This is a genomic window from Marinobacter nauticus ATCC 49840, from assembly GCF_000284615.1.
GTDB lineage: Bacteria > Pseudomonadota > Gammaproteobacteria > Pseudomonadales > Oleiphilaceae > Marinobacter > Marinobacter nauticus.
The window spans coordinates 1842387-1957368 of record NC_017067.1; the positions used below are offsets into that span (position 1 = coordinate 1842387).

Below are 114982 nucleotides of genomic sequence, written 5' to 3' on the forward strand. Positions count from 1 at the left end.
CCGGAGCTTTCTCATCCTGCTGACGCAGGTGGTGCAGGGTAGTGAGCTCTTCGGTTCGGGACTCATCGGTGTACACCACAATGTCATCACCCCGACGATTGGCGGGCCAGAACCCGACAACGCCTCTTGCCGAGATCCGCTGATCCGCGATCATCTGTTTCAGTAGTTTCTGGGCATCGTCAAACAGGGTACGTGCGGCTTCGCCTCTTTTCGGGTCGTCGAAAATGGCCGGGTATTTGCCGGCAATGTCCCAGGAAATAAAGAACGGTGTCCAGTCGATGTAGTCCACCAGTTCCTTCAGATCATAGTCCTCGAAGACCCGGACACCGGTAAATGCGGGCTTGGGCGGCTGGTAGTTCTCGAAATCGATTTCCGGTGCACGGGCACGGGCTTCTTTCAGCGACACCAGCTTGGTGCGGTCACCACGGTTTTTGCGGCGTTCACGAATTTCGTCATATTCGGTGCGGGCTGCTTCAACGAAAGCGGGCTTCGCGGTCTTGCTCAACAGCTGGGACGCTACGTTTACGCAGCGGGATGCATCAGAAACATAAAGGGCAATGTCGTTTTTGTACTGGGGCTCGATTTTGACCGCTGTGTGGGCTTTCGAGGTGGTGGCACCACCAATCATCAGCGGTATATTGAAGTCCAGTCGCTGCATTTCACGCGCTACGTGCACCATTTCATCCAGTGACGGTGTGATCAGGCCGCTCAGGCCAATCATGTCGACATTTTCTTTTCGGGCTGTTTCCAGAATCTTTTCACAGGGCACCATCACGCCAAGGTCGATTACCTCGTAGTTGTTGCACTGCAGGACAACGCCAACAATGTTCTTGCCAATGTCGTGTACGTCGCCCTTGACCGTGGCCATCAGTATCTTGCCCTTGGCCTGCTGGTCTTCAGTTTTCTCTGCTTCGATGTAGGGAATCAGGTGGGCCACGGCCTGCTTCATTACCCGGGCGCTCTTGACCACCTGGGGCAGGAACATCTTGCCGTCACCGAACAGATCGCCGACCACGTTCATGCCGGCCATCAGAGGGCCTTCGATCACTTCAATGGGATGGCTGGCGTTCTGACGGCAGGCTTCCGTGTCGTCGATAATGTAACTGGTAATGCCTTTAACCAGGGCATGCTCCAGGCGCTTCTCAACAGGCCACTCACGCCAGGCAAGATCTTCTTCTTTGGCCTGGCCGCCTTTGCCTTTGAACTTTTCGGCCGCCTCGAGCAGGCGATCGGTGGAGTCATCCCGGCGGTTCAGAACCACGTCTTCCACCAGCTCTTTCAGGTCCGGCTCGATCTCGTCGTAGATCACCAGTTGGCCCGGATTCACGATGCCCATATTCATGCCGGCCTTGACCGCGTGATACAGGAAGACGGAGTGAATGGCCTCACGTACCGCATCGTTGCCGCGGAAAGAGAACGACACGTTACTGACGCCGCCGGAGATAGAGGCGTGGGGGCAGTGCTCCCGGATCCAGCGCGTGGCGTTAATAAAGTCCACTGCGTAGTTGTTGTGCTCTTCAATGCCGGTGGCAATGGCAAAGATGTTGGGGTCGAAAATAATGTCGGCCGGGTTGAAACCGATGCCGGTCAGCACGTCATAGGAGCGTTTGCAGATTTCGGTTTTGCGTTCGAAGGTATCTGCCTGGCCGTCTTCGTCAAAGGCCATCACCACCACCGCGGCGCCGTAGCGCATACAGTCCCTGGCACGTTTGATGAACTCTTCTTCGCCTTCTTTCAGGCTGATGGAGTTCACCACGGCTTTGCCTTGGATACAGCGAAGACCCGCTTCGATCACATCCCACTTGGACGAGTCGATCATGATCGGCACGCGGGAAATGTCCGGCTCAGAGGCCACAAGGTTCAGGAAAGTAACCATCACCTCCCTGGAATCCAGCATGCCCTCATCCATGTTGATATCGATGATCTGGGCGCCGTTCTCAACCTGGTCTCGGGCAACGCTCAGGGCTTCTTCATACTGTTCTTCCTTGATCAGTCGCAGGAAGCGCTTGGAGCCGGTTACGTTGGTGCGTTCACCCACGTTGATGAACAGGGTGTTTTCGTCACCGGTAAACGGTTCCAGGCCGGAGAGCCTGAGTGCTTTCGGGCGATCAGGGATCTGTCTGGGCGGATACTTGGCCACGGCCCTGGCGATGGCTTCAATATGGTCCGGGCGCGAGCCGCAACAGCCGCCGATGATGTTGAGAAAGCCATCTTTGGCAAAGCCTTCAATGATCTCGGCCATTTCCTCCGGGGTCTGGTCGTATTCACCAAACTCGTTGGGCAGCCCGGCGTTGGGGTGGGCTGATACATAGGTTTCGGCCTTGTTCGACAGTTCTTCCACATAAGGCCGCAGCGCGTCCGCGCCCAGTGCACAGTTCAGACCCACGGAAATCGGTTTAGCGTGGGCAACCGAGTTGTAGAAGGCTTCAGTGGTTTGGCCGGACAGGGTTCGGCCAGAGGCGTCGGTGATAGTGCCGGAAATCATGATCGGCAGCTCAATACCACTGTCTATAAAGAACTGCTGAGTTGCGTAGATTGCTGCTTTGGCGTTCAGGGTGTCGAAAACAGTTTCAATGAGAATAAGGTCTGAACCACCTTCAACCAGGCCGGAAACTGCCTCGTAGTAATTGTCGACCAGAGTCTGGAAATCCACGTTCCGGTAACCGGGATTGTTCACATCCGGTGAAATAGAAGCGGTGCGTGAGGTGGGACCCACGGCACCGGCTACAAAGCGTGGCTTTTGGGGATTCCTCGCGGTGAACTCGTCGGCGATTTCCCGTGCCAGCTTTGCCGCAGCTACGTTCAACTCCCGTGCCAGCGATTCCAGGCCATAGTCGGCCTGCGACAGCTTGGTGGAGTTGAAGGTGTTGGTCTCGATAATGTCTGCGCCCGCGTCCAGGTACTCTGCATGGATGTTGCGGAGCAGGGCAGGCTGGGTAAGGTTCAGCAGGTCATTGTTGCCCTGAACTTCCCGTTCGTAATCCTTGAATCGATCGCCCCGGAATGCGGCCTCATCCAGTTTCTGGTTCTGGATCATGGTGCCCATGCCACCATCAAGAATGACAATCCGCTCCTTGAGGGCTTGATGCAGCTGTTCCAGGCGTGTATTGCGATCGGTCATAGAAAACTCTTCCGGGTGTCGTTATTAACGTCGTGTTTTACGTTTTGGCGCGGGATCATAGCAAAAATGCTGAAAGGCGTCTTAGTACGGATGATCATTATCAAGTTCCGTTTTGCCTGTCCGCCGTTGGGATAAGGGAAACTGATTACCCCATTAATGCCCGACTATTTTACTTGGTCTTTTATGTTCCGGCGATCTCTCATAAAATGTCAGTCACACTTGATAACAGGTAGGAAGCATGGCTCTGGTAACTGTGACTGATTCCGCAAGGGATTATCTTGCGCAACTGATTGAAAAGCAGGACGTTGAAGGTATGGGCGTACGCATTTTCGTGACCCAGCCCGGCACCCGCAACGCAGAGACCTGTCTGGCATACTGTCCGCCCAATGAAGTTGTGCCAACCGATGAGCAGGTCAACCTGGAGAAGTTTACTCTGTATCTGGACCATAATTCGGTGCCGTTCCTGGAAGACGCCTATGTCGATTACTCCAAGGATCAGATGGGCGGGCAACTGACCATCAAGGCGCCTAATGCCAAGGTGCCGCAGGTGGCTGATGATGCGCCCCTGCCGGAGCGTGTGAACTACGTGCTGGCTTCCGAAATCAATCCCAACCTGGCGGCTCATGGCGGTGATGTTTCGCTGGTTGAGATTGTTGACGAATCGGTTGCGGTGTTGCGCTTTGGTGGCGGGTGCCAGGGCTGCTCTGCGGTCAGCCTGACGCTGAAGCAGGGTGTCGAGAAGACCCTGAAGGAACGCGTACCTGAAATCTCCGCGGTGCGTGATGTGACAGACCACTCGAATACCGAAAACGCTTACTATCAATAAGTTGCACCCTTCCTCCGGCAGTCGCCCCTTCTCTGGCGGCTGCCAGAAACACCCGCCTTGCCTGGCTACACGGCCAATGGCCTGTTAAGCGCAATACTTCATTATCGGTCACATAAACAGAATCAAAGGCCGGGTATTATCCGTGCCGTGTGAGCGAATGCTTTTTCTATTTCGGGGTAACGCTTGACTGACCTTGCTCTTGTGTCCGTGCCTGTAATGGCTGCCGTGGTGGGATGGTTCACTAACTGGCTCGCCATTCAGATGTCCTTTCATCCTGTCCGGTTCATCGGCGTTGGGGTTATTGGCTGGCAAGGGGTGATTCCGCGCAAGGCCGAGAAAATGGCCCACATCTGCATTGATCGCACACTGCAGAAGTTTGGCGACCTGAATTCTGTGTACCAGAAGCTGGAGCCCAACCGCATTGTGGAACAGGTGGTGGCTCAGGTAACGCCCCGTATGGATGAGTACATTGACGAGGTCATGTATGAAATCCAGCCGGTACTCTGGGATAACCTGCCGCTGTTTGTTCGTGCCCGGATCTATCAGTGGGCGCGGCAACAGTTACCCAATCGGGTAGAAGAACTGGTGGAGGATTTTGGTGACGACCTGGATGAGCTGGTCGATCTCAAGGCGCTGTTGAGTCGGGAGCTTCAGAACCATCCGGACCTGATGAATCGTATCTTCCAGCAGGCCGGTGCGGTTGAGCTCAGGTCGGTCATTAATCGGGGCGCGATTATCGGTGCCTTGATGGGCGCGGTGCTGGCGCCGGTTTCGGTGCTCTACCCCCAGCCCTGGTTACTGCCGGTAGGCGGCTTTTTCATTGGCTTTATCACTAACTGGATTGCCATCAACCTGATCTTTGCACCGGTGCGCCCGCGCCGGGTATTGTTCTGGCAGTTGCAGGGGCTATTCCTGCGTCGGCAGGATGAAATCAGCGATATCTGGGCGCGCCTGGTGGCGGAGGAATTGATCACGGTGGAGAAAGTCGCCGATGCCATGATCAATGGCCAGCACGGTGACCGTACCCGCGCCATTATCCAGAAACACCTGCGCCCCATGCTCGACAATTCCATGGTCATGAAGCTGGCGGCTCAGGTGTCTGTGGGCATGACCGGTTACACCGAGCTCAAGCGTGTGATGAATCAGAAAGCGGTGCTGGCCACGCGGGATGTATTCAGTGATCCCGCTTTCAATCGTGAGCGTGCACCAGTCGTCGCGGGGGTGCTGGCCAGCCAGATGAAGGCCCTGCGTCCGGAAGAATTCCAGGACATACTCAGGCCGGCGTTCCGGGAGGAAGAAATTCAGCTGATGTTCGTGGGTGGCTTGTTTGGTGCCTTGGCCGGGCTCGTTCAGTTTCTTGCCATGACTGGCTTGCCCCAGGCCGTAATGGGCTGACCACACCAGGGAGAATAGCGTATGCCAGTTTGGGCACAGATCCTCACGCAGGTTTTACTGACAGCGGCCACCGTAACGGCCGTTCTCTTTGGTTTCTGGTTCTGGGTGGTAAAGCCATGGCTGGCTGAGCGCATTCAGGAGCTGGTCGACACCGCTAATGAGATTGAGCCGAAGGTCACCAGTGGCGTTCAGAAGGGTGTGGCTGAATCTATCCGGCAGATACCCCAAAGCGCCTGGGACGGTGCAACCCGTGAATCCACACGCCAGTTTCTCAAATTTGGTTCGAACCTGTTTGAAAACGGGCTGAGCACCTTTCTGGGGGCCGCTGCCGAAGAACAGCACGCCAATCAGGCGCGGTCAGCCGAAAAGCGGGACAGATAACAGCGCGACATCTTCCACGGGCTCAGAGGCAATTCGTAGGGCGAGGCAGTCCGGCAATCCGGCAGGCTGTTTTGGCGGGGGTTCCGGGGAACAGTGTCATCAGGTAGATACTGTCGCCTTTCTCGTCCCCCAGCGCTTCTCTTACGGCCTTTACGAACAACCGGTTCGACGGTGGCGACATCTCATGCTGTTTATAAAAATCCCTTAAAAAGTATATGATTTCCCAGTGTTTTTCCGTTAAATCAATGTCGTCTTCATGAGCGATTTCCTGGGCTACCTCATTGGTCCAGGTGGCCGCGTTCTCCAGAAAACCCTCGTTGTTTCTCTCAGGCGAGTTCGAAGCACTCATGGTTTACCAGTTGATGATTCGTGAATGATTGACGGTCAGCTGCACAAAACCGGCGTAGTCCACCAGTTGATCTGCGGGCACGCGATTGGCCACGGCGCGCGCATGTGCGTCTGCCTCCAGACCATAAGAAGCCCCCGGCAACTGCTTTTCGCGATCGAGCAGTGCGAGCACCGCATCCTCAATCAGCAGTAGCGTGTCACCCTGTTGAGCAGACGCCAGACAATGCCGGAACCTGGCGTGTTCCGGAGCTTTGTTGATGATGTGCAGGGTTGCGGTCGTGTTTTCAGGCATGACAGGGTCCTATCCGGCAAAAACAACGCGGGAAAACTGGCTCAGGGTTTCGGAAATCGACTCCGATGGCGTGCTTCCTGACAGCAAATCGTCGAACTCCAGTCCATATTGCGCGCATGCCTGGGCATCCACCAGTATCTTTTCAACGCCGAACAGGGCGGCCGCAGCGAGATTCTTCTCCACAGATTTCTGGCCGACGGCGTCGGCGGCCTGGCCTTTGCACAGCCAGTTGACGCCAGCCCCCAGAAACAGAATGGCGGCGGGCTGGTCGAAGGCTGCCAGGGAGAAGGTCATGTCCAGCGCTTCTCGTCCAGTCCACGAGCCATAGGGTGGCTGATCGATCACAATCAGGGTGGTCATGGTCAGTGTGCCCCGTGAAAATAAAGAACCCGGTTGGACTTCAGGTTACCCTCTACCCATTCGCCAAGGCCGGCAATCTCGAAGGGTGCCCTGAGATTGCTGGCGGTCAGTTCGTAACGGGCCTGTTCGGTCTTATCGACAATGCCACGGCGCAGGGCTGAAGCAATGCAGGCGACCGCTGCGATGTTGTTCCCGGAAAGAAATTCAGACCACAGTCGCGGCCAGTGTTGCTCATCGGAGGGAGGAGCGCTCAGGGCCGACGCCAGGTGTACGCCATCACCATACAGGAACACCCGGTCGATACGGTGGCCCGCTTTCAGCAGGGCCTGAGCGAATGACAGGGCAGTCTGGGGCGCCTGTGTTGCCCAGGGGGCACCGGTAATCACGAGTGTGTAACTGAGTGGCTGAGGCATGGAACTGGATGCTGACTGATGGAAACCCTGCAAGTGTACCTAAAGCAAAAACCCCGGCATAGGCCGGGGTTTTCTCAAGGCATTGGACTGAGTGTACTGATCAATCTTCGCCGCTGAACGCTGACAGCAGGTGCAGCAGGCTGACGAACAGGTTGTAGATGGACACATACAGGCCCACAGTGGCGATGATGTAGTTACGCTCGCCACCCTTGATGATCTGGCTGGTTTCGAAAAGGATCATGATCGAAGCGAAGATCGTGAAGCCTGCGGAAACGGCCAGGTGCAGAGCAGAACTCTCCATGAAGAACGCCAGCAGCATGGCGCCAATCAGCACGAATGCGCCAGCGGTCAGGAAGCTGGACAGGAAGCTGAAGTCCTTCTTGGTGATGATAGCGGTTGCGGACAGGCCCACGAACGCGACGGCAGTCAACGTCAGTGCCTGAGCAACAATCTGTGAGGCGCCTGCAGCAACAAACGCACCGATGATCGGGCCAAGGGTGTAACCCATAAAGCCGGTCAGTGCGAAGGTGGTGACGATGCCCCAGGGGCTGTTCTTCAGCTTATAGGTGGCAAACAGCAGGCCGATGTAGCCCACGATGGTAATCAGGAAGCCCGGGTGCGTGCCATTCATGTTCAGGAACGCGGTCACGGCTGAAAACGCCAGGGTCATACCGAGCAACATGTAGGTGTTGCGCAACACCTTCATGGCGTCGTCGCTGATACCTGCCGCTGCGCGACTGGTTTCGCTGGCCGGCGAGTAGGCCGCCTGGTTGTTCTGAACGCCGAAACGTCTGTCTTCCATTGTCATCTCCGTTTAGTGCTCTAGTGCAACTGGATACTGTAGACCATCATAATGTCGAAACCGCAACTTTCAATCATTTACGACAGAGAAACACCAAATGGATTCCATTAAAACGCGGTAATCTTGTCTAAGCTCTGACCAGAAGCCACGGAATTTGCTTTGTTTTTCTTGCAGGGCGTTGACAGAGGGGGTAAATCCGGTATCATTCCTCCCGCTGTCGACAAGGCAGCTAGCCGAAGCGTTTCCCGATGCTTCGACAAGACGGTGGGCTGGCAGAGTGGCTGAATGCAGCGGTCTTGAAAACCGCCGACGGTTAATAGCCGTCCCGGGGTTCGAATCCCTGGCCCACCGCCATTTTTCTTCTTGTTTTTCCTCTTGATACCCCAATATCCTGGTTACACCAATCCCTCCGTTGGATTCCAAACACCACGCTTCATATCCGGGAGATTTCATCCATGGCTGAAGAACCGGAAAGTCAGGAACAGTCAGATCGCAAAAACCGCCGCTTCGCAGTGTCAGCCAATCGAGGCAGGGCGAGCCATCGCGTGCGTTATGTCGAGACCGGTGGCGCGGCCGTGGATACGGAAGAGTGCACCTTTTGTCAGGCCGTTCCCGACCTTGAACATGCCGGGGGAATCAAAGCCACTCAAGTGCCTGGCCATTCTGACACCAGCGAGTGTTCTGGTAGTGAAGCTCAAAAAGCCGGCGCTGATTCTGCGCCGTAGCCAGATCGCATAATTCAAACCGGACACGGTCACCGGGTAGTTGCTGGGCCAGGCGGCTGCAATCCAGGATCGGTACCACGCCAGGCTTCGGGTAGCCACCAATCGTCTGGCCATCGTTCAGCAGCACGATAGGCTGACCATCGCCGGGAATCTGAACGGATCCGTGTGTAATACCTTCGGAGATGATGCCGGGAGGAGGGGAGTCCATGGCCGCGCCCTGAAGCCTGAAACCCATACGGTCGGATTGATCACTAACGGTGTAGCTGCTGGTTGTCAGTCGCAGGATATCTGAACGCTGAAACTGAGCGTACTGATAGCCCGGTATCAGGCCGATAACCACCTCTGAACTGAAATCAGGGCGCTGGTGTACAGGCACTTCCCGGCTCTGCACTTTTCGTTGCGCTTCCCGTGGTAACAGGTTATCTCCGCGCTTTATCGGGCCCCGGCCCGCGAGCTTTTCCCGAACAACCACGGTGCGACTGCCGAACTGCTGCGGTGAATCCAATCCTCCCGCCACGGCCAGGTAGATAAGCCGGTTATGAGCCGAGTGGCTGATGGTCAGCTCGTCGCCGTCATTCAGGTTCAAGGTTCGCCACAGTTCAACCGGTTCACCGTTCACGGTGACGCTGGTTCTGGCGCCGGTGATGGCAATCTGGAGCGCACCGTGGGCAATGGCGCGGAATCCCCCTAACATGATTTCCAGGCAGGCCGCATGGCGAGGATTGTCCAGCAGTTTGTTGGCCCAGGTAAAGCTGATCAGATCAAGGGCGCCGCCTGCGGCCAGCCCGTGGTGGCGATAACCCCGGCGACCACTGTCCTGCACAGAACTTTGCACGCCGGGATGAATGACCTCCAGCCAGCTCATGAAATGAGCTCCCCACCGGCGGCCAGAAACGCCTCCCGGCTGATGGGGGTAAAGCGCACCCGATCGCCCACCTTGAGGAGCGACAGGTTCGTTGGATCAAAAAGGCGTGTCGGGCAGCGCCCAATCAGCTGCCAGCCGCCCGGAGAAACCTGCGGGTAAACTGCTGTCTGCCGATTGGCAATGCCAACGCTTCCGGCGGGTACCTGTTTGCGAGGAGTGGTTTTCCGGGGTGCGGCGATGCTGGGGTCAACCTGCCCCATAAAGGCGAAGCCGGGGGCAAATCCAAGCGCATGCACCCGGTATTCAACCGAGCTGTGTCGACGAATCACTTCCTCGCAATCCAGGCCGCTTTCCGAGGCCAGCCATTGCAGGTCAGGCCCGGTCTCGACACTGTAATACACCGGCAGTTCCACCAGGCGGCTTTTCAATTCCGCCGTGTGCGCCTGTGTGCTCAGCCTGTGAACGAGGGGCCAGATCTCGGCGCTTACCTGTCGGAAATCGACGACTACCGGGTCGTAGACCACCATCAATGTCGTGTATGAGGGCACCATATCCACCAGCCAGTGAAAACCCGCACGCCAAATGTTGTCGACGAGGTTGGCAATGCGGGCAGGCAGGGCGTCATCGATGGCCCGGGCCAGGGTAATCAGGATGGCATCTTCCGAAACCGCCTCGATCATCGGCCGGATTTACCGAGCGCCTGGCGGATGGCTTTGATTGCGTCGAGCGCGGCGTCATTGTCGCCATGTACACACAGGCTGTCGGCCGGAAGCTCAAGCCAGTTGCCGGTGGTACTGAATACGCCGCCCTTTTCCGCAAAGGACTGCGCCTGGCCAACGATGATGTCCGGATTCTCGTGTACGGCGCCGGCCTGGCGCCGGGAAACCAACTGGCCTTCGTCATCGTAGGCGCGGTCTGCAAAGGCTTCCAGCAGCAGGGGCAGGCCAACGTCGGCCGCCATCTGCTGATGTTCGCGGTAATTACTGGTGACCGGAATCATCAGTGCCAGATCGGTCCGGAAGGTGCGTACGGCCTCCATCACGGCGCGAAGCAATCTATTGTCCCGCATCATGTCGTTATTCAGGGCGCCATGGGGTTTGACGTAGCTTAGCGTCAGGCTTTCACTGCGGCACATGCCTTCGAGCGCCCCGAGCTGATAAAGCATCAGGGCTTCGATTTCTTCCGGCGTGTGGTGAATCGAGCGCCGGCCGAAGCCGGGCAGGTCGTGATAGGACGGGTGAGCGCCAACCGCAACGTCATGGGCAGCTGCCAGTGCCAGTGTTTTGCGAATCACCATAGGGTCTGCGGCGTGAAAGCCACAGGCCACGTTGGCCATGTCGATCAGAGGCATAACCAGGTCATCCTGGCCCATTTGCCAGGCGCCGTAGCTTTCCCCCAGATCGCAATTCAGTTTCATGGCGCTGTCCTGTCTCTCCTCAGATGTCACTGCGGCCAGGGAAGGTGGCCTGTTTGCGCTCTTCCGCCAGTCTGGCCCGCTGTTCCAGGGACTCCGGCGAATTCTCGGAAATACCCCATCCCTGCAGATTTTCCTCAACCAGTTTCACGAGGGCATCGATGTGCCCCGGAGTCGCGTTCAGGCAGGGAATATAGCTAAAGCCTTCGCCGCCGGACTCCATAAAGTATTCGCGGTTTTCCTCGTTAATCTCCTCGATGGTTTCCAGACAATCGGCGGAGAAACCAGGACAGAACACATCGATCGACTTTACCCCTTTTCCGGGCAGTGCTTTAAGGGTTTCGTCGGTATAGGGTTGCAGCCATTCCTCCCGCCCGAACCGGGACTGAAAGGTAGTCATGTACTGGTCTTTACCAAGGCCAAGGCGCTCCGCCAGTAACCGCGATGTCTTGTGGCACTCGCAGTGGTACGGGTCGCCCTTCAGCAGGTATTTCAGCGGCACGCCGTGGTAGGAGAGAATCAGTTTTTCCTTGCGGCCATGCTCAGCCCAGTGCGCTTCAATATGCCGCGCCATAGCTTCGATGTACGGCGGGAAATCGTGGTAATGGGAAACAAACCGGAAATCGGGCAGCCAGCGCCGCCGGGTAAAGTCTTTTGCAATGGCATCAAACGTTGAGGCCGTGGTTGAGGCCGAATACTGAGGATAAAGCGGAAGCACCAGCAGCTTGCGCACGCCCTGTTGTTGCATCTCCTCCAGTACCCGGGGGATGGAAGGGTTGCCATAACGCATGGCGAAACCTACCACCACATTGGTGCCGAAGCGCTGTTTCATGGCCTCACGGATACCCTCAGCCTGTTTCGCCGTGTGAATCAGCAGGGGAGAACCCTCCTTTTCCCACACACTGGCATAGGCTTCCGCACTTTTCCGGGGGCGGATGCGGAGAATGACGCCGTGCAGAATCAGCCACCACAGGGGGCGCGGTACCTCGACAACCCGCGGATCCCAGAGGAATTCCGCGAGGTATTTCCTCAGGGCGGGAGTAGTAGGTGCGTCGGGGGTTCCAAGGTTGGTGATCAGCACACCGAGCCGGTCCGGCTCATTGTGGCGGTAGTTATCGATCCCGTTGTAAGGCATTGAGACGTTCCGTGAGGTGAAAATTAACGCTTGCCGGCCTGCTGCATCAGGCGGGGAATAAGCCCGGTAATGTCGTAACCTGCATTCCGTGCCCGGGACAGGATTTCCTCAGGCTGGTGGTCGCGGGCACTGCTCAGGGCCCATAGTACCGTACAGCGGGTGCCGGAACGACAGAAGGCTAGTACGGGTTTCTCGGCATCACGGATCATGGGCGCGAAACGTTCGACGTCCTGGTCGGTAATATTGCCAGACTCAACCGGCATGTAGACCCATTCAAGGCCCTCTGCTTTCGCTGCGGCCTCAATGTCGGCCATGGCCGGTTGGCCGTATTCTTCATGGTCGGGCCGATTGGCGACCAGGGTCCGAAACCCCAGCCGCGCAATTTCGGCGACGTCCTCAATAGCGATTTGTGGCGCTACGGAAATACTGTCATCAATTTTTCTGATATCCACGCGTGTCTCCCAACGACGGTCGTTTAATCCGCTCGATCACTTCGAATGCCATCATACCGGCCACCATGGACGCAACAAAGACCACGGCCTTGATTTCTCCGGCACCAAGAGCCACCAGGGCGGGCCCTGGACAAAAACCGGCAATGCCCCAGCCAATACCGAACATCATGCTGCCAATAACAAGTCTGGACTCAATACGGTTGTTCGCCGGCATTTTTATGGTGAATCCGAGGAACGACAGGGTACGCCTGCGCGCCACGGCGAAAGCGACCAGTCCGACGATGATTGCGCCTCCCATCACGAAAGCCAGTGAAGGGTCCCAAAGCCCGGCGATATCGAGAAAACCAAGCACTTTTTCCGGATTGGCCATACCCGATACCATGAGCCCCAACCCGAAAATCAGTCCTGCCAGAAGTGAGGTGACAGAGTACTTCATCATTCAGACTCCCATCAGATGGCGAATTACGAACACCGTTAAAAATCCTGTTGCCATAAAACTCAGGGTTGCGACCAGTGAGCGAGGCGACAGACGAGACAATCCACAGACACCATGCCCGCTGGTGCAGCCTGAGCCGTAGCGAGTGCCGATACCCACCAGCAATCCGGCAACGATCAGGGCTGGATAACCTGCGTCAATCTGAATCGGTGGAAGTTCAGCAAACAGCAACCACAGGCTTGGGGTGCCTACAAGCCCGGCGAGGAAAGCCAGGCGCCAGAGTATATCGCGGCGTGCCGGAACCAACAGGCCACCCAGTATTCCACTGATACCTGCAATACGGCCGTTCAGGAGCAGGAAACTCGCAGCAGCCAGGCCGATCAGCAGGCCACCGGTCAGTGCGGCGCCAGGGGTAAACTGGCTCCAGGCAATATCAATCATTCATAGACTCCCATGATTATCCGTTTTGGAATAACTATATAATGGGTGGAAATAATAACAAAAAAAGCCCGGCAGGGAATGCCGGGCAGAGGCGTGCGAGTAGTATCCATGAAAGACTTCCAGACAAACCGACATCAACAGGGATGCCGGTATTGGGAAGTATTGACCATAATTTGAACAGTTCAAGTGAGAGGCGCTTTCGTTTGAAAACATTTTTTCATATTGCATCAGTGGTTATACTGCGGCCTTTCGTTATGCGGTTCTCAGGGCCACCACTGCAATCCGGCCCCGGCTGTAATACAATGACAGCTACCGCTAATGCCCGACTCCCATGAGGTATGCATGTCTGAGCACGACGACAAAAATCCTGAAAATGATCCGCAACTGGCGGGCAAGATCAAGGATTCCGCCCGGCAAATCTGGCTGGCTGGGCTTGGCGCCTACACCAAAGCGGAAGAGGACGCCGGCAAGTTCTTTGATCGTCTGGTTCAGGAAGGCGAACAGCTGGAGAGCAAAACCCGGGGTGTGGTCGAGAAACAGATCCGCACCGTGGAAGATCGGGTAGGCGAGGTTCGTGAGAGGGCCACCGGTACCTGGGACAAGCTCGAGCATATGTTCGACCAGCGGGTTTCTGGCGCACTCCGTCGCCTGGGCATCCATCGCCGGGAAGAAATCGAAGCTATGGAGCGCCGTATCGAGGCATTGGAAAGTGAGCTGTCCAGGCTGCGCGGCCAGAATACTGCGCGCGACGAGGAAGAATAAACTCTAGAGATAGGTCCGGCTGGTGAGTCGGACCTGTTCCTGCTCGTCCTCGTTCAGGTAGGGCAGCAACAGGTGCAACATCTGATAGACCCCGCGGCCCGGGTCCACTGACTCCCTGTCATCCAGATGCGAAAGCGTATCGAAGCTGCTCCAGTAACACACCGTCAGGGTAAGCTGCTCACACACCGAAGCCAGTTCATCCGAACCGATGTTCATGATGCCTTGCCGGCGAAAACTCTCACACAGCGTGTTGAACGCCAATTCTTTCTTTTTGAGAACCCTGCGAAATCGAACCTGAAGCTGATCGTAACGGGACAGGACATTGACCAGATCCTGGTACAGGAAACGGTAGCGGGCCACGGCTTCAAACAGCAGATGCAGGAAGAAGCTGAACTGGTCCATGGGCACGTCTGCTTCCTCGGGTACCGCCAGAAGATCCAGCATCTCTGCCTCATAGGCCCGGAACAATTCCTCAACGATATCGCCTTTGCTTTTGAAGTGGTAATACAGGTTGCCCGGGCTGATCTCCAGCTCATCAGAGATCAGCAGAGTGGTGACGTTGGGCTCCCCAAGGCTGTTGAACAGCAGCAGGCTGGTGTCGAGGATCCGATCCCTGGTTTTGACTTTCTTCATCCGTAATGGCCTGGTCAATCAGAGGTCGAATGAGGCCCACACCGGGCAGTGATCGGATGGTCGCTCCATGGCCCGGATATCGTAGGACACTCCTGCTGCTTTTGCCTTGGGCAGGAGGCTGTCACTGGCCATGATCAGGTCAATGCGCAGGCCTCGCCTCGGGTCACGCTCAAAGCCTTTGCTGCGATAGTCAAACCAACTGAAGGTATTGGCTTCGTCCGGGTGCAGATGGCGGAATACATCGGTAAAGCCCCGTTGTTCAACCTGCCCAAGCCATTCCCGCTCTTCCGGCAGGAAACTGCATTTTCCCGAACGCAACCAGCGTTTTGCATTGTCGGCGCCAATGCCGATGTCGCGGTCTGTGGGCGATATGTTCATGTCGCCCATTACCATAATATGGCCGGGTTTCTTGGCCAATTCGTCCAGGTAGGCCATCAGGTCGGCGTAGAACTTTTCCTTGGCAGGAAACTTTACAGGGTGGTCCCGGCTTTCCCCCTGGGGGAAATAACCGTTGATGACGGTCAGGGGCTCGCCGTTAACGGTGAAATGGCCGGTAATCAGGCGCCGCTGGGAGTCTTCACCATCGGAGGGGTAGCCTTTGAGAACCTCTTCCGGCTCCGCGCGGGATAACAGGGCAACACCGTAGTGGGTTTTCTGGCCATGAAAGTGAACGTGATAACCGAGCTCGCGAATGGCCTCGACCGGGAATTCCTCATCAGTGACTTTGGTTTCCTGAAGACCGATGACATCCGGATTAAGCTGCTGAATCACGGCTTCGAGCTGATGCAGGCGGGTGCGGATACTGTTCACATTGAACGACACAAACATCATGGGCGCAGAATCTCCGGAAAAATTTTTTCGGAGTTTAACACACCCCAGGCCGGGTGCCGTCTGGCAGCTGCGACCAGATTACCGTGTCAGTTCACAATCCGGTAAGCGGGCAACCTGATAGCGAATGTGGGCGATGTGGTTGGATTCGGCATCTTGCCGGATGTTGGTTAACCCCAGATAGTCGGTCAATGCACCGTCTGAGTTGTACCCCAGCACGATAGGGTCAACGAGAACCCGTAATAACAGGCTGGTGGGGCGGATCTGCACGGTCAGGTCTGCGTCCACCTTGACGGAGGTGGCTGGCTCGAGAACAAAACCGTAGTGCTCCCCCCGGGTGGGCGCCAGAAACCGGAACTCCACTGATTCGCCTTGCCGGATACGTTCCCAGTTGGCCCGGACAAAGTAGTCAAACCCTGAATCCACCACCAGCTGCTGGTCGAATGGCACCGTGAATTCTCGAGTCTCGCCCGTTGGCTCCTGCCAGGCAATACTGAGAGCCCGCTCCTGCGGGTAGGTGATGGTTAACGCTTCACCGAAGCTTGGCTGGCGGAACTCAACCTGAGGCCGGAACGCAGAGTTATTGTAAGACAGCGATTTGCTGGCGAACTCGTCTCCGCTTTCCGGATTCCGGTAGGAAACCTGGTGGTCAACCGGATCAAAGACGCCTTCGGAACACGTGCCTTCGACTCGATGATCCTCCTGGTAAAGCACCTTCCCATCCTGTTTGGCCGTACCTGAAAATTCAAATACCTGGCCAGACACGGGGGATGCGGCTGCTGTCAGGAGTAGGGTAAGGAACGTCGAACCAGCGAGTTTCATGTTTCCAGCTCCGCGTACAGGGCCTTGCGAATAAACAGCAGCAAAGGAAACAGGACGAACCAGCCGACGGCCATGGCGACCAGGGAAAGTGTCAGGTCCGGCAGCGCCACTATACCGAGCTGGCTGGCGGACCAATAGGCAAAGGGGCCGGCAATGGGGGCCAGAGCCCACGGCAGCCACTGGCGCTGGCTGATCCAGCCCAGGGAATGGCACAGGGTGGTCATGAAGATGGTCCAGATCGCGATTAGCCAGGGCGGGGCAGCCAGCACCTCTTCTCCGGAATCCAGGGCCAGCACCCCGGTTCGGAACCAGAGTGTATCCATCAATCCGCCGAGCACCACGCCAAAGCCAATAAACTGCAGTTCGGAAAACCGCCGTTGACTGACCAGAGCAAGATGCAGGCCCAGGAACACCAGGATCAGCCCCACCGTAGCTAGCCCGGGGTACAGCACGCAGGCCAGCCAGCCTGCCTGGAACAGTATAAAGTTCAGCAGGTTACGGGCTGTTTTTGAAGTGATCATACACTCAGAATGTTCGCGCGTTTGTTGGCCGGCTTGGCCATGACCAGATGGGCAACGCCAATCGCCCGCTCGCTGAAGCCAGCCTCGCAGTACGCGAAATAGAAATGCCACAGGCGTTGGAAGGCCTGGTCGTATCCCAGCTGTTCCAGTTCCTGACGGCGCGCCATGAACCGATCACACCAGTCCCTCAGCGTTCGGGCGTAGTGAAAGCCGAAGTCTTCGGCATGGGTGAGTACTAGGTCTGAGCCCCGGTTTATAGATCCAAGAATAGCGCCAAACGATGGGATAAAGCTGCCGGGGAAAATGTAACGCTGGATGAAATCCACATTCTTCAATGCCCGGTGGTAACGCTGTTCCGGCATGTTAATGGCCTGAATCAACGCCAGGCCATCCGGCTTCAGCAGGTGGCTGATCTGGGACAGGTAGCTGTCCAGGAACTGGGGGCCAACGGCTTCGATCATCTCGATGGACACCAGTTTGTCGAACTGTCCCTGCAGATCGCGGTAGTCGTCGAACAGCAGCGTAATCCTGTCTTCGAGGCCTTCCGCTTTCACTCGCGCCTTGGCCAGCTCCAGCTGCTCCCTGGAAATGGTAGTGGTGGTGACATGGCAGCCATAGTGTTTGGCGGCGTGAATGGCGAAGCCACCCCAGCCAGTACCGATTTCCACCACCCGGTCCTCCGGCCTTAAATCCAGCTTGCGGCAGATGGTATCCAGCTTGTGAACGGCCGCTTCGTCCAGGGTTGCATCCTCGCGGGGGTAAATAGCGGAGGAATACATCATGGTTGGGTCCAGGAACAGGCGGAACAGGTCATTGCCCAGATCGTAGTGGGCGCTGATGTTCTTGCGGGAGCCTTCCGGGGTGTTGCGGTTCAGCCAGTGCAGCGCCTTGAGTGCGGGCTTGCTGATCCAGGCAAACCGGTCTTCAAACCGGTTCATGGTGTCGATATTGCGGGTAAAGAACCGAAGCAGAGCGGTCAGATCTGGCGAACTCCAATCACCTGCCACAAACGATTCGGCAGCACCGATGCTGCCACCGGTCACCAGATCCCGCCAGGTGCTGTGGTTGTGGATCACCAACTCGGCCTGCGGATAGCGGTCATCGCCATCACCGAATACGAGGTCCTCAGCTCCTGCCTCTCTGATCACCAGCCTGCCATGACCAAGCTGCGCCAGTTGCTGGCAAGCCAGCTGCCTTGCGACACGGCTGATCAACGAAAGCCCCGTGTTTCCAGTGCGCTGGTGTTCAACCGAGGTGTTCAGGTTCTCCATGAGCTTACCCTTCCTGCCGAATCAAATGCGTTGTCTTGTTGTGCCGATGGTTTTTCCGTTACATCCAGCCCCAGATCCTCGGTACCGCGCTGGTAGGCGCTGTCGGTTGCATCGAGCTTGTTCGGGTGGGTGTAAAAGGGGGCCCCTTTGAATTTCAGCTTCAGGGCATTCCAGTAAATACCGGCAATGCCTTTGATGGTTTCCAGGGGAAACCGTCTCAGGCTCCTGTGCAGGGTTTTACGATCAAGAGGGGTGCGTTGGACTACCAGCGTGGCATCAAAATGCTTGCGGCCTTCCTCTTCCACATTCATGTGAACGCGCATGTCCTTGCCGCGAAAACTGAACAGCCACTGGTAGTGCTGATTCATGCCATTAAACGGTGAAACGTGGAAGCGTTTGCTGAAAGCAAAACGCTCGGTGTGCCAGGCGTTATCGGAGCTTGGCCCCGGCTGGGTGCATTCCATGCAGTACACATGGCGCTGTTTCCAGGGGGTGTTGGTAACCTGGGCGACAATCACACGGGGGGTGGCGCCGGCTTCTGGCCTGCAGCCCCTTTCATAGCACAGGTAAAAACTGACCGGATTGAAAATGTAGCCCAGGTAGCGCGGGTGGGTAACCAGCTCTATTGGCCCATCCGGAGCCCAGCCGGTGGCGCTTTTAACCCGGTTGAATACCGCCTGGCGCAGACTGGGCACTTCCGGGTCCAGGTAATCCCGCCGGTAGAGCCCCAGCCAGTTAAAACGTTCGAGGGAAAAAAACGGGCTGGTTCTGGTTACCGTGGACCAGTCGTCAAGGTCGAGGGCGAGCATTCCGATGCTGTAGCTGAATTCATGCTGGACCGGTAGCTTGCGCCGATGCCTTATGGTGCCTTCCAGCCATTCACTGGCCATAATCAGAGCTCCACCCCGAATGCCCGGGTAACCCTCAGTGCGCTGCGCACACCGTCTTCGTGGAAGCCATTGAACCAGTAGGCACCGCAAAAGTGGGTGCGGTTCCGGTTACCGATGTCATCGTAGCGCTCCTGTGCGGCAACGGCGTCCAGAGTGAAGACGGGGTGATCGTATTCAAACCGTTTGATCACCTTTTCCGGATTAATATCCCGGCTTCGGTTCAGGGTGACGCAAAAGGTTTCCGGAGCGTCGTCGAAGTTCTGAAGAACGTTCATGTTGTAGGTTACGGAAACCGGTTGCGTGCTGTGTTCCGGGATCATGTAATTCCAGGCGGCCCAGGCCAGACGGTTCGAGGGCAGTACGCTGGCGTCCGTGTGCAGAACCACGTCGTTCTTCTGGTATGCGATGGCTCCGAGGATGCTTCTCTCATCGTCAGTGGCGTCGTCCAGCATGGCCAGGGCCTGGTCACTGTGGCAGCCGAAAATGACCTGGTCAAAACGATGTTCCTGTCCGTTGGCCACCAGGGTAACGCCCTCCTCATCCCGTTTTACGGAAGTTACCGGGCTGTTCAGATGGGTGCGTTCGCCCAGCTTGTCCATCATCCGGTTTACGTAGGTAGCCGAACCTCCGGAAATCACTCGCCAGGTGGGCCGGTCATCCACAGATAACATGCCGTGGTTGTTAAAAAATTGTAGAAAAAACCGGATTGGGAACTGTTCCAGCACAATCTCCGGAGCAGACCAGATGGCCGCGCCCATAGGGACAATGTAGTAGTTTCGGAAGTACCGGCTGTAGCCGTTGCGGTTCAGATATTCCCCGAGTGTTTCGCCGTCCGGAATCGTGCCGGCGGCCAGGTCGGCACGGGTTTCCTTGTTGAACCGGAGAATCTCCCGGATCATTTTCAGGAAATTCAGATTAAACAGATTCCGGCGCTGGGCGAACAGGGTGTTCAGACTGGTGCCGTTGTACTGCAGTCCACTGGCATGGCAGTCCACGCTGAAACTCATGTTGCTCACTTCAGAGGCCACCCCGAGCCGATCCATCAACTTGATGAAGTTGGGGTAGGTCCAGTCGTTGAACACAATAAAACCGGTATTCACCGGCCAGGTGCGACCACCAGCTTCAACCTGTTCCGTGTTGGTGTGGCCTCCGGCATAGTCGCCGGCTTCAAACAGATGCACATCGTGCTTGTCGGCCAGCAGCCAGGCGGCTGTTAAACCTGATACTCCAGCGCCAATCACGGCAATTCGCTGACGTTCCTGATTCATGCAAGGTATTTCCTGTGGTCAAACTTCAATGATCGGTTTTACGGGCCATGGAGGCGGCCATGCGGTCGATGACTCCCTGGGGCAGGGCGGCTAGCAGCTTCAGGGACCAGGTAAAGCGTTTCGGGAACGCGATTTCGTTCCGGCCTTTCTCAAGCCCTGTGCGGATTCGTCTAGCCGCATCCCCGGCTGAGATGATGAACGGCATGGGAAAATCGTTTCGGTCCGTCAATGGCGTTTTGACAAACCCCGGGGATACCACCACCACCCGAATCCCCTCGGCCGCCAGATCAGCTCTCAGTGACTGGGCAAAGTAGGTAAGTGCCGCCTTGGAGGCGCCATAGCCCTCAGCACGCCCGAACGGAAACCACCACGCCGAGGAACTCACAATCACCAGCGTCGCCGGTTTACCTTTGGCACGGGTCGCCCGCAGCGCCGGCAGGGCAACATCCAGGCAGCGTGCTGTGCCGATCACGTTGGTGGTCACGTTGTTGGCAATGACATCGCTGTTGTAGTCCGCGACTTCCAGATACTCACAGGTACCGGCGTTCAGAATGACCATGTCCAGGTCGCCAAAGTGGTCAAGCTGCGACTTGACCCCCTGCAAGTCATTCTTGCTGGTGGTGTCCGCTGCGGCGGCGGCTATCTGGTTCGGGAAGGTTTGCAACAGCTCATCCAATGGCTCCTGCCGGCGGCCGGTCACAATCAGTTTGTGACCGGCACCGGCGAGTTCGTGAACCAGCGCTTCGCCAATACCGGATGAGGCGCCGGTTAACCAGATGTTGCTGGGTGATGACAGCAATTGGCTCATCCCGCCTGCTCCTTTACCCAACGAATCATCCGGCCCAATACGGGCAGGTTTTCATACAATAGCTGGCCGGCGTCGAAATAGTCCCGGTGATACCGCACCTTCCCGTCCCGGATTTCCAGGTGGCTAATGCCTTCTACAAACACCGGCTTGCCGCCGCGGACACGCTTGTGTTGAAGTTCCATCACCCATGGCAGGCTGCACCAGCATTCCTGAATGACGGGTTCATGGAAACGGAACTGGCAGCGGATAACGTTGCCGTAGGCGCTCGCCATGTATTCGGTTAGCTGATCAAGGCCATGTACCCGACCAAAAGGATCCTGAAACTCGATATCCTCGCCGTATACCTGCTGGAGCTTGTTAAGATTGCCTTTGTCCAGTGTGTTATATAGCGAACAGAAACGGTCCAGTACCACGGGCAATCCGGAATCCGGTGCCCCGACTTCAATGGCAGATGCAGAGGCAGAGGTCGTCATGAGCGGTTCCTCCTCTTGTGGTCCAGTTCCCGGGTCTCTTTCTGAATATGAGCCGGAATCGGATTGAGATCCCAGATGATGCCCAGCTTGGAAAGCAACCACAGGCCGTACCAGGTCACATCAATTTCGTACCAGCGGAAACCCTGGCGTACCGATTGCGGCCAGCGGTGGTGGTTATTGTGCCAGCCCTCGCCCAGGGTGATCAGGGCCAGCCAGAAATTATTGCGGCTGTCGTCATCGGTCTCGAAACGTCTTTTACCCCAGACGTGTGACAGGGAGTTTATCGATACCGTTGCGTGGAAAAGCACCACGGTTGAAATGAAGAAGCCCCATACCAGGAGCTGAAGCCCGTTGGTGCCGAGCCCGGGCGCCCAAAGGGCCAGTGCCTCGCCGAACAGGTAAATAGCGACCGCGAACGCGGCGGGTACCAGAGAGTCAAAACGATTGATGAATCTGAGTTCCGGGAATTTCAGCCAGTCGCGCACCCTGCGTTCATCCATCGCAAAGCCGGCGTCGCAGGTAAACCATCCCATATGGGACCACCAGAACCCGCCCTGGTGTGGTGAGTGCAGATCCTGCTCATTGTCCGAGTGCTGGTGATGGTGCCGGTGGTGCGCGGCCCACCACAAGGGACCCCGCTGAGCCGCGCTGGCCCCCAGAATGGCAAACGCGAACTGTGCAGGCCGGCTGGTTTTGAAGGTTTTGTGGGAGAAATAGCGATGGTAGAAGCCCGTGATCGCGAACATCCTTACCAGGAAAAACGCAACGGCAAAAACCACTGCGAAAGTACTGACGCCGGTGTAAAGTGCCAGCAAACAGGCAAGGTGGAGGGCGATGAAGGGCAGGACTCGTACCCAGTTAAAGGCTCGGGAGTCCGTATCCAGGTGATCTGATCCTGCTTCGGAATCGAACCATCTCAGAATGTTTGTTAACCAACTATTTACTCGGGTCATATACAACCATGCGTGAAGTAACATCAGACACCACATCAATACGCAGCATCGCGGTTATTGGTTCAGGGCTGGCGGGGCTGACGGCCGCAATTCTTCTTGGCGATTCGGGCCATATTGTCCGGGTCTTCGAGAAAAGCCGCGGCCCTGGTGGTCGTCTGGCGTCCAAACGCGTGGCGAACGGCTCGGCCGATATCGGCGCCCAGTACTTCACGTCCCGTAATCCCGGTTTCACCCGGTTTCTGGATCGCTGGGCCGGGCACCAGAGCTACCAGAGCTGGAATGCCCGCTTCGGTTATCAGACGGAAAGGGACAGCTGGCACACGTTTCCGGAGGAACACAGGTTTGTTGGTACTCCGCGAATGACGGCCATTTCACGGGCTCTGTCTGAACACATTTCGCTGGAATCAGGCGTTCGAATCGCCCGGCTGTCAAAACACCGTTCCAAATGGCAGCTCACCGATACCGAGAGTCAGCACTACGACGGCTTCGATCAGGTCGTGATCACGGCGCCACCGGCGCAGGCTCAGGAACTGTTGCGGGACAGCGGGCTTGATGCGATGGCGGAAGGGCTGGCTGGACACGTGGGTAATATCCTGCCGTGCTGGGCGGTAGCTGCCCATTTTAATCGCTCCGTTGATTTCCCGTTCGATGCTGCGCGCCCCAACTCGGACGTGTTGTTCTGGGTGGCCAACAACTCCTCCAAACCCGGCCGGGAAGACGAGGGCCAGTGGTGGGTGCTGCACGCCAACCCTGGGTGGACACATGAGCACGTGGATGACGCTCCGGAAAGCATTGCTGAAGCTCTGCTGGAGGAATTCAAGGCACTGACCGGGCATGAGGAGGCTCCGGATGACTGGGTAACTCATCGCTGGCTGTACGCACGCTCGGAAGCCGGCGATAACCCCGGCTATCTGTTCGACCAGAATACTGGCATTGGCCTGGCAGGCGACTGGCTGGCGGGCGGTCGGGTTGAAGGCGCCTGGGAAAGCGCCTCGCAACTGGTGCAGGCAATGGGCCAGAGCTCTGATCAGTAATTGCGGCTACTCAGTCAGGTCGGAGGGAGCTTTTTCTGCGACCTCCGGCCGCCGGTAGAAATGGGTGATGGTGCCGTCGCCGAATTTTGAGAAGAAGGCACTCACCTCGGTGATTTTTCGCAGGCTTCGCTCCCGGGTGATCGGGTTTTTCACCAAGACCTTGATGCCGTTGAAGTTGTCCTGAATGTTCGAGAAGCGAGCCTTCATGGAGCAGGTAACCACGTTGTCCGGGTTAATGCCCAGCTCCGATGCCAGCCAGCGGCTGTGGTCCAGGATTTCGGTCTTGTCCAGATTCTCCCGGGTGTCGACATGGTCCAGCTTTACCCGGTTCACAATGCAGAACGAGTAGCTCCTGGGCTCCCGGCGGGCCACCTTGCGGAAGGCTTCCCAGAAGAAGTTATCGGTCAGCTCGGCAAACCATTTCATGTTGCTCAGGCAGGTATCCACCCAGTCGAAGCTTTCCGGGTCCTCCAGCACTTCGTTAATGGCCTCCCGCAGCAACCAGTCGAAGCCCAGAGCGGTCTTGTGCGCATATACCTTGCGGTACATCTGGTGGCGGCTGTACACGAAGTCTTCCAGGGCGCCCAGGCCTTTCTGGGTAATCGCAAGCCCCATCCAGGGTTCAGAAACGTCCCAGCCGAACCGCAGGTTGCTCAGCAGATGATCGAGATTGAAACCGCCGATGGTGACCGAGCTGTGGAAGCCGTCCCGCAACATATAATCGGCCCGGTCGGCATCAATTTCCCCCGAAACAATGGATGACAGCAGACCCATCACCAGCTGCGGTACATCCCGGGGCGGGATAGTGCCGGCAATGGCATCATCACCAGCAATAAATTCCCAGAAGGTCTGGGCGTGGCGGCAGAAGGTTTCGCTGGGCGTAACATCGGTGGTTTCCATAATGCCGATGACATCGATAGCAGCCAGCCCGGCGCTCTCCAGATCCACAGACGAGAGTACGTCATGGGCGACTCGAACAGAGTAGTGTTCATGCTCCAGCTCTTCCGGTTCACTGGCGTGGTAGGCCGAATAGTCAACGCCTTCCCACAAATCCCGGAACCGTTCAGGGCGAGACATCAGGTCGCGAATCTTCCGGGCCTGGGTGAACTGATGGGAGAAACTGGAGTGACCGCTGTCGTGCAGCAAGCAGCCAAGCCGGATGGTCTTGGCCAGATAATCAATGGCATCGAGCTGGCTCAGGCTGAGATCGGTCTGCTCACTCAGCTGCCGTTCCCGAAGGTATGCATCGATCATGGCCCGGAACATCCGTGTGCCCACATGCATCACCCCGATGCTGTGCAGGAAACGGGAATGGGTGGCGCCGGGGAAAACCAGACTCAGAATGTCGTTCTGGCAGATGTTTCGCAAGCGCTGAAATAGTGGATGGTCAATCACCTGGATTTCGTGCCGGTAGAGCGGGATACCGCCATGCACCGGGTCCATGATCAGTTTGTCATAGGCTCCGAGCAGATCGTTAACGGCACGTCTCATGGTTACAATTCTCCCAAAATGATGATTGCGGCCTTGTTATATCACAGGGGCATGCCAGAATAGGCCATATAAAGCCTTTTTTCTTTACCGCTGGTAGTTTAGGGCAGCCAACATGACCTCGCGCACCGAGCGCATTCTGATAATTGACGCCGATGAACAGGCCCGAGCCGATCTGTCCCGTTACCTGGAGGCGCGGGGGTTTTACGTAACTGGTGCAGCGGGGGTAAATGCTGCCCGAGGATTGTTCGACGACAATATCCCGGATGTGATCTTTGCAGATCTCCCTCCAGAGGCGATCAGAGACCTGTCCCGGCGCCTTGATGAAACAGAAAGTTTCACGCCGATAGTGGCCTGCACCAGCAGCCAGTCCAGCGCCGATGTGGTCCAGGCCATGCGGGCCGGAGCCGCCGATGTGGTGCTCAAACCCTGCAATGACGACCGCAATGCACTGGACGACGTTATCGGCAAGTTGTTTGACAGGGTCAGGGTAAACCGCCTGAACCAGTTGTACCGGCAGGAACTGGAAGAAGCCAACCGGGACCTGCGCAACGGTATTGCCGAGCTAAGGGCCGACCAGAATGCCGGTCGCAAGGTGCAGCTAAAAATGCTGCCAGACCATCAGCTCACGCTTTCCGGGCTCAGTGTTGATTACCTCATCAAGCCGTCCCTGTATCTCAGTGGCGATTTTCTCGACTATTTTCGCATCAGTGAAGACAAGGTCCTCGTTTATATCGCCGACGTTTCAGGTCATGGCGCCAGTTCCGCATTCGTTACCGTGTTACTGCGAAACCTTACAAATCGTTTGCAGCGGAATCTCCGGCGCCAGTCCAGTGACGACATCCTGCACCCGGAACGTTTCCTGGAGCGCATTAATTCGGAGCTGTTGGATACCGGGCTTGGCAAGCATGTCACCGTGTTTGTAGGCATTATTTCAACAACGGAACGTACATTGAGTTATGCGGTCGGGGCGCATTTCCCCATGCCCATCCTGTCGTTTGAGGATGGTGAAACCCGTTTTCTGGAAGGCAGCGGGCTGCCGGTAGGGCTGTTCGAAACGCCGGAATGGGAACTTTACCAGGTGAAGCTGGACCGACCATTCCGGCTTTTGTTGTTCTCTGATGGCCTGTTAGAAGTGATCCCGGCCAAATCTCTGGATGAAAAGGAGAACAGACTACTTGAACTCGTTTCAGGAGGTAGTCACACTATCGCATCGCTGAGCGACGCTCTGGGGCTGGATAAGATCTCGGAGCTGCCTGACGATATCGCGATAGTATCGGTAACTGATACCATAAACGGGTCAGATAACACGTCGTCGACTTAGTGGCAGTGTGAAAAATGGCTGGTTATAAAATCCTGCAAGCAGAACAGCAGGGAATATACGTCCTGAAGTTTATTGGGGAAATCCGGCTGAACCTGTGTTCGACGCTGGACAATCTGGTTGAGTCCATAACACGTGATCCGGCATTTAAAACCGTGGTTATCGACCTCACCGAGACCGAAATCATCGACAGCACGACGCTTGGCCTGCTGGCCAAGATTGCGCTGGCGGCGCAGAAACAAAGTCATTTTCTGCCAACGCTGATTTCCACCAACCCCGATATCACCCGCATTATTACGTCCATGGGCTTCGACAAGATTTTCATTATTGTCCGTGAGCCAGCTTCCCGAATTGAAGAACTCGAAGAAATCCCCGTGCTCAAGGCGAGCGAGCAGCAGGTTCGCGATAAAGTTCTTGATGCCCATAAAGTACTGATGGGCATGAATAGCCGGAACAGGGAAGAATTCAAGAATCTGGTGCGGGCCCTGGAATGCGAGGAAACTGGCTGAAAAGCCAGTCCTGCACCGGGCCCGGCCCTGACAGAAACAGAACGGAACGTTTATGCCTGATAACCCGACGCCCGGTAATCACGGGGCGAATTCCTACGATGTGGCAGTACTTGGTGGCGGCAGTTTCGGTACTGCCATGGCAAAAGTGCTGGGCGAGAACGGCCACGTTGTGCATTTCTGGATGCGCGATGAAGCACAGGCAGAGGAAATACGCAGCACCCGCATTAATCGCCGGTATATGCCCGCCGTTACCCTTCAGGGTGACATTCAGCCAACAACCGACCTGGCCGAGGCGGTGCGCAAGGCGGAGATTGTGCTGGTTGCGATCCCATCGAAAGCGTTTCGGTCGGTCATTCGCGAACACAGCAGCGAATTCCGCGATGGCCAGATCGTCGTCAGCCTGACCAAAGGCATCGAAGAGCACGGCTTTAAATTGATGAGCGAAATCCTGCTGGAGGAGCTTCCCAGGTGTCGTTCCGGTGTTCTGAGCGGGCCGAACCTGGCTGGCGAGATCGTCAACCGTGAACTGACCGCCACCGTTATCGCCGCAAAAGACCCGGATGTGCGCCGCACTGTGCAGGAACTGCTGGGCTGCGAATACTTTCGGGTTTACGCCAATGTTGATATCTACGGTGTGGAGCTGGCGGGCGCACTCAAGAATATCTACGCCATTGTTGCTGGCCTGGCATCGGCCCTGAACATGGGCGAGAACGCGAAAGCCATGCTGATTACCCGTGGCCTGGCCGAGATGAGCCGTTTCGCGGTTAGCCTTGGCGCCAACCCGATGACCTTTATGGGCCTTGCAGGTGTTGGCGACCTGATTGCCACCTGTACCTCCAGTAAAAGCAGGAATTTCCGGGTTGGTTATGCCATTGGCAAGGGCCAGAAGCTGGAAGAAGCCGTGCAGGAGCTGGGGCAGGTGGCCGAAGGTATCTATACCCTGAAACTGGTACGGGAAAAATCTGAGGCTATTGGCATCTACATGCCTCTGGTACGGGGGCTTTACGAGATTCTCTATGAAAGCGCTTCCATCAATGCGGTGATCAACAGCCTGATGATGGCCGTGCAGAACTCTGATGTGGAGTTCATTCTGCCGCGCACCATTACCCAGTGACCCGGGATTGTCATCCGGAAGGAGAGGCACGTGCATCTGATTGTTATGCGCCATGGTGAGGCCGGCTGGCATTCGCTGGATCAGGAGCGTGAGCTGACCGAGGCGGGTCGCCGCGGTGTGGCAGCCGTGGCGGCGCAAATTGCCTCTTCCCCGTGGCGTCCCACCCAGATCTGGTCCAGCCCCTATGTTCGGGCCCGGCAAACCGCCGCGATTGTGGCGGAAGTGCTGAATTGCCCGGTCCAGGAAAAAGCCTTTATCACACCCGATGACGACCCTGGCCGTTGTCTGGATGAGCTTCTGGACAACCAGGTTTCACCATTGATGCTGGTTTCCCACATGCCATTTGTGGGTAGCTTCTCCACTCTGTTGGTGGATGGCCATCGGCAGGGCATTCCCTTTATGACGTCTCAGGCTGTACTGCTGGATATGCCTGTAGTGGGGCCAGGCTGCGCCGACTTGAAAGCCCAGTTTCTGCCCTGATCTAATCAGTACATCACTCATTTCTGATACTGAACGAACCTATGTACAGTTTTCCCATTGATTACATTGAGCCGGTCTTCCGGCCGCCCAGCGAGGCCAAATCGCTGATTCTGCCGGTGACTAATGGCTGTTCCTGGAACCAGTGCACCTTCTGTGAGATGTATACTCAGCCCCAGAAGAAATTCCGGGCTCGAAAGCCCGAAGACATCAGGGCAGACATCGAGAAAGCAGCAGCGGCATTTGGCGACGTGCGCCGGGTTTTCCTGGCCGATGGAGATGCCATGGTGCTGCCCACCCGGCGCTTGCTGGAAATAATCGCTGACTTGAAGCGAGCTTTTCCCGGCCTGGAACGCGTTTCCAGCTACTGCCTGCCACGAAACCTGGCGAAAAAATCGGTTGAAGAGTTGGCGCAGCTCCGGGAAGCCGGCCTGAAAATCCTCTATGTGGGCATGGAATCCGGCGACGACGAGATTCTTCGGCGCGTTAACAAAGGTGAAACCTGGGAATCCACCCGGTCGGCCCTGGTGAAGATCCGGGAAGCGGGCCTGGTGAGCTCGGTGATGGTGCTCAATGGTCTGGGCGGTGAAGCTCTTTCACGGCAGCATGCCATTAACACTGCCACACTGTGCAATGAAACCCAGCCCGATTACCTGTCTACCCTGGTGGTCAGCTTCCCACAGGGTGAAGAGCGATTCCGCGATGGTTTCGGGGCGGATTTCGTGCCCCTGGGCCAACAGGCCCTGTTTGAGGAAATCCGTGTGTTCCTGGAGCACCTGGAACTGGACAACACCATTTTCCGCAGCGATCACGCCTCCAATTACCTTGTGCTCAAAGGTACGCTGGGCCGCGATAAAGACCGCCTGCTGCAGCAGGTAAACATGGCCATTACCCAGCCTGGCGCTGTGCCTCTGCGGGCAGAATGGATGCGTGGGCTCTGATCAGGGAGAAAAACATGAACCGGACACCCGATGACATTGCCAAATCCCTCGAAGATGCCGGCAAGAGCAGGGATCTGCCACCGCTGGATAAATGGCACCCCGAACTTTCCGGCAATATGGATCTGGTGATCACCCGCGACGGCCAGTGGGTCTTCAAAGGTGAGCCCATCGTCCGGGAGGCCACGGTAAAGCTGTTCTCTACCATTCTCAGGCGGGAAAGCGACGGCGAGTACTACCTGGTTACGCCGGTCGAGAAATGGCGTATCCGGGTTGAGGACGCACCACTGCTGGCCCATGGCCTGGAAGTGAAAGGCGAGGGCGCGGAGCAGGTTATTACCCTGGCCACCAACATGGGCGAAACCCTGGAGATTGGCGAGCAACACCGATTACATGTTGGCTCTTACCCTGAGACTGGCGAACCTCGGCCAGTTATTCAGGTACGCCACGGTGTTGAAGCCCGGCTGGTTACCTCGGCGTTCTATAACCTCGCCGAGCTGGCCGAGGAAACCGAAGCGGCGGGAAAAACCGTGTACGGGGTGTTTAGTCACGGAAAATTCTGGGAAATCGGGCAGGGCGGTTGAAAAGCGCCTGACCACCCCAATGAATAAGGTAGAAAACGCAGTCTGTCACTTGTTAAACTGTGGTTTCTTACTTGTTATCGAGCCTGGCTCTCTAACGAGGCCCGGTGGTCGTTAGTCCCTCTGTGCAGTCTGGCTGTTCACGATCACTTTCGATTGCCTACAATCTAAATACACAGTCATTGCGACACGCAAGGAGATCACATGGCCCAACCTCGTGTTGTCACCATCCATTACACGCTCACTAACGACCAGGGAGAGCAACTCGATTCCTCCCGCGTAGAAGGCCGTGAGCCCCTGGCATACCTGGAAGGTGCACAGAACATCATCGGCGGACTGGAAAGTGCGCTGACCGAGAAGAACGCTGGCGACCAGGTTAAAGTTTCCGTAGAGCCAGCTGAAGGCTACGGTGAAGTAAACGAAGAGCTCATCCAGCCGGTTCCGCGCTCTGCTTTCGAGGGCGTAGACACCATCGAGCCAGGCATGCAGTTCCAGGCACAGACTCCGGGCGGCCCCCAGGTCGTTCGCGTAGTAGAAGTTGGCGACGAAACCGTTACCATCGATGCCAACCACCCGCTGGCGGGCCAGACCCTGCACTTCGACGTTGAAGTGGTAGAAACCCGCGAAGCAACCGACGAAGAGCAAGAGCACGGCCACGTGCACTGATATGCCTTCTGATGGTTGATCAGAAAACGGCACCTTCGGGGGCCGTTTTTTATGGCCGGAATAATCTGCGAGCATAAAAAAACCGGGGCAAGCCCCGGTTTTCTGAAACAGTGATCGTGGATCACATGTTCGGGTAGTTCGGACCACCGCCGCCTTCCGGCGTTACCCAGGTGATGTTCTGGGCAGGATCCTTGATGTCACAGGTCTTGCAGTGAACACAGTTCTGGGCATTGATCTGGAACTTCTTGCCGCTGCCGTCGTCTTTCTCGACCACTTCGTATACGCCAGCCGGGCAGTAACGCTGCGCTGGCTCGTCGTACTTCGGCAGGTTCTCTTTCAGCGGAATTTCCGGGTCGGTCAGCTTCAGGTGAACCGGCTGATCTTCCTCATGGTTGGTGTTGGAAATGAACACCGAGGACAGGCGGTCAAACGTCAGCTTGTTATCCGGCTTCGGATAGTCGATCTTCTTGCACTCAGACGCCGGCTTCAGGGTGGCGTAGTCCGGAGTCGTGTCGTGGAAGGTGATCGGCAGGCTGCTGCGCAGAATGTTTTGCTCGAAGAAGGCAATCGCGCCGCCGACGATATTGCCGAACTTGTGCATGGCCGGGCCGAAGTTACGCTCGGCGTAAAGCTCCTTGTACAGCCAGCTGTCTTCGAAACGCTTCTGGAAGCTGGTGATTTCCTCACCGGATTTACCTTCCTTCAGGGCCTCGAATACGGCTTCAGCACCCAGCAGGCCGGATTTCATGGCGGTGTGGGAGCCTTTGATCTTGGAGCTGTTCAGGGTGCCGGCATCACAACCCAGCAGTAGGCCGCCCGGGAAGCTCATCTTAGGCAGGGCATTGTAGCCACCCTTGGCGATAGCACGGGCGCCGTAGGCAACACGCTTGCCGCCTTCCAGATATTTCTTGATCTCCGGATGGTACTTGAGACGCTGGAACTCCTCGAACGGGCTGAGGTGCGGGTTGCTGTAGGAAAGATCGGTGATCAGACCAACATAAACCTGACCGTTTTCCAAGTGATACAGGAAAGAGCCGCCGGTGGAGCCAGATTCGTTCAACGGCCAGCCGGTGGTGTGAACAACCAGACCTGGCTCGTGTTTGGCCGGGTCGATGTCCCACAGCTCTTTGATGCCGATGCCGTAGTGCTGCGGATCCTTGCCTTCGTCCAGCTTGAAGTCGTTGATCAGGCGCTTGCCCAGATGGCCGCGACAGCCTTCAGTAAACAGGGTGTACTTGGCGCGCAGTTCCATGCCCGGCATATAGCCGTCTTTCTCGGAACCGTCACGGGCAACACCCATATCGCCGGTGATAATGCCTTTTACCTGACCATCTTCAACGATGGTTTCAGAGGCGGCAAAGCCCGGATACACTTCAACGCCCAGCTGTTCGGCCTGCTCAGCCAGCCAGCGGCACAGGTTGCCCAGGCTGATGATGTAGTTGCCGTGGTTGTGCATGTTCTTGGGCACAAAGGCATTGGGTACTTTGGTGGCTTTTTCCTGATTCTTCAGCAGGAAAATGTCGTCCCGGGTAACCGGGGTATTCAGGGGGGCGCCTTTCTCTTTCCAGTCCGGGAAGAGTTCGTTCAGGGCCGTGGGCTCGAATACGGTGCCGGCGAGGATGTGCGCGCCGATCTCAGAACCTTTTTCAACCACACAAACGGTCAGTTCTTCGCCGGCTTCCTGCGCCAGTTGCATGACGCGGCAGGCTGCCGACAGGCCCGCAGGGCCGCCGCCGACGATCAGAACATCAAATTCCATCGATTCGCGTTCCACGTTGGTCTCCTCAAACAGCTTTTAATGGATATTGTTTGCCCGCAGGCCTCATCAGGGGCGCCATCATACCGGTAAAAATGCGTATAGACGACAGCCCAAAACCGCTCAAAACGGCTATTTGTCCCGAAAGGATAACGCATTTGAAGAATCAAACAAACGTTTGTTTGAAATCTGCACTAACCTTTGGCATTGTACGTATACACCGAAATATCGTGTGTTTTGAGTCGATTTTTAGTATCGTCTCATTGTCAGGTCGGGTCAACCCGGTCCTTTGACTGTGAAGACTCATTAAACCCATCGTAGAAGAACGAGGAATCTATGAAGGTTCTGGTCGCTGTAAAACGAGTTATCGACTACAACGTGAAGGTGCGCGTCAAGCCGGACAACACCGGCGTTGATCTCGCCAACGTCAAGATGGCAATGAACCCGTTCTGCGAAATCGCAGTTGAAGAAGCGGTTCGCCTGAAAGAGAAGGGCGTTGCCAGTGAAATCGTTGTTGTATCCATTGGCCCGAAAGCTTCTCAGGAGCAGATCCGTACTGCCCTGGCTCTGGGTGCTGACCGCGGTATCCACATCGAGACTGACGAAGAAGTTCAGTCCCTCGAAGCGGCCAAGCTGCTGAAGGCTGTTGTTGAGAAGGAAGAGCCCAAGCTGGTTATTCTTGGCAAGCAGTCCATCGATTCCGACAACAACCAGACTGGCCAGATGCTGGCTGCTCTGACTGGCATGGGCCAGGGCACCTTCGCCTCTGAAGTGGTTGTTGACGGTGACAAGGTTAACGTAACCCGCGAAGTAGACGGCGGTCTGATGACAGTTGCTCTGAACCTGCCGGCGGTTGTTACCACAGACCTGCGTCTGAACGAGCCGCGCTACGCTTCTCTGCCGAACATCATGAAAGCCAAGAAAAAGCCGCTGGACTCCATGTCTCCGGCTGACCTGGGCGTTGACGTTGCCGCTCGCCTGTCCACCCTGAAAGTCGAAGCCCCGGCTGCACGCCAGGCTGGTATCAAGGTGGCTGACGTAGCTGAGCTGGTGGATAAACTGAAGAACGAAGCGAAGGTGATCTAAATGAGCATCCTGGTAATTGCTGAACACGACAACAGCAGCCTGAAACAGGCTACTCTGAACGTTGTAGCGGCTGCCAAGGCCATCGGTGGCGACATCGACGTGCTGGTTGCCGGTGAGAACGTAGGCGCCGTCGCTGAAGCCGCTGCCAAGGCAGAAGGCGTGAACAAGGTGCTGGTTGCCGACAACGCCGCTTACGGTCACTTCCTGGCAGAAAACCTGTCTGAGCTGGTTGCTGAGGTAGGCAAGGGTTACAGCCACATCCTGACCTCTGCCGGCACCACTGGTAAAGACTTCATGCCGCGTGTTGCTGCGCTGCTGGACGTTGCCCAGGTTTCTGACATTATCCGCGTTGAATCCGAAGACACCTTCGTGCGTCCGATCTACGCTGGTAACGCCATTGCGACCGTCAAGGCAAGCGACAGCATCAAGGTTGTGACGGTTCGTCCGACCGCGTTCGACCCGGTAGCCGCTGAAGGTGGTTCTGCCTCTGTTGAGCAGCTGGACGTAGTAAAAGACGCTGGCCTGTCTTCCTTCGTTGGTGAAGAGAAAGCCCAGTCTGATCGTCCGGACCTGGCTTCTGCCGGTATCGTTATCTCCGGTGGCCGCGGCATGCAGAACGGCGACAACTTCAAGATGCTGGAGCAGGTTGCTGATCTGCTGGGTGCTGCGGTTGGTGCTTCCCGTGCCGCTGTTGATGCCGGCTTCGTGCCGAACGACATGCAGGTTGGTCAGACCGGCAAGATCGTTGCTCCGCAGCTGTACGTTGCGGTTGGTATCTCCGGTGCCATCCAGCATCTGGCGGGCATGTCTGATTCCAAGGTGATCGTTGCGATCAACAAGGACGAAGAAGCCCCGATCTTCCAGGTGGCCGACTACGGCCTGGTTGCAGACCTGTTCGAAGCAGTTCCGCAGCTGGAAGAGGAACTGAAGAAAGTTCTGTAACTTTCTGAAGTTGCACTAAAAGAAGGCGCCTCAGGGCGCCTTCTTTGTTTTTGAAACAATGCGTTTTTCCGCTTTGCCAATGATCAGTGTATCCGCGAGGATATGCAGTGCCCGGTTAGAGGTTCTCACCACTTTGTACACCTGCTCGCTCTTCTGGTGGTGGGATTGCTTTATCCGGCGGGCGCTGTCCCGGAACTCATCGTCCCGGGAAAACAGGTCAATCAGGCCAAAAGTGGTGTTGGCGATGGCTTTGTGGACTTTCTCGACTGCGGTCGCGCCGCCGGACACCGTTTCTTCCAGCAACCGGGCGCGGTTGCGAACCTCCATCAGGTCCATCCGGCTTTTCTGAATAGCGCTCAGGGCACCTATTCGATGGGCATTCAGGATTCTCAGGTCGCGCCGGTTACCATTGGACAGCCGGAATGCAGCGAACAACAGTATTGCGCTGCCGGCCAGACACATCAGGCTAACGATCAGTAACAGCATGGCAGGGCTCCTGTTGCTCTTGTACTAGCGATACTCAATGTGCATATCTACCTCAATGTCCCGCTCGTCCAGCTCCCGCTCCAGCTCTTTCATCACTTCCTGATAGACCATTTTCCGGGTCATTACTGGTAGGCGGTCGGCCAGCACCCGTCCGGTGCGGGATTCGCGTTTGGCCAAGGCAATCGGATCCCGTACCCGTAACGTAAGCACCAGCTCAGGATCCTGATGTGTGTCGCTGATATCCTCGCTTTCCAGCATTTGCTTGATCATCTCTCGCTGCTCAAGCACTTGCCAGACCAGCAGGGCGCTGAAAGCCAGAAGAAACAGGCTGATAATAATCAGAAAGACGCTCAAAGGGGCTCTCCTCCTTCAATGACTGGGCAGAGTGTGCCGCAGTCCACAGGACAAACGATTGGCCGGCCCGACGCCGGTTCACGAGTTCACGGGAAAGTAGCACCACAGAATAAACCTGTTACCATCCATTCATACATTCGTTTGAACAAGGACAGACCATGACAGACACCACCGCTGCGAACTATGACCTTGTCGTGTTCGGTGCCACCAGTTTCGTCGGCCAGATTCTGGCTCGCTACCTTCTGGAAAACTATGGCGTAGCCAAGGAGGTCAAATGGGCCATTGCCGGCCGCTCCGAAGGAAAGCTGAACCAGCTCAAGTCGGATCTGGGGGCAGGCGCCGCATCATTACCGGTCATTCTGGCGGATGCAGCAGACGAGCCTGCGCTACGCGATCTGTGCGGCCAGACCCGAGTGGTCATCTCAACCGTGGGCCCTTACGCTCTTTTCGGCGAGACTCTGGTAAAAGTCTGCGCCGAGACAGGCACGGACTACTGCGACCTCACTGGTGAAGTACAATGGATCCGTCGGATGATCGAGCGATACGAGGCCAAGGCTAAAAAGAGCGGTGCACGGATTGTGCATTGCTGTGGCTTTGACTCGATTCCTTCCGATATGGGCGTTTGGTTCCTGCAGCAGCAATCGGAAGCAACCTTTGGCAAACCCTGCCAGGACGTGCGCATGAGGGTGAAAGTCGCCAAGGGCGGCCTTTCTGGCGGCACGGTGGCTTCCATGATCAACGTGGCCAAGGAAGCCGGAGCCGACCCCAAGTTGCGCAAGGAACTGGCCAATCCGTTCTCCATCTGCCCGCCGGAGCATCGCTCCGAGAAACGCCAGCCCAGCCTGAAATCTGCTGAGTTTGACAAGAACTTCAACGCCTGGCTGGCCCCGTTTGTGATGGGGGCCATCAACACCCGTGTGGTGCACCGCTCCAATGCGTTGCAGGGTGCCCGCTACGGCAAAGAGTTCACCTACGACGAAGCCATCATGACGGGCAAGGGCACCAAAGGCCGCCTGACCGCTTACGGTATGGTGGGTGCGCTGGGTGCGTTCTTCACCGCGTCCGCCATCAAGCCAACACGTTGGGTGGTGGAAAAGCTGGTACCCAAGCCCGGGGAGGGCCCAAGCCCGGACGATCAGGAGAAAGGTTTCTACGACCTGCGTTTCGTGGGCAAAACCACCGATGGCAAGACCATGATCACCAAGGTGACGGGCGATCGCGACCCGGGTTACGGCTCGACATCAAAAATGCTTGGTGAAGCCGGTCTGTGTCTGGCCTTTGATGTGAAAGAGGACGTCAAAGGTGGCTTCTGGACACCGGCCTCGGCGCTCGATGGCAAATTGCTCGAGCGCCTGCAGGCTAATGCCGGTCTGACGTTTGAAGTGGTCGAAACCCGCTGATCAACCCAGGTGCAGAATACGGTCGGAGGCCAGCAGGGCTTCCGGCCCGTGCCCGAGACAAACCACGGTGCGCCCCTGTAGCCAACGGCTGATCTGGGGCGAAATCCGTGTACGGGTTGCCTCGTCCACACCAGTGAAAGGCTCATCCAGAATCACCACGGGTGCCTGACTCAGTAACACCCTGGCCAGCACCAGGCGCCGGGCCTCCCCGCCAGATAAACGGTTGCCGGCGCTGCCCAGCCAGGTACCCAATCCTTCAGCGTCCTGGGCGAACCGTTCCGCCAGTTCGACTATCTCCAGTACCCGCCACATATCACCGTCCCCGGCGTTGGGGTTTGCCAACTGAAGGTTCGCTTTCACGGTGTCTTCAAACACCGCGGTCGCTTGCGTGAGGTAGGCGCAGGGCCGGGAATGACGTTCTCCCCGGGATGGCTCTGCCAGCCCGGCCAGGGTATCTGCCAGGGTGGATTTGCCACTGCCGGAGACGCCAACGATACCGACGGTGTCGCCCGGGCGAAGCGTCAGCGTGAAGTGACTGAGTAAGGGCGAATAACCCGCGTAACCCACGGTGATATCGCAGGCCTGAAGAGAGAAGCCCTCCGGCAGTTCGCCAGCAGAACCAGCGGGTGATGCCGCGGCCCTTTCCAGACCGTGGTCGGAGTTCAGGCGGCGCGCAGCAGCACGAGTCGCTCCCAGTTTGCCAAAGGCATCCGGGAGCATGGCGTAGACTTCGGCCAGGCCCAGCAGGGCAATGGGCAGGAGAACCAGTACCGGGCCGCTCAGAGTGCCTTGCTCGAACAGGCGGAAGCCCAGCCACAAGGCTGCCACCGCCGCGACATTGATCAGCAGATGAGAGCCAGCCTGATGCCAGCCGGTTCGGCTGTCGATCCGGGCCTGATCCCTGGAAAGTTCTACGCTTCGACGCATCAGCCGGGCCGTGTGCTTACCCGTGCGGCCAGCGGCGGTAAGTTCCGCAAAGCCTTCAAGATGCTCAACCAGTTCGCCTCGCAGGCTCTCCTGCTGATCGCTCAACTGTCCGGAGGCAGCGTAAGTTCGTAGATACACCAGCCAGGTGGACAGGAGGAACGAAAGCGACAGAATCACCACCAGAATCAGCGCCACAACACCATCAAACAGTAACCACGCCATTGCGGCAAGCAGTAGGGTAACCACGGCTGCCAGGGCGGCGGGGGCAATCAGCCTGAGATAAAGCGTGTCCAGCGCATCGACATCGGCTGTGAGCCGGGAAAGCCACTGCGCGCCGGAACGGGAACTGCGCTCTGTTCGTGGCCGGGCCGCCAATCGGTCAAACAGGGCCACCCGAATATCGGTTAGTAGCTGCAGTACCGTGTTGTGGTTGTACACGCGTTCCAGATACCGGAACACCGTTCGGGACACCGCAAAAAAACGGATACCACCGCCCGGCACATAAAGATTGATGTAGGCCTGCATCCCTGCCGCCAGCAACAGACCAACCAGCGCGGTTTCGGTCAGAAACCAGCCAGACAACGCTAGCAGACCGATACCGGAAAGCAGGGTGCCCAGTAGCAAGCCGGCACCAACCGTAAGGCGACTTTTGCGACGGAAAATCAGCGCCAGCCAGGGCTTCAGTTCAGGCATCGCGGACCTCGCCGTCATTCACTATCAATACGCGGTCTGCCAATGTCAGCAGCGCCTGATGATGGGTGGAGAACACCAGTGTTTTGCCGGATTCGCTGAGTTTGTGCAGGGCCTCCAGAATGAACACCTCGCTGGTGGCATCCAGCCCGGCCGTCGGTTCATCCAGCAGAATCAGGGGATAGTCCGCCAGGAAGATACGGGCCAGGCTTAAACGGCGGGCCTGACCACCGGACAGCCCCAGACCATCCTCGGCAATGCGGCTGTGAATGCCGTCAGCCCGGCTATCCACCAGCTCACCCAGGCCCACCTGTCGTAATGCATAGTCGATGGCAATATCCGTCGCATCCGGGGTGGTTAGCCGAAGGTTTTCGGCCCAGGTACCCTGAATCCAGAAGCCCCGCTGGCCAAGCCATCCAAACGGCTGATTGCCCGGAGCCTCGCCGAATACTGAAACAGCACCCGCCTCGGGCCTAATAAAGCCAGCCAGCAGATGCAAAAGGGTCGACTTGCCGCCACCGGAGGGTCCGGTAAGGGCGATCACCCGGCCGGCCTTGATGCGGATATCCAGGTTATTGAAGATGACCGGGCCTTCGCCGTAACGGAGCGTGACCCCGGACATCTGAATGCCGTGATCGCTAATGCCGTTGTCTGGCCGGATCGGTTCTGCGTTGTCGACAGACTGTTCCAGCCGGGCCAGGATCTCGGCACCGGCCCCCAGGGCGGCCGCCCGGTCGTGATAGTGCTGGGATAGCGTGCGCAAGGGCTGAAAGAACTCCGGGGCCAGCAGCAGGATAAGTAATCCGCTGAACAGCGTGAGTTCGTCGCTTGGGCCAAATTCGATATAACCCAGCAATCCGAAGCCGATATAGATGGCCAATACCGCAATCGCCACAGAGGCAAAGAATTCCAGTACCGCTGACGACAAAAATGCCACTTTCAGCGTTTTCATGGTGATCTTGCGGTACTGGTCGGAACGGTTTTCCAGCGTGCGGCTGGCCGCCTCGGTTTGCCCGAACAGCTGAAGCGTCGTTAGCCCTCGTACCTTATCCAGAAACTGGCCGGATAACCGGCTGACCGTTTCGAAATGTTGCTGGTTCAGCTTTTCTGCGCCCATGCCCACCAGGGCCATGAACAGCGGAATGAGCGGAGCAGAGAGCACCAGGAAAATACCAGCCAGCCAGTCCAGCCAGAACACCAGAACAAGGATGGCCAGGGGAATCACCACGGAGAGGGTCATCTGCGGCAGAAAACGCGCGAAATAGCCGTGAAGCGCCTCCACGTGGTCCAACCACTCGCGAGCCAGGGACGCAGCGGACGTATCCGCCAGATTAACCGGACCGGTGGCTTTCCAGTGATGATGCAGTTGCCGGCGGGCATCGCGCCGCACCTGCTCGCTGCAGCGGGCTGCAAAGCGGGTTTGCAGCCCCTGGCCTGCGGCCCGAATCACCAGAACCGCAAGCAGGGCCAGAAATACGGGCGTGAGTTCGGAAACCGGCGTTTTTTCAATCACACCCCGGTGAATCAGCCAGGCCAGCAACACCATTTGTACGATGGTTGCCAGCCCGGCAAGAACACCGGCCAGAACGGTTGCGGTGATCCAGCGCTGGCTGTTGCGGGCCAGACCCGATAGCCAGGCGCGGACCTTTAACCGGGCCGGATCCGCCACTCAGTGGTACCCTTCGCCCGCACGCACCTTGCCGCGGAATACCCAGTAGGTCCAGGCGGTGTAGGCCAGAACAATGGGAATGACGAACAGCAGGCCGAGCAGCAGGAACAGCTGGGACTCATAAGCGGAAGCCGCATCCCACAGGGTGTAGTTGGGCGGAACCACATACGGCCACTTGCTCACCACAAGTCCGAGGTAGGTAGTGATGAACAGGCCCATGGTGGCGACGAATGGCATACCTTCAAACCGGTTGCGTACCGAACGCCAGATCTGGAAAGCACACAGCAGGGTCAGGGCCGGCAGAATCCAGATCACGCTCAGATTGGAGAACCAGCGCTCCCGCACCATGTCGTCAACAAAGGGCGTCCATACGCTGATAATGCCAAACACCACCAACACGGCAATCAGCAGTGGTGCACTTACCCGGTAGGCCCACTCTTGCAGGCGCCCTTCGGTTTTCATGATCAGCCAGGTAGAACCCAGCAGGGCATAACCGGCCAGCATCCCCAGGCCTGTCAGCACGGTGAACGGGGTCAGCCAGTCCAGCGCGCCGCCAACGTAGGCGCCATTCACGGTATTGAAACCCTGGATGTAAGCCCCGACCACAGCACCCTGAGCGAATGCGGCAATGGTAGAGCCACCGGCAAACGACCAGTTCCACAGGTACCTTGAGGTACGAGCCTTGAATCGGAATTCAAACGCCACACCCCGGAAGATGAGCCCTGCCAGCAGCAGGAACACACCAATGTAGAGTGCTGGCAGGAAGATGGAATACACCATCGGGAAGGCGGCCAACAGGCCGGCTCCGCCCAGCACCAGCCAGGTTTCGTTGCCGTCCCAGACCGGGGCCACCGAGTTCATCATGGTATCCCGGTCCTCTTCCGACGGAGCGAACGGAAACAGGATACCCACGCCCAGGTCGAAGCCGTCCATCAACACATACATGATGATGCCGAAGCCAATAATGAATGCCCAGATGAGGGCGAGATCAAACAGTTCCATGGTCAGTGCCCCCCTTCGTTAGCCGGTTTTGCCTGATGAACGCCGTGTGAGCCGGATTCAATCTCGAACGGCACATGGGCCGCAGAGAGCGGACGGGCAGGGCGATCAGAGGCATGTTCTTCATCGTCAGAATCTTCAAGACCAACGTAAAGCACCCGCATGAGGTAATACACGCCGGCACTGAACACCAGGGCATAGACAACGATATAGCCGATCAACGTGAACAGCGCCATGCCGCCGGTAAGCGAGGGCGTTACCGATTCGGCCTGGGTCATCATGCCGTACACCAGCCAGGGTGCCCGGCCTACCTCGGTCACAAACCAGCCGGTAAGCACGGCAAAGAAGGGCGCGATACTCATAAAGCGCATCCCCTGAAGATACCAGCGGGTCTTGTAAAGCTGGCCACCCGCGCGCAGAAACAGGCCTGCGAGCGCAAACAGAATCATCAGGACACCAATGCCGACCATGATCCGGAAGGACCAGAACACAATCGCCACCGGTGGTTGCTCTTCGACCGCCACTTCATTCAGACCCGGCACTTCGCCATCCCACTCGTGGGTAAGAATCAGGCTGGCCAGGCTGGGAATGCCAATCTCGAAATGGTTGGTCTGGTTTTCCTGGTCGGGAATGGCAAACAGCAACAGCGGCACATTGCGGGAGGTTTCCCAGTTGCCTTCCATAGCCGCGACTTTGGTGGGCTGATGTTCCAGAGTATTCAGGCCATGGAAGTCACCTACAACCGCCTGGGCCGGGGCAATGAACAGCAGCAACCAGAGGCACATGGAGAGTGCCTTGCGATTGGCTTCCACCTCACGCCCCCGCAACAGATACCAGGCACTGACACCCGCCACGACAAATCCACCGGTAAGGAAGGACGCCAGGGCCATGTGCATAAAGCGATACGGGAAGGACGGGTTGAAGATAGCCTCGCTCCAGGAGACCACATGGAACACTCCCTCACGGAATTCGACACCGGCCGGTGTCTGCATCCAACTGTTGGCTGCGAGAATCCAGAAGGACGAGATAAAGGTGCCGGTGGCGACCATGATGGCGGCGAACAGATGAACGCCGGCGGGTACCTTGTCGCGGCCAAACAGCAGCACCCCCAGGAACGCCGCCTCCAGGAAGAATGCGGTGATCACCTCATAACTCAGGATGGGGCCGAGGAAGTTGGCCGAGGCCTGAGAGAACGCGCTCCAGTTGGTACCGAACTGGAATGACATCACAATGCCCGAGACCACGCCCATGCCAAAGACCACAGCGAAGACCTTGGTCCAGAAGCTCGACAGTTTGGTCCACACCGGATTACGGGTTTTGAAGGCGAGGCCCTCAAGTACCGCGATGTAGGAGGCTAGCCCGATGGTAAACACCGGAAAAATGGCGTGAAATGACACCACAAACGCGAACTGGATTCGCGATAGGATGAGAGGATCTAGTTCCATAGGAACCTCCGGTAACTCGCACAAGTCATAACAAACGGGTCAGCGAACCCGTTCAGCCGCTGCCATAGTTTATTTTGTTATGTTGTTATTACCGGCAGATGATTACGATGCTACGCAAATCGTAGCAGATTTCGATAGGGCAGTTTGTCGCACCCCTTGATATAAAACAATTATGGTGAGCCAGATGAGCTTTTACGAGGAACGAATTCTCCCCCACATCATAGACAAGGCCTGTTCCATGGGCCAGGTGATGAAGCTGCGCAGCCAGGTGGTTCCGCAGGCCCGGGGCCGGGTACTGGAAGTGGGCATGGGCTCTGGCATCAATCTGGAGTTCTACAACCAGGACCAGGTTGAGCTGGTTTACGGCCTGGAACCCTCAGAAGGCATGCGCCGAAAAGCGCTACCCAACCTGCAACGTTCCCCCATAAAAGTAGAGTGGCTGGATCTGCCGGGGGAGAAAATACCCCTGGAGGACAACAGCGTGGACACCGTGCTGCTGACCTTCACCCTATGCACCATCCCTGACTGGCACGCCGCGCTGCAGCAAATGAAACGCGTACTCAGGCCGGGTGGCAATCTGTTGTTCCTGGAGCATGGCGAATCCCCCCACGATGGCACCCGCAAATGGCAACATCGAATCACACCTGGCTGGCGCAAGCTGGCCGGTGGCTGCCACCTGAACCGCCATATAGCGGACCTGATCAGGGAAGCGGGTTTCGAAATCCTGGAGCTGGAAAACCTCTACATCCCCAAAGCGCCCAAAATCGCGGGTTACATCTACAAGGGCAGGGCGATCAAGCCGGTGGCGGCATAGAAAGCGTATTGAAGAGCGGTTGGGAAACAGAATTGCGTTACGTCATCGGCCCTTATACAATTCCGCCCTTCAAGAATCTCCCCTCCGATGCCCGGATGGTGAAATTGGTAGACACAAGAGACTTAAAATCTCTCGGCCGCAAGGCCGTGCCGGTTCGATTCCGGCTCCGGGCACCATTCAGTCTGAACTCTGAATCACCGTGGCAGCGTAGCGTTTTATTCGATCCCGGCCTTCTGCTTTGGCTTGGTAGAGAGCCTCATCGGCTCTGCGCATCAGCATTTCCGGGCCGAGTCCCCTGACATTGGCGGTTGATGCCACGCCAACACTCACTGTGACCACCGGCGCCACTGGCGAATTGGGGTGTGGAATCCGTAGCTGTTTGATGAGTTTTCTGAGGCGCTCTGCATCCTGTTCCGCGTTTTCGACGGATTGCCCGGGTAAAAGAATACTGAATTCCTCTCCGCCGGTTCGCGCCACCACAAAGCCCGGTTGCTCGAAGCATTCCTTCATCTGGTTGGCCAGGGATACCAGGCAATCGTCACCCATCTGGTGCCCGAAATGGTCGTTATAGAGCTTGAAATGGTCGATATCGAGCATTAACACTGACACTAACTGGCTCTGCGAAAGGGCTTGTGCCAGTTTTTCATCGTACAGACGACGATTGGCAAGCCCGGTCAGTGGATCCTGATGAGAAAGCTTGACCAGGTTGCTGGTGCGGGTTTTCTGTGCCGCCAACAATCGCTGGAAGTTGCGAGCGAGACTTCCAATTTCATCACGACGGGTTTTAAGGGCGCGTGGAACCGCCTGAAACTGAGCGGGCTGTTCCCAGAATGTGTCTCTTCGGGTTTTACGGGTGAAACCTGTCAACTGCTTTAGCGGGCGGATGACCTGGACCCACAATAAGCTGAGAACCACCAGAAGGACGCCTAATAACAGGAGGACGGTCCAGGCCATGGTGTATCTGAATGCGCTTCGATAGTGATTGGTTTGCTCCCGGGGCAGGTCAGTGGTAATCAGCAGAGCTTCAGTCCCTCGCTGGGGTTCGATACGTTTCTGTGCTGTGAGGATAGTTTCCTGACGACTGGTGACAGGTTCATTCAGCCGTTGAGCCTCTGTCGCCACCGTATTGATGTCGATTACCAATCCAGTTTGTCGTTCAAGTGTTTCAACGAGCCGCTCGTCGATCAGACGGACCATGGCAATCAGTCCCATGGAAGGCCCGGTTCGGTCGGTTCTGAGAATAGGCTCGGCACTGATCAGTGAGGGGGTGTCGCCTGTCCCCGTGTCTATCAGGCGATATCCTTGTTGGAAATCAAAGGCGTCGAAGCCCCGGATAAAGCGTCCGGCCCACTCGCAATTGTCGGAAAGGGAGGAGCAGGTCCTGTATTCACCTGTTGCAGGATCCAGCCCTGCGACCCATCTGATGCTCGCCTGAATATCAATGAAGACCATCAACTGCACGTTAATGTCTTCGAACATCTCAGCGCTGAAATGAGAGGACGTATAGTTGGCCTGTTGTCCCTGAATGAACGCGTAGCTGTCATCCCAGTTAGCCCAGTCTCTGGTTATTGCAGCCAGCCCGTCATGATTGTCTTCCATAGCCAGGACGATCCTGTCGAGCTCCTTCTCCGCCAGTCGCGATTCTGCGGTGAGCAATGATGGGATAACAAAGGTTCGTTCCCAGATAACCAGGGCAAACAAAGACACCAGCAACAGGGCGGATAGTGAGAGTAGAAAGCGCCCAATCAGCGAGCGTGCGAACCTGATCATGGGCGATTGGGGTCTCCAGGTAGTTCAGTATTGCAATAAATGTACTTTAGACCATGTTGTGGCAATCAGCGTTGTCTGAACAGTATGTAATGTCCGCATAACACAGGATTTTACATCCGGGGAGACACCAGCCCCGCCGCACGTTTCGTGCGGGAGGGGCTGGTGGAATGGCACTTTAGGCTCAGACGGACTGCTTTGCGCGACGGCGCGCAACGAGGCCAACCAGGCCCAGGCCAAGCAGGGCAAGTGTAGAGGGTTCTGGCACGGAAACCGGCCGGGAGGTAATCACACCTTTTAGTGTGGCATCGTTATCGTTCTGTTCCTTGGTCCAGAATTCACTAGCCAATGCACCGTTGTAGAAAAAGCCCGAGATATCTACAAAGTAGTTAACGCCATCGATCAGGAAGGAGTCAGAGGCGCCGACGTTAAGCGCGAATGTGACCCGGTCTCCACAGCCGTTGGCATTCAACCCGGGAATCGAGTTGTTTGGGCAAGGTCCCGCATTCGGGGTTTCCCAATGCTCGAACTCAAACACGGAGTAAATGGTTTCTGCCATTCCGTCGATGGTCAGGTTGGTTTCGACGGTCAGTTGGGCAGTATTCAGTGACGGTTCGAAGATGGGCCAGTTGTAGTGGGTGAAGGTACCCAGGTTGAAGTCAACGTTCTCATTGACGTTGACGGCTGGGGGCGCTGAGCCGTCGAAACGGTAACCACTCTGCTGTCCTCCGAAAATGGCCGGTGTTCCCCAACGGATTTCATTGGTTCCACCACCCGATACGGCCGGGCTTACGGGATTGGTGGCGGTCCAGATTCCGCTAACACCGGTTAGCTGAATCACCGCGGCCTGGGCGGAGCCTGCGGCAAACAGGGCCACGGCGGCGCTGGCGATCAATAGTTTCTTATTCATTGGTGACACTCCCTGTGGGCTTCGTCATTTGTTTACCGTCGCTCGAAGGTGTAATCCCTGAGCTCCGGGAGACAATCAGCAACGGGAGTGCCTGATCTTAAAAACTGCCCTTTTAACAATATGAAAGGAGTGTCACCTTTGCGACTGGGTGGTATTTGATCAGCTGCATTGTAAAAAAAACGGACATACCCAGAGGCTAACGATCCGGGCTGTCCTGTTCTGGCAGGGGCTCAATGCTGTTGATGTCGCCGGTGGGGGCGGCCGGTTCATCCTTGATAATCACGACGATACCGCCAACGATAATGGCAAGACCAACAACGGCTTTGAGCAATGTTGAGCGAGACATGCATCACCTCCTGTGTCGGGTACATGTTATTACCCTGAGGGCATTTCCTGGCATTGCAACCATACGCCGAAGGTCGGTTCGACATAGGCGGCGGCCTTGGGAATACTGACACCAAGAAATATCCGATAAAAACCAAGGGGAGTGTTGTATGACGGCGGCATCTGATGAACTGGTGCGACTGCACGCTGAAAACGGCGTGGCCACAGTAACCCTGAACCAACCGGAGCGGCGTAACAGTCTTTCAATGGCCTTGCTGGAAGCGCTTTCAGAGGTACTTGAGCAGATTGCCGGGGACGGTAATGTGCGCGTGGTAGTACTTGCTGCTGCCGGCAAGGTGTTCTGTGCCGGACACGATCTTCGTGAAATGCGCGAGCAGTTCGACAGCCACGATTTCCAGTTGCGGCTTTTCCGGCAATGCAGCAAGGTGATGCAGCAGATTGTGAACCTGCCCAAACCGGTGATTGCCCGCGTCGCTGGCGTAGCGACGGCCGCTGGTTGTCAGCTGGTGGCAAGTTGCGATCTGGCCGTGGCCGAGAAGGGGGCCCGTTTTGCTACGCCAGGTGTGAACATTGGCCTGTTCTGCTCAACGCCCATGGTGGCTCTGTCCCGCAATGTCAGCCGCAAGCATGCCATGGAGATGCTCTTGACCGGTGAGCTGATTGATGCGGCCCGGGCAGAACAGATCGGGCTGATTAATCGAGCGGTCGAGCCGGAAGCTCTGGATGAGACCGTGTACGGCATGGCAGCCACCATCGCCGCAAAGTCCGGGCATACCCTGAAAATTGGTAAAGAGGCGTTCTACAAGCAGCTGGAAATGCCGCTGGCCCATGCCTATGACTACACCGCCAATGTGATGGCGGAGAACATGCAAGCGAATGATGCCCGGGAGGGAATTTCTGCGTTTCTGGATAAGCGGGACCCAGACTGGCAACACAAGTAATCAGCGGTTGCAGAAGGCTGGCTGGTCCCGGACCAATCGGTCTCCTGCTTCGATTTGCCGGCTACTGAAGTAACCGGCGTTCATTTCCACGGCGTGCCAGTAGGAGGCGCCTGCGGGGTAGCTGGGGCAATCGTTGCTGCGCGACGATGCACAGGGGTGCATCTGGCGGATGCTGACGATCACGCCCTCGTTGTCCAGAAAGGCAATATCCAGCGGTAGAAGGGTCTGGTACATCCAGAAGCCTTGCTCCGGGCTGCGCTCATAATCGTAGATGAACAGCATGCCGGCGTTTTCTGCCAGAGCTTCCCGACCCATCAGGCCTTTCTGTCGGTCTTTGCTGTCACTCGCCACTTCCAGCACCACTGGATGTCGCGCTGTCTCTGTGACGAAACAGGCTTGGGTCACCGGCAGGTGCCCGGAATCTTTGGCCCCAGCCGAGCCACAGCTTGCAAGCAGGGTACTTACAACCAGCAGGGAGAGAAAGCGAGTCATCATGAACGCAGACGGTAGCCGGTTTTGAAGATCCACCAGACGGCGGTCATGCACATGGTCAGGAATACCATGGTCATGCCCACACTGATGCCCACGTGCACATCCGAAACCCCATAGAAGGCCCACCGGAAGCCGCTGATCAGGTACACCACTGGATTAAAAAGGCTGATGGTTTGCCAGATCTCGGGCAGCATCTCGATGGAATAGAAGGTGCCGCCCAGGAACACCAGTGGCGTCACAATCATCATTGGCACGATCTGCAGCTTCTCGAAGCCATCCGCCCAGATACCGATGATGAAACCGAACAGGCTGAAGGTCATGGCTGTGAGCACCAGGAACGAAAACATCCAGAACGGATGGAGTATTGAGTAGTCCACGAACAGCTTCGCGGTGGCCAGAATGATCAGGCCCAGTATCACGGCCTTGGTGGTTGCGGCACCCACGTAACCCAGCACGATTTCCACGTAGGAAACTGGCGCAGACAGCACCTCATAGATGGTACCGGAGAATTTCGGCATGTAGATGCCGAAGGAGGCGTTGGAGATGCTCTGCATCAGCAGTGACAGCATCACCAGGCCGGGAATGATGTAGGCCCCGTAGCTGATGTTGTCGATATCGCCCATGCGGGATCCGATGGCTGAGCCGAATACCACAAAGTACAGGCAGGTGGAGATAACGGGCGATAGCACGCTTTGCATGACCGTACGTTTCATGCGTGCCATCTCGAACTTGTAGATTGCTTTAACACCGTAAAGATTCATTGTTCTCTCCGTGAGGACCGTTCGGGCGGGTGGTTACTCGTGCACCAGGCCCACGAATATCTCTTCCAGGGAACTCTCCCGGGTTTGCAGATCACGGTACTCAATGTCCAGATCACCCAGGGTACGAAGCAGTCGGGCCACGCCGGCCTGTTGTTGCTGAGAGTCGAAGGTGTAGATTAGCTCGTAGCCGTCTTCTGAAAGCTCGATTGGCTCTAGGGTGAGTTCCCCGGGCAGCTTATCCAGTTTTTGCTGAAGCTGCAGGCGAAGTTCTTTCTTGCCCAGCTTGGACATCAGGCGGTTCTTGTCTTCCACCAAGATGATCTCGCCCTGGCGGATAACGCCAATGCGGTCAGCCATTTCTTCCGCTTCTTCAATATAGTGGGTGGTCAGAATGATGGTGGTGCCGTTCTCGCGGAGTTTGCGCACCATCTCCCACATGTCACGCCGTAGCTCGACATCCACTCCGGCGGTAGGTTCATCCAGGAACAGAATGCGCGGTTCGTGGGACAGCGCCTTGGCGATCATCACCCGGCGTTTCATACCGCCAGACAGTGACATGATGCGGTTGTTGCGCTTGTCCCAGAGGGAGAGGTCTTTCAGAACCTTTTCGATATGGGCAGGCTTGGGTGCTTTGCCGAACAGGCCGCGACTGAAGGATACCGCATCCCAAACGGTTTCAAAAGAGTCGGTATTGAGCTCCTGGGGCACCAGACCGATAGCCTCCCGGGCTTTGCGGTATTGCTTTACGATGTCGTGACCGGCGGCTTTTACCTCGCCATCGCTCTTGTTGACGATGCCGCAGATGATAGAGATCAGGGTAGTTTTACCAGCACCGTTGGGGCCGAGCAGCGCGAAGATCTCGCCGGGGTAGATTTCCAGGTTGACGTCTTTGAGGGCCTGGAAGCCATCTTCGTAGATCTTGTTCAGGTGCTTAACGGATATGTCCGGTTGCACGGGCGTGTCCTGTTCTGTTGGTGGTAGACCAGAAAGCCGCACATTTTCTCATGCTGGCAGCAGTTTAGAAACCTTTGCTATGTCGGGAATTATCCCCATAATGCCGGTTTAAGATCTGGTTGTGAGGCAGGGTATGGTACGAACCATCATGGTTCTGGGTTTAGTGTTGGCTGCAATTGGGGCTCTCGCGTTTGGCCCACAGTGGCTGGAAACCGCCGGCACCGCTGAGGAACGGCCAGAATGCGACCTGCTTTCACGCGCCTGCACCTGGGAGACCGACGAAGGCGCCTGGCGAGTGGAACTCAGCACGCTCGAAGAAGGCGATCAGGGCATGGAATATCGGCTGGCGATTACCGTACCGGAAGCGCCGGACCGCTTTCTGGCGGTATTAAGAGGGCAATCCATGTATATGGGCGAATATCCGGTGCCCATGGAGCGCCAGGAGCCCCTGAGCTATCAGGCAACCTTTACGGCTCCGTTTTGCACTACGGGTGCGGAGATGATCTGGCGCATTGACCTGCAGGATGGCCAGAAAGTATTGGAAAATGTGCCTTGGGCACTGGTGTTCCGGGCTGAGAAATAGTTAAATCCCGTCAAATTTCGATGACTTCCAGGGAACAGTGATGGATTACGGGGAAAGCGTTCAGAAGGTGCTATTGCGCAAAATCCGCAAGGCCGAGCAGGATCTCGTTCAGCTCAAGCTGGATTACTGTCGCTTCGTGTTCGGGCTGACCCACCGGGCTACGGTTTCAGCCAATGGCCAGTCCTGGGTAGTGCGGGCGGTGGATGTGGAGTCCATGGCTTACACCGATGATGGCGAATTCACCAAACCTGTCATTACCGGCTCACCTGCCAACGATGATTCCTGCCGGGAGACCGTTAACCTGGGCAGCGACTGGACTCTGGAAACCACTAAATAAACGCGTTACTGGTCACCGCCTCGTAGAGGCTCGAGTTGGCAGGCACATAATGGTTGGCTTGCCAGAATTCCGCACCTTCCAGCCCGGCACGGTAACACGCCATCAGCACGCTGCTACCGGTAAGCGTCGAAATGGCCTGCAGCGCCTCCGGCTGCCGAATACCTGTCTTCCGGCTGACAATGCCCGCAACCATACCTGCCAGCGCCTCTGAGTGGCGAACGGGTTTCGGGCTCAGGGCGCAGCTGGCACCGTAGAGCCAGGCTGCAGCATAAGTACGAACCGCCTCTGGCGCTTCTGACAGTACCAGGCCTTTCACCCGGCAATCCCGCTCCTGCAATCCCGCCAAAATGTGCAATTGGGTAAAGAGTTCAGTTCGATCCGGTGCCGTCATGCCTTTGTAGCGACGCGCTTCATTGCCCGAACTGGCGACCCTGCGCGCGGAACTCCCGGAATTATCGGCTTGCGGATCGGCGCCTGCGGCACCGGCTGGAACAAAGGATTCTGTCCGGGACAGGGTAAGCACCCGCGCGGCTAACAGCGCCAGCAGGGCAATCAGCGCCAGTTCTGTCATTGTGACCAATCCATTGACCATCGTGGTATTCCTCTGAAAGCGGAGCGACAAGCTGATTCATCGAGGTTATTGTAACGTTGTGTAACCGGCGGGGCAGGGGGCAAAATCAGAAAATGGCACTGAAGCCCGGTTTAGCGTCGAAAAGTGTGATGGCAGTCCCAAGGGATCAGCAGGTGGGCATGGTCTGAAGGGCCAGTTTGCGACGAATGAAACGGCCCAGGGCGTCGACACCGATGTTCAGCAGGGCGGTAATCAAAATCAGCACCATGGCACGATCAAAACGAATATTCTGAATGGCACTGTCGACGTAAAAGCCGAGAGTGTAGATACCAAGGATGCCCAGTATCGCCGTTTCGCGCATGATGATTTCCCAGCGGTAGAACAGGAATGCCAGGAATGAGCGGTAGATGCGGGGCACCAGTTCCCAGCTGTAGCGGGAAAAACCCACCGGAGCGTCCGGGCGCAGGTGAATGGTGTTGGTCTGCCGGCCAATCAGGTGGCCGATAATGCCACCGTTGTGCAGGGCCAGCGCCACCACGGCCGGCAGCATGGAAGGCCCCCACAGCTGTAGCAGAATATAAGCAAGAATGTATTCCGGTGTCGAACGGGCGATCACCAGAAACACATGCCCGGAGGTACGCCGCACCGGGCCACCGAAATGATTCGAGATCAGGGGGAAGGCCAGCAGGGACAGAATGCCGGTGGCAACCAGCGCTATCTGCGTCAATACCACGGTGTTCCAGATGCCTGGCAAAGCTTCCGTTATCATCACATCGGATAACCACGCCCAGATAGCCGCAAGCCCTTCGCCATCCCGGATGGGTGAAGGAATGATGTCCTCAGTAAAGAAGCGTTCCACGTTGCCCCAGACAATGGGCAGACCGTCCCCAAGAAAAAAAGGCGCTGCAAGAATATAGATCGGCAGTAGTTTGGGGCGAACCCATAAGGGCATAGTGGCTATCAGCACATAGAACAGAATCAGCATGGCGCCGGCATCTGAGTACAGACCCTGGGAGAACGAGGATTCCAGGTAGAAACCCAGAGTCGGTAGCCCCACAAAGCCCAGGATGGCAGAGGAACGCAGGCCACACTCGAGTCGGTAGGCCGTATAGGTGCGCATCTGAACCCAGCAATCAGGGATACGGGCATACAGAAAGGCGGCAATGGATGAGGTTCCCGGTGGCAGCAGACGACCCGGTTCCTGGTCTGCCTCTTCCAGGATTTCCGAATAGACCTTGGCGAAGATGCCGGAATAGGGAATGGCAATGGCCAGCACACCCGTGAGCGGGTGGAAACCGAAAAACTGGAGAAAGATCAGCGCCCAGAACAGCTCATGGATGGCGCGGATAAAAGCGCAGAAGATTCGTACTGGGAGAAAGCGGTACACCAGCGCCAGCAGGAAGCCGCAGATACTCCCGAGGGTTACACCCACAAAGGCAAAAGCTACGGTCCGCAGCAGGGCAGTGAGCAAGCCTTCGGTACTGAAAAAATTGGGTGTGGCTACGCCCAGGAAGAACCGGCCAAGGTCCTGCCAGGGGTTGGCAGTGGTGATGGCAATGTCCGCAACCAACAGCCCGAGCAACGCAACGGCAAGAAAGATAAGGCTGGCTCGTACGGTCGGATAGGCGAACATGCTGAGAGTCGGTGCCTGTCAGTAGAGAACGGAAATGTCAGCGGCGGTCAGCTCACTGGCCGGCTGGTCCAGGGCAATCTGGCCGTCCTGAATACCGATGATGCGGGTACAGTGTGCCAGAGCCATCTCCACATCGTGCAGGGCAACAATACTGGTGGTGAATTGATTGGTAAGCATGGTCATCACCTGCTGGGCCATTGGCCCGTCCAGGGCGGAAATGGGCTCATCGGCCAACAGAGTTGGCGCCTGCCGATAGAGTGCCCGCGCAATGGCCACCCGTTGCCGTTGGCCGCCAGACAGTGCTGCCGCGGGAATCCAGAGTTTTTCTGGTATACCCAGTTTGGTCAGTAACGCCCGGATGGCGTCTTTGTCCCGCCGGAACGGACGGATCAGCGTAAGCGTGTTGTACCAGGTGGCATGCTGGTCCAGTTGCCCCATAAACACATTGTGGAAGACAGGAAGGGCATTGACCAATCCCAGGCCCTGGGGAACGAGTGAAGCCTTGCCTTCGAGCCGGTCATAAAGCAAGCGGATAAGCGTGGATTTGCCGGCACCACTTTTGCCAACCAGACCAACGTGTTCCCCTTCATTGATTCGGAAGGAGAGCGGGCCGATAACCCGCTCTCCATCGAAACTGGCGGTCAGGCCATGGAAATCAAAGCCTGACATCAATCGAGAATTCCGATGTTTTCCGCTGTTGCACGAATGGGCTCGTAGTCGTCATTGGACGCCGGAATGAAGCCGGAGCGGGGGAAGCTCTCCAGCAAGGCAGGATCGTCCAGCTTCAGCAGGGCTTCGGTGACCTTCTGCTTGAAGCCATCACCAAAACGCTCGTCGACATCGCCACGGATGGTCCACTGATAATCCGGGTAGGAAGGTGTTTTCCAGATTACCTGAACGGAATCAGTATCGATGTTGCCGTTTTCCAGTTCTTTTTCCCAAACCTGGAAGTTCAGGGCGCCCACTTCATAGGTTCCGGCCTCGACCAGGCGAAGGGTACGGGTATGGTTGCCACTGAAACCAACCCGGGAGAACAGGGAATCCGGCGCTTCATTGAAGACATCCCGAATGTAGAACTCCGGCATCAGGCGGCCCGAGGTCGAACCTTTTGAACCGAAGGTAAAGGTTTTGCCGCGCAGTTCGTCTTCCAGCTCATCCAGGCTGTCGGCCGGCTGAATTCCAGTGCTGGTATTGGCGATAAAGTAGGTCTCGAAGGCTTCGTCTTCAACGCCTTGAGCAATGGCTTCGGAACCCGGAACCAGTCGACGGGCCTGAACACCAGACAAGCCCCCAAACCACGCCAGTTGTACCTGGTTGTTGCGGAAGGCCGATACCGCAGCGGCGTAGGATTTCACCGGGATGTAACGCACTTCAACATCCAGTTGCTCCTGAAGATAGTCAGCCACGCCACGAAAGCGCTCGACCAGTTTGGTTTCATCTTCATCCGGAATGGCGGTGAATACGAAAGTGTCTGCCTGAACGGTGGTTGCCGCTGCCAGCGAAAGCAGGCCCGTCGCCAGCCATTTTCTGAGGTTGCTGATTGCCATCATGAATCATTCCTTTGCGAGGTGGGGTTTGGTGAAAAACGTTGCCATCTACTTGAAAACCCAGTCAGGATAACGTGATTTCCATCAAGTCTGAACCGGTATACGAGGGAAGGCTTTACCTGGCGCAGTGCCAAATGCAGAATTTTTCAAAAACAGAACAAGTGACCGCCATGCGATTGACCATAGTAACTCCAGCCGGCCCGGATTCGAAAGCAGGTAATCGGGCCACCGCACTGCGTTGGCAGAGTCTGCTGGAAGCAGCCAGTCATCAGGTGGAAGTGGTGACAGAATACCAGCGCCAGGAAACGGACTGCCTGATTGCCCTGCACGCCTGGCGAAGTGCTGACGCGGTTAAGCGGTACCGGGAAACATGGCCCGAGAAACCTTTGATCGTGGTACTTACCGGCACAGACATATACCGCTTTCAGCACGAGTTTCCGGACATCACATGGGCCTCCATGGACGCCGCTGATCTGTTGATCGGGCTGCATGATCTGGTGGCCGAGGATATTCCCGAACGCTACCACGACAAATTGCTGTGCCTGCGGCAATCCGCGCCCAAGCCGTCAGTGGCGGGTAGCGCCCGGGCAGAAAAGGACCAGTTCCACGTTTGCGTTATTGGCCATCTGCGTGACGAAAAGGATTCTCTACGTGCTGCCTGGGCCAGCTACCACCTTCCTGAGCAATCCCGCATCGTGGTTTCCTGCGCCGGCAAGGCCCACAACGAGGCGTGGCGGGAAAAGGCGCTGGAAGAAAGCGGGTCCAATCCTCGGTTTCATTATCTGGGTGAGTTGGACAAGCCAAAGCTGGAGCACCTGATGGCCGTGAGTAATCTTATGGTGATCAGTTCCATCATGGAGGGTGGGGCGAATGTGGTGTCGGAAGCCTGTCGGGCGGGCTTGCCGATTCTTGCCTCTGATATTCCCGGCAACCGTGGTTTGCTGGGCGATGACTATCCCGGCTATTTTCCGGTTAAAGACGATAAAGCTCTGGCGAGCCTGATGTTACGTGCGGAAACCGACGCGGAATTCCTGGCGGAATTGCGGGCGAAGGTAAATGCCCTCGCGTCCGGGTTTACCCCGGAGAGCGAGCTGGAAAGCCTGGAACTCGCCCTGGTCCGATGCAAAAAAGGGTAGGCCGACGGGCCTACCCCTTATTTCAAGGCATTGGGTTGCGAGATAGGTTTCAGAGTACCTTTTTCGCTTCGGCAGACAACTCGCTGAACCCTTTCAGGCTCTTGAATGCTTCCAGTTTCTGCTTATCCGCATCGCTGGGGTTGGCAATCTGCTCGATGGAGGTAATGCCAGCCTCTTTCATTTTCTTTGCGGTTGCCGGGCCAATGCCCTTCACGCGGGTAAGGTCAGACTTATCTGCCGGCTTGGCCGCTTTCTTCGGAGCTGCGGCCTTGGGCTTGGCAGTGCTCGTTTTCTTGGCGGCCGGCTTGGCAGCGGTGGTTTTCTTGGCCGGAGCCGCTTTCTTGGTACCGCTGGCCTTCGAGGTTGATTCGCTGGACTTGGACACTGACTTGCCAGTTTCCCTGGAAGCGATACCCAGGCGCTCCAGCAATGCCGACTGCAGTTCGTGGAATTCATTCATGCGGCGCTCAAATTCGTCGTTAAAGCGCTTCATTTCACGATCACGCAGCTCATCCATGTCTTTCAGGAGCTTGCGTACTGGCTCCTGAACCTGGTTCTGCAGGTTGTCGAACTGCTTCAGTGCGTCGTTAATCAGCCCTTCGATCTGGGCGGATGTTTTCTCGAACTCTTTGTTTACTTTCTTGACGATCTTATCAACGCTTGGCTTGGCTTTCTTTGCCATGGAGTGTCTCCTTACGGAAGGGAAGTGCGGGTGAAGTGAACGGGCATCAGGCCATTTGTCTCATACCGGAAGCGGGACTGGACCCACGCCGGGATTTCAGGCTCTGTTTCTTGAGAACAACTTCTCTTATACGCCGCAGCTTGTCAGAGAGCGGTGATTCGTCTCGAGCATTTAGCTCAACAAAATCAAGCGAGTAGAAGAAGTTGCTACAGTGTTTTCTCTTTTCGGTAACCAGGCCGGTCAGGCCTTCGGCACGGATTTCTTCAAACGGCATATCCATAACAAGGTCGAGAACCACGGTATCTCCGGGTTCAAACAGCTTATCCGTTTTCATCACGCAGCCGTAACTGTCGAGTTCATAAAGTCGCGCTTCAACGGTTTCCTTGCGAAAAATGCCGTGTCGGATTCGGAAACGCGCGACCAGGTCCGGTAGTTCTTCGTTCATGGAACGCTTGCTCTGCTATTGAGGTCGGCCAGATATATACTGAACATTAATTAAACAATAGACGGGCCAGAAACTTTTGGCAATGCCGTCAGCTATCTACCGCAGCCCGTTCATGGAAATAATCAGGATTTGGCCCCCTGTGCGGGGCCAAATCTGCCCATTACCGGGTTTTCAGCTCGTAAAGGTCAACACGTCGATCTTTCAGATTGGTGACAGAACCTTCGTTTCTGACCAGTTTGAGCTTTTCCAGATCCATGTCTGAAAACATGATCATTTCGGTGTTCGGTGTAGTTTCTGCCATCACTGCATCATGTGGAAATGCGAAATCCGACGGCGAGAATACCGAAGACTGGGCGTACTGAACATCCAGGTTTTCCACTTTCGGCAGGTTGCCCACGCTGCCGGTAATCACCACGTAGCACTCGTTTTCTATGGCCCGGGCCTGGGCACAATGGCGCACGCGCAAATAGCCGTTCTTGGTATCGGTCCAGAAGGGGACACAGATAATGTCCACATCCTGACTGGCGGCGATACGGCCCAGTTCCGGAAACTCAATGTCGTAGCAGATCATGATGGCGACACGGCCGGCATCGGTATCGAATACCTGGAATTTATCACCACCCTCAATAACCCAGTCGCGACGTTCGTGAGGGGTGATGTGGACCTTGCGCTGCTCGTCTACACGACCGTCACGGTGGCACAGGTATGAGACGTTGTAGACCCGGTCATCTTCAATCAGCGGCATGGAGCCGGTGATAATGTTGATGTTGTAACTGACGGCCATTTCCGACATTTCGTTGCGGAACTGTTCGGTAAAGCCGGCGAGGAACCGAATGGCACGGGTCTGATCCATCTGGTCGGTCAGCCCCATCAGCGGCGCGTTGAAAAATTCCGGGAACAGGGCAAAGTCGCTTTTATAATCCGACAGTGCGTCCACGAAGTACTCAACCTGCTTGAGCACCTCCTCCACCGAGGTGAATTCCCGCATCTGCCACTGCACCGCCCCCATGCGCACCTGGGTTTTTTTGACGTTGAGTACCGATGAGGGAGGCGTATAGAGAATGTTTCTCCACTCCAGCAACGTCGCATATCCGAGGGATTTCTGGTCTTCCGGCAGGTATTTGTGCATCAGCCGGGTAACCTGGAAATCGTTGGAAAGCTGGAACGTCAGGATCGGGTCGTAGATTTCCTTGCGATCAACGCGCTGAATGTATTCTTCCGGAGTGTATTGCTCGGCGTACTTGAAGTAGCTGGGAATCCGCCCGCCGGCGAGGATGGCCCGCAGGTTCATGGAACGACAGAGCTCTTTTCGTGCTTCATACAAGCGACGCCCCAGTCGATAGCCCCGGTATTCGGGGTCTATAAACACATCCAGGCCGTAAAGCGAATCGCCGTTGGGGTTGTGCCAGATTTTTTCGTTACGCAGAATCAGGTCGTCGTAGGCGTGAGGGTTGCTGAATCTTTCGTATTTCACGCATACCGTGAGCGCCACCGCCACCAACTGGCCGTTGTCTTCGATACAGATCTGGCCATCTGGGAATTGTTCTACCAGAGCCTTGATGGTTTCTTTTGGCCACGCGCCACCAATGTCGTCGTAAACCCGATCCATCAACTCTTGCAACTGGCCGTAGTCATCAAGGGTCAGGTTACGCAGATTCAGGTGGAGCTCTTCATGGGCCATAGGGTTCTCCCTGTCGTGTCTGGCGAATGTGCTGTGATCTCAGCATTCTAGCAAAGAGTGTTCAAGACTTCGCAGGATCTGCCGTTAGTAAGTATGTTTCGACTACACTAAATGATAAATGCAATTTGTTTTTGACCCTGATTGGAGGCCGTCAGCTTGAACCTATCATTCGCCCAGAAATTGCTGATCGCAATTGGCTCCCTGATCGTGTTGATTATGGGCGCCCTGACAATTTCCAACGATATTCGGCTCCGCTCAACGACCGATCGCTACGTTAGCGCGCTGATGAGCGATGCGGTGGCCCAGAGTACGTCGAGCATTGCTGATTGGCTCAATACGCGCCTGGATATGGCGGAAGCGACGGCGAAGGCGCTGGAACGGACTCGCAACGACGATAACGCCCGCGTTCTTATGGAAGCCATGACCGAAGGTGGCAACATCAAGGACGTGTACGCCGGCACCGAAGATGGCCGCATGCTGATGCGAAGTGCCGAAGTAGAGGCCACGCTTCCACCCGATTATGACCCCCGGGTACGCCCCTGGTACCAGAAAGCCCAGCGTTTGGGGCAGGCGTCGTTTACCGATCCATACCTGGATGCAACCTCGGACGAGACCATTATTTCCGCCATGGCGCCAATCAAGCGAGGCAATTATGTTGGCGTGGCCGGTATGGATATCAGTCTCAACACAATCGATCAGATGCTATCGACGATTACCCTGGCAGAGACGGGCTATGCGGCGTTAATCAACAATTCCGGCACGGTCCTGTTTCACCCCAACAGCGAGATTGTTGGCAAGAACATCAGCGGCATGATCGGTCAGCAGCCGGTACTGGACGGTTCTCTGCAGGGATTTGAGAGCGAGGGTGCCGAGTGGAGTGTCAGCTTTCACCCCATCAGCGAAGCCCGGGCCGTGGACTGGTACCTGGCTACGTTCGTGAATGAAAACCTGATCAGTGCTCCCATCGTGGAGGCTCGGACTATGGGCCTGATCATCGCCGGGGTAGGGCTGATTGTTGCGCTTGTCTTGCTCTACTTTGCGATTAGCTTCCTTCTTGCGCCGGTTCGCAGGCTTAATGGCGCCATGTCTCGCATCGCCTCCGGAGATGCGGATCTTACCAAGCGTCTTGATGACTCTGCGTCTGATGAGTTTGGGCAGTTGGCGCGCAGCTTTAATAGCTTTGTTGAGAACATCCAGCAGGTTGTAAAAGAAGTAAAAGAGGGCAGCGACGAACTGGAGGAGAACGTAAAGTCGCTCCGACAGACGTCCAGTGACAGTCGCTCCAGTGTTGAAAACCAGCAGCATGAGATCGATATGATCGCGACGGCAATTAACGAAATGTCCGCGGCGGCGGGTGAGATTGCCCAGAATGCCCAGCAAACTGCGGAAGCCGCAGAGAATGCAGACCAGGAAAGCCGGGGTTCCCTGGAGACCGTCACCGCCTCGCGGGATGCGGTGCAGAAGCTGGTGGGTGAGATAAACGCCGCCGCCGAGGTTATCGACACCCTTGGTAAGGATGTTTCGTCGATTACGACTGTGCTTGAAGTCATTCAGGGCATTGCGGAACAAACCAATCTGCTGGCACTGAACGCGGCCATTGAAGCGGCACGGGCAGGGGATGCTGGGCGCGGATTTGCGGTGGTGGCCGATGAGGTTCGGAATCTCGCTCAGCGTACCCAGTCTTCCACTGAAGAAATCAACAACATGATCGAGCGGCTGCAGAAAGGCGCCAACGATGCGGTAGACGTTATGAAAGCCTCTACGGCGGTATCCAACGTGAGTATGGAAAAAGCGCAGGATGCGATGGAGTCTCTGAACCGGATTGTGGAGGCGATTACCGCCATCAGTCAGATGACCTCACAGATCGCCACGGCCTCCGAGGAGCAGACATCGGTGACCGAAGAGTTGAATGCGTCCATCACCCGCATTGCTGACCAGGGCCAGGAAGCGGCCAAGGCGGCCAGCGAGAACGATGTTTACAGTGGCCACATCGAGACTATCGGCAGTGTGCTGAATGACAAGGTAACCCGTTTCCGGGTGTAATTCGTGGCGGCCAGGGATGGCCCGCTAGTCTCCGACACTCAGTAGCTCAACGCGGCGCTCCAGGTTTTCCAGGGTTCGACGCCCGACATATCTGGATTCTTCACTAAGATACGGATTCTCCAACGTGATTACTGTGCGCCGATCAAGGCCCAGTGATGATACCGCTCTGCCAAACCAGTTTTTCAGATACACCGCGAAGCTGCCGTCCAGGATCGCTCGCTCCAGACCCAGTTGCAGGCGTTGCGCGGTTTCGTGATCGTCCGGGGCCACAAAAAGGTAGGATGGCATGGCGTAGGCCAGCAGGATGTTTGGCTCGATTACCAGGTCGTCGGCTTTGTTATGTTCGAGGTCGAACAGCACTTCGCTCACACCGCGGGCGTAACAGTCGAAGCGTTTATTGCGAAGCATACCAAAGAGTATTTCATAGCGGGTGTGGGTGATCACGGTAATGCCGTTAGCTTCGAGAATCGGGGTGTCTGGCCAGTGTGCGCCCTGGCCAATACGGATATCTCGCTGGCGCAGGTCGTCCAGGCTGGATACCCCCTCAAACAGACTGAGCTGTTCCGGCAACACCAGGCATACCCTGAATCCGAGCAGTCCGCCGTCCACAGGTACCGGAATGGCGTTCAGAAATGTTTCCCGCTCTTCTGATGTCGCCACGTTCGCAATATCCAGAATCCGGCTCTGAGGGTTAGCCAGTTCCCGAAGGGCGCGCCCCTGGCTTATTTCTTCACTGCGGATAATCTGGAACTCACCGTACTCCGAGGTTTTGCGCAATGCGAGTTCAACCAGATTGCGAATCGCCGGGTTATCGTAGTTGCGATACCAGAGTATGTAGTCTCGTGTGGGAGCCGATTTGGATTCGGATTCGGACGCAGCCGTTGGCTGAACGTGAATGCACGCCGCAAGCGCCAGAACTGGCCAGAGGCGCGTTATCATTTTATTGAATGTGTACAACTGCGTGCCCTTTCCCTGTTATCCGGCTGCAAGCAACGGTAACGTTACAGACATTGGCTACAGCTTAGATCAGAAAGCGTTATTCGAAACGTACAGGTTTCAAAAAAACTGTAAAAGATTCTTGAAGTAGCCGTATCTGACTGTAAAGATCGCATTTTCTGTACTTCAGGATATGGCTTTATGGCTCTTATTGATTCTCTGATTGGCACCGCCGGCCAATGGGTAAGCTCCAGTGACCCCAAGGCGACGCTGCTGCAACCGCTGGAATGGCTCAAGAAGACCGGCAGTTATGCCGCGGTTAACCGCATTATTGGTATGGCGATACCGTTCGCGCCACGTAATCACTTCAGCGTTGAGGAGCTTCGCCCGGGCTACGTCAAAGCCCGCGTGCGCCTCAAGGGCAATAAAAACCACTTTGGTAGCCTGTATGCTGGCGCCTATTTCCTGGTGGCGGAGATTCCCGGTGGGGTGTTGACCCTCTTCGACCTTGGCCCTGCCTATACGCCAATTCTGAAGGAAATGACACTGGAGTTTCTGCAGCCGGCCAATTCAGATGTGACCGTGGAATTTGAACTACCACCAGAGGCGGTGGCTGCCATCCTTGCCGATGCAGACGCCACCGGTAGGGCTAAATTTACTCTGGAAGGCATTCTGAGAGATGAAGAAGGCAACCACGTTGCCACCTCCATCGCCCATTACCGGGTGCGCAAGAAGGGGTTCAAGCCTCAGAATTGATAGAGCGTAGCGCCTGCAGGAAAACATCGCCATACTTTTCCAGCTTGGCGGCGCCCACGCCGCTGACCTCGGCCAGCTCCTCCAGGGTGGAAGGGCGGCGTTCAAGCATGTCGAACAGGGTTGTGTCGTGGAAGATCACGTAGGGCGGCACGCCCTGCTTGTCCGCCAGCTCTTTGCGGCAGGCCCGCAACGCATCCCACCCGGCGTGGTCGGTAATCTGGTCCCGCACGTTCTGGCCGCTCCGGCGGCTCGTTGATGACTTACCACCAGCGGTGTTGCGGACCACCGGGTCTTTCCGGAGTTCAATCGCCTGTGCGCCCTTGAGCAGGGGGCGGCAGCGCTCGGTTAGCTGAAGCGCGCCATAGCCCTCAGGGTCTGCCCGCAGGTATCCGTTCGCCACCAGTTGCCGGAATACCGACTTCCATTCGTTCGCTGACAGTTCCTGACCGATGCCATAGGTGGTGATCGCCTGGTGGCCGGATTGCAGGATTCGTTCATTCTCTGACCCGCGAAGTACATCAATGACATAGTTAACGCCAAAGCGCTGGCCGGTGCGGTAGACGCAGGAGAGGGCCTTCTGCACCGCCACCGTGCCATCCCAGGTTTCCGGAGGGTTCAGGCAGGTATCGCAGTTTCCGCAGGGAGCCTCCAGGTTGTCTCCAAAATAGTGCAACAACACTTGTCGCCGGCACTGGGTCACTTCGCACAGCCCAAGCATGGCATCCAGCTTCTGTCGCTCAACCCGCTTGAACTGATCGTTACCCTGAGAGGCCTCCAGCATCTGCCGGAGTTTGATGACATCCTGCAGGCCATAGACCATCCACGCGGTGGACGGTTTGCCATCCCGGCCCGCCCGGCCCGTTTCCTGGTAATAGGCTTCCAGGCTTTTGGGGAGGTCCACGTGGGCGACAAAACGCACATCAGGTTTATCGATGCCCATGCCAAAGGCAATGGTTGCCACCACAATAACGCCATCTTCCCTGAGAAAGCGCTCCTGATTGCGGGCGCGGTCTTCGGCGCTCAGCCCGGCATGGTAGGGCAGTGCGGTATAGCCCTTGCTGCTCAGTAATCGGGCTGTGGCATCGACCTTGTTTCGGGACAAGCAATAGACAATACCGCAATCACCTTCATGCTCTGCTTTAATAAAGCCCAACAACTGCTTGTTTGCGTTGGTCTTTGGCGTAATCCGATACTGAATATTGGGGCGATCAAAGCCACTGATGAAATGCCGGGCGGTGGTCAGCGACAGCCGTTCCGCAATCTCTTTTCGCGTGCGCTCATCAGCGGTCGCTGTCAGTGCGATACGGGGGATGCCGGGAAATTCCTGGGCCAGCATGCTCAGTTGAAGGTAGTCGGACCGGAAATCGTGCCCCCACTGGGAGACGCAGTGAGCCTCGTCTATGGCAAACAACGACAGGGACGCGTTATGCAGCAGCTCAATGGTTCGCGGCTGAATCAGCCGCTCCGGCGCGCAATAGAGCAGGTCCAGCTTGCCGGTCGCCAGGGCGTATTCGGTGGCACGGGCCTGTTCGAAATCCATGGTGGAATTCAGGAACGCCGCTTTCACTCCAAGCTCCCGCAACGCCGCCACCTGATCCTGCATAAGCGCGATCAGCGGTGAGATAACAATAGCGGTGCCGGGCCGAACCAGAGCGGGGACCTGATAACACAGGGATTTACCACCCCCGGTGGGCATCAACACAAGGGCATCACCACCGTTGACCACTTCCCGGACAATATCCCCCTGCAGGGGCCGAAAACTCTCGTAACCAAATACCTCGTGCAGAACCTGCTCCGGATTTCGGCCCGCAGCGGTGGGTGGTTCAGTGGCGAGTTGGTCGAAGTCCTGGTCCATGTACATTCAGTGGTCGGCTCGTGGCGGAGTGATTAAGCAGCGCGATTCTACCAGATCCTTCCGGATGTTTGGTCAACTGGCCATTCGGGTGGAGGCAAACCGGCAAGAGAAAGGATACAATAGCGCCCCTTTCGTACACTGTGATCAACGCTGCGAACAACAACAGGGCTTGCATGCAGGAATTTGACGCAATCCGTCCCTATTCGGATGAAGAAACCGCGCCAACCATCCAGAGGTTGGTTAACGACCGGGAATTCCTGGATATGGTGGGGCGGTTCAAGTCGCCAACCGTTGCAAAATGGGCGCCGGGCGTTCTGAGGATGTTTATTCGCCGCTGGCTGGTCGGCCATTTCGGGCATTACACCCGGGTAGATGATATGCAGGCCGGGGTTTCGAAATACGTCGGAGAACTGGTGGAAAATACCACCACCCGCGTCACCCACAGTGGCCTGGAAAATCTCAGCAAGAACAGCGCCCATCTGTTTATTTCCAATCACCGGGACATTGTTTTTGACCCGATGGTGGTCAACTACCTGCTGTTCCAGAACGGCTTCCACACAACCCGGATTGCCATTGGCGACAACCTGCTCTCCAATCGGGTGTTTGCGGAAATGATGCGGCTGAACAAGAGTTTTGTGGTGCGCCGTAACATGACCAGCCCAAGGGAAATGCGTGATGCCTACCTCACGCTTTCCGGCTTCATCAATCACAGCATTGATACCAATCACAGCATCTGGATTGCTCAGCGCGAAGGCCGCGCGAAAGACGGCATTGACGCTACCGACCCGGCGATCATCAAGATGTTCTACATGAGCCGGAAAAAATCGGGGCTGGCTTTCGATGAAGCCATGAACCGCCTTCACATCGTGCCGGTATCCATTGCCTACGAATACGACCCCTGCGATGCCGACAAGGCCAAAGAACTGGAAGTGCGGGGCCGGACCGGCGCCTATCAGAAGACCGAAGGCGAAGACACAGACCAGATCGTTAAAGGGCTGACGGGCTTTAAAGGCCACGTTCATGTTCATTTCGGGGCCCCGATTGCCGATTCACCGGACAACCCGAAAGCACTGGCCGCACGCATTGACCATGAAATGCACGCCAATTACCACCTGCACGCCTCCAATCTGGTGGCGTACCAGATGCGGGGAGTTCATCCGGATGCCCATGAGACTCCGGGCAGTGTGAGCGAGAGCGTGGTAACCGCCGAGACCTGGTCTCCGGCCGATATGGACGCTGCCACGGCAGAAATGGAGCGCCGGCTGGAGGCCTGTGACCCGGCGATCCGCCCTTATTTGCTGGATATGTATGCCAATCCGGTGGTCAATGCACTGGCCGCGAATAACAACGAGCAACCGCTGAACCCGACTACCGACTAAGTGTCATGCCCAGAGCATGGCCCCCATCTCCAGCGGGTGGGTTAGCGCCTTGTGGTGCGGGTAGATGCGCAATCGCAGTGTTTGCAACCCCGGGTAGGGTGGCTGGACCCGGGTTTTGAACAGGGTTTTACCGTCTTTCTCTCCGCTGGCTTCCAGCACAAATGCGTCTGGCCCGGGGCCAGTGTGAGTGCCGGTGCATTCAGGCTCAACCAGGCATTCCACCCGTACATCATCGGGCGCCAGACCATTCAGAGCCACCGACACTTTCAGCTCCACGGATTCATCCCAGTGACAGCGATCTGACACGCAGCCGTCCACATGGATGGACACGCCGTTCCAGGCCTCGTGCACCCGGGCTTTCCACTCTGCCAGCTCCTGCGCCAGTGCGGCATTGTTGTCTCTCAACCGCGCGCCCTGCCGGGTGGCTGGCTGATAATAGTTGCGAACATAGTCCATCACCATACGCTGGGCATTGAACCGGGGCGTAATGGTTTTCATGGACGCTTTGGAACGGCTTACCCAGCCCTGGGAGTAGCCCTGTGAGGCTCGGTTGTAATAGAGCGGAATCACTTCCCGCTCCAGCAGGTCCAACAGGTCCCGGGCTTCCTCGCGGTTGCGAAATTCTACATCCAGTTCGGTGTCGCGCCGCGTAATCGCCCAGCCATTGGTTTCGTCGTAGCCTTCACCCCACCAGCCGTCCAGCACGCTCAGGTTCAGGGCACCATTAACGGCTGCTTTCTCACCAGAGGTGCCGCTGGCTTCCTTGGGGTATTCCGGGGTATTCAGCCAGACATCAACTCCGCTCAGCAGCCGGCGCGCCATGGCCTGATCATAATCCTCCAACAGAATAATGTGCCCCATCAGGTTGGACTGCATGGAGAGGTCGTGTATGACCTTGATCAGCTGTTGCCCGGGTTTGTCCTGGGGATGGGCCTTGCCGGCAAATACCAGCACAACCGGTTGCTCCGGATTGGTGAGCAGCCGTTCCAGGCGGGGCAGATCGGAGAAGATCAGCGTAGCTCGCTTGTAGGTAGCAAAGCGGCGGGCGAAGCCGACCACCAGCGCGTCATTTTCCGGCGATACCAGCTTGCGGGCCATCCGCTCAGTCACTGAATGGCCCGTGCCATTGCGCTTGTGCTGGCGTTTCAGGCGCCGCACGATGAACTCGGCCATCTGCTGTTTCAGGGCCTTGTGAACGCTCCAGTAATGGTAGTCCGGGATCTTGTCGATGAACTGCCAGAATGTCGGGTTTCTCAGTTCACTTTTCCAGGTTGGCGCCTGGATATCGAACAGACTTGCCCATTCCGGCGCCAGGAAAGTTGGTACATGAACACCATTGGTAATGTAGCCAAGAGGGTTCTCGGCCGCCGGTATCTGTGGCCAGATATCGCCTTCCATCCGAGCGGCTACACCGCCATGAATCCGGCTTACGCCGTTATGAAACCGGGAGCCCCGAAGGCCGAGACTCGTCATGTTGAAGCTTTGATCACCGTTTTTGCTGCCCAGCCCGAAAACGGCATCGAATTCCAGCCCGGAGTGGTCCAGGAAAGGCGACAGGAAGTGCTCCACCAGGTCGCGGGGGAAGATATCATGGCCCGCCGGCACCGGAGTATGGGTGGTAAACAAGGTGCATCCGGCTACCGACTCGAGGGCGGCACCAAAAGACAGGCCTTCGGCCATGGCCATACGGCAACGTTCCAGTATCTGGAAGGCTGCGTGGCCCTCGTTGATATGCCACACCGTAGGCTGAACACCCAGTGCGGCCAGAACCCGGGTGCCCCCAATGCCAAGCAACATTTCCTGGCTGATGCGGGTGGCGGAGTCGCCGCCATAAAGCTGGAGTGTCAGCTCTCGGTCCTCATTGTTGTTTTCACCGGTGTTGGCATCCAGCAAGTAGAGCGAGATATGCCCGACCCGGGCCAGCCAAACCCGTGCATGCACTTCGCGCCCCGGGAAGGGCACAGAGACGGTCAGTGCCTTGCCATCTACCTCTACCGCCGTGATTGGCAGTTCATCGCTGGAATGGCAATGATAACGGGCAATCTGGTGCCCCTGGGCATCAATGGTCTGAATGAAATAGCCCTGCTGATACAGTAGCCCAACGGCGACAAAGGGCAGCCCCAGGTCACTGGCCGCCTTGCAATGGTCACCAGCCAGTATGCCAAGGCCTCCGGAGTAGATCGGGAAACTCTCGTGAAACCCGAACTCGGCGCAAAAGTAGGCCACAAGGCTATCTTCAGGATTCAGTGCCTCCAGCACTTCGGTGCCGGGTTGGGATTCAAGATAAGCGTCGTAAGCGGACAATACTCGCCGGTATTCGGCGAGAAAGGCGCGGTCTTCCGATGCCTGATCGAGCCGGGCCTGGGCCACCCGTCGCAGGAACAGTTTCGGGTTGTGCTCCACTTTTTGCCAGAGACGGAGATCAATCCGCGCGAACAGGCTGCGCACGCCATGATCCCAGCTGTAGAACAGGTCATTGGCAAGCGCATCAAGTCGCTCCAATGCTTCTGGTAGTCTGGGGCGTGCTTCCAGCCGGAATTCAGTTGCGGTGTGCATGGTGATGACCTCCTTGGGCCAGGGGCACCGTGTCAGTCTTCATGTATCCGGTCGTTGCCGGCAATGAGGTTCCGGTAAAGGGCCGCGTATTCGCCGGCCCGGTTCTTCCAGGAATAGTCGCCTTTCATGCCGTTTTCCTGCAATTTGCGCCAGGTTTTCCGGTCCTCCCGCGCTGCCAGCGCACGGGTAATGGCGGCATGTAATGCGTCTGGCGTCGCCTCACGAAACACAAATCCATTGGCTTGTTCAGGTGTTTCCTCATTGGGGTCAAACACCGTATCGTTAAGACCGCCGACGCCGTGCACCACAGGTACGGTGCCGTATCTCAGGCTGTACATCTGGTTCAGGCCGCAGGGTTCAAACCGGGAAGGCATCAGGAAAATATCGGCCCCGGCGGTTATCCGGTGTGCCAGGCCTTCGTTGTAACCGAGCGTGAGTGAACATTGCCCGGGCCATTCACGAACCATGGCTTTCAGGCTTTCCTGGTAGTGGTGTTCGCCGGAGCCGAGCAGGGCAAACTGACATCCTCGTTCCAGTAATGGCTTGATGACCCCGAGCAGCCAGTCCAGCCCTTTCTGTTCCACCAGGCGCCCGACGAACCCCAGCAATGGAGCCCCGCAAACCTCCAGCCCGAGTTCCTGCTGCAGCCTTGCCTGGCATTGAGATTTGTTGGCGGGGTAGTCCGCGCCGTAGTGAAACTCCAGGTGCGGGTCGTCTTCCGGGTTCCATTGGCGGGTATCAATGCCATTGAGAATGCCCTTCAGCCTGGCGGACTTGTGGCGCAACAAGCCGTCCAGACCATTACCGAACCAGGGTGTCTGGATTTCATCGGCGTAGCTTGGGCTCACAGTGGTGATGGCATCGCTAAACACCAGTCCGCCTTTGATAAAGGAAAGCTGGCCGTGAAATTCCAGGAACTCGTAGCGCCACAGGGAATCGGGCAGGCCCAGGGCCCGAAAGGTCTCGTGGGAAAACAGCCCCTGGTAAGCAAGATTGTGGATGGTGAACACGGTTTTCGGGGCGTCCTGACTGTCCACCAGGAACACCGGAATCAGTGCGGATTGCCAGTCGTTGCAGTGAACGATGTCCGGGCGCCACGCCAGGCCCAGTTGCCCAAGTGCCAACATAGCTCCAATTCGCCCGAACAAGTGAAACCGGTGAGCATTGTCCCACCAGTCTTCGCCATTTTCATTCTGATAGGGGCTGTCGCCAGCACGATCGAAAAGAGCCGGGCAATCCACCAACCACAGAGTTACCGCAGTACCCGGCAGACGGGTTTGCCACAGGGAGACATCATACTGACCATACCGGAACCGGGTTTTCCTGCGGGCGCCACCCTCTCGCGCTGCCTTCAGTGCAGCAGGATAGCCGGGCAGCAGCACCTGACAGTCGTAGCCCAGACGGCAGAGTGCTTCAGGAAGGCTGGCAGAAACATCCGCCAGCCCCCCGGTTTTCACGAGAGGAAAAACTTCACTGGTAGCAAACAGTACCCGGGTCATGGCGCGGGCCTCAGCATAACCAGGCCCAGGGGCGGGAGTGTTAACTCCACGGAGCACGGCCGAGCCATCCAGGGTGTGGGTTCAGCTTGCAAGGGCAGGGGGTTACCGAGGTTGCTGCCGCCATACCAGGTGGAGTCTGAATTAAATACTTCCTGCCAGTTGCCTCCGGCAGGCAGGCCAATACGGTAGTGATGCCTGGGCACGGGTGTAAAGTTGGCAACAACCACCAGCGGCCCATGCTCCGGTGAGCCGGCACTCCGTAGAAAGCTGATTACGGATTGGGTGGAATCGTGGCAGTCAATCCACTCGAATCCTTCACCGGTAAAGCTTTTTCGATGCAGGGCCGGGTATAGCCGATAGAGGCCGTTAAGGTCCTGGATCAGTTTTCGCAGCCCCTGGTGCTCCGGGTATTGCAATAGATACCAGTCCAGCTCACGGCGTTCGCTCCACTCCTGGCGCTGGCCGAATTCACCCCCCATGAACAGCAGTTTCGCGCCGGGGTAGGCGAACATGTAGCTGAACAGCAGGCGCAGCGAGGCCCTCTGCTGCCAGTCGTCTCCCGGCATTTTCTGAATCAGGCTGGATTTGCCGTGTACGACTTCGTCGTGGGATAGCGGCAGCACGAAATTTTCCGAAAAAGCGTAGAGCAATCCAAAGGTGAGCTTGTCGTGGTGATACTGGCGATACACCGGGTCCTGCTGCAGGTAATGCAGGGTGTCGTGCATCCATCCCATGTTCCACTTCAGGTTGAAGCCGAGCCCGCCAATTTCCGGAGGTCGGGTCACCCTGGGCCAGGACGTGGACTCTTCCGCCATCATCAGTACACCGGGAAACCGGCTCTGGCATACCCGGTTCAGATCCTGGAGGAAACGGATCGCCTCCAGATTCTCATGGCCGCCATGTTCGTTCGGCAGCCATTCACCCTCATTGCGGGAGTAGTTCAGGTACAGCATGGAGGCGACGGCATCCACCCGTAGCCCGTCCATGTGAAAGGTATCCAGCCAGAAAAGCGCACTGCCTATGAGAAAGTTCCGGACTTCGTGGCGACCGTAGTTGTAGATGAGTGTGCCCCAATCTTGGTGCCGCCCGCGGCGGGGATCTTCATGTTCATAGAGTGCCGTCCCATCAAATTCGGCGAGGGCGAAGTCGTCGTCGGGGAAATGCCCCGGCACCCAATCGAGAATCACGCCGATGTTGTTCTGATGACACAGGTCGACCAGATATCGAAGATCATCCGGGCTGCCATAACGACTGGTGGGGGCGTAATAGCCGGTGGTCTGATAGCCCCAGGATTCATCCAGCGGGTGTTCGGTAATCGGGAGTAGCTCGATATGTGTAAAGCCGGTTTCCAGCACATAGGGCACCAACTGATCGGCCAGCTCCCGATAGGTCAGCCAGCGCCCGGAACCGTGATGACGCCAGGAACCGGGGTGTACCTCATAGACAGAAATAGGGCTCTGCTGCCAGTCGAACCGGTTTCTGTGCTCGAACCAGTCGCCGTCGCCCCAGGCGTAGTGCCCCCGCTCGGTTACTACTGCGGCATTGGAAGGCCGATGCTCAAAGGCCTGGCCGTAGGGATCGGTTTTGGTGATGTGGTGGCCGTTTCGGGTTGTGATGGCAAACTTGTAAAGATGCCCGGGCTTAACTCCCCCAATGAATACCGACCAGACACCAGAATCCTTGTTAACCGCCATGGGATGACGGCCGCTGTCCCAGTCGTTGAAGTCGCCGATCACACTCACGGCCTGGGCATTGGGTGCCCAAACGGCAAAACGGGCGCCTTCGATACCTCGGCGATTCCCAAGGTGGGCACCCAGAACATTATAGATATGCCAGTGCCTGCCTTCGGCAAACAGGTGCAGGTCGAACTCACTCAGGGCGGGGCTTTCCATAGACCACAGATTCCTGAATAAAAGTGGAAACCAGAGGTTAGACCATCAATCGTTTTTGCGTTTGTACAAAATATGACCTAAGACAATTGTACGTCATAATTCAATGATAGTGTTTTTCTGCAAGAGCAAACGTCAAATTTGTGTCGGCGCGTATCCGGTTTAAACAGGGAAGCTGCTATGCAAACCGCCAAGCGTTTCGTCAGTCGTCTTACTCGTCAAACCCTGGCCCTGGTGCTGGCTGGCGGCAGGGGCTCACGGCTTCACGACCTCACAAAATGGCGAGCCAAGCCCGCCGTTCCCTTCGGGGGTAAGTTCAGGATTATCGATTTCCCGTTGTCCAACTGCATCAACTCCGGCATTGGCCAGGTAGGCGTCATCACCCAGTACAAATCCCACTCACTGATACGTCACATTCAGCGCGGCTGGGGATTCCTGAGGGGGGAGCTGGATGAATTTGTGGAACTGTTGCCAGCCCAGCAGCGCATTGAGACCTCCTGGTACGAGGGCACAGCAGACGCCGTGCTCCAGAACCTGGATATTATTCGCAGCCACCAGCCGGAGTACGTGCTGATTCTGGCGGGTGACCATGTCTACAAAATGGATTACGGCACCATGCTGGCTGCCCATGTGGAGCAGGAGGCGGACATTACCGTGGGCTGTATTGAGGTACCCGTTGAAGAAGCCTCGGCGTTCGGGGTGATGTCGGTAGATGAGAATTTCCGCATTATCGAATTCGAGGAAAAGCCGAACCATCCCAAGGCCATACCTGGTAAACCTGGTACAGCATTGGTATCGATGGGTATTTACGTGTTCAGCACGAAAGTTCTGTTTGATGAGCTGCTTCGGGATCACAAGATGGACGGTAAATCCTCCCATGATTTCGGCAAGGATATTATTCCTTCGGTGATCAAGCGCCTTCGGGTGGCGGCTTTCCCGTTCCGGGACCCGGTCAACAACAAGGTGGCATACTGGCGCGATGTCGGAACCATCGATTCTCTGTGGCAGGCCAACCTGGAACTGATCGGCATCAGCCCGGAACTGAATCTGTACGATTCGGACTGGCCGATCTGGACCTACCAGGAACAGTTACCGCCGGCCAAGTTCGTGTTCGATGATGACAACCGTCGGGGCACGGCCGTCGATTCCATGGTGGCCGGCGGCTGCATCGTTTCTGGCGCTCACGTTCGCCACTCGCTGTTATTCTCCCAGGTTCGGGTGCATTCCTTCAGTGAGGTGGAGGACTCTGTCATCTTCCCGGACGTGGACATTGGACGCGATTGCCACATTCGCAAAGCGGTGATTGACCGCGGCTGCCGGATTCCGGAAGGCACCCGGGTTGGTTTTGATCGGACAGCAGACGAAAAACGCTTCCACGTGTCGTCTAAAGGTGTTGTGCTGATCACTCCCGAGATGCTCGGGCAGGATTATCCCCATGGCCTCTGACAGCCGTACTCCGGTGGTACTATGCTGGCATATGCACCAGCCGGATTATCAGGATCACAGCAATGGACAGTTCCTGTTCCCCTGGGTCTATCTGCACTGCATCAAGGATTACGTGGACATGGCTGCGCACCTGGAAGCCCACCCGGATGCCCGTGCGGTGGTGAACTTCGCGCCGGTGCTACTCGAACAGATTGAGACTTATCTCTACCACATTGAGCGATGGCGCCATGGAGGGCAAACCATCGGCGATCCTCTGCTTGCGGCTCTGGTTGATCCGTCGCTGCCGGAACCCGGCTCACCGGCATTTCTGGATTTGATGGAAAAGTGCCTGAGGGCGAACGCCGAGCGGATTATCAAGCGTTTTCCCGCCTATGCCCGGTTGGCGGAAGTGGCCGAACTATACCGAACCCGGCCCAACATTCAGCGCTATCTTTCTACCCAGTTTCTTGCCGATCTGCTGGTGTGGTACCACCTGGGCTGGATGGCGGAAACCGTGCGCCGCAAACATGGCGTGGTACAAAGCCTTCAGGAAAAAGCCCATCAGTACACACTGGACGATCGCAAGGGATTGCTGGACGTGATCGCAGAATTGATGGCCAGCATAGGCCCGCGCTACCGCCACCTGGCGCATACCGGCCAGGTGGAACTGGCCATGAGCCCCTGGGCCCATCCCATCATGCCCCTGTTGCTGGATTTCAGTGCCGCCCGAGAAGCGATGCCAGACATCGCGCTTCCGGAGCATGACCACTATCCAGGAGGGAAAGAGCGGGCCATCTGGCATCTGGCCGAGGGTAGGCGAGCCTTCAAGCGCTTTTTCGGCACCGAACCTGCGGGTTGCTGGGCCTCTGAAGGTGGGTTGAGCCAGGCCACGCTCATGTTGCTTGGCGAGCAAGGCTTTCGATGGACCGCTTCCGGTGATTCAGTCATCAATAACAGCATCAACAAGGCCAGGGCGAACAAATCCTTGCCTGAAGGTGCCAGCATCCATCAGCCGTGCCGGTTTACTGATGCCAATATAACGGCTTTTTTTCGTGACGATGGGTTATCCGATCTGATTGGTTTTACCTATGCCGACTGGCACGCCAGGGACGCGGTTGGCGACCTGGTGCATCACATGGAAAACATTGCCAGAGAAGGCAAGAACCCGGTGATCTCGGTAATTCTGGACGGCGAGAACGCCTGGGAGTATTACCCGGAGAACGGCTTCCATTTTCTCGACGAGCTGTACCGGATACTTGAGAAACACCCGAAACTGCGGCTGACCACTTATTCGACCCTTCAGGAAGAGCATCACACAGAGCCTGTGCAACTCCCGGAGCTGGTGGCTGGAAGCTGGATTTATGGAACCTTTTCCACCTGGATAGGCGACCCCGACAAAAACCGGGCCTGGGACCTGCTGTGCGAGGCCAAGCAGCATTTTGACCGGGCGCTGGATAATGGCTCCCTCAACACAGATCAGAAGCAGGCGGCCACACATCAGCTCGGATTGTGTGAAGGCTCGGACTGGTTCTGGTGGTTTGGCGATTACAACCCGGCAGCGGTGGTTCGGGATTTCGAGCAGCTGTATCGCCGGCACCTGGCCAACCTTTACGAGCGTATTGGCTACCCGGCGCCGTCCAGCCTGTTCCAGCCCCTGAGCCAGGGTGGAGGGGAGCCCGCCAAGGGCGGTGCCATGCGGCCGGGGCATGAGGCCGATCCATGACTGTAGAAATGCCATCCAATCCGGTTCTGGCAAGGCGGCGTGCCGGTGTGCTGTTGCACCCGACCGCATTACCTGGCGTTTCCGGCAAGCTGGGCGCCGCTGCCCGGCAGTTTGTGGATGTTCTGGCCGAGGCAGGCATCACGGTGTGGCAGACACTGCCATTGGGGCCCACTCATGCAGACCTTTCGCCGTATCAGTCGCTCTCGGCCCATGCCGGAAACCCCGTTCTGATCGACCTGGCGGAACTGGTGGCCCCCGGTCTTCTCGATAGCCAGGAACTTACCGCCTTTACCCGTACCGAAGCCCTGGAACATGCCAGCCAGCGATTCCATGCCGGTCGCTATCGTGAGTCAGAAGCCCTCAACGCACAGGCCTATCAGAATTTTCTGGAGCACCATCAGTGGCTGGATGATTTTGCGCTGTTCATGACAGCCAGAGAGGCGTTTCCGGGCGTGAACTGGCTGGACTGGCCGGAAGACCTGCGCGATCACAAGCCGACAGCCCTGGAGGCCCTGAGAGAATCCCACCAAAGTACACTGGAACGGGTGTGCCTGGAGCAGTACCTGTTTTTCATACAATGGACAGCGGTGCGTCATTATGCGGCCGAACGGGGCATCTGGCTATTTGGCGACATCCCCATTTTCGTCGCTCACGACAGCGCCGATGTCTGGGCCGCCCCCCACCTGTACAAGCTCGATGGTGAAGGTAAGCCCAGAGTGGTTGCCGGGGTGCCCCCGGACTATTTCTCCCCCGAGGGTCAGCACTGGGGAAACCCGCTATTCGACTGGCAGCGAATGGCGGAGGACCGATACCACTGGTGGGTGCAGCGCCTGGCCAGCCAGCAGGAACGGTTCGATCTCCTTAGAATTGATCATTTCCGGGGGCTGCAGGCTTACTGGGAGATTCCGGCGGAGAATCCGCGCCCGGTCGATGGCTACTGGATGCCGGGCCCGGCCGATGATTTTCTGGAAACCTGCTTCCGGGAGTTACCCCGTTTGCCGCTGGTTGCCGAGAACCTCGGCATCATCGGGGAAGATGTGGAAGCCCTTCGACACCGTTTCCGGTTACCGGGTATGACCGTCATACAATTCGGTTTTGATGGCAGCGCCGCCAACCCCCATCTATTGCATAACCACAAGGAATGGGATCTGGTGTATACCGGCACCCACGACAATGACACCACACTGGGCTGGTACCAGAGCCTGGATGAGCGAACCCGGGAGCATGTTAACCGGTATCTGAGGATTAACGGCCCGGATATGCCATGGCCCGTGATACAGGCTGCGATGGGCTCGGTATCACGACTGGTGATCGTTCCGATACAGGATCTTTTGGCTCTCGGATCCGAGGCACGCTTCAACACGCCTGGCACGATCCAGGGTAACTGGAAATGGACCTTACCCGAGGATTATCGAGCGAGGATCGACCTGCCAGGGCTGAGAAATATTGTGAACCTATACGGTCGATAGCCGAGTGATCACCCTCTTGATCAGAATCAAGATGGTTAATATTTGATCAGGTGTAAAGTGGAGGAGTTGCGGTATCCACTCGGCAAGCTGACAGGAGGAAACGGCATGGAACACCGGCTAAGCCAACGCGTAGAAGGCGGGTTGCCCATTCTGGTCTACAAACGTGGCATGCCAGTAGCGACTGGTATGATCCGGGACGCATCCAGGCGTGGTCTGTTTATTGCGACCGATTATTCGGATGTGAGACTGAACCAGACGATCGAGCTGTCCTTCCGGTTTCCGGAACGTTCGGAGCGGGGGCACTGCACGCTGAGCGCCCATGTGGTTAGGACTGATGATGGCGGTCTGGGGGTTGATTTTGACGGCGTTGAGAACGATGCGCTGACAATTTCTGAACTGATTGCCTGCCTGCAGGAACAGGCTTCTACAGACCTTCTTGCCGGGCGAGTTCGCAAGCAAATGCACTGACTTCAATAATGACAACAACTGATTCTGTAAGGGACGACTGACATGGCACGACTTGAAGGAAAAGTAGCTGCGGTAACCGGCGGCGCACTGGGCATTGGCAAAGCAACGGTTGAACGGATGGCAGAAGAGGGCGCTGCCGTTGGCATTCTTGACTGCCTGGATAGCGAAGGCGAGACCCTCGCCAAATCACTCAGCGACAAAGGCTACAAGGTTGGTTACTGGCACTGTGATGTGACCAATGAACAGCAGGTGAAAGCCGCTCTGGACGGAGTGGCCGGGCACTTCGGAGCGCTAAACGTCGTGGTTAGCAATGCCGGCATTTCCGGCGCCAACAAGCCGACCCACGAAGTGACCGAGGAAGAATGGGACAAGGTACAGGCGGTTAACGTAAAAGGGGTGTTTTTCTGCACCAAACACGCCATTCCTCACATGAAGAAGGCCGGCGGCGGCAGCATCATCAATCTGTCTTCCATTTACGGCCTGATCGGCGCGCCGGACGCACCTCCATACCATGCGTCCAAGGGTGCTGTCCGGTTGATGACCAAAACCGATGCGATGCTCTACGCCCCGGACAACATAAGGGTGAATTCCGTGCATCCGGGCTTTATCTGGACCCCGATGGTCGAAAACCACCTGAAAACCACCGGCCAGGATCTGGAAGCTGCCAAGCAGGCCACCGCCGTCTTACATCCTCTTGGCCATATGGGCGAGCCAGATGACATTGCCTGGGGCATTGTTTTCCTCGCCTCTGATGAGTCCAAATTCATGACCGGGAGCGAACTGGTTATCGACGGCGGCTATACCGCGCATTAACGGCTGAAGCCCCATGACTCTGGCCGCGTATACTATGAGGGCCTTGCCAGCACAGCTGTCAGGGCTGATGGCGATTGCACTGGATTTGCAGTGGAGCTGGCACCACGGATGTGATGAGTTGTGGCGGCAGCTCGATGAAGAGATCTGGGAGGCAACCCATAACGCCTGGCTGGTGCTGAACAGCGCTTCGGCAGAACGGCTGCAACAGCTGGCCGAAGACCCCGAATTCCTGGCCCAGTACCAGCAACAACTGAATCGCCATGAAGCCTTCAACCAGTGCCCGACCTGGTATTCTGAAAACTGCGGCAACCAGCTGGCCGGCGGTGTCGCCTGGTTCTGCATGGAGTATGGGGTGTCGGAATCCCTGCCGTTATACAGCGGCGGCCTGGGCGTTCTGGCCGGCGATTTCCTGAAGGCTTCCAGCGATCTGGGTGTGCCGGTCACAGCCGTGGGCTTGCTCTACCAGCAGGGCTATTTCCGGCAGGCCCTGAACGCTGAGGGGGAGCAGCTGGAGTTTCACCCCTATAACGATCCGACCATGCTCCCGGTTACTCCGTTACGGGACAGCAACGGAGAATGGGCAAGGGTAAACGTACCTTTTCCCGGCCGTACAGTTCGCCTGAGGGCCTGGAAAGGACAGGTGGGGCGCTGTGAATTGTTGCTGCTCGACAGCAATGACCCCCGGAATGAGCCCGGCGACCGGGGTATTACCAGCGAACTCTACAGTGGCGATCCGGAAAAACGCCTGCAACAGGAAATGGTGCTTGGAATTGGCGGCTGGCGCTTGTTGGCACAGTTGGGGCGCCAACCCGCTCTGTGCCACATTAACGAAGGCCACAGCGCATTGGCGCTGGTTGAGCGCGCGGTGCACTGGCAACAGCAGAATGAGACCAGTTTTGAAGTGGCGCGGCTGGCAACCAGAGCCACCAACCTTTTTACCACCCACACTTCGGTAGCTGCAGGTTTTGACCGGTTCCCGACGAAACTTGCCCGATTGTACCTGGAGCCCTGGTTGCAGGAGATCGGCCAGTCGCTGGAGACCATACTGACCGTTGCCAATGGCGGTTCAAGCGATTTGAACATGTCGGGGCTTGCGCTGGGTATGAGCGGTCGTTTTAACGGTGTCAGCCAGATTCACAAACAGGTCACTCAATCCATTTTCCAGCCGTGGTTCGGGCGCTGGCCGGCGGCCGATGTGCCAGCAGAATACGTTACCAATGGTGTGCATACCCCGAGCTGGGATTCTCCGGAGGCGGACGAATTATGGACGTCGGCCTGTGGCCAGGACCGCTGGCGACAGCCTATGAAGGACCTTCGCCCGCTGAAAGGGACTAGTGACCATGATCTCTGGCAGATGCGCAGAAACCAGCGACACCGATTGGTGTATTACCTGCGCGCGCGATTGAAGAGCCAGCATTGTGAGCACAACTACGGCAACAGCGAGGAAGCGGCGTGTGGTCTGCTTCTGGATACTGAGTCTCTGACGTTAGGCTTTGCCCGCCGCTTTACCAATTACAAGCGCCCGGACTTACTGCTGACAGATCCGGAACGACTGATCCGACTCCTCAGCAATCGGGACCGGCCCCTGCAGATTGTATTGGCGGGGAAGGCCCACCCCCACGACGACGAAGGCAAGGACATCATCAAACGCTGGAAGCAGTTCACCCGCCTGCCGGAAGTAGAGGGGCGCGTGGTATTCATTGAAGACTATGACATGGCGGTGGCCAGCGAACTGATTCAGGGCGTGGACGTTTGGCTTAATTGCCCGCGCCACCCCTGGGAAGCCTGTGGTACCAGCGGCATGAAGGTGCTGGTAAATGGTGGCCTGAACCTGTCGCAGTATGATGGCTGGTGGGCGGAAGCCTGGCAGCCGGAGCTGGGCTGGGCCATTCGGCCGGGAGCCACTTTCGAGGAGTTGAGCCAGACGGATAAACACGATGAGGCTGATGCCGAAGAACTCTATCAGTTGCTGGAGAATCACGTTGTACCGGAATTCTACCTGCGTAATGAACAGGGTTTACCGGCCAACTGGCTGGCGAGAATCCGGGCCAGCATGAACGAATTAACTGCACGATACTCGGCCAACCGCATGGTTCGGGAATATGTCACGGATTTCTATCTGCCCATGGTGGCCCAGGGCGCGAAGCGCACCGCTGTAGGTGCTGACGAACTTGTTTCTGTGAAAGAAACCATAGCCCGACACTGGCCACGCCTGAGGTTTGGCGCAATGGACGCCCGGGAGGAAGGCCAAAAACTGCGTTTCGATCTGGATGTGTATCTGGATGGCCTGAGCCCGGAACTGGTCGCCGTAGAGTTGGTGGCAGAATCCTCAAACTCCGGCCCACGCCTGGTGCAGTCTATGGCGTTCAGCGGGCCACTACAGGAAGCCGAACAGACGTACCGATATTACTGCACGGTGCCACCACGCCCGCTAGAGCATTTCACTCCACGCATCCGCATTCATGAACCCAGGCTAAACCTGCCCCTGGAAGACGCTCACATTCTCTGGCTGCGCTGATCAGCCGCGCCAGAAGCCCGGTGAGAGCACGATCACCACGCTCAGGATTTCCAGACGCCCCATCAGCATGCCCACTGACAGAATCCACTTGGCGGCGTCGGGCAGAGGCGAGAAGTTCCCGGCGGGGCCAATGATATCGCCAAGGCCGGGACCAACGTTGGTCAGTGAGGTGAGGGCGCCGGAAAGGGCAGTGACAAAGTCGAGCTGAAGGGATGCCAGCAACACGGTGATCACCAGCAGACACAACAGGAAGATGAAGGTATAGGCAATCATCGAGGAGATGATTTCGTCGCTGACGGCACGGCCGTTGTAGTTACGGGTAAATACGGCCCGTGGGTGCAACAGCCGCATTAACTGCTCTCGCAGAATGATCAGCGATAGCTGGAACCGGAAGATTTTCATGCCACCGGCGGTTGAGCCTGAGCAGCCGCCCACAAACATGAGGAAGAAGAACACCACAAAGGCCAGAGGCCCCCAGGCGGAATAATCTTCAGACGCGTAGCCCGTGGTCGTAACGACGGAAGTCACATTAAAAAGCGTGGCTGCGTAATTGTGAATCGGATCGAAGGGTACCGGGGATACCCACCAGCGATAGAGCGTGAGCATGGCCGGCACCGCGAACAGAATCCCCAGGAACAGACGAACCTGCTGATCACGGAACAGAACCCCATGCTGGCCGTGCATTTCCCGCACAAACAGGAAGAACGGCAGGCTGCCGATGATCATGAAAAAGGTGGCTTCCAGCAGGATAAGGTCGCTGAACTTACCCATGGACAGGTCTGAGGTTGAAAAGCCGCCTGTGGCAATGCTGGTCAGACCATGGTTGAACGCGTCAAACAGAGACATACCAGACAGCCAGTAGGTGACAACCGCGACCACGGAAAACACCAGATACACCAACAGCAGGCCCCGGCTGAGAGTCTTCATACGTGGCAGAGCCTTTTCCGTCCACTCAGACGATTCGGTAGCGAACAGGCGCATCCCGCCTACCCGCAGGAAAGGCAGCACGGCAACGAACATGCCGATAATCCCGATACCGCCCAGCCACTGAAGGATCGAGCGCCAGAGCAGCAGATCCATGTCCATCGTGTCCAGACCGGTGAACACCGTAGCTCCCGTGGTGGTGATGCCGGAGGTGCCCTCAAAAAACGCATCTGCCGCCGAGATGTCGTTATCGCTCAGGTAAAAGGGAAGGGCAGAGAGAAGGGCAATGACAAACCAGCTGGAGACCGTGAGCACGAACATATAGCGAGGTTTCAGTTCGCGGGGTTCACGGTAGGTCAGCAACAGCCCCAGAACACCAAGCACGCAAACAATAGCCGCCGATTCGGCAAACGCGATGGCATTGGGTGCACCGGAAGGGGTGGCAGCCAACAGCAGTACCGGTAACGTCATGAAAACACTCAGAAGTATAAACATGACGCTGACAATGAAGACGACAGGGGCTAGGTTTCTCAAGGCACGCTCAAGCCAGCTGACAAAAAGACGGCGTCAGCATACCCGCGGGCTTGCTTAACCGCAAGGAAACAGGCCCCGGACAGAAGTATTAACCCGGAATTAAATCGGCGTAAAAAATGGGTAAATACGGAACGCACCTATGGCGGGAATCGTCGGACTGATGCACGTTTACTGTCAGGCCGTGAAGGCCTGTATGAAAAGGGAGAAAGACTATGAATACCACAAGAAAGGTTCTTGTTGCATCAACTGCCTTCGCCGGGCTGGCCCTGGCTGGGCTTGCTTCTGCCCAGGATATGTATAAATCCGGTGTTGGCGGGCTCTACGCCGGCCTGAATTACACCTTCATGGAAACCGATTTCGATGGCCTGGCAGAAGCCGACACCGGCACCTTGTCTGGAAAGGTCGGCGTTATGGCCACGGACTATTTCGGTGTTGAGGCCCGAGCGGGCTTTGGTGTGGATGACGATCGGATTGCCGGCGTTGACGTTAAAATCGACAACTTCTTCGGTGGTTACGGCACGGTGAACGTGGTGAACGAGAGCCCGGTAACACCCTACGCTGTTTTCGGTTTCACTCGTATTGAAGCTGAGGCAGGCTCAGTGGAAGACGATGATTCCGATTTCTCGTACGGTGCTGGCCTGAATGTGAAGTTCGCCAAGAACCTGTCAGGCAACCTCGAATACATGCGTTACTACGATGACGATGATATTACCGTAGACGGCATCGGCCTGGGCGTTCAGGTCAACTTCTGACGATGAGATAACCAATGCCTGCGGGGCGGGACCTCGCAGGCTTTCGACTTTAGCCGTTCATCACAGAGCCAAGCAGAATGACCCCGGCATAGCCCACTGTGTACGCGGCCAGAAGGTGTAACGCGTACTTCAGGTACGCCGCGAAAGTAAGCCCCTCAATTTTGCTCATGGCTACAATTCCCGCCGCAGAACCGATTACCAGCAACGAACCACCGACGCCAACTGCATAGGTTAGCCCCATCCATTCCCCGGGGCTCATGTCGATACCGGACTTCAGCAGTGCGGCCGTTAAAGGCACGTTATCGATGACCGCGGAGAAAATGCCCATCAGATAGTTGGCGTACACCGGCGGCATGACATCATAGATTGCCACCAGTGAATCCAGAGCATGAATTTCTTTTAGCATACCCACCAGAAGCAGGATCCCCAGGAAGAACAGCAGGGTTTCAAACTCGATAACCCGGATGTATTCGAGAATCGGGTCCAGATCCGAGTCGTCGCTCATGAAGCGGGACACCAGGAACATGATGGAAAGACCAAAAAGGAAGGTCAGCACTGGCGGAATACTGAATAACGCGTTGCCAGTAATGGTGGCAATGATTGTAACCAGAAACAGGCCCGCGATTACCGCGTCCACGGCTCGGACTTCATTCGAACTGGCCTTCAGGGTAACGGTGCCGGACAGACCGCCAGAAAGAAGCACAGCCAGCAAAAACACCGTGATTGAAGCGGGAATGGCCAGTGTCAGCAGCGTCAGGATTTCCACTTTGTCTGCCAGGAAGATCATCAGCGTGGTGACATCGCCGGTGATCAGTGAAACGCCGCCGGAGTTCACTGCAAATACAACCAAAACAATGAATTGCAAGCGCTTCTTCAGTTCCAGGTTTAAAGAGAGAATCAGAGAGCAGGAAACCAGCGTTGCTGTGATGTTATCGGCCAGGGAAGAAAATACGAAGCAGAACAGACCGGTCAGAAACAGTAATCGCCGCTCGGTGACCTGACGAGGCATGATCAGGTAGATCATGTTTTCGATCATACCTTTCTTGTTCAGGTAGGCCACAAATGTCATCGCCGCCACCAGAAACAGCCATAACCCGGCGATCTCGGCAATGCTTTCCGAAAGGCCAGAGGAAACTGCAGCGGTTTCGTCTACACCGGAACTGAACAGAAACAGGAGAACCCAGCTGAGCGTGCCAAAGAACAGTGTGGTTTTCGCCTTGTTGACGTGAATGACTTCTTCAAAGATGACGCCGAGCAGCGCCAAGATGGCAACAGCAATCAGAACAGCTTCAAGAATCGGCATTTTGGAATCCTGAACCCCGGGGAAGATTAGGCAGCGATTCTAAACCCATTAGCGGGAGCCTCCAAGATTAGTAAACTACGGAACACTGCCTATACTTGAATCTGACGCACATCAAAAGGGCATTCGCTCTTTCTGTTATTGATGGAACAGTCACAACGGGGAGAGAAAGTCATGAAACACAGTTTGAGAGCGCTGGTCTGTGCCACCCTGATTTCGCTGCCACTCGCTACCTTTGCCCAGAGTGGATCCGGGCAGGGCAGTCAGGCAGGAATGATGAACCAGGAACGGATTCAGCAAATGCAGCAGAACATGGATCGAATGAACCAGACCATGCAGCAGATGCAGAATGCGACGACCAGAGAAGAACGCCAACGCCTGCGGCAGGAACATATGGAGCACATGCAGGAACACCTGCAGATAATGCGAGAGTCCGGAATGGGTCCAGGCATGATGGGCCAGGGCGCGGGAATGATGGGGCAAGGCATGGGAATGAACGGTCAAGGCCCCGGCATGGGTAACCGAAACCCCGGTCAGGGCCAGATGAAGAATCAGGGGCCTGGCAACAGCGGACAGGGAATGCGGCAAGGCAACCCGGCCATGAGCGAAGATCAGCGGTTGCAGCGCATGGAACAACGCATGGACCAGATGCAGTTGATGATGGAACAAATGCTTCAGAATCAGCGCCAGGGAAACCAGTAACGCCGAAGACGAATCAAAACATACCTTCACTGGCAGAAGCGAAATTACGTTTACTGCTGGCGCTCATTCAGTTCACCGAAAGTGCGATGACACCGATGGGCGTCAGCGTTAGCAGATTCATCGTAAGCCAATAAACCGGAAGCTCCATCCTAAGTAACAGTACTGCTGGAGGTGCGGCATGCGCCTACAGAAGACTGGCGTTACTTCCTTGATCGCCGTCTTTCAGCAAGAGAGATCGGCACGATCGGAGTTGGCTTCATTTACGTGTTCTTGCAGTCGCTAGCAGGGACTTAAACGATCCATATCTTCCGCACGGATCCATGGGTCCTTATACTATATTTAACATAATATACATTATGCGCACTGCAGTGTGGGTTTTGGGTTGCCTCAGGATGACAACTTACCGCTCCACAACCATTATACGTCCACACAAAGTACTAAACTTCTCCACACAAAGTGCTAAATTTCCACACAAAACACTAAATTTGGCGTAGTCGGCTTTTTTCGAGGGTTGTCGGCTGCTTCGCGGTTCGGCTTCCGGACGTCGGCATCATCTCTACTCCTTGGACCAACTCGGACTTAATCAAGGATTGTATTTTTGAGCTAATTAGTCCCCAGCGAATCTTCGGGAATAATAGAAACCAATCGCGACCACGAATGAAGCCTAGAGTCGTTTCACTGATCAGCGGAACATGCAAATCCCGCCCGAGATTATGGATAACATTGCGATCGTCCAGATTAAGGCACAACCGCCGAAAGGTCTCGTTGGAGGCCCCGCCGATAACGAATCTGGAAGCCCTGATTGTCCGTTGAACTGAGATATTACGCACTGAACCACAAAATCCGTTAAAATAACATTATTACGGATTTTATTTTCGCCCTTTCCTCGCATTCCTTTACTTTGCCAGGAGCATTCCTGATGAGCAAAACCGGTCAGGCACGCGTGCTCACGCCCGAGCAGTTCGCTTACCTTTTGAACGTGATCCAAGAGCATCGCCATCCGCAAAAGAATACGGCCCTGGTTCAGATCAGCTTCAAGCTCGGACTGAGAGTTCAGGAAATCGCGCTGCTCCAGATCAAAGACGTCGCCGAACTCGGCCCTGAAACTACTGATCAGCGTTCGTTCAGACTCAAAGAAATCCTGGCGTTGCCGGCGGCTTACACCAAAGGTGCCGATGCGTTGAAGCGATCCAAATCAACGTATCAAAGACGTCGGATCAGTTTCAGCATTCATGATTTTGACCAACTTGTGCGACGTATTGAGACTATGGCGAAGGCTGGCGCGGAGATTAACCCTGAGGACTTCTATCCTGAGGTGAAGAAACATCGTGGTAAATCTCGAGACCTGCCATTGAGCGATTCCGTGTTGAGGACGGCCCTTGAGGCCTATCTCAGGTTACGTCTAGCCAAAGATCCAACTTTGAAAAAGACCAGCCCCCTATTCTTAACCCAAAAAGGTGTCCCCTACTCTCCGAACACTTTACAAGAGCACCTGGCATTAATGCAGAGGCAGTGGGCAGGGATAGAGCGCGCGAGTTCCCACAGTGGGCGTCGGACCTTAATGACCAATATCATCCATGAACAAAAGAAATCGGTTAAAGTCGCTCAGAAAATTGCAGGGCATGTTTCCGCCTCGACAACATTGATATACGAGGAGCCACCAGAAGAATCATTGAAGGAGACGTTACATAGTGTTGGGTTCACTTTTATTGGTTAAGAGATGGCGGCCTCTCGTATCGGTTAGGTGTGATACTCCTTAAAATATAATGAAAACTGTGCACTTAATTTGATCCAATTACCTGAAGGGTCGCCCCAGTTGTTTTTTTAATGAAAAAGGAAGTACACCCTAAAAGCTTCAACATTTCATCGGAAGTTTGTTCCACACTTAATCCAGGCTGGACGATTGACACCTCTAATTCAATCTTTAATGCCCGAGCCCGGTTTTTAATTGCAACAAGATCACTAATTTTCCCTTTAAGAAAGCGTGTGCCATTTCGACGGTTCCAGAGTTTTTCTCTATGGACGATATGCTTATAGAGATGAACCAGTCCTGCATGTTTCCAGTGAATAGAACGCTGTGCTTGGCCGCACACTTCATAGAGGTCTTTAAGTCGGGCACCGGCTTCAGTACCGCTTGAATATTTGCAGTGAACAAGATGTAAGTGAATTTTCTGCTCCGCAACCTTTAGAGCAACTAGGTCAGCGGCTTCCCCTTGCTCATCATCATTGATGATAACATCATATGCATTCTGAATTTCTGAATATGCTCGATGTTGAACCGTATTTTTTTTCAAACCGATTCCCATCGATTCTGACCTAATATTCACATTGTTCCAGTCCCAAACATCTATATCTTCTGAGTTATATAATCCAATAGGTTGTTTAATTTCAACAAGCCACTTATTGTAAGAAAAAGCACCGTCAACGTATTGAATTACGACTGGATCTTGAACCATATATTCTTCGAAGGACATTGCGTCTCTTGCACCCTTAGAGATTTCAACAGGCTCACCTCCCATAAGTTCATAACGATATCCAGGTGGTGTTTCAAAAAGGGTTAAACGATAAGTAGCTGATTGGCCATCTCCGACAAGAGAAAAATAAATCCCGTCATCTTTACCATGTTCGATGTTTATATCAACTAAATACAAAGGCACGCGCACTTTACCGAAAATAACGTCAACTTTATCCTCGTAAGTCGATAAAAGTTGTTCGCCCCATTGAATCGATATGGGCTGCACAGAGTGATAGGTGCTTATGCTTGTAGGGCGCAGGAAGTCCCTGGTGATGTTGTCTTCGTCAAGTCCACCGATCGCTACCTTATCCCAAGCACGCCGCACCCAATCAGACCAATCGGTCAAAGTGCCTGAGCTTTGTGGCGACCAGATTTTTCCTTTCTTCTGGGAGCATCCCCAAACTACACATTCTCCTGCCTCGTAGCCTTTTGCTGCTATATTGCTCAAATTCGACTGTGAGGCTTCTATCTGGGAAAGGCCATCAGTAACGTTAGGTCCGAAAAATTGCGTGAAGCTTATTGCTCCAACCTGAGAGGCGCCTAGGTTTCTTACTAAAGGAAACTCCATGCCATTTAAGACGTTAAATATTCTATCGCCGGTTACGGGCTCGCACTCGCTTCCACATATCTCTTTCCCCATTTGTTCGACCCGGAAGGCCTTATAGTCATTGGAGAATACAAAGAGAGCTTCACGCTTTGAATCCCACTGCGCAATCAAAAGCTTGAACGCAACGTCACTAAGGTTTCTATAGGATCCCCACTTCACGGGAGTTTTTTGTACACCGAGTACTACCAGAGTGTCGTTGCCCTCAGATATCGAATGCCAATATTCATCAAAGTTTTTCACAACTTCGACATACTGATCCGGACGCCAGTCCTCGCAGTGAGTTTGAAACAATACGGCGGAAAAAGACGGAGCCAAGTTCCAAAGAGAGATATGCTCACTAAGCTGCCCAGCACCCTGCTTTAAACTGTCGACAACCTCTTGAAGCTTAACTTCGCGATCGATACGGCTTTCTGACAAACGACGGAGAACCGCGTCCCAATCAGCTCCTTGAGCGTATAGCTTCTCCAAGTTTCCTTGGACACCAGGATCAGCGGTGTTTAATACGACAGAGGCTTCTCCCACGGGGGTGGCCGCCGCCGAACGAGTGAAGCGCCCGATAAACTGAAGGGCTATAGCAAGACTCTTGTGAATATCATGAATAGCAGCGACTTTCAGGTTGGGAAGGTCAAACCCCTCCCCCAGCATGTCGACACATACAACAATCCGTGATTCACGAGCTAATAGCTGCTGAAGTCGAGAAGCGTTGCCGCTTTTAGGCAGGCTAGAATGTACGACTATTGGTGAGTGGCGACTTGCAATTCTCTGATAAAGTGAGACCAGTTGATTAGCACGTTTTTTTGAACTAACCCGGGCCATTAAAAGATGGTCAAGACCAGCGTCTAGGTCCCGTTCGAGGATATCGACGGCCTTTTTGGCAATCGTCTGGTCAGCCACTTCGTCGAGAAACTCTTCTACACCATTCAATTGAATTTGCTTAAAGTAGCCTGCCCGTTGGGCCTCCCCCATGGTATAATTAAATATAATCTTACCTCCAAGCGATTGCCGGTCATTTCGAAATGGTGTTGCGGTGAACTGAAGGACACCTTTACCTGTAAACCGGTCGCGTACAGCACTCCAAGACGTCGCAGAGACATGATGTGCTTCGTCGATGAACAAGTGTGAGCAGTGCTCGCACAAAAGGTTTGTGGCAGATTCGTTACCGCTACTTAGCACATTGGGAGTAGCTATAATTACATTAGCCTGCTCAGTTAATTCGCGTGCCGCGGCATTACCAGTAACCCCCTTCAACAGCTTCACAACATACGGTAGTTTCCCATCGCATCCGATAACGCCAAGTTCTGGGAGGCGCCCTAGGGTAAGAAATTTTTCAAACAGTTGTTCTCGCAATGAGTTGGATGGAACGACAACTAACACCGGTGAATAACAGTGGTACACCAAGCTGGCGATCATAGTCTCGGTTTTGCCAGTTCCTGTCGGAAGAACAACTGTCGCCGGATCAGTGTATCTATCCGTGGAAAAATGGGCTGCTATAGCGTGAAGCGCACCTAACTGAGGTAGCCTCAAGCCTGAGGTATTTGTATCAGGATCATCGCCGACAAAGAAAAAAGCGCCTTTCCAACTGCGCCTAACATCGTCACGGTTATCTATTGGTTGGTCAGGATACTGCGCCCAGCTAAAACGAGTTTTTTCGTCAATCTTTTCAATTTCTGTAAATTCCGAAAGCTTGAGACAAAAAGAGTCTCCAGGAATTGACGCCCGTGTATTCCATTTTCGGAGAAAGAGTTCATCAAGAGGCGCTGGAAGAGGGGTGGTTAACCTGAGAAGACCCTGGTGTTCGCTCGGCTCTATTGTCACCCTTATCTCTATTGACTTGTTTCCAAGTTTTTTGAGTTGATTACCCTCAATATTCTTAGAGACTAAGAGCTTTTCAGGAAGAGAGATCGTTGTTTGCAATGGAGGGAATAGATCCATGATTTTTATGCTACCTCTGACCTACTGGGCGCCTGGGCAGTTGTCCGTAGACAACGGATTGATACGGCAGGGCACTTCTTCTGTGGAATCCCAGTACGGTTCGTCAAGCTTGGCGGTGCATCCCAGGTCTTTCATCAGTGCCTTTCGGCCTGGTTCATCACAAACCAAAACTACTCCATGACGATCAACGTAGTTGGCTTTGAGTGTGAAATTGTCTAATGGCTCCAAAAGCGATGGGTCATGCTCAGTCGCGAACTCAAGTAGCGCTCTGTCTTGGAGGCCTTCGGGTGGGGTGTCAAAATAGACTGCGGCCTCCAGAGCGCTGCTGACCTTGGTCAACGCAGAGGCCGTTACATACATTTCTTCGTCGTCCGCATGAGATACACAGCCCACTAGCAAGAATATGACGGCCACTAGAGACAAACTGAACTGCGGAACCATCAGGCCACCCCCCAAAATACGTACTCCTCCGTCTCGGTGTCTCTACCAGTATCGAGATTCCAGTGCCCCAGTTGCGCGAATATGGGTGCACTTGGCTGGATCAAACCTTCTGCCAGCTGTGCCCAAAACCTCAAGACATTGTCGATGGCCTGATCAAACAGAGCATCATAGTGCAGTCGCCCTCCTCCCGGGACCTCAAGATCCTCGATGAAGGTGGAGTCGATGTCTTCCTCCGTGGTGTAGCTTATCCCCGTGTGGGCACCAACGTGCCTTGCCCAGGCAAACAAACGTGTGCCCTCCTCCACCGTATCTAACAGACTGGCAAAGCCAGCATGCCACTCCGCTGGTTGCGGTTCATTGGATCGGTACCCTTCGGGATAGACCTCTGCCAATATTTGCTTCCACAGATCTTCGATGTCGCCATCTAGTGAGCCACTATTGTCAATGCACGCTTTGATACCGCTATCCAGATGTTCTGAGTCCCCGATGTCACCGAGATTTAGACGATAGAAAACATGAGCATCTTGGTACATCTCACAGCGTCGATGATTTTGCTGATTGGCATGGTAAGGACCAACCTTGAGCTCCACGACCGGGTGAATAGTCAGGTCGGCTGCGACATGGGCCGCATAGCCAAACAGCCAAGCCACGCCTTTCTCCCAATCAGGTCCAGTGCGGTCGCGCAGCAATCTAAGGCCAGAAGCCAATACCTCGCCAGTGCGCTCGTAGTGCATTTTATCGGCCCACTGCTTGGCTCGCGCATCCAGGCCTGGCGGCCACTGCAGCAGGTCCAGGGTGAGGTAGGGTAAATCGGGACTTACTGCACCCAGTTCCACGTATTTGAGGTTACGCATGAGGGCCCGCCCAACGTCCGGAGGTATGTCTGCTGCAGTCAACCGATGCGGCTCTCTGGCGAGATTAACGAGCGTTAGATGAGCGTAGGCTCCGGGCATGGTATTTCTCCAACTCTACTAACACCGGATATCAATAACCTGATGCAACCGATGTATGACGCAATATCAACCTTTCGGTGGAAAAGGATCATTCCCATAGGAATCTCTCTCGCGTATTCGCCCATCCCGGCCATGGATCAACACTTCGCTTTCTTGATTCCGGGCGATCTCCCTTGCCGCCTCGGCCGCTTCGGCTTGGGTCGAGTGATGTGATGTATCCCGAGTGTTGCCTTCGCCCTTGACGGCCCATCCATTTTCGCGCTGCACGACATGCTGGTTTTTGCCTGACATTTGGCTTGCCCCTCTATTCAGACGACATAAAAGTTTAAACACATATCGCAAAAAAATACAAGATATAGTGGTTGTAATCTAAAATATGGCTATATTTATGGTTTGAGAGTGAAGCTTAGTGGAAGTCGGCGCCTTCGAGAAAATGCGCCCCGTTAAGCGAGCTGGCTCACAAATTTCAGCGGCCTGCCATACAGAAGCAGATGTATAGCGATGCTGTGCCGAAGGGTATGACACCCGATATTGAAGGTTGGCTCCCCGTCCCCACCACCTGCACGGTGAGCCTCTCGATGTCGATGCTGACCGCCCGGCGCGTGATCGGATAGATCGTTCGTCCTTTCGAAACTTCCCCATCCACAGGTAGCTGTGGACCCGGGTGTGAAAGTTTCGATCCAAAACCGGAATAAACCGTTCTGGCGAATGTTGCAGGCTGCGTTGTGCCGACTGTGACCACGCCCAGAAATTCCTGTTCTCCCAAGAAAATTTTGAGGTACTGCTAAGGCGGGACCACCAAATAAAGTCTTTTTAAAAGCAGGCTAGCTCAAGATGGGTTCTGCAGACGCTTAGGGGAGCGGGCAAAAAAGGAACAATATGGAGGGGATGATCATGCCTAAACTGCATTTGAATCGCTTTGCTTTAGAGCTGAAAAGTGATGTGGTGGAAAGAGGGAGTTAATCAGACCTTTCCTAGCCGGGCCACCCCTCGTTAGAAATAATCCTCGCGGCATCTTGATCATAACTAGCTGCCACTTCTCGTAAAGTAGTGGCCAATCGATGAAAACCTGCATTTTCAACCAAGTCTGCTCTTTCACGGTACGTTTTTGCTAGAGCTTTCTCCGGCTTGCCCTCTGGATCAATTGCATGAACACCGCGGGAATTTCTAATGCCCGTTCTATAACCATCTCGTAAACTTGATCGATCTCTATGATTCATTTCAGCAGCGATAACTGCGTGTATCCACAAACCATCTGGGTCGTTCGGGGAGTTGACTAACACATGTCCAAGCTGAATCGAGGCAACGTCATAATGTCCTGATGCTTTCACTATTTCTTCCATCGTGGTTAACCATTCAACAAACGTTTCAGGATCAAATTCACCGTTGACTTGTGTGCCCGGAACCACGCTCCATGATGAGAGCAAGCGATACGCGTTAGTGGCCATTTTGCGGTGCTGCTCGGATGGCTCACCTTCGTTTTCGGATCCCTTTGCACGATAGATGAGCTGTATCAGCTCACAAAAAAAACCAGGCTCGGACGCCAACTTCTTTTCGAGTGTTACGGGTGCGCATTCTTCTTGCTGGGCCAATAAAGGAACGTAGACCCATTCAACATGAAAAAGCTTTTCAGGATCTGTGGTACCACTTTTCTGAAGAGCCCTGATGATTTTCAGAATATGGTAACTATCAGTCCTCCTCGACTGCTCTTCTGTCTTCACGAGAGCTAATAGTGCATCACAGGCAAGTTCAGGATTTATCTTTCGCTTACGAAAGATATCCCGAGACAACCCATCAATAACTGCACTAGGCCGCTCGTGTTCCAGCAACTTAGTCAGGGCGTACTCCGTATCATCATCAGTTTGATAAGTGTTGGCGCTAGTATTTTTCCAGTACTCCCACTCATATTGACCAAGAAGTTTAGCAGCCCTTTCCCATGCACTTTTCTCAAATGGCAGTGCACAGAGAAGATTGGCAATCTCCTTCGATTGCCATCCTGACTTGTCGAGATCATCGAACCATTGCCAGCCTCCTGTATGTCTTCTGCGCCAAGCGTATGCGGCTACAAAAGACCAGGTTTTTTGGTCCGCTTGGTTGAGCAAACCTGGCAGCAAATTGCTATCAAATTCCTGTCTTTCAAAATCTGCAAGCACTTCCCCAACCCGGTGGGGGCTCTTCACTTGCCCTGCGAAAAACAGTACTTGCTCGAAACCCTCTTTTTCCAAAATCTCCTCTACCGCAGTCTTTCGGACTTGAAACAGCCTCTCCTGTTCTTCCTCCCAGTCTCCCTCTCCTTCATACAAATAGGCGTCTGGATCAGAAAATAATCGTCTATGCAAAAGACTGGGAGTGCCTGGAGACAGCTTATCCGCAATCGCCTCTAAAAATGACAGTGACTCGTTCCCGAGTGACCAGGGTGCATCGGGAAAACGGCGATGGTGTGCAACTAGCTTGCGTAATTTGCCCCAAATGGGTAACCGATCCTGCTCTGGTAAACTCAGGCAACGCGCTGACATCAGCTTGTCTGTGAACTGTTGGGAAGCTGGCGCAGGTAGGTGGTCGTAATTTTCGGCTAGCGCTGCAAGCTTTGTCACATCGAAATCCGCTTGCTCTACGAGCAGCTCAGCACAGAATCGAGACTGCACCCAATACTCATCACGAGTAACACCTTCTTTCCAGCCCTCTGGAACTATTTTCCTCCATACTGGCCTATGTGTTCCCGAAGTTGAGGTGTGCTGTCCGGGCAACAGACTCTGGAGTACTTTCCACGCGACGGCCGGCTGCTCAGCAGATATGGTTCTCAATGCCGCCTGACGTTTTTCCAAGGAGGCCAGTGTATGCGGCATCCATGGTAAAAAAATGTCGGATAATGAATTCTCCGGCCTGTTTGCCCAATTGCCCCCAGGATCATGGGAGGCCAGATCTGCTAGAACAACCGAGGCTCGACTCAGGTACGCTTCATCCCAAGCGATGCCCTCAAGTGCCCAGAGCAGGCCAGAAATATAGTTTCGCCCGAAAATTCCGGTGTCTTCTTGCTCAAAAAGCTTTTCAAACGGAGAGGGGCTGGCGGATATGGCCTCCTCTACAGCTGACAAAAATTCATCTGGGTGGGCTTCCGAAAGGGTAGGAAGCAAGCTATTAAGACTTCCCCATCGCACCCAATCGCTATTTTCAAAGAGCTTACGAATTGAAATAGCAGCAATACTATCGGGCTTACCAGCGCTACAATTGGTTAAAGATTGCTGCCTACTACCAATGAGTGCGAGCCCATCTGCCAACCCCTGACGCAGATTGTTAGAGTGTGGTAGTAGCTTTTCATAAATCGCTGCTGCATACCTTTGCTCGCCGGGTAACTCAAACGCTGGGTCGTCCATACCAAGGACACGCAATGCTATAGATTGGAATCCATCTAAGTGGTCATCGAAAAGCCTTCCGCCCAAGTCCTCCCAGGATTTCACTCGGTCTTTGAAACCCCAAATACCATTTTTGTAGCCTATTGGAGAATCGTGCATTTGTAGTGTTTCCCTAAGATCAGAGACCCAATCGCCATACTCCTCACCCACTATCTGACTAATAACTTCAAGATCCGCTTGATTGGACTCAGACCAACTGCCAATGAGCATGGCAAGAGCAAGTTTCGAGGCGGCAGCATGATGATTCCAGTTTGTGGCGGCAGGCGAGGCAGCTACGCCGGTATCGACGTTTGCCTGCTCTTCTGTAAAGCTTATTGGGATATACGTGACGTCGGGTTCCTTGAAATGCGCAACCAGATCTTCAGAAAGCGTTTCAACAGTGATGGTCCCGGCATATTGATTGAAGTCCTGTACTTCATTAAGAATTTGATACCAAATTTTATCTGCAATATTCCTGTTGAACTGTGAGATGTGCGACTGCAACAGCGATGATACAACTCCTGCTTTCCTAGCTAAATCGTAACCGAGCAGATGGAAATTCCTTAGGAATTCGTAAAGATCGTTATCATCGACGTCATTACCACCATTTGCAGCTGTGAGCTGTTCTTTGAAGGCATCAAGCTTGCTTCTAACCACATCTGAACAGAATTTTGCTCTGCTAAGCTGTGTGAAGAATTCGTCTGCGTCACGAGTATGGCGAGCCTGCTCCAATAGTTGAGTAACACCGTCGCTATCGGTCGCACTCAATGGCCCTGTAATCAACGCGATGACATCTTTTCCTTTGGTAAAGACATCCTCGTTATTGAAGTCATCCCAAGCGGCTTGAATTACTTCAGCAAAAATCTTGTTCTTCCGAGTGATTTGGATGGAATTTTTAACTTGTCCGAGTAGTCGGCGGCGCTCGTTGGTGGCTGGATTCTCTACGAACACTATCAAATCATCGGTGGCGTATCCTGCGACTGCGCCTTGGAGCTTAATTTCTACGATTGGCCAAGATGGCAGGCAAGGGGCATAACCACGGCTTAGCATAAGAGTGACGAAAGTGGCCTGAATATTGGCCTCAAATCGAGCTCCTCCACTTCCCGTGGAAAACGGATTGCTTAATTCTTTACCCACGTTAGATTTTACCACAGGGCCCGATAAGCCCTTTACTTGACGACAGTGAGAACAGGTCACATTTTCATCAAACATGCTTATCCGGTACGGGTGTTCAACGTGTCCGTCGTGGACTTTAAATGCATGGATAAGTTCTGCCGCGTCTTTCATGTTTTGGCTATACCTGACTGTGGCTCTAAATCAATCATAACACCTCAATTTCTATGGAAAATCAACGAACTCGATGTCGTTTCCGCTGTCATTGCAGTCGCGACCACCGCCCAACACTCGTGATCGTTAGCAATTTCCAACCAAATTTTGCGATGGACCCACCGACGGCAGCAATCAACGTTCTCAGCAACATAACCGAGTCAATGGAAGTCCACTCCTTCCAGAAAATGCGCTCCGTCGAACGTTAGCACATTCGTGTACACCTCCGTCGACTCCACACTTCGGTGACCGAGGAGCTGGCTCACAAACTTCAGCGGCCGCCCGTGCAGAAGCAGGTGGATCGCAAAGCTGTGCCGAAAGGTGTGACACCCAATCTTGAACGGTGCCTCTCCCCCCACCTGCTCGATCAATCGGTCGATGTTGGCACTGACCGCCTGGCGGGTGATCGGAAAGATCCGCTCGTCCTTCCGAAACTTGCCCATCCACAGATAGCTCTGTATTCGAGTCTGAAAGTCCCGATCCAGAATCGGGATGAAGCGCTTGGGCGAGCGTTGCAGGCTGCGTTTACTCGGCCGCCCTGCCCCTTGCTTGAGCGTCTTGAGGACCACCCCGAAGTCGTAGCAGTCGTCGTGGAAGCTCGCCGGCGTGATCGCCAACACCTCGGAGACCCGCGCGCCGGTGCACCACATCAGATCCAGGATCAGCCGGTGCATGGGGTGGGTCTCGGCCTCCAGCAGCGTCAGCACCTCGGGCTTGAGCAGGTACTTGGGCATGGTGTCGAGGGTCTCCAGCAGTAACGGTCGCTTGTCGATGAGCCGGTCCCAATCGATGGTCACCTCGGTGATCGGGAACGACACCAGAGGCCGCTCCTGAAACCCGAGCGAACGCGTATTTCGGGACGGGCGCGGAAATGACCGCGCGCTGGTGATGGATTTTGACATTTCCCCTCCGGGGTTCTGTCAATTTCTGGGTGGAATTAAAGGTCCGACTGAGCGCCCTCTTCCGGCCCCATAAGTATGGCAAGGGCTCGGAAAACCGCAAGAAACGTAGGCCAGTTGACGAACTACGGCAAACTGTCAAGATGGTTAATATTTGATCAATCGAGAGGTGTTGACCATACTGATTAGTCCGTTAATCGCTCGGGGACCACCACATGGTTCCGTTTCGCTCCATTAGTCAACCTCCGCCTCTGGGCGACCATTCTGTGCGTTTCAGCCAGAATCAGTTAGTCCCGGCGCAACAACCAACCCGCTTGAAACTGACCAAACAGGCGGACTATTACGAGCAACGCTGTGTCAAATACCCAGGGCGAGCCAGCTTCCATTGCTACGCTGAGTTCATCCATGCCCTGCTGCTCGAGGCGGATCCTGAGGTCACCAGTTTTGTTCCGCAGCCATACCAGATGCTGGTCAACCGGAAACCCTACGTACCCGATGTCTACGTGGTCCGGAACAGGCAAATCGAAATCCTAGAACTTAAACCGCGAGCGGAGTTTGACGAGAACAAAGAGATCCCGTTACGGGCGTTCTTTGAGCAACACGGTATGCATTTCGCCGTTTTGGCGAACGAAGCGGTGCTCAACCAGGAGCGATTAGCGCTTCACTGGCTGCCCATCGTTCAAGTGCTGGCCGATGCCCATGCCCACGGTTTCGATACCGTTGACCAAGAGCAGCGGATGTTTGATACCGCTAGACAGGAAACCACCATAACCATCGGCGATCTTCTTGGGGATGCGCCGAGAATAGAACGTTATACCACTGAACTGGCCTTATACCGATTACTCCATCGTCATGACCTGCACTGTGACTTGTCCAAGAGCCCACTCAATTACGAGACCGAGGTGACAGCATGGTTTTGAAGTGGAGAGAACGTTTGTGTCTCGAGCCGGAATGGAATGAATTCAAGCGGTGGCCGTTTCTGGATAGCCAAACGTTGTCATTAGAGAAGCGTCGGGGCTACCTCACCAACGCCCGGATCGTCGCCGCCATTCTGGACGGGCGCCCCGTCAAATCCGTCGCCGAGAGTTTCAACGTAACCCCAGGCCGGGTCAGCCAATTGATGGACCGATGCCTTGCAGGCGAAGAGGATACACCTCCGGCCCTGACGACAGGTCTTATTCCGCACCAACGATTGGAAACATCCAGCCGGAGGGCCGTCCTTGGTACAGTGGGTAAGCCAGCCGGGGACCGCTGCAGCTTTCAATACCTCTTGGCGACAGTTCCGGGGCTGGCGGACTACCTGATGACCCAGATCCGAGCAAATGTCCGTCGGAACAAAAACAGCCAGAATCTGACCCCTCGACGATTCCACGCCAGCTTCATCGCTTACCTGAACGATCAAGATTGGCCCAAAGATACCTACCCATTTACGTCATCTTCTTTGGGTTACGAATCCTGTCGCCGTCTTCTGGAACGCTCTCTGATAGACATGCAGATGCCAAAGGAGCATCGCCGCGTGCTCGGTGCCAAGACCATGCCGGTTTGTGCTTTTCAAGAAATTCATATCGACGAGGCTCATGTCGATTGTAAGGGGGCCGTAGCAGTGGTTCTCCATGATCAAATGAAGCCACTTCGCCTGGGGCGCATTTCCTTACTTCTCGCAAGGGACGTCGGTACCGGCTGCGATCTAGCCGCCACCATAGCACTGTCCGCCCACCCCAACTCCGCCGATGTGTTGGCACTGTTAGAGCAACTCGTACAACCGTGGGAGCCGCTTGCGCTCACTGCGCCAGGGTTGTCATATTCGGCGGAAGCCGGTTTTCCATCCGCCTTAGACGAGTCGTTTTGCCGGCCTACCTTCGGTATCGTTCGACTGGATAATGCTCTGGCTCATCTCTCGCACCAGGTCCGTCGCATGATCTGTGAACACCTTAGTGCGACCGCTAATTTTGGGCTACCTAAAAACCCGAAGGCGCGCGCACTCATTGAGCAGGCGTTCCGTCGACTGAATCTGGACATTCACCGGTTTCCCTCAACGACCGGTAGCCATCCGAACGACCCGCTACGTGAGCCCTCTAAACTACAGAAAAACCCTCCATTTGTGTCCCTGCGGGCGCTGGAGGAAGCGATCAGTGTGTTGTTGACCGAATACAACCTGACCCCCTTAGCCAATCAGGGAGGAATCACGCCTCTGGAGCAGATGCAGTACCAAATGACCAACCACTTGCTGCCGCTCCGCGCCAGCAACCTTGGCCCGGGACTCGGTCCGTACCAACGCAGTCAGATGGTAACCGTGCGGAAGGGCTTCAGGGCGGAGGCCCCTCGGATCAACTTTGAAGGCTGTCAGTATTTGGGCTCAGCACTGAATTCTGCGGACCTGCTCAACCAGAAGGTAACGGTTTTGTTCGACATTCGGGATATTCGGTCGCTTCAGGTGTTCACTTTGGATGGCCGTCCCCTTGGCGTCGTCCAGGCGCCCCATACCTGGATGCGCTTCGCCCACTCAGTGTCTCTACGTAAGCGAATCAATCATCTGGTTCGGCAAGATGTGGTCTCGAAAAGAGACCCGTTGGGCGGGTTCTTTGACTACATGTTGGCACACCGACATCTGCCGAAAGAGGCGCTTTCGTTGGTAAAACTGGCAAAGCTGATGCCGGAAGAACACACACAGCCCACCAAAGCGGCGGAAGACACAATGCCGAACTCAGGGAACGATTCCGCACTTCAGCGGGCGCTCGAGCGGCTGCCGGATTGGAACCCCGATATGGCAAAAAAACGGAGGTAGCGGTCACAATGTCAGCCGCATCGATACTAGAGGATGCCAGCGTTTTTTGGATCCCCACACCAATGGCGAGGGCGCTTGAAAGGCGGATAGAAGCCTGGGTGCGCTGTGGTCATACCGGCGGACTCATCATTGGAGAGGCACGCCTGGGGAAAACGAGGGCAGTCAAAGCGTTGCAGCATCGACTACAGAATCGCAGCGGCCAACCTATCCATGTATTTTATACCCATTATGGGCTGCGAGACGTGGAAACGATTCGAGCGGTGTTTGCCAAGGTTGCCCGAGCACTAAATTTTGAGCTGCAACGAAAAACGGCCGATATCTTGTTAGAGAACATTGTCCTCCGGCTCGCCGAAGCGGCGTTGGCCAACGATACGCGGCAGGTGGTGCTGCTTGTCGACGAGGCGCAGCTCTTAACCCTTGATCAACTCAATGCCTTCGCCGAGATCTACAACGATTTAGTGAATTTACACATCAACTGTTCCGTGTTCTTTATCGCCAATCAGGATCAGTTCCATTCTCTGGGTAAAGCGTTGCTTCGCCCTGAAAATCGCTACTTAAGGGAACGGTTCTTCAACAATTTCGACTACTTCTATGGCATTCGGTCTGAACAGGAACTGAAAGAGTGCCTTGAAGGATACGACCACCTGGTCGTTTCCGACTCACCATCAACCTGCGCCACTGAATATTTTTGCCCCACGTTGTTTGGCCAAGGCTGGCGACTTGCCGACATCGCGCCGCTTTACTGGCGTCATTATCGCGAGCGTTACGCTATTCCTTTGGGGCTGACCTCGTGGGGAATGGCCCAGTTTACGCGGGCGACTAATCTACTCCTTATGGATTACCTGCCAGCGTGCACGGAGAAAGACGACCGGGCTCTGTTGGAGGCGTGTGTCATCAAGAGCTTGGAAGGTGCAGGGATTGCACCCAGTTTGGTATCTCTGGTTGGGAGTTCGGGATAACGCCCGTTAGCGGAGACGATGATGACCTACCGGTTGAATAAGGGTTTATTGTGGGCAACCCCTCTGGAGAGCTCCTACGCCCGAGCACGACGTTTGTTCGTAGCCAATCCCGGCCTGAGCCTCTCTCGCCTCAAACGGGTTCTCCCGCAGCTACCGTCTCATATCTACCAATGCCCGAAGTGCGCAGACTATTTGTTCCACTCTTGGCTTTACGATCTGCCATGTCTAAGGCTTTGTCCAATTCATCATTGCGAATTTCGTTTAAAGTGCCCTGCCTGTGGTCGCCGCTGGACTCGAGTATTCCAAGCCCGAAAACCCTCTTGTAACACGTGTGGTGCACTGCCAAAGGAAGCTTGGGGAAAAACATGGTTAAAACGTCGGGAAATGCGCAAACTGAGTTGGCTCGCTCGATGGATAGAACGCTGTGAGGCGAACAAGGCCAACTACGCCTATGTGGGCTTAATGGACGTACAAGGCCGGGTCGGCAGACATTTTGCTCAAGAACACCCGAATTTCTTTGAACCAAACATCGATAACCCCTACTACCTAGCCTTTGAGTGTCAGCGAGCAGCCGGAATCTATCAAGACCGATTGAATCGTATGAACGTCGTTACTCACAATCGAGCCCTGAGGTCCCGAATTTCCGAACTTCGACACTGGCCGAAACTAGACTGGCATCAGTCTCCCAGACGAATGGGCCATACTCCTGAGAGTGACCATCCGTTGGACGTTCATGAGGCTCATATGCTCCGACTGATCACGGTAGCTCTTCGGCGAATTCTGCGCTGGCAAAAAGCATGTTTGGGGTTTGAGCACCGGCTTGTCTGGTCGGACTGTAGGCATATTCGGCCTGAAGACGTTCGCGAGGGCAAGGCGCCGTGCGATCTTTGCATGGCTTTCAGTCTCTGGTGTTTGCTCACTAGCCTTAAATTCACCAAACGGTATAGGGAGGGCGTGGACAATGAGGGCGCTCATGAATTACTCCGGTTGGCTAACTACCACCAGATGCCGAATATTGCGACTGGGGTTTTCATTGAGGATCACCAATCCAGGACATGGCGACCTTCCATAAGCTTTGAGCGTTGGCTTTTTTTGCGCGCGTCCGAAAACGCATTCGCAGAGTTTGTCAGTCTGGCAAACTGGATTTTCGTGAAAACCGCCGATAGAACCGTGAAATACAAGGCTACAGGTTATCATGGTCTTGGTCACATCTTTCAGCCTCCCCTCTATCCATCACACATTCTCGAAACTCGACTGGAGGAAGGACGACTGGTTGCGCGTTACTGGCCCGAGTCTCCCCTACTCGACATTAAATTGACCAATGATGCTCGTGACCGGATCCGACACTGCCACGGGGTTGGCCGGTCTGATTGGGTCTTTAGAGGGTCAGTTGAACCCGATTATCACAAGGTGCATCAAGGCCAAGCCAGGGAACTCTTTCATTCGGTGCGTCTTCCCTCCTCCCGTATTTTTGAGCCCTGGATCGCGCATGCCGCCAACGGATATCTCGATAACGTATGGTTTCCACACGACTTTGCGGTCCTACAAAGTACCCAAGAGAAAGAGCGTTTGTACGGCAGGGGTTAAGGCGGCATGCCAACATCCACACAGGCCTTTCTCAAGCCCAATGGTTCCTAGATGTGCTTGACTGATAATATCATCCAATTGGGCAACCTCTCTCAGCCATTTTACGGTTTCGGCATTACCTCCAATGACTTTGATAAATGCTCATACCGTGAAGTTTGGGATTGGAGAGCATCCAGCTTGCACGTTAAGATTTTGGACAAACCCGCACTCGACAGGAACACTCGGTGAAACTGGCCTGTTTCTCAAGTACCAACAGTCTGCACCGGAGAATGCGAGAAGTTCCAGAAGGTGACGTCCTAATCCATGCCGGCGACAGTCTCGGTCAGGGCACACTGGAAAATGTCTAAGACTTCAATGCGTGGCTTTGGCCGCTGCGGCATTGGCCTAAAATTGTGATTGCTGGAAACCATGGCCGGGCCTTCCAGGAAACGCCGGAAAAGGCCGGGCAAGCACTGACGAATGCCATTACCTGGAAGACAGCGGCGTTGTGATTGAGCGCGTTCGGATTTGGGGCTCGCCCTGGTCGCCCGCATTCATGGATTGGGTGTTTATGCTTAAACGTGGTGATCCGCTGTCTCAGAAATGGCAGCTCATTCCGGACGATACCGATGCGATGATCACCCATAGACCACCGAAGGGCATTGGCGACGAGGCGAACTTAGGATTCAAATGCCAGAAGGTTGGCTGCGTTAATCGGCTGGGCCGTATCCATCAGCTCTCACTGAAAGGGCACATTTTGGGCCATATCCATGAAGACTATGGTGAATATCAGCAGGGGCAAACGAAGTTGATCAATGCCAGCATCTGCACCGCTCGTTATGTGCCGAGCAACGCACCGATTGTCGTCGACATTTAAGAAGGTAACACGGGGTTGTTGCGGGATGGCAGCTTGCGAAACATGTATTTCCGGTTAGGCTCTCAATATTAGCCCGAACTCGGATACTAACCTCTTCGTCTCCCTTCAGGCTAAATTGGAGCAATTAACTGTGGGTATCGACTGGCATTATCCGCGGAGAGAGTTGGCAGCTAAAATCCTCAGCGTTTACCAGGTTGGCCTGTCTGAAGCTCTGACTCTATTCGCGCCCCTCCACATGGGGAAAACAGAGTTTGTCCTTCTAGATTTCATCCCCAAAGCAACGCAGTGTGGCTATATTCCCGTTTACGTAAACCTATCGGAGAACGCCGTTGATCCGGTCCTATCGCTTCTCGACGCGGTTCACGTGGCTCTCAACGAATCCAGCTGGTGGAGGCGAGCAACACAGAAATTTTGTGCACGGGTACCTCTCCGTGATCGGGATACACTGGGTGCTTTGAGCGAGACACTCAATACTCTGGTCGCCAGACATGACCGTATCTTTTTATGTCTCGATGAGGCCCAGCATCTGGCAGATAAACCAGAATTCGAGGTCTTGGTGTTTTTCCTGCGGACGTTCCTTGAGCAAAACCGCGAACGCATCAAAGTTATGTATACCGGATCTAGCCGAGATGGGCTTCGAAAGCTGTTCAACGATCGAAAAGCCCCGCTATTCAAGAGCTCATCTCAAATCGATCTTCCGCAACTGGGCTCCGGTTTCGTTGATCACATGCGCCAGTGTTACAAAGAAGCTACCACTCATGATTTTTCCCTGCAGGATGGACTGATTGCTTTTGATGCGGTGAACTATGTTCCAGGAGAGTTTCGGTCCCTGCTTGATAACATGATCGTCAGTGGTTCTAATGACATTATTCAGGAAGTTTCGACATGAAGGCGATAGTAGGTATTCCAACGTGACGGTAGAAGAACTGATCGCACAGCTGCAAGCTCTTCCTCCAGGAACGCCAGTGCTGGTTGAGGGCTATGAAACTGGTTTTGATAATATTTTGAAACTAGCGGAGCAACAGGTTGGCCAGTATCGTAATGCGCAGAAGTGGGATGGTGAGGACCAGACTCTGGATCGGTCCACCAAACCAGAGCGCGCAGCCTTGAAGCGGTGGTAATCCGTGGGCGCAGAGGAGGTCGAAGATGAAAGCCTTAAAAGAGAAAAAATTCTATAGCCTACGTGATCTACTGGCCCAATGTGATCCCAAAGCCCCCATGCCCGACGCGCTTCAGGACTGGGACCGGATGGCGCCGGTTGGTCTAGAGCAAGTCGTTATGAGCGATCGGACGCCTCATCAAGCTTCAACGCCAGGGCAAACACCGTAGCACCCGAAAGTCTGTTTCGAGCGAGAACGCTACTTACCGCTGTTATCCAGTTTGGGCTGGTCACGATCTTCCATAAAGTCGTCCGTAACACCATCGTCGGACTCAAAGAACTCATCCCACACAGGATCTGTTGGCCGATCATAGCGCTTGACGCAGTCTTTAAAGCGCTCCAAAGGAGGTAGCTCCGTCGGCAATAGTTCGGCGAGTTCGTCCGCATGACTGGAATAGCGATTGAGATTATCGAGAAGCTCTTGCTCGGTGATGCGCTTGATCTTCACAGTGGTCGGCCTCCCGTTATTCAAAGGCAACACGACTGGTGTTTTGGCAACACAATTGGTGTTTTAAATAGCAGCCGTTCGTCGTTATTGACTTTATACCGCTAAAAAACGTCAATATAAACCAGCATTCGATAATGCAAGTGCTCTAAAAAATGCTGACTGCAGGAGCCGCAGACCACATTTACACCAATTTTGTTGCCTGAACTTCTGTGCTTAGAGTGGGTCGATCAGAGAAGCCCCATTGTTATCAGGAATGGACCCGTTTACGTCTGTTGAGACCGGCCAGTAAGCCATACTCTCCCCCGAGGTCCTCTTGATATTTCCCTTCAGTTCATCAGCGGTTTTGGTGGGGTCGAGCCACTGATCCAGGGAGCTTGGATGGACAAGCGTTGGCTGCCGGTCGTGTATGTGGTGAATCTTCTTAGTTGCTGGCTCCGTGATGATTGCTACTCTAAGGGACGTACCCTCCCCTGTTGGCGTGTAGAGGCCAGCAAAGAACAGCGCTTCATCCCTTTCAAGATCTGGGCACGTGATGTAATAGGGTTGTTTTTGGCCATTCTCCAGTCGCATCCATTCATACCAGCCGTTGGCCGGGATCACGCATCGTTGGTGGTTGAACGATTCTTGGAAGTAGCGAGACGTTTTGATTGATTCGATGCGGGCATTGATGGGCGCTGGCGCCCTCTCATCGGCCCAGGAAGGTCGAAATCCCCACCAGGCATAGTCAAAGCGAGGCTCCCCAGATGGAGACTGTCGAATGCTCGCAATCTGGGTACCCGGGGCAATGTTGTAACGGGCCACCATATTCCCGGTAGCCATTGGGTAGTTCCAATATCGCTTGGCAACGAGATTGAGGGGTGAATGAAATACAAAGCGTCCGCACATATTGAGTCTTTGCCCGTCTGAACCCTACCGGCAGCCTTCAAGAAACCTCGTCGTCCACGCCTGTTCACCATATGTAGGGGACAGCTCATATTTTTTTACGACCCGCACAAATCTTGCCACATAGCCGCACTGGCCCGACGGCGGTAACCATTCATCTGGACCTCGATGTTGTTTGCTGCTGTTCAGGCTGTCCTCGACAGGCAATAGGTTAACCGGATCGTTGGCAAATTGTTCACGTTGTTCATCTGACCATTCCCAGGCTCCTCGCTCCCACGCAAAAGCAAGTGGAACCACATGATCGATCTCGATATTGGCGGCGTTCTGTATCACCTCCCCAGTAAACGGACTAATCCACCGGCCGGTGACCACCCGACACCGTTTATCATCTGCAAAGCGAACCGGTGTCGTCGAAGCCGAAATCAGTGCTTCGGCCCGGCTGTCCTGACAGTCGCGATCAGAATCATCCCACCCGTAACCAAAGGCTGATCGCCGATACTGACTCTGCTTCACTGAGGGCGCGTCAACGAGCTTCCTGCCCCCACCCAGTCGAACCCCTGCGGGTAGCTGCCCTCCGGCGTCCAAGCACGCCTGAAGGGTCTCGAAGGGCATGTAGTTTAAAGTCCTGTTGTACCAACTGCTCTGCGGCGGATGGCATAGGCCGCTGGTTGATTGTTTGACGATATTGGCAGCCACGGCACTGCTGGCGAAGCAGAGAACACCGAGGGTCATTAAGGGAGAAAAAAGGACAGTGATCTTCATGAATTAATCTGGTTTTAGAGCAGGAAATGTCTGCAGTAGCAGTTTGTTACCTTGGAACAACGAGTGCTGCCTATGACCATCTCTGAGTTACGTGATTTCGTTGTCTACGGGCACTTTTTCATGATGCTCAAACTGCAGCACGTCGCTGCTTACACCCTTAGCTGGACAGGCAAGTTTATTTAACCATTGATCACACGAACTCTATGCAGAGCGAACGCTTTCTTCAAGCGTTTAGTTGGAATCGGGGGTTTCTCAAGAGATTCGAAGAAAACCGCAAGATCTTCTGAGGCTAGATTTGTGCCCCCGCACTCTCGATATGGTAATTGAGTCTCGCAGGTCTGGGTTACTGAAGAGTATTCCTCTTTGTTTGCCTGACTGTTCAGTAAACCATTTTTTCGCTGTTTCATGTTCTTTTCTCCGCGAACGCTTTGCTGCTGTGAGGTCATCGCTCTGCCGTAACCCACGGCTCAGCAGAGGTCAGCCAGCCCCGCATGGCTTCCGCACGTTTCAATTGGCCAGACCGCTCCAACTCCAAAACCCAAGTAAGAATACGCTCGAAACTCACAGCGTCGTTAACATCAGAGGCTTGAACATTGGGAACCATCGCGTTGTCTTTTTCAATATGGCGGTAGAGCAGATCAAAGATGGCACGTTCATAACTGGCACAGTGGACTAGGTCGGTTTTGATACCGGCCAGCGCAAAGTATTCTGTCACATTCACAAGCTCGCGTTGCCCGAAGAAACAGGACGTGTCCGGATAATCCCTACCAGATAGAGTCCATTTGCTGTCGGATAGCGGAAGACTGTGCCAAAACGGTTTTGGTCTGCCCGGGTGGGGAATACATAGGGCAGCAAGCGCTGTAATATAGACCGGTCCCACTGTTCCTGATCTCCCGACGTCAGACAACGCCTCCACGATATTTTCACTTGCGCTCACAACGGTGTCGAACCACTAATTCGAAGCTAACATCATTGAAATGTCCGCAATATTGATAAGATTTCCTACTGTTGGCCCTTTTTGAACAACGTAATCGATCACATCCGGTGCAGAAACGCCTTGAGGAGCATTCTTTGGTACGGAAACAGGGCTACACCTGATTCAGGCGCGATCATAACCGAAATCCGCCCATCTCTGTGCTATTGGTCTTTGCCCGGGAATCCCAAGGATTGCCATTAACCTTTGAGGGATCAATAAAGGCGCTGAGAAATTCGATATCCACACGGACGAGTTCATTGCTTTCGGATGATGACATTTCCTGAAGACCCGTTATTAATAGGAACGGGAAGGCCGAAACGCAAAAAAATTCATCCCTGCCGAGCGTGCCTCATTGTAAATTTTACCCGGTAACCTAGTCGACCTATAATCCGCAGTAATGAAAGGATTTCGTAGTTTGACTTACTCATTCATCTGCTCGATTCCATCCTAACATTGAGATCAATGTAATCCGCGCGGCGGAGTAATCCGGTTGAATCTATTTGAGCAGCTGGGTGGCATTATTCGATAATTGCTACACCCCCAAAACTCCCCATAAGGCCCTTTTCGTTTCCTCATTGGAGCACCGCATTCTGAGCACACTGGCACCCACGTGCCACAAATCTGGTTAACACAGATTTTAAAACCGCCTATTTGCTTCATCGGCCCACCGCATGAGGGACAACCAGGATCCGTGTTTGTGCACAGCGGATAGTTAGAGCAGCCAAAGAAACTAGAGGAGCTACCCTGCCTGGGGACCATTGTCCCCGATCCGCAGACCGGACAAGAGAGTTCATCAGCATGCAGTTGGTTCAGATCTGTTCTGAACTCATCCAACTCCACCTGGTAGTTGTGGTTGATGAGTTCCTTGGGAAAATCTGATGCAACACTCATATCGGTGATCAGATAGACTCGATGTCGAGCGCGGGTCAACGCAACGTAAAAAAGCCGACGCTCCTCTGCGAACTTAAAAGGCTCCTCGGGTGCCAACAGAGCGTCCAACAACGGGTGTGTTTCTTTTGTCGACGGGAAACCGTGCCGTCCTACTTCCAGGCCCATCACGACAACATAGTCAGCTTCCTTGCCTTTTGACGCATGAAACGTCAGCCTTTCCATCTTCAGCTTTGGATACTTCCTCTGAAAATCTAGCAATACGACCTGATCAGGTAGCCGGAACCAAAACCGTCCGAGGATGTAAACCGTTGCCTTTTCACTGATCCTGTCTGAGATCGCTTGAAAGACCTCATCTAACTCAGCATATTGCTGCCGATCTTGCGGCTTTCTCCGCATAATCGAAACGGCGGGTTGGGAAACAACGGTGTGAGTTGTGAGACGCTTTTTTACTTGAGCAGGGTTCTTCATCACAAACTGTGAGGCGACATCACAAATCTGGTTGTTGAAACGGAAGGTCTTGTCCAGCGAGGTCGTCTTGGTTGGTCCAAACTCCTTCTGAAACCCCGTAGTGAGAGTTACGTCGCTACCCGTAAAACGGTAGATGGCCTGCCAATCATCGCCGACACAGAACACCGAGCAATTTTTTGTGCGATCCCGTAATGCCTTTACCAGTCTTGCTCGAGGCCGCGAAATATCCTGAAACTCGTCAACCATTATATAGCGCCACGATGGCTTAAAGCGTCCGGACTCGACATAGTCAATAGCTCTGCCGATCATGTCGTTGAAATCGATGCTCTGGTCCTCTTCGAGCAATGCTTCATATCGGTCGACAATTGGCTTTAGTAGATCCATCGCGGCATGGAACTGACCGGGATTCTCGACACGACTGGCTCTTTCCTTGACCTGTTCCCACGTCTCGTGACTGCCTTTAAATGCGCCTAGTAACTGACTAAGGAGCTGCGAGAATTCTGAAATTACTCCTTTCTCTTTAAGAGTTTCGAGAATCGCCTCAGCCGGTAAAGGATCGAACTTTACTCCGCGCGCAGTCAGCTTTTTCTCCAGCTCACTGATGAGGCACCCTTCCCTCTGTTCATAGGAGAACGTTTCCACAAGTGTCGTCTGATGTGTTCTATGAAGATCTCGCTTCCACTGGATACCTTCCTGATACTTAGCTGCATCAATGTAAGGGGCCGTACCGCCCTCGCGATCGATACCAAAATGTTCGATGTAGACGTCGTATTTAGGTAAATAAAAATCAGGTAGATAAGCACGAAAATCTACTGTTCGAGTGTCAGCGGCTTGGTATGGAGCCTCATACTGGTACTCGACACCCATTCGAAACAGCCAATTGGCAATGAAAGCCTCTTCAAGGCTTTTCACGTTCTCACTTTTCAGAGTGACAATGTTATTAGCCCGGATGTATTCGAAGTACTCCCCCTCAGACGAAAAATCAAAACCGTTTTTTGCTGGATACAAGTAAGTTGAGAAGTACTGGATTGCTTTCTCCTGGTACTCGGAGTCTTCCAACAGCTCTTTGAGCCAATTATCTACGGCTTTGGCGAGTGCGGCTTCGTCCTCTGCCAACGGGTGCATCTTGGGTTTCGCGCCTTCGACTTGGCCAATGATCGTTAAGCCTAGCGAGTGAAACGTTGCCGCTTTTACACTCGCTCCCGGTATTTTTTCAGCGATTCGCTCCTGCATTTCGTCAGCGGCTTTGCGCCCAAATGCCAGCATCAAAATATCGGCGTCTACCGCACGACGACTTTTCAGGAGGTAGGCTGCCCGCCCGATCATTGTGCTCGTTTTCCCAGTCCCAGCCCCCGCAAGCACCAGGTTATTATCCTCATCGATTACACAGGCCTCTCGCTGCTTGCCTGTTAGTGGATTCGACTCAACGGTGTCGAACAAGTCTTTAAATCGATCCAACTCTGCGGCTAGAAAATTATTTCTGATTTGCTCGATGAGAGCGGGATCTGACTCTGCCCATTGTTGAAGCTCTTCAAAAGGCTGAATTTTGTCTTTGGTCAGCTCAACATCGCTCGGAGGAAGGATTAATCGCTGTTTTTGCGAACTAGCAAACTGCGCAATTACTTGCGCTTGGCTGGTTCGAAGATAACCTGATTTATTTACCAATGAGGCAACTTGGGAGAGCGAGGCCTTTGCTCGCGCTCGGTGAACATCTATCAAGCGGCGGTATAGATGTTCGCGCAAATCCCGGCTCGTAGACTTGCCAAGCCAGGTAATGCTCTCGTTCCTTCCCTCTACAGTGAATTCGATGCGTGAGAAAAGCAGACCGCCTCGCCTAACTGGACCTGACGAAAACTGCTCCCACTTAATCAGCCGGCTCGACCCGCTCTTTTGGTCTAGAAAGAGACCTTTATCGGAAATGGTGCACTCTACTGGTGGAACAGCAAAAAGCCGAAGAAACCATGGCTGACGAAACACGCTCATTGAAAATCCCTTAATGACGTTCCTTTTGGCTGGAAAGCTTCCAGAGTCTGGTCGGTTTATTTGCCAGCCAACAGTTGAGTCAGACCATCATTGATTTCGCATTATAAATCAAGCAGATCCGATCTATTTTACCAGATTGGTCCTTTGTTGGTCGGCTTTTTCAAGATATAAGGCGTAGGCTCCTCAGTGCTGCCACTTAGAACCGGACCAATAGTCGACAACTAGCGGAATCCTTGATTGTTCGCCCAACGACTGACACTCTGCGATTCACTGGAAAATCTGACAAAACACCGACAAACGGAAAACTTCAATCATTACTGCAACCATAACGGGGATGTTTACACTATTTCGTGTTTACCGTTTCGAAGGGACAAAACTCATCCAACTTTGCACTCTTGTAGGAAAAGTCTCACCCCCTTTTCAGCCAAATACGCTTATCAGCGAACGCACAAACACAGACCATTAAATCGGGCCGTTTGATCAGGAAGATCGAGGCCCACAGCCGGCAAGGATGCCTGGCAAGCGCGACACCTGCAAAGTGGTGTGACTGGTCAGGGAGAGATCTGACACCATTTGCCTCCTAACGAATTCCGTAAACCGCGCACATGCCACCAGCACCGCCACCGTCTTGATCATTCTTTGGAAAGAGGACCTTTTCGCGACGAAGGGTTGCCGTTTAGGATAAGAAGCTGTCCGTGGACTTACCCCGATACGCATGACACACCCCAGCCTCAAACGGAGGCCATTTCAAAGGCCTCTGGGCTGACGCCACCCAGGTGGGTATGACGTCGGACACGGTTATTAAACACTTCGATGTAGTCGAACACATCCGCCGTGGCCAGGTCACGGGTTTTGTAGATCCCGAAAAACTGGCGACGCGGCAAAGAGAGCTTCTGCTTAAACGACTGGAGGTAGCTGTCAGAGAAAATGGACAGATGCTTGTGATCTCAGACTGCCACTACAGTCGCGCTGGCTTCTATGTAGTTTATGAGGAAATTGGCGAAGCTGGGCCAGGCTCTGTTGATATCGACCGGATTGTCGACGATTGGAGTATGCGTAACGGATGAAACCCTTAGGCGCCGTTCCTCCATCGGTCCGTTTCATAGGCTCGTTAATTCATACACTTGCAAAAAGTTACACATTTGTGGCAAATTCGGTCTCGATTTAATCAACTGTTCAAGGATGAACGTGTATGGCCCGCTTCTTTCTGGGGCTGTGTGTGTTGGTATGCATTTGCGCACCAGCTCATGCAGACACCCTTCGCATTGCTTCCTATAACGTCAAGTACCTCAGCGCCTGCGTCAATTACGCCCGTAAAGACGCACTTCAATCGACATTTGAATCTCTGAATGCCGACATCATTGCCCTTCAAGAAGTCCGTAATCGTCAGGCTTTGGAGTATTTTTTTGATACGAGTTCCTGGCACATAATCATTGACGATCAAAGTACCGATGACCAGAAACTTGCATTCGTTGTTCGAGAAGGCGTTGATTACCGACTCGCCTCCGGTAACCACTTGGATGCTGAAAAGTCAGACTTTCTATTTCCAGATTCTACGTTCTTTCCCGATGATCGAGATGTTTTGCGCCTATTCGTTAATGTTCCCGAACTGGATGGCGAGATTGAGATACTGAATCATCACGCCAAATCTCGCTACAACGGCAGGGTTTACTCCGAAACTCGCAGGATAGAGGCCTCAACGGAAATCGTCGATTACCTACGTGCCCAATCAGAAAGTCCCTACGCAATCGTTCTTGGAGACTTCAACGACAATCCGGATGATGCCTCAGTTAATACCCTCGAGATTGGCTATCTTGCGGACCGCAATTACGAAAACAACCCCGGCTCCTTCCTGGTCAATCTAGCAGAACCTTTGCTGATAGAAGACATCGTTAGCTATGGACTCAATTCTCGTAATGACAAGAATGGGGCTCTTGAACCGACCATTAGTGGCAGTAGAGATGACAATTATCTGAATTACAGCAATGAACACGAAGTTACCAAAGCCCTTTACGATCAAATTTTAGTCACCCCCAACCTTGCCGCCTCATCGCATCTCTCACGAATGGAGCTGATCAAGGATAGTGTGGCTGTCACGGGCAATAGCGACACCCGAGCATCGGACCATGCACCCATTTATGTCGACCTATTTAATATCGAGGGGAATTCCGATCCCCTAAAGATCACCGGGCTACTGCCCGACCCGAAAGGTAGCGATCACAACCGTGAGAAAATTCAGATCACATCCGATTTGGGGTATCGCTTTGATGATTCGGTAACACTGAGAGATGAGGCCGGAAACCGTTACGAGTTTCAGCTTCAGATTGCCAGCGGAACAAGTCAAAGCATTGTCCCAACATCGACACGATTCTCACTGAACAACGACGGCGATCGCGTTGACCTGCTTGTCGGTGAGGAAGTTATCGATACGTTCAACTATCAACTATCAGATGAAGGGAGGTGGATTACCAGAAACGAACAATAGTTGTACAAAGGGTTTGGAAACCCGGCACATAAGGAAAATGACTTAAATCGATTGGAAACGGAACTCCAACCATGAAGAAAATACTGATTCCTTTATTTTTGGCACTTGCCACGCTGTGCAGCGCTTTTGCTCACGCAATTTCATTGAACGATATGCAGTCTTGGAACCCAGACAAACTCTACAAACGTGGAGAACTGGTCAAGATTCGCTATGACATGTACATGAGCGTGCTCCCAACGAGGGGTGATCACCCCGAGCATCACCCCATCCGTTGGCGCAAGATCCAGTACGATAGATTCCGAAACTTTGAACCAAAGCGTCTCTACTTCCTCGGAAAGGTCGTCGAGCATGCGGGCCAGTACTATATTTCGCGGGGAATCAACGTCCCTTCAGGTTCTGACAGCCTCGAACGAACCCATCGATGGTTAGAGTTCACTCATCCTGGCTTGTTTTATGACATTCCAGATTATGATCAAGGCTCCGATCAGATGGATACGTTGGTGGGTATCGATAACAACCACAATGGCATTCGAGATGACTACGAAGAGGCCATTATCTTCGGCGGACTACCGGAATCGATGAAGCCCTACGCCCTGGCTGCCGGCAAGGCCTATGGCGGATTGATGAAATCGGCGACAGACGACTTCCAAGCCACACCAGCGAGCGCGCGCACTGTCCTTGAGAGACTGATGATCGCAGAAGCCTGCAAACGTGAAATGCAAGAACTCCACCAGGGCAAAACATGGCAGGAGACCTCGTATTTCAACACCCTCGATCGGATTGAAGCGAAATATAAACTTCAGAATATGTTGGTCAAAGTCATGGATGACCAAGAAGTCCCCTACCCCGAAGACGCTACGTGCAATGCGCTTTCCGCTCTATAAAAAGGATTTTGGATATGTTTATGAAGCGATTTTTTGCGGCCTCTGTGCTCACAGCCTGCTCTACAGGCGCTTTAGCGGCCTGCGAATCCAACGTCGACAAGGTTGAAGTTTTCTATATAAACGGCATGTTCACGGACTGGAGCAGCTACCGCGCTAACCTTCAGGCTATCGAAGAGTTTGTGCAGTCCTATCTTTTCGGTTGGGGTTTCTCGCCAACTGTGCATGGTGCCCACAATGAATCAGAAAATGCCATTAGCCAAGTCATTGAAGTGGCAAGGCAAAAATTTGAAGACGCCAACGCTTCAGCTCAGTTGGCAATCAAACAATTCCTGAATAACGATCCGGAGTACGTCAATACGCCAGAAGGCGTCACAGCAGTTCAGGAATTTCTGGCCGATATCAATTCTGCGTATACAACAATCCTGGCGGAAGCAGATACGGCTAATGGCAGAGCCGGTTTGGTTAGCTTATTGGACACATGCTCGCGAGTTGTCATGATCACCCATTCTCAGGGCAATTTTTATGGGAATGCCTTGTTCAACGACCTCTATGCAACATACGATTTTCCAAACGGCTACTCCTTAGCTCAATACCCCATGCTGGGTAATATGCAGATCGCGTCGCCGGTATATAACCCAGGGGGTGCTGCGGGTATTGTATATCCTGACTCAGTCGGTCACCTTACAAACGACAATGATCTGGTCATGGGCTTGGTTAGGGGAACCATCGGCGCTGTTGATTCGAACTACGATGCGTCGCGCAATCCAAATGACTTTAGCGGGCATGGCCTGGAGCAGTCCTATCTTAAGCAACCTGGGCAAGCTGCTCAGATTGCAGGAAGCATAGCTAATATCGCTTTCGGCTTCACACCTTATCCCTTACATGGACAACGAACAGCCTCATCCAGTGCCTTCGATGGATATGGATTCACTGAGATGAACGAGCTTCTGGATATTGAGTTTGGTAGCGGCGGTGTATATCGCTACAGCGATGTCCCCGAGTCTACGTTTAATGGCCTACTATCCGCCTCATCTAAGGGAGGGTATTTCAATGAGTATATCCGTGATCGCTTCAGTTACGAAAAGCTGGAGTAATCGCAGAAGGAATGCGCCTTTACGGCGCATTCCTCTCTCTTTCTTGATTGTGACCAGCTTCGGTCTTATCCCTAACCTTGCATTCTCTGCGTGGTTTTCGCCTGAGTTGGAGAGGTTCGAAGACTGCACGGTTGAGAAAACATTTTTGGCATCAACACTGAAGGAGCGCTCAATCACGTCGACTCTTTACGTTACCCGTATTCAAGAGGACCAGGAGTCCCAAACTGCAAAGCTTTTCAGAGAACGGGGTTTGGCGGGAGAGATTGCCTATCGCCCGGTGTACCCGAGCGATACTGAAATTGAGGACTCGCGAACAATGGTGCTGACCAGCGTTGTGTATCGACGAGAAGCAAGCTCCCTGGAGAAATTCTTCAGTGGCTCCGAAACCCAAGTGTATTTCGAGGTAAAGATGGATGGCGAAAGCTTCGCTCTGAATCTAAGCTCGTTCGAAAGACCCCCTTTTGAAGTCTGTATCTGACGTTCTCGACTACTTACCGATCGGTGAGCACGTCCTGAGCCCTACTTCGCGTATCTGTGCTGCCACCACAAACGTGCCGGGTTCTATGTGGTTTATGAGGAAATTGGAGAAGCCAGATCAGGCGCTGTAGATATCGATCGGATTATCGAGGACTGGAGTGACCGGGACAGGCGAAGGATGTCTGGTAAACCGGCGGCTTGCCACTAAATATTAACTGGCTTTCACTGGCAGAGGCTCTTGCGCTACGCGAACAGGCACACAAGGGTTCGGAGACAAAATAGTTCTTCACTTCCCTCGGACGCGCACCACCGTCGTAGAGGCTGTGCGCCGAGACTCCCAGTCGTTGCGATACTTCGGCGACGGTGCAGCCCCGCTCCAGCACTTGTCGGACCGCTTCATCTTCGAATTCCGGGGGATAACGTTGGCTGCTCATAACAGTTTCTCCTATGCTCTAATCATAGGCCAGGAGTGACTAGTGGACCGGGGGAAGTCCAATGGCTAGCGCCGTCAGAAACCGCAGAACAAAGCGCGGTTAAAAATGGGGGGATTACAATGCAACGTTA

General features: G+C 55.0%; 106 protein-coding genes, 2 tRNA genes and 2 pseudogenes (2 of these 110 only partly in view). 46 read left to right on the plus strand and 64 right to left on the minus strand.

Going from position 1 to position 114982, the window contains the following annotated elements:
• On the minus strand, positions 1-3121 hold the 5' portion of the coding sequence (metH, locus tag MARHY_RS08455) for a methionine synthase (protein ID WP_014421408.1). 578 nt of this gene lie to the left of the window's left edge; the window shows 3121 of its 3699 coding nt (coding positions 1-3121); the start codon lies at positions 3119-3121; the stop codon falls past the left edge of the window.
• A gap of 238 nt (positions 3122-3359) precedes the next feature.
• On the opposite strand from metH, the gene nfuA reads away from it, so the two are divergent.
• The 3 genes from nfuA (at position 3360) to MARHY_RS08470 (ending at position 5723) form a co-directional block, all read left to right on the plus strand.
• Positions 3360-3947, plus strand: coding sequence for a Fe-S biogenesis protein NfuA (nfuA, locus tag MARHY_RS08460; protein ID WP_011785011.1), 588 nt, complete (start codon positions 3360-3362; stop codon positions 3945-3947).
• 183 nt (positions 3948-4130) lie between these two features.
• Positions 4131-5342, plus strand: a complete 1212-nt coding sequence (locus MARHY_RS08465) for a DUF445 domain-containing protein (RefSeq protein ID WP_193364632.1) — start codon at positions 4131-4133, stop codon at positions 5340-5342.
• A 21-nt stretch (positions 5343-5363) separates the two neighbouring features.
• Positions 5364-5723 (plus strand): hypothetical protein, encoded by a 360-nt coding sequence (locus MARHY_RS08470; RefSeq protein WP_014421410.1) that lies wholly within the window; start codon positions 5364-5366, stop codon positions 5721-5723.
• Between the two features lie 22 nt (positions 5724-5745).
• Here MARHY_RS08470 and MARHY_RS18720 read toward each other — a convergent pair whose 3' ends face one another.
• From MARHY_RS18720 to MARHY_RS08495, 5 genes are all read right to left on the minus strand, one after another.
• Positions 5746-6072, minus strand: coding sequence for a TusE/DsrC/DsvC family sulfur relay protein (locus tag MARHY_RS18720; protein ID WP_014421411.1), 327 nt, complete (start codon positions 6070-6072; stop codon positions 5746-5748).
• A 3-nt stretch (positions 6073-6075) separates the two neighbouring features.
• Complete coding sequence (gene tusB, locus MARHY_RS18725) at positions 6076-6363, minus strand: sulfurtransferase complex subunit TusB (RefSeq protein WP_014421412.1); 288 nt, start codon at positions 6361-6363, stop codon at positions 6076-6078.
• 9 nt (positions 6364-6372) lie between these two features.
• Positions 6373-6723 carry a DsrE family protein gene (locus MARHY_RS08485; RefSeq protein ID WP_014421413.1) on the minus strand — a complete coding sequence of 117 codons (351 nt, stop codon included), beginning with the start codon at positions 6721-6723 and terminating at the stop codon, positions 6373-6375.
• Between the two features lie 2 nt (positions 6724-6725).
• A complete protein-coding gene (tusD, locus tag MARHY_RS08490) occupies positions 6726-7136 on the minus strand; it encodes a sulfurtransferase complex subunit TusD (RefSeq protein WP_014421414.1) in 411 nt (136 codons plus the stop codon).
• A 100-nt stretch (positions 7137-7236) separates the two neighbouring features.
• Positions 7237-7938 carry a Bax inhibitor-1/YccA family protein gene (locus tag MARHY_RS08495; protein WP_014421415.1) on the minus strand — a complete coding sequence of 234 codons (702 nt, stop codon included), beginning with the start codon at positions 7936-7938 and terminating at the stop codon, positions 7237-7239.
• A gap of 263 nt (positions 7939-8201) precedes the next feature.
• Between MARHY_RS08495 and MARHY_RS08500 the strand changes: the two genes are divergently transcribed.
• Positions 8202-8292, plus strand: a tRNA-Ser gene (locus tag MARHY_RS08500).
• 282 nt (positions 8293-8574) lie between these two features.
• Here the strand turns inward: MARHY_RS08500 and MARHY_RS08505 are convergent.
• From MARHY_RS08505 to MARHY_RS08535, 7 genes are read right to left on the minus strand one after another with little or no spacing between them, the layout of a single operon-like run.
• Positions 8575-9528, minus strand: coding sequence for a 5-oxoprolinase subunit C family protein (locus MARHY_RS08505; RefSeq protein WP_014421417.1), 954 nt, complete (start codon positions 9526-9528; stop codon positions 8575-8577).
• Positions 9525-10208 (minus strand): 5-oxoprolinase subunit PxpB, encoded by a 684-nt coding sequence (pxpB, locus tag MARHY_RS08510; protein ID WP_014421418.1) that lies wholly within the window; start codon positions 10206-10208, stop codon positions 9525-9527. The genes MARHY_RS08505 and pxpB overlap by 4 nt, the downstream gene beginning before the upstream one ends.
• Positions 10205-10945, minus strand: a complete 741-nt coding sequence (locus MARHY_RS08515) for a 5-oxoprolinase subunit PxpA (RefSeq protein WP_014421419.1) — start codon at positions 10943-10945, stop codon at positions 10205-10207. Before MARHY_RS08515 ends, pxpB begins: the two co-directional genes overlap by 4 nt.
• Positions 10946-10964: 19 nt before the next feature.
• Complete coding sequence (hemH, locus tag MARHY_RS08520) at positions 10965-12077, minus strand: ferrochelatase (protein WP_014421420.1); 1113 nt, start codon at positions 12075-12077, stop codon at positions 10965-10967.
• Positions 12078-12100: 23 nt separating this feature from the next.
• The gene (locus tag MARHY_RS08525; protein WP_014421421.1) at positions 12101-12529 is read right to left on the minus strand and encodes a protein tyrosine phosphatase family protein; all 429 of its coding nucleotides are present in this window, start codon (positions 12527-12529) and stop codon (positions 12101-12103) included.
• Positions 12510-12965 (minus strand): YeeE/YedE family protein, encoded by a 456-nt coding sequence (locus MARHY_RS08530; RefSeq protein ID WP_014421422.1) that lies wholly within the window; start codon positions 12963-12965, stop codon positions 12510-12512. Before MARHY_RS08530 ends, MARHY_RS08525 begins: the two co-directional genes overlap by 20 nt.
• Before the next feature lie 3 nt (positions 12966-12968).
• Complete coding sequence (locus MARHY_RS08535) at positions 12969-13406, minus strand: YeeE/YedE family protein (protein WP_014421423.1); 438 nt, start codon at positions 13404-13406, stop codon at positions 12969-12971.
• A 342-nt stretch (positions 13407-13748) separates the two neighbouring features.
• On the opposite strand from MARHY_RS08535, the gene MARHY_RS08540 reads away from it, so the two are divergent.
• Positions 13749-14168, plus strand: coding sequence for a phasin family protein (locus MARHY_RS08540; RefSeq protein ID WP_011784979.1), 420 nt, complete (start codon positions 13749-13751; stop codon positions 14166-14168).
• Positions 14169-14171: 3 nt separating this feature from the next.
• Here MARHY_RS08540 and MARHY_RS08545 read toward each other — a convergent pair whose 3' ends face one another.
• The 10 genes from MARHY_RS08545 to MARHY_RS08590 all read right to left on the minus strand — a co-directional run bounded on the left by MARHY_RS08545 (position 14172) and on the right by MARHY_RS08590 (position 22635).
• A complete protein-coding gene (locus tag MARHY_RS08545) occupies positions 14172-14801 on the minus strand; it encodes a TetR/AcrR family transcriptional regulator (protein ID WP_014421424.1) in 630 nt (209 codons plus the stop codon).
• 18 nt (positions 14802-14819) lie between these two features.
• Positions 14820-15632 carry an exodeoxyribonuclease III gene (xthA, locus tag MARHY_RS08550; protein WP_014421425.1) on the minus strand — a complete coding sequence of 271 codons (813 nt, stop codon included), beginning with the start codon at positions 15630-15632 and terminating at the stop codon, positions 14820-14822.
• A gap of 78 nt (positions 15633-15710) precedes the next feature.
• On the minus strand, positions 15711-16451 hold the full coding sequence (locus MARHY_RS08555; RefSeq protein WP_014421426.1) for a hypothetical protein: 741 nt from the start codon (positions 16449-16451) through the stop codon (positions 15711-15713).
• Positions 16448-16972: a DUF2878 domain-containing protein gene (locus MARHY_RS08560; RefSeq protein WP_014421427.1), complete on the minus strand. Its 525-nt coding sequence runs from the start codon at positions 16970-16972 to the stop codon at positions 16448-16450. Before MARHY_RS08560 ends, MARHY_RS08555 begins: the two co-directional genes overlap by 4 nt.
• Complete coding sequence (locus tag MARHY_RS08565; RefSeq protein WP_014421428.1) at positions 16969-18243, minus strand: SAM-dependent methyltransferase; 1275 nt, start codon at positions 18241-18243, stop codon at positions 16969-16971. Before MARHY_RS08565 ends, MARHY_RS08560 begins: the two co-directional genes overlap by 4 nt.
• A complete protein-coding gene (locus MARHY_RS08570; protein WP_014421429.1) occupies positions 18231-19133 on the minus strand; it encodes a DUF1365 domain-containing protein in 903 nt (300 codons plus the stop codon). Before MARHY_RS08570 ends, MARHY_RS08565 begins: the two co-directional genes overlap by 13 nt.
• Positions 19134-19135: 2 nt before the next feature.
• Positions 19136-20401 carry an NAD(P)/FAD-dependent oxidoreductase gene (locus MARHY_RS08575; RefSeq protein ID WP_014421430.1) on the minus strand — a complete coding sequence of 422 codons (1266 nt, stop codon included), beginning with the start codon at positions 20399-20401 and terminating at the stop codon, positions 19136-19138.
• 25 nt (positions 20402-20426) lie between these two features.
• Positions 20427-21209, minus strand: a complete 783-nt coding sequence (locus MARHY_RS08580) for an SDR family NAD(P)-dependent oxidoreductase (RefSeq protein WP_014421431.1) — start codon at positions 21207-21209, stop codon at positions 20427-20429.
• Positions 21206-21682: a nuclear transport factor 2 family protein gene (locus MARHY_RS08585; protein WP_014421432.1), complete on the minus strand. Its 477-nt coding sequence runs from the start codon at positions 21680-21682 to the stop codon at positions 21206-21208. Before MARHY_RS08585 ends, MARHY_RS08580 begins: the two co-directional genes overlap by 4 nt.
• Complete coding sequence (locus tag MARHY_RS08590) at positions 21679-22635, minus strand: acyl-CoA desaturase (RefSeq protein WP_014421433.1); 957 nt, start codon at positions 22633-22635, stop codon at positions 21679-21681. The genes MARHY_RS08585 and MARHY_RS08590 overlap by 4 nt, the downstream gene beginning before the upstream one ends.
• Before the next feature lie 8 nt (positions 22636-22643).
• Here MARHY_RS08590 and MARHY_RS08595 point away from each other — a divergent pair, with 8 nt between their 5' ends.
• Positions 22644-23669, plus strand: coding sequence for an NAD(P)/FAD-dependent oxidoreductase (locus MARHY_RS08595; protein WP_014421434.1), 1026 nt, complete (start codon positions 22644-22646; stop codon positions 23667-23669).
• Between the two features lie 6 nt (positions 23670-23675).
• On the opposite strand, the gene MARHY_RS08600 is transcribed toward MARHY_RS08595, so the two are convergent.
• Positions 23676-25160 carry an HD domain-containing protein gene (locus MARHY_RS08600; protein ID WP_014421435.1) on the minus strand — a complete coding sequence of 495 codons (1485 nt, stop codon included), beginning with the start codon at positions 25158-25160 and terminating at the stop codon, positions 23676-23678.
• Positions 25161-25272: 112 nt separating this feature from the next.
• Between MARHY_RS08600 and MARHY_RS08605 the strand changes: the two genes are divergently transcribed.
• From MARHY_RS08605 to MARHY_RS08635, 7 genes are all read left to right on the plus strand, one after another.
• The gene (locus MARHY_RS08605; RefSeq protein ID WP_011784966.1) at positions 25273-26481 is read left to right on the plus strand and encodes a PP2C family protein-serine/threonine phosphatase; all 1209 of its coding nucleotides are present in this window, start codon (positions 25273-25275) and stop codon (positions 26479-26481) included.
• Between the two features lie 14 nt (positions 26482-26495).
• A complete protein-coding gene (locus MARHY_RS08610) occupies positions 26496-26987 on the plus strand; it encodes an STAS domain-containing protein (RefSeq protein ID WP_011784965.1) in 492 nt (163 codons plus the stop codon).
• 52 nt (positions 26988-27039) lie between these two features.
• Positions 27040-28101: an NAD(P)H-dependent glycerol-3-phosphate dehydrogenase gene (locus tag MARHY_RS08615; protein ID WP_014421436.1), complete on the plus strand. Its 1062-nt coding sequence runs from the start codon at positions 27040-27042 to the stop codon at positions 28099-28101.
• A 30-nt stretch (positions 28102-28131) separates the two neighbouring features.
• A complete protein-coding gene (locus MARHY_RS08620; protein ID WP_014421437.1) occupies positions 28132-28581 on the plus strand; it encodes a SixA phosphatase family protein in 450 nt (149 codons plus the stop codon).
• A gap of 41 nt (positions 28582-28622) precedes the next feature.
• Positions 28623-29519, plus strand: a complete 897-nt coding sequence (locus MARHY_RS08625; protein ID WP_014421438.1) for a radical SAM protein — start codon at positions 28623-28625, stop codon at positions 29517-29519.
• Positions 29520-29533: 14 nt separating this feature from the next.
• On the plus strand, positions 29534-30100 hold the full coding sequence (locus MARHY_RS08630) for a DUF1285 domain-containing protein (RefSeq protein WP_041655502.1): 567 nt from the start codon (positions 29534-29536) through the stop codon (positions 30098-30100).
• Positions 30101-30301: 201 nt separating this feature from the next.
• Positions 30302-30763 carry an FKBP-type peptidyl-prolyl cis-trans isomerase gene (locus MARHY_RS08635; protein ID WP_011784960.1) on the plus strand — a complete coding sequence of 154 codons (462 nt, stop codon included), beginning with the start codon at positions 30302-30304 and terminating at the stop codon, positions 30761-30763.
• Between the two features lie 121 nt (positions 30764-30884).
• On the opposite strand, the gene MARHY_RS08640 is transcribed toward MARHY_RS08635, so the two are convergent.
• Entirely contained in the window at positions 30885-32537 is a 1653-nt protein-coding gene (locus tag MARHY_RS08640) for an electron transfer flavoprotein-ubiquinone oxidoreductase (protein WP_011784959.1), read from the minus strand.
• Positions 32538-32855: 318 nt separating this feature from the next.
• Between MARHY_RS08640 and MARHY_RS08645 the strand changes: the two genes are divergently transcribed.
• Positions 32856-33605: an electron transfer flavoprotein subunit beta/FixA family protein gene (locus MARHY_RS08645; protein ID WP_011784958.1), complete on the plus strand. Its 750-nt coding sequence runs from the start codon at positions 32856-32858 to the stop codon at positions 33603-33605.
• On the plus strand, positions 33606-34547 hold the full coding sequence (locus tag MARHY_RS08650) for an electron transfer flavoprotein subunit alpha/FixB family protein (RefSeq protein WP_014421441.1): 942 nt from the start codon (positions 33606-33608) through the stop codon (positions 34545-34547). It abuts the gene before it with no gap.
• A 30-nt stretch (positions 34548-34577) separates the two neighbouring features.
• Here MARHY_RS08650 and MARHY_RS08655 read toward each other — a convergent pair whose 3' ends face one another.
• Together MARHY_RS08655 and MARHY_RS08660 are read right to left on the minus strand one after the other, a co-directional pair.
• On the minus strand, positions 34578-35033 hold the full coding sequence (locus tag MARHY_RS08655; protein ID WP_014421442.1) for a hypothetical protein: 456 nt from the start codon (positions 35031-35033) through the stop codon (positions 34578-34580).
• Positions 35034-35057: 24 nt separating this feature from the next.
• Complete coding sequence (locus MARHY_RS08660; RefSeq protein ID WP_014421443.1) at positions 35058-35387, minus strand: hypothetical protein; 330 nt, start codon at positions 35385-35387, stop codon at positions 35058-35060.
• 158 nt (positions 35388-35545) lie between these two features.
• Here MARHY_RS08660 and MARHY_RS08665 point away from each other — a divergent pair, with 158 nt between their 5' ends.
• A complete protein-coding gene (locus MARHY_RS08665; protein ID WP_014421444.1) occupies positions 35546-36787 on the plus strand; it encodes a saccharopine dehydrogenase family protein in 1242 nt (413 codons plus the stop codon).
• On the opposite strand, the gene cydC is transcribed toward MARHY_RS08665, so the two are convergent.
• Genes cydC through MARHY_RS08685 form a run of 4 tightly spaced genes read right to left on the minus strand, consistent with a single transcriptional unit; the run spans position 36788 to position 42517 of the window.
• Positions 36788-38407: a thiol reductant ABC exporter subunit CydC gene (gene cydC, locus MARHY_RS08670; protein ID WP_014421445.1), complete on the minus strand. Its 1620-nt coding sequence runs from the start codon at positions 38405-38407 to the stop codon at positions 36788-36790.
• Positions 38400-40073, minus strand: a complete 1674-nt coding sequence (gene cydD, locus MARHY_RS08675) for a thiol reductant ABC exporter subunit CydD (protein ID WP_014421446.1) — start codon at positions 40071-40073, stop codon at positions 38400-38402. Before cydD ends, cydC begins: the two co-directional genes overlap by 8 nt.
• Positions 40074-41075: a cytochrome d ubiquinol oxidase subunit II gene (cydB, locus tag MARHY_RS08680; protein ID WP_014421447.1), complete on the minus strand. Its 1002-nt coding sequence runs from the start codon at positions 41073-41075 to the stop codon at positions 40074-40076.
• Between the two features lie 2 nt (positions 41076-41077).
• Positions 41078-42517 (minus strand): cytochrome ubiquinol oxidase subunit I, encoded by a 1440-nt coding sequence (locus MARHY_RS08685; protein WP_014421448.1) that lies wholly within the window; start codon positions 42515-42517, stop codon positions 41078-41080.
• Between the two features lie 184 nt (positions 42518-42701).
• Here MARHY_RS08685 and MARHY_RS08690 point away from each other — a divergent pair, with 184 nt between their 5' ends.
• Both MARHY_RS08690 and MARHY_RS08695 read left to right on the plus strand, forming a co-directional pair.
• The gene (locus tag MARHY_RS08690; protein WP_014421449.1) at positions 42702-43331 is read left to right on the plus strand and encodes a class I SAM-dependent methyltransferase; all 630 of its coding nucleotides are present in this window, start codon (positions 42702-42704) and stop codon (positions 43329-43331) included.
• A gap of 89 nt (positions 43332-43420) precedes the next feature.
• Positions 43421-43507 (plus strand) — tRNA-Leu (locus tag MARHY_RS08695).
• Position 43508: 1 nt separating this feature from the next.
• On the opposite strand, the gene MARHY_RS18360 is transcribed toward MARHY_RS08695, so the two are convergent.
• From MARHY_RS18360 to MARHY_RS18830, 3 genes are all read right to left on the minus strand, one after another.
• The gene (locus MARHY_RS18360) at positions 43509-45101 is read right to left on the minus strand and encodes a diguanylate cyclase domain-containing protein (RefSeq protein WP_014421450.1); all 1593 of its coding nucleotides are present in this window, start codon (positions 45099-45101) and stop codon (positions 43509-43511) included.
• 181 nt (positions 45102-45282) lie between these two features.
• Positions 45283-46008, minus strand: coding sequence for a THxN family PEP-CTERM protein (locus tag MARHY_RS08705; RefSeq protein WP_014421451.1), 726 nt, complete (start codon positions 46006-46008; stop codon positions 45283-45285).
• Positions 46009-46204: 196 nt separating this feature from the next.
• A complete protein-coding gene (locus MARHY_RS18830; RefSeq protein ID WP_014421453.1) occupies positions 46205-46354 on the minus strand; it encodes a hypothetical protein in 150 nt (49 codons plus the stop codon).
• A gap of 148 nt (positions 46355-46502) precedes the next feature.
• Here MARHY_RS18830 and MARHY_RS08710 point away from each other — a divergent pair, with 148 nt between their 5' ends.
• Positions 46503-47294 (plus strand): enoyl-CoA hydratase, encoded by a 792-nt coding sequence (locus MARHY_RS08710; protein ID WP_014421454.1) that lies wholly within the window; start codon positions 46503-46505, stop codon positions 47292-47294.
• On the opposite strand, the gene MARHY_RS08715 is transcribed toward MARHY_RS08710, so the two are convergent.
• The 3 genes from MARHY_RS08715 to MARHY_RS08725 are packed head-to-tail and all read right to left on the minus strand — an operon-like array spanning position 47295 to position 49501.
• Positions 47295-47789 carry a DUF192 domain-containing protein gene (locus MARHY_RS08715; protein ID WP_014421455.1) on the minus strand — a complete coding sequence of 165 codons (495 nt, stop codon included), beginning with the start codon at positions 47787-47789 and terminating at the stop codon, positions 47295-47297.
• Positions 47786-48547, minus strand: a complete 762-nt coding sequence (locus tag MARHY_RS08720; RefSeq protein ID WP_011784940.1) for an ABC transporter permease — start codon at positions 48545-48547, stop codon at positions 47786-47788. Before MARHY_RS08720 ends, MARHY_RS08715 begins: the two co-directional genes overlap by 4 nt.
• Before the next feature lie 33 nt (positions 48548-48580).
• Entirely contained in the window at positions 48581-49501 is a 921-nt protein-coding gene (locus MARHY_RS08725; protein ID WP_011784939.1) for an ABC transporter ATP-binding protein, read from the minus strand.
• Positions 49502-49649: 148 nt separating this feature from the next.
• On the opposite strand from MARHY_RS08725, the gene MARHY_RS08730 reads away from it, so the two are divergent.
• Both MARHY_RS08730 and MARHY_RS08735 read left to right on the plus strand, forming a co-directional pair.
• Positions 49650-50084 (plus strand): hypothetical protein, encoded by a 435-nt coding sequence (locus tag MARHY_RS08730; protein ID WP_224848353.1) that lies wholly within the window; start codon positions 49650-49652, stop codon positions 50082-50084.
• A gap of 40 nt (positions 50085-50124) precedes the next feature.
• Positions 50125-50421, plus strand: coding sequence for a hypothetical protein (locus MARHY_RS08735; RefSeq protein ID WP_041654698.1), 297 nt, complete (start codon positions 50125-50127; stop codon positions 50419-50421).
• On the opposite strand, the gene MARHY_RS08740 is transcribed toward MARHY_RS08735, so the two are convergent.
• The 4 genes from MARHY_RS08740 to MARHY_RS08755 all read right to left on the minus strand — a co-directional run bounded on the left by MARHY_RS08740 (position 50414) and on the right by MARHY_RS08755 (position 54172).
• Positions 50414-50992, minus strand: coding sequence for a hypothetical protein (locus MARHY_RS08740; RefSeq protein WP_226374435.1), 579 nt, complete (start codon positions 50990-50992; stop codon positions 50414-50416). The genes MARHY_RS08735 and MARHY_RS08740 overlap by 8 nt on opposite strands.
• 166 nt (positions 50993-51158) lie before the next feature.
• Positions 51159-52625 carry a PhnE/PtxC family ABC transporter permease gene (locus MARHY_RS08745; protein ID WP_014421458.1) on the minus strand — a complete coding sequence of 489 codons (1467 nt, stop codon included), beginning with the start codon at positions 52623-52625 and terminating at the stop codon, positions 51159-51161.
• An 18-nt stretch (positions 52626-52643) separates the two neighbouring features.
• Positions 52644-53294: an ATP-binding cassette domain-containing protein gene (locus tag MARHY_RS08750; protein WP_014421459.1), complete on the minus strand. Its 651-nt coding sequence runs from the start codon at positions 53292-53294 to the stop codon at positions 52644-52646.
• Entirely contained in the window at positions 53294-54172 is an 879-nt protein-coding gene (locus tag MARHY_RS08755) for a putative selenate ABC transporter substrate-binding protein (protein WP_031210919.1), read from the minus strand. The genes MARHY_RS08750 and MARHY_RS08755 overlap by 1 nt, the downstream gene beginning before the upstream one ends.
• Before the next feature lie 170 nt (positions 54173-54342).
• Between MARHY_RS08755 and senB the strand changes: the two genes are divergently transcribed.
• A complete protein-coding gene (senB, locus tag MARHY_RS08760; protein ID WP_014421461.1) occupies positions 54343-55308 on the plus strand; it encodes a selenoneine biosynthesis selenosugar synthase SenB in 966 nt (321 codons plus the stop codon).
• Positions 55309-55357: 49 nt separating this feature from the next.
• Here senB and MARHY_RS08765 read toward each other — a convergent pair whose 3' ends face one another.
• From MARHY_RS08765 to MARHY_RS08775, 3 genes are all read right to left on the minus strand, one after another.
• Entirely contained in the window at positions 55358-55990 is a 633-nt protein-coding gene (locus MARHY_RS08765; RefSeq protein ID WP_014421462.1) for a helix-hairpin-helix domain-containing protein, read from the minus strand.
• A 46-nt stretch (positions 55991-56036) separates the two neighbouring features.
• Complete coding sequence (locus MARHY_RS08770; RefSeq protein WP_014421463.1) at positions 56037-56435, minus strand: hypothetical protein; 399 nt, start codon at positions 56433-56435, stop codon at positions 56037-56039.
• A gap of 160 nt (positions 56436-56595) precedes the next feature.
• On the minus strand, positions 56596-58116 hold the full coding sequence (locus MARHY_RS08775; RefSeq protein ID WP_011784929.1) for a bifunctional GNAT family N-acetyltransferase/carbon-nitrogen hydrolase family protein: 1521 nt from the start codon (positions 58114-58116) through the stop codon (positions 56596-56598).
• A gap of 156 nt (positions 58117-58272) precedes the next feature.
• Here MARHY_RS08775 and MARHY_RS08780 point away from each other — a divergent pair, with 156 nt between their 5' ends.
• A complete protein-coding gene (locus tag MARHY_RS08780) occupies positions 58273-60159 on the plus strand; it encodes a methyl-accepting chemotaxis protein (RefSeq protein WP_014421464.1) in 1887 nt (628 codons plus the stop codon).
• A gap of 24 nt (positions 60160-60183) precedes the next feature.
• On the opposite strand, the gene MARHY_RS08785 is transcribed toward MARHY_RS08780, so the two are convergent.
• Positions 60184-61098, minus strand: a complete 915-nt coding sequence (locus MARHY_RS08785) for a transporter substrate-binding domain-containing protein (RefSeq protein WP_011784928.1) — start codon at positions 61096-61098, stop codon at positions 60184-60186.
• 198 nt (positions 61099-61296) lie between these two features.
• Between MARHY_RS08785 and MARHY_RS08790 the strand changes: the two genes are divergently transcribed.
• The gene (locus MARHY_RS08790) at positions 61297-61851 is read left to right on the plus strand and encodes a YiiD C-terminal domain-containing protein (protein ID WP_014421467.1); all 555 of its coding nucleotides are present in this window, start codon (positions 61297-61299) and stop codon (positions 61849-61851) included.
• On the opposite strand, the gene recQ is transcribed toward MARHY_RS08790, so the two are convergent.
• A complete protein-coding gene (recQ, locus tag MARHY_RS08795) occupies positions 61835-63712 on the minus strand; it encodes a DNA helicase RecQ (RefSeq protein WP_014421468.1) in 1878 nt (625 codons plus the stop codon). The genes MARHY_RS08790 and recQ overlap by 17 nt on opposite strands.
• Before the next feature lie 167 nt (positions 63713-63879).
• Here recQ and MARHY_RS08800 point away from each other — a divergent pair, with 167 nt between their 5' ends.
• The gene (locus MARHY_RS08800; RefSeq protein WP_014421469.1) at positions 63880-65085 is read left to right on the plus strand and encodes a 1-acyl-sn-glycerol-3-phosphate acyltransferase; all 1206 of its coding nucleotides are present in this window, start codon (positions 63880-63882) and stop codon (positions 65083-65085) included.
• A 3-nt stretch (positions 65086-65088) separates the two neighbouring features.
• Here MARHY_RS08800 and glgP (MARHY_RS08805) read toward each other — a convergent pair whose 3' ends face one another.
• Genes glgP (MARHY_RS08805) through glgB form a run of 3 tightly spaced genes read right to left on the minus strand, consistent with a single transcriptional unit; the run spans position 65089 to position 71032 of the window.
• Positions 65089-67641, minus strand: coding sequence for an alpha-glucan family phosphorylase (gene glgP / locus MARHY_RS08805; protein WP_014421470.1), 2553 nt, complete (start codon positions 67639-67641; stop codon positions 65089-65091).
• 32 nt (positions 67642-67673) lie between these two features.
• On the minus strand, positions 67674-69140 hold the full coding sequence (gene glgA / locus MARHY_RS08810; RefSeq protein WP_014421471.1) for a glycogen synthase GlgA: 1467 nt from the start codon (positions 69138-69140) through the stop codon (positions 67674-67676).
• Complete coding sequence (glgB, locus tag MARHY_RS08815) at positions 69137-71032, minus strand: 1,4-alpha-glucan branching protein GlgB (RefSeq protein WP_014421472.1); 1896 nt, start codon at positions 71030-71032, stop codon at positions 69137-69139. The genes glgA and glgB overlap by 4 nt, the downstream gene beginning before the upstream one ends.
• Before the next feature lie 177 nt (positions 71033-71209).
• Here glgB and glgC point away from each other — a divergent pair, with 177 nt between their 5' ends.
• From glgC to glgP (MARHY_RS08845), 6 genes are all read left to right on the plus strand, one after another.
• Positions 71210-72475: a glucose-1-phosphate adenylyltransferase gene (gene glgC, locus MARHY_RS08820; RefSeq protein WP_014421473.1), complete on the plus strand. Its 1266-nt coding sequence runs from the start codon at positions 71210-71212 to the stop codon at positions 72473-72475.
• On the plus strand, positions 72465-74177 hold the full coding sequence (locus MARHY_RS08825; RefSeq protein ID WP_014421474.1) for a glycoside hydrolase: 1713 nt from the start codon (positions 72465-72467) through the stop codon (positions 74175-74177). Before glgC ends, MARHY_RS08825 begins: the two co-directional genes overlap by 11 nt.
• Positions 74174-75646 (plus strand): 4-alpha-glucanotransferase, encoded by a 1473-nt coding sequence (malQ, locus tag MARHY_RS08830; RefSeq protein WP_014421475.1) that lies wholly within the window; start codon positions 74174-74176, stop codon positions 75644-75646. Before MARHY_RS08825 ends, malQ begins: the two co-directional genes overlap by 4 nt.
• Before the next feature lie 105 nt (positions 75647-75751).
• Positions 75752-76114, plus strand: a complete 363-nt coding sequence (locus MARHY_RS08835; protein WP_014421476.1) for a PilZ domain-containing protein — start codon at positions 75752-75754, stop codon at positions 76112-76114.
• 42 nt (positions 76115-76156) lie between these two features.
• A complete protein-coding gene (locus MARHY_RS08840) occupies positions 76157-76927 on the plus strand; it encodes an SDR family NAD(P)-dependent oxidoreductase (protein WP_014421477.1) in 771 nt (256 codons plus the stop codon).
• 34 nt (positions 76928-76961) lie between these two features.
• Positions 76962-79445, plus strand: a complete 2484-nt coding sequence (glgP, locus tag MARHY_RS08845; protein ID WP_226374456.1) for an alpha-glucan family phosphorylase — start codon at positions 76962-76964, stop codon at positions 79443-79445.
• Here glgP (MARHY_RS08845) and MARHY_RS08850 read toward each other — a convergent pair whose 3' ends face one another.
• Positions 79446-80864, minus strand: coding sequence for a TrkH family potassium uptake protein (locus MARHY_RS08850; protein ID WP_014421479.1), 1419 nt, complete (start codon positions 80862-80864; stop codon positions 79446-79448).
• A gap of 251 nt (positions 80865-81115) precedes the next feature.
• On the opposite strand from MARHY_RS08850, the gene MARHY_RS08855 reads away from it, so the two are divergent.
• A complete protein-coding gene (locus MARHY_RS08855; RefSeq protein ID WP_014421480.1) occupies positions 81116-81655 on the plus strand; it encodes a porin family protein in 540 nt (179 codons plus the stop codon).
• 49 nt (positions 81656-81704) lie between these two features.
• Here MARHY_RS08855 and nhaD read toward each other — a convergent pair whose 3' ends face one another.
• Positions 81705-82958 carry a sodium:proton antiporter NhaD gene (gene nhaD / locus MARHY_RS08860; protein WP_014421481.1) on the minus strand — a complete coding sequence of 418 codons (1254 nt, stop codon included), beginning with the start codon at positions 82956-82958 and terminating at the stop codon, positions 81705-81707.
• Between the two features lie 171 nt (positions 82959-83129).
• On the opposite strand from nhaD, the gene MARHY_RS08865 reads away from it, so the two are divergent.
• On the plus strand, positions 83130-83657 hold the full coding sequence (locus MARHY_RS08865) for a hypothetical protein (RefSeq protein ID WP_050999004.1): 528 nt from the start codon (positions 83130-83132) through the stop codon (positions 83655-83657).
• 919 nt (positions 83658-84576) lie between these two features.
• On the plus strand, positions 84577-85374 hold the full coding sequence (locus MARHY_RS08870) for a tyrosine-type recombinase/integrase (RefSeq protein ID WP_014421485.1): 798 nt from the start codon (positions 84577-84579) through the stop codon (positions 85372-85374).
• A 64-nt stretch (positions 85375-85438) separates the two neighbouring features.
• On the opposite strand, the gene MARHY_RS08875 is transcribed toward MARHY_RS08870, so the two are convergent.
• The 5 genes from MARHY_RS08875 to MARHY_RS08895 all read right to left on the minus strand — a co-directional run bounded on the left by MARHY_RS08875 (position 85439) and on the right by MARHY_RS08895 (position 95725).
• Positions 85439-88711, minus strand: coding sequence for a DEAD/DEAH box helicase (locus MARHY_RS08875; RefSeq protein ID WP_014421486.1), 3273 nt, complete (start codon positions 88709-88711; stop codon positions 85439-85441).
• Positions 88712-89151: 440 nt separating this feature from the next.
• Positions 89152-90105, minus strand: coding sequence for a zinc dependent phospholipase C family protein (locus tag MARHY_RS08885; protein WP_014421488.1), 954 nt, complete (start codon positions 90103-90105; stop codon positions 89152-89154).
• 66 nt (positions 90106-90171) lie between these two features.
• On the minus strand, positions 90172-90396 hold the full coding sequence (locus MARHY_RS18520; RefSeq protein ID WP_014421489.1) for a DUF2188 domain-containing protein: 225 nt from the start codon (positions 90394-90396) through the stop codon (positions 90172-90174).
• 683 nt (positions 90397-91079) lie between these two features.
• Entirely contained in the window at positions 91080-94784 is a 3705-nt protein-coding gene (locus tag MARHY_RS08890) for a hypothetical protein (RefSeq protein ID WP_014421492.1), read from the minus strand.
• 200 nt (positions 94785-94984) lie between these two features.
• Positions 94985-95725: a tyrosine-type recombinase/integrase gene (locus MARHY_RS08895; protein WP_014421493.1), complete on the minus strand. Its 741-nt coding sequence runs from the start codon at positions 95723-95725 to the stop codon at positions 94985-94987.
• Between the two features lie 212 nt (positions 95726-95937).
• On the opposite strand from MARHY_RS08895, the gene MARHY_RS08900 reads away from it, so the two are divergent.
• The 7 genes from MARHY_RS08900 (at position 95938) to MARHY_RS08930 (ending at position 103030) form a co-directional block, all read left to right on the plus strand.
• Complete coding sequence (locus tag MARHY_RS08900) at positions 95938-96642, plus strand: hypothetical protein (protein WP_014421494.1); 705 nt, start codon at positions 95938-95940, stop codon at positions 96640-96642.
• The gene (locus MARHY_RS08905) at positions 96633-98507 is read left to right on the plus strand and encodes a Mu transposase C-terminal domain-containing protein (protein ID WP_014421495.1); all 1875 of its coding nucleotides are present in this window, start codon (positions 96633-96635) and stop codon (positions 98505-98507) included. The genes MARHY_RS08900 and MARHY_RS08905 overlap by 10 nt, the downstream gene beginning before the upstream one ends.
• 8 nt (positions 98508-98515) lie before the next feature.
• Positions 98516-99466, plus strand: a complete 951-nt coding sequence (locus MARHY_RS08910) for an ATP-binding protein (RefSeq protein ID WP_041654702.1) — start codon at positions 98516-98518, stop codon at positions 99464-99466.
• A 744-nt stretch (positions 99467-100210) separates the two neighbouring features.
• Positions 100211-101053 (plus strand): hypothetical protein, encoded by an 843-nt coding sequence (locus MARHY_RS08915; protein WP_158011880.1) that lies wholly within the window; start codon positions 100211-100213, stop codon positions 101051-101053.
• Positions 101054-101540: 487 nt separating this feature from the next.
• On the plus strand, positions 101541-101909 hold the full coding sequence (locus MARHY_RS18925) for a metallophosphoesterase family protein (RefSeq protein ID WP_226374436.1): 369 nt from the start codon (positions 101541-101543) through the stop codon (positions 101907-101909).
• A gap of 130 nt (positions 101910-102039) precedes the next feature.
• Positions 102040-102798, plus strand: a complete 759-nt coding sequence (locus MARHY_RS08925; protein WP_014421499.1) for an ATP-binding protein — start codon at positions 102040-102042, stop codon at positions 102796-102798.
• A 22-nt stretch (positions 102799-102820) separates the two neighbouring features.
• A complete protein-coding gene (locus tag MARHY_RS08930; RefSeq protein ID WP_158011881.1) occupies positions 102821-103030 on the plus strand; it encodes a hypothetical protein in 210 nt (69 codons plus the stop codon).
• 237 nt (positions 103031-103267) lie between these two features.
• Here the strand turns inward: MARHY_RS08930 and MARHY_RS08940 are convergent, their stop codons facing one another.
• The 7 genes and pseudogenes from MARHY_RS08940 to MARHY_RS18735 form a co-directional block, all read right to left on the minus strand.
• A complete protein-coding gene (locus tag MARHY_RS08940) occupies positions 103268-103516 on the minus strand; it encodes an AbrB/MazE/SpoVT family DNA-binding domain-containing protein (protein ID WP_014421502.1) in 249 nt (82 codons plus the stop codon).
• Between the two features lie 213 nt (positions 103517-103729).
• The gene (locus tag MARHY_RS08945; RefSeq protein WP_041654708.1) at positions 103730-104401 is read right to left on the minus strand and encodes an SOS response-associated peptidase; all 672 of its coding nucleotides are present in this window, start codon (positions 104399-104401) and stop codon (positions 103730-103732) included.
• Positions 104402-104425: 24 nt separating this feature from the next.
• Positions 104426-105160, minus strand: a complete 735-nt coding sequence (locus MARHY_RS08950) for an HNH endonuclease family protein (RefSeq protein ID WP_041654709.1) — start codon at positions 105158-105160, stop codon at positions 104426-104428.
• Positions 105161-105339: 179 nt separating this feature from the next.
• Positions 105340-105567 carry a type II toxin-antitoxin system TacA family antitoxin gene (locus MARHY_RS18810; protein WP_162132552.1) on the minus strand — a complete coding sequence of 76 codons (228 nt, stop codon included), beginning with the start codon at positions 105565-105567 and terminating at the stop codon, positions 105340-105342.
• Positions 105568-105602: 35 nt separating this feature from the next.
• On the minus strand, positions 105603-106097 hold the full coding sequence (locus MARHY_RS08960; RefSeq protein ID WP_226374437.1) for a hypothetical protein: 495 nt from the start codon (positions 106095-106097) through the stop codon (positions 105603-105605).
• A 498-nt stretch (positions 106098-106595) separates the two neighbouring features.
• A complete protein-coding gene (locus MARHY_RS08965; protein WP_014421510.1) occupies positions 106596-109478 on the minus strand; it encodes a UvrD-helicase domain-containing protein in 2883 nt (960 codons plus the stop codon).
• 731 nt (positions 109479-110209) lie between these two features.
• A pseudogene (locus tag MARHY_RS18735) lies at positions 110210-110338 on the minus strand (IS3 family transposase); the annotation flags it as partial.
• 332 nt (positions 110339-110670) lie between these two features.
• On the opposite strand from MARHY_RS18735, the gene MARHY_RS08975 reads away from it, so the two are divergent.
• The 4 genes from MARHY_RS08975 (at position 110671) to MARHY_RS08995 (ending at position 114419) form a co-directional block, all read left to right on the plus strand.
• Positions 110671-111963 (plus strand): endonuclease/exonuclease/phosphatase family protein, encoded by a 1293-nt coding sequence (locus tag MARHY_RS08975; protein WP_014421513.1) that lies wholly within the window; start codon positions 110671-110673, stop codon positions 111961-111963.
• A gap of 71 nt (positions 111964-112034) precedes the next feature.
• Complete coding sequence (locus MARHY_RS08980) at positions 112035-112847, plus strand: hypothetical protein (RefSeq protein ID WP_041654714.1); 813 nt, start codon at positions 112035-112037, stop codon at positions 112845-112847.
• Positions 112848-112861: 14 nt separating this feature from the next.
• The gene (locus MARHY_RS18875; protein ID WP_050999005.1) at positions 112862-113941 is read left to right on the plus strand and encodes a KTSC domain-containing protein; all 1080 of its coding nucleotides are present in this window, start codon (positions 112862-112864) and stop codon (positions 113939-113941) included.
• Entirely contained in the window at positions 113898-114419 is a 522-nt protein-coding gene (locus tag MARHY_RS08995) for a hypothetical protein (protein ID WP_158011882.1), read from the plus strand. Before MARHY_RS18875 ends, MARHY_RS08995 begins: the two co-directional genes overlap by 44 nt.
• Before the next feature lie 313 nt (positions 114420-114732).
• Here the strand turns inward: MARHY_RS08995 and MARHY_RS18530 are convergent.
• Positions 114733-114852, minus strand: a pseudogene (locus MARHY_RS18530) (transposase); the annotation flags it as partial.
• 119 nt (positions 114853-114971) lie between these two features.
• Between MARHY_RS18530 and MARHY_RS09000 the strand changes: the two are divergent.
• Positions 114972-114982: the beginning of a hypothetical protein gene (locus tag MARHY_RS09000; RefSeq protein ID WP_041654715.1), read on the plus strand. The gene runs 598 nt beyond the window's last position; only the first 11 of its 609 coding nucleotides appear in the window; its start codon is at positions 114972-114974; its stop codon lies beyond the right edge, outside the window.

What these genes read in the sequence shown, in the direction of transcription:
- MARHY_RS08630 (WP_041655502.1), top strand. Translation starts at nt 29,534, where the DNA reads ATGAACCGGACACCCGATGACATTGCCAAATCCCTCGAAGATGCCGGC.
- MARHY_RS08975 (WP_014421513.1), top strand. Translation starts at nt 110,671, where the DNA reads ATGGCCCGCTTCTTTCTGGGGCTGTGTGTGTTGGTATGCATTTGCGCA.
- MARHY_RS08905 (WP_014421495.1), top strand. Translation starts at nt 96,633, where the DNA reads ATGGTTTTGAAGTGGAGAGAACGTTTGTGTCTCGAGCCGGAATGGAAT.
- MARHY_RS08755 (WP_031210919.1), bottom strand. Translation starts at nt 54,172, where the DNA reads ATGGCAATCAGCAACCTCAGAAAATGGCTGGCGACGGGCCTGCTTTCG.
- glgP (WP_014421470.1), bottom strand. Translation starts at nt 67,641, where the DNA reads ATGCACACCGCAACTGAATTCCGGCTGGAAGCACGCCCCAGACTACCA.
- MARHY_RS08870 (WP_014421485.1), top strand. Translation starts at nt 84,577, where the DNA reads ATGAGCAAAACCGGTCAGGCACGCGTGCTCACGCCCGAGCAGTTCGCT.
- MARHY_RS08485 (WP_014421413.1), bottom strand. Translation starts at nt 6,723, where the DNA reads ATGACCACCCTGATTGTGATCGATCAGCCACCCTATGGCTCGTGGACT.
- MARHY_RS08800 (WP_014421469.1), top strand. Translation starts at nt 63,880, where the DNA reads ATGCAGGAATTTGACGCAATCCGTCCCTATTCGGATGAAGAAACCGCG.
- MARHY_RS08665 (WP_014421444.1), top strand. Translation starts at nt 35,546, where the DNA reads ATGACAGACACCACCGCTGCGAACTATGACCTTGTCGTGTTCGGTGCC.
- MARHY_RS08625 (WP_014421438.1), top strand. Translation starts at nt 28,623, where the DNA reads ATGTACAGTTTTCCCATTGATTACATTGAGCCGGTCTTCCGGCCGCCC.
- MARHY_RS08530 (WP_014421422.1), bottom strand. Translation starts at nt 12,965, where the DNA reads ATGAAGTACTCTGTCACCTCACTTCTGGCAGGACTGATTTTCGGGTTG.
- MARHY_RS08605 (WP_011784966.1), top strand. Translation starts at nt 25,273, where the DNA reads ATGACCTCGCGCACCGAGCGCATTCTGATAATTGACGCCGATGAACAG.
- MARHY_RS18520 (WP_014421489.1), bottom strand. Translation starts at nt 90,396, where the DNA reads ATGTCAGGCAAAAACCAGCATGTCGTGCAGCGCGAAAATGGATGGGCC.
- MARHY_RS18720 (WP_014421411.1), bottom strand. Translation starts at nt 6,072, where the DNA reads ATGAGTGCTTCGAACTCGCCTGAGAGAAACAACGAGGGTTTTCTGGAG.
- MARHY_RS08835 (WP_014421476.1), top strand. Translation starts at nt 75,752, where the DNA reads ATGGAACACCGGCTAAGCCAACGCGTAGAAGGCGGGTTGCCCATTCTG.
- nhaD (WP_014421481.1), bottom strand. Translation starts at nt 82,958, where the DNA reads ATGCCGATTCTTGAAGCTGTTCTGATTGCTGTTGCCATCTTGGCGCTG.
- MARHY_RS08745 (WP_014421458.1), bottom strand. Translation starts at nt 52,625, where the DNA reads ATGTTCGCCTATCCGACCGTACGAGCCAGCCTTATCTTTCTTGCCGTT.
- MARHY_RS18875 (WP_050999005.1), top strand. Translation starts at nt 112,862, where the DNA reads ATGTTTATGAAGCGATTTTTTGCGGCCTCTGTGCTCACAGCCTGCTCT.
- MARHY_RS18830 (WP_014421453.1), bottom strand. Translation starts at nt 46,354, where the DNA reads ATGTCTCGCTCAACATTGCTCAAAGCCGTTGTTGGTCTTGCCATTATC.
- MARHY_RS08645 (WP_011784958.1), top strand. Translation starts at nt 32,856, where the DNA reads ATGAAGGTTCTGGTCGCTGTAAAACGAGTTATCGACTACAACGTGAAG.
- glgC (WP_014421473.1), top strand. Translation starts at nt 71,210, where the DNA reads ATGCAAACCGCCAAGCGTTTCGTCAGTCGTCTTACTCGTCAAACCCTG.
- MARHY_RS08635 (WP_011784960.1), top strand. Translation starts at nt 30,302, where the DNA reads ATGGCCCAACCTCGTGTTGTCACCATCCATTACACGCTCACTAACGAC.
- MARHY_RS08855 (WP_014421480.1), top strand. Translation starts at nt 81,116, where the DNA reads ATGAATACCACAAGAAAGGTTCTTGTTGCATCAACTGCCTTCGCCGGG.
- MARHY_RS08730 (WP_224848353.1), top strand. Translation starts at nt 49,650, where the DNA reads ATGGTTCTGGGTTTAGTGTTGGCTGCAATTGGGGCTCTCGCGTTTGGC.
- MARHY_RS08575 (WP_014421430.1), bottom strand. Translation starts at nt 20,401, where the DNA reads ATGAATCAGGAACGTCAGCGAATTGCCGTGATTGGCGCTGGAGTATCA.
- MARHY_RS08875 (WP_014421486.1), bottom strand. Translation starts at nt 88,711, where the DNA reads ATGGATCTATTCCCTCCATTGCAAACAACGATCTCTCTTCCTGAAAAG.
- glgB (WP_014421472.1), bottom strand. Translation starts at nt 71,032, where the DNA reads ATGGAAAGCCCCGCCCTGAGTGAGTTCGACCTGCACCTGTTTGCCGAA.
- MARHY_RS08595 (WP_014421434.1), top strand. Translation starts at nt 22,644, where the DNA reads ATGCGTGAAGTAACATCAGACACCACATCAATACGCAGCATCGCGGTT.
- MARHY_RS08865 (WP_050999004.1), top strand. Translation starts at nt 83,130, where the DNA reads ATGAAACACAGTTTGAGAGCGCTGGTCTGTGCCACCCTGATTTCGCTG.
- malQ (WP_014421475.1), top strand. Translation starts at nt 74,174, where the DNA reads ATGACTGTAGAAATGCCATCCAATCCGGTTCTGGCAAGGCGGCGTGCC.
- MARHY_RS08600 (WP_014421435.1), bottom strand. Translation starts at nt 25,160, where the DNA reads ATGAGACGTGCCGTTAACGATCTGCTCGGAGCCTATGACAAACTGATC.
- MARHY_RS08890 (WP_014421492.1), bottom strand. Translation starts at nt 94,784, where the DNA reads ATGAAAGACGCGGCAGAACTTATCCATGCATTTAAAGTCCACGACGGA.
- tusB (WP_014421412.1), bottom strand. Translation starts at nt 6,363, where the DNA reads ATGCCTGAAAACACGACCGCAACCCTGCACATCATCAACAAAGCTCCG.
- MARHY_RS08765 (WP_014421462.1), bottom strand. Translation starts at nt 55,990, where the DNA reads ATGGCAAAGAAAGCCAAGCCAAGCGTTGATAAGATCGTCAAGAAAGTA.
- MARHY_RS08790 (WP_014421467.1), top strand. Translation starts at nt 61,297, where the DNA reads ATGGCTCTTATTGATTCTCTGATTGGCACCGCCGGCCAATGGGTAAGC.
- MARHY_RS08950 (WP_041654709.1), bottom strand. Translation starts at nt 105,160, where the DNA reads ATGAAGATCACTGTCCTTTTTTCTCCCTTAATGACCCTCGGTGTTCTC.
- MARHY_RS08570 (WP_014421429.1), bottom strand. Translation starts at nt 19,133, where the DNA reads ATGGCCAGTGAATGGCTGGAAGGCACCATAAGGCATCGGCGCAAGCTA.
- cydC (WP_014421445.1), bottom strand. Translation starts at nt 38,407, where the DNA reads ATGCCTGAACTGAAGCCCTGGCTGGCGCTGATTTTCCGTCGCAAAAGT.
- MARHY_RS08915 (WP_158011880.1), top strand. Translation starts at nt 100,211, where the DNA reads ATGCTCCGACTGATCACGGTAGCTCTTCGGCGAATTCTGCGCTGGCAA.
- MARHY_RS08515 (WP_014421419.1), bottom strand. Translation starts at nt 10,945, where the DNA reads ATGAAACTGAATTGCGATCTGGGGGAAAGCTACGGCGCCTGGCAAATG.
- MARHY_RS08910 (WP_041654702.1), top strand. Translation starts at nt 98,516, where the DNA reads ATGTCAGCCGCATCGATACTAGAGGATGCCAGCGTTTTTTGGATCCCC.
- MARHY_RS08565 (WP_014421428.1), bottom strand. Translation starts at nt 18,243, where the DNA reads ATGGAGAACCTGAACACCTCGGTTGAACACCAGCGCACTGGAAACACG.
- pxpB (WP_014421418.1), bottom strand. Translation starts at nt 10,208, where the DNA reads ATGATCGAGGCGGTTTCGGAAGATGCCATCCTGATTACCCTGGCCCGG.
- MARHY_RS08505 (WP_014421417.1), bottom strand. Translation starts at nt 9,528, where the DNA reads ATGAGCTGGCTGGAGGTCATTCATCCCGGCGTGCAAAGTTCTGTGCAG.
- MARHY_RS08720 (WP_011784940.1), bottom strand. Translation starts at nt 48,547, where the DNA reads ATGAATCTTTACGGTGTTAAAGCAATCTACAAGTTCGAGATGGCACGC.
- MARHY_RS08715 (WP_014421455.1), bottom strand. Translation starts at nt 47,789, where the DNA reads ATGATGACTCGCTTTCTCTCCCTGCTGGTTGTAAGTACCCTGCTTGCA.
- MARHY_RS08610 (WP_011784965.1), top strand. Translation starts at nt 26,496, where the DNA reads ATGGCTGGTTATAAAATCCTGCAAGCAGAACAGCAGGGAATATACGTC.
- MARHY_RS18360 (WP_014421450.1), bottom strand. Translation starts at nt 45,101, where the DNA reads ATGATCAGGTTCGCACGCTCGCTGATTGGGCGCTTTCTACTCTCACTA.
- MARHY_RS08750 (WP_014421459.1), bottom strand. Translation starts at nt 53,294, where the DNA reads ATGTCAGGCTTTGATTTCCATGGCCTGACCGCCAGTTTCGATGGAGAG.
- MARHY_RS08900 (WP_014421494.1), top strand. Translation starts at nt 95,938, where the DNA reads ATGGTTCCGTTTCGCTCCATTAGTCAACCTCCGCCTCTGGGCGACCAT.
- MARHY_RS08710 (WP_014421454.1), top strand. Translation starts at nt 46,503, where the DNA reads ATGACGGCGGCATCTGATGAACTGGTGCGACTGCACGCTGAAAACGGC.
- MARHY_RS08580 (WP_014421431.1), bottom strand. Translation starts at nt 21,209, where the DNA reads ATGAGCCAATTGCTGTCATCACCCAGCAACATCTGGTTAACCGGCGCC.
- MARHY_RS08945 (WP_041654708.1), bottom strand. Translation starts at nt 104,401, where the DNA reads ATGTGCGGACGCTTTGTATTTCATTCACCCCTCAATCTCGTTGCCAAG.
- glgA (WP_014421471.1), bottom strand. Translation starts at nt 69,140, where the DNA reads ATGACCCGGGTACTGTTTGCTACCAGTGAAGTTTTTCCTCTCGTGAAA.
- MARHY_RS08705 (WP_014421451.1), bottom strand. Translation starts at nt 46,008, where the DNA reads ATGAATAAGAAACTATTGATCGCCAGCGCCGCCGTGGCCCTGTTTGCC.
- MARHY_RS08655 (WP_014421442.1), bottom strand. Translation starts at nt 35,033, where the DNA reads ATGCTGTTACTGATCGTTAGCCTGATGTGTCTGGCCGGCAGCGCAATA.
- MARHY_RS08885 (WP_014421488.1), bottom strand. Translation starts at nt 90,105, where the DNA reads ATGCCCGGAGCCTACGCTCATCTAACGCTCGTTAATCTCGCCAGAGAG.
- MARHY_RS08545 (WP_014421424.1), bottom strand. Translation starts at nt 14,801, where the DNA reads ATGAAGAAAGTCAAAACCAGGGATCGGATCCTCGACACCAGCCTGCTG.
- nfuA (WP_011785011.1), top strand. Translation starts at nt 3,360, where the DNA reads ATGGCTCTGGTAACTGTGACTGATTCCGCAAGGGATTATCTTGCGCAA.
- xthA (WP_014421425.1), bottom strand. Translation starts at nt 15,632, where the DNA reads ATGATGTTTGTGTCGTTCAATGTGAACAGTATCCGCACCCGCCTGCAT.
- MARHY_RS08995 (WP_158011882.1), top strand. Translation starts at nt 113,898, where the DNA reads ATGAGTATATCCGTGATCGCTTCAGTTACGAAAAGCTGGAGTAATCGC.
- MARHY_RS08470 (WP_014421410.1), top strand. Translation starts at nt 5,364, where the DNA reads ATGCCAGTTTGGGCACAGATCCTCACGCAGGTTTTACTGACAGCGGCC.
- MARHY_RS08735 (WP_041654698.1), top strand. Translation starts at nt 50,125, where the DNA reads ATGGATTACGGGGAAAGCGTTCAGAAGGTGCTATTGCGCAAAATCCGC.
- MARHY_RS08850 (WP_014421479.1), bottom strand. Translation starts at nt 80,864, where the DNA reads ATGTTTATACTTCTGAGTGTTTTCATGACGTTACCGGTACTGCTGTTG.
- MARHY_RS08535 (WP_014421423.1), bottom strand. Translation starts at nt 13,406, where the DNA reads ATGATTGATATTGCCTGGAGCCAGTTTACCCCTGGCGCCGCACTGACC.
- MARHY_RS08585 (WP_014421432.1), bottom strand. Translation starts at nt 21,682, where the DNA reads ATGACGACCTCTGCCTCTGCATCTGCCATTGAAGTCGGGGCACCGGAT.
- MARHY_RS08540 (WP_011784979.1), top strand. Translation starts at nt 13,749, where the DNA reads ATGTCTGAGCACGACGACAAAAATCCTGAAAATGATCCGCAACTGGCG.
- MARHY_RS08650 (WP_014421441.1), top strand. Translation starts at nt 33,606, where the DNA reads ATGAGCATCCTGGTAATTGCTGAACACGACAACAGCAGCCTGAAACAG.
- MARHY_RS08690 (WP_014421449.1), top strand. Translation starts at nt 42,702, where the DNA reads ATGAGCTTTTACGAGGAACGAATTCTCCCCCACATCATAGACAAGGCC.
- MARHY_RS08685 (WP_014421448.1), bottom strand. Translation starts at nt 42,517, where the DNA reads ATGGAACTAGATCCTCTCATCCTATCGCGAATCCAGTTCGCGTTTGTG.
- MARHY_RS08590 (WP_014421433.1), bottom strand. Translation starts at nt 22,635, where the DNA reads ATGACCCGAGTAAATAGTTGGTTAACAAACATTCTGAGATGGTTCGAT.
- MARHY_RS18810 (WP_162132552.1), bottom strand. Translation starts at nt 105,567, where the DNA reads ATGAAACAGCGAAAAAATGGTTTACTGAACAGTCAGGCAAACAAAGAG.
- MARHY_RS08840 (WP_014421477.1), top strand. Translation starts at nt 76,157, where the DNA reads ATGGCACGACTTGAAGGAAAAGTAGCTGCGGTAACCGGCGGCGCACTG.
- MARHY_RS08555 (WP_014421426.1), bottom strand. Translation starts at nt 16,451, where the DNA reads ATGAAACTCGCTGGTTCGACGTTCCTTACCCTACTCCTGACAGCAGCC.
- recQ (WP_014421468.1), bottom strand. Translation starts at nt 63,712, where the DNA reads ATGTACATGGACCAGGACTTCGACCAACTCGCCACTGAACCACCCACC.
- MARHY_RS08775 (WP_011784929.1), bottom strand. Translation starts at nt 58,116, where the DNA reads ATGGCCCATGAAGAGCTCCACCTGAATCTGCGTAACCTGACCCTTGAT.
- senB (WP_014421461.1), top strand. Translation starts at nt 54,343, where the DNA reads ATGCGATTGACCATAGTAACTCCAGCCGGCCCGGATTCGAAAGCAGGT.
- MARHY_RS08740 (WP_226374435.1), bottom strand. Translation starts at nt 50,992, where the DNA reads ATGACAGAACTGGCGCTGATTGCCCTGCTGGCGCTGTTAGCCGCGCGG.
- MARHY_RS08495 (WP_014421415.1), bottom strand. Translation starts at nt 7,938, where the DNA reads ATGGAAGACAGACGTTTCGGCGTTCAGAACAACCAGGCGGCCTACTCG.
- MARHY_RS08615 (WP_014421436.1), top strand. Translation starts at nt 27,040, where the DNA reads ATGCCTGATAACCCGACGCCCGGTAATCACGGGGCGAATTCCTACGAT.
- MARHY_RS08770 (WP_014421463.1), bottom strand. Translation starts at nt 56,435, where the DNA reads ATGAACGAAGAACTACCGGACCTGGTCGCGCGTTTCCGAATCCGACAC.
- MARHY_RS08825 (WP_014421474.1), top strand. Translation starts at nt 72,465, where the DNA reads ATGGCCTCTGACAGCCGTACTCCGGTGGTACTATGCTGGCATATGCAC.
- MARHY_RS08785 (WP_011784928.1), bottom strand. Translation starts at nt 61,098, where the DNA reads ATGATAACGCGCCTCTGGCCAGTTCTGGCGCTTGCGGCGTGCATTCAC.
- cydB (WP_014421447.1), bottom strand. Translation starts at nt 41,075, where the DNA reads ATGGAACTGTTTGATCTCGCCCTCATCTGGGCATTCATTATTGGCTTC.
- tusD (WP_014421414.1), bottom strand. Translation starts at nt 7,136, where the DNA reads ATGCCTCAGCCACTCAGTTACACACTCGTGATTACCGGTGCCCCCTGG.
- MARHY_RS08965 (WP_014421510.1), bottom strand. Translation starts at nt 109,478, where the DNA reads ATGAGCGTGTTTCGTCAGCCATGGTTTCTTCGGCTTTTTGCTGTTCCA.
- MARHY_RS08895 (WP_014421493.1), bottom strand. Translation starts at nt 95,725, where the DNA reads ATGTCAAAATCCATCACCAGCGCGCGGTCATTTCCGCGCCCGTCCCGA.
- glgP (WP_226374456.1), top strand. Translation starts at nt 76,962, where the DNA reads ATGAGGGCCTTGCCAGCACAGCTGTCAGGGCTGATGGCGATTGCACTG.
- MARHY_RS08560 (WP_014421427.1), bottom strand. Translation starts at nt 16,972, where the DNA reads ATGATCACTTCAAAAACAGCCCGTAACCTGCTGAACTTTATACTGTTC.
- hemH (WP_014421420.1), bottom strand. Translation starts at nt 12,077, where the DNA reads ATGCCTTACAACGGGATCGATAACTACCGCCACAATGAGCCGGACCGG.
- MARHY_RS08980 (WP_041654714.1), top strand. Translation starts at nt 112,035, where the DNA reads ATGAAGAAAATACTGATTCCTTTATTTTTGGCACTTGCCACGCTGTGC.